We start from the raw sequence: 113,398 nt of genomic DNA on the forward strand, positions 1-113,398 counted from the left end.
TAAACCCACTCCACCCCATGGCGTAGCGCGACGCGTTGAATGAGTAGACGATGAGCACAAAAATGGGCAGGTACAAAAAGAGGTAAATCATCCCAAGGTAAAGCCGTTCAAAAAATTTCATCGCGCCCTCCTCGTGCCCTTTGGACGCGGGTATAGAGGTAAATCATCCCGACCATCACAAGGGTTAACAGCACACTCGCCACACTCCCAAACGGCCAATCCCGAAAGGTCAAAAACTGGTTACGGATGAAACTGCCGATGATGAGGTCTTTGGCTCCACCAAGTAAATCGGGCACAAAAAACATCCCAAGCGAGGGCAAAAACACCAAGATAATCCCCGCCACAATCCCCGGACTCACTAGCGGAAGCACGACCCGAAGCGCGATAGAAAAACTGTTGGCCCCTAAGTCTCGCGCCGCTTCGATGAGCCGCCAATCCAACTTCTCAAAAGAGGCATACAAAGGCAAAATCATAAAGGGCAAAAGGGTGTACACCATCCCAATGAGCACCGCCGTTTGGGTGTACAAAATCTCCAATGGCGCATCAATAAGCCCGCTCCAAAGCAAAAATTCATTGAGCATGCCTTTGGTGCGTAAAATCGCCACGAGAGCATAGGTACGCACCAAAGAGCTGGTCCAAAAAGGGATGATAGTGAGTAACAGCGCCCATGCTTTGAGCTTTTGAGGCAAACGCGAAAGGACATAGGCAAAAGGCAAGGCAAGGATGAGCGTTAGCACACTGGTATTAAAAGAGAGGATAAAGGAGTTTAAAAACACTTCCAAATAGAGCGGGTCGAGGATGCGCCCGTAGTTTTCCAAGGTCAGAGGAAAGGCTAAAAAATCCTCCTCGCCCCGCGTGAAAAAACTCGCACTCACCACCAACACAAAGGGCGCAAGGGCAAAAAACGACAACCACGCAAACATCAGCCCGATGGAAGCCTTCCCAAAACTCCCGATGAAATTAGCTTTCAAGCAACACTTCCCACCCCTCTAGCCAGTAGAGGTAAAGGGTTTCGCCCTCTTTGTAAGTGAGCGCGTCGGAGTCTTCGTTGTAAAATTCGCTTACATGTAAGGTTTTTCCGCCCGCCACTTCGATGATGAGGTCGATGGTTACGCCTTTGTAAATCATCTGGTGCAAGGCGCCTTGGATGTAATGGGCCAAAGGCACATCCTCCAAACGCCGCTCCACGCGAAAATCCTCAGGGCGCACCACAACCGTAAGCGCGGGAGCATACTCGCGGGTTTGGGGCTTTTTAAGGGTCAGGGTTTTGCCCAACACTTCTAGCTCCAAATGGGTCGCAGTCTGGGAAAGGGTCGTGGCACTTAGCTTATTAATCTGCCCGATAAAATCCGCCACAAAGAGATTTTTGGGGTTTTCATACACCTCTTTTGGGGTGCCCACTTGCTCGATTTTGCCATGATTCATCACCACGATGCGGTCGGACATACTCAGTGCCTCTTCTTGGTCGTGGGTCACAAACACAAAGGTGATGCCAAGCTGGCGTTGCAGCTCTTTAAGCTCCACTTGCATGGCTTTGCGCAGTTTAAAATCCAGCGCACTAAGGCTCTCATCTAAAAGCAACAAGGTAGGCTTGTTCACCACCGCCCTAGCGATAGCCACGCGCTGTTGCTGGCCGCCGCTGAGTTCTTTGGGGTATTTTTTAGCAAAGGCTTCTAGCTTCACCACCCGCAACATTTCCTCTACTTTGGCGGTGATGTCGGCTTTGGAGAGGCCTTTCATTTTGAGGCCAAAAGCGACATTGTCAAACACGTTCATGTGAGGAAAGAGGGCGTAGCTTTGAAAGACGGTGTTGGTGCTACGCTTGTGGGGTGGAATGTGGGCGATGGAGTGGCCCTCCAAGGTAATCTTCCCCGTGTCAATCTCCTCAAACCCACCCAAAATCCGAAGCAAGGTCGTCTTCCCACAGCCGCTTGGCCCCAAGAGGGTCAAAAACTCACCATTGTAAATCTCTAAGTTGATGTCAAACAGCACCTGCGTGTCACGGTAGGATTTGTTCAAAGCGGAAATGGAAACAATACTGGGCACACGCACCTCACTTTTTAGCATCGCTTGAGTCGCTTGTGCGGTGCCGATGCTTAGGGGATTAAAGGGGGCATTATAACAAAAATTCGTTACGCTTTGGGCGTGTTTTTTTAGGCTTACATGTAAAGGTCTAGGGAGGGTTGGGCGTACCCGCGCGAGACAATTTGTCCCAATGGGTCAAAGCTTTAGCTTTGGGGTACCCATTGTGGACAACTCTTGTCGAGATAGGGTACGCCCAACCCTCCTTTACATGTAAAGCATTTCAAGGTAATTTTTAAGAACCTTTTTATCTTTTTTGCTCTAACATATGAACGTTAATTCATATGTTCATCTATAAACCAAGGAAGACCTATGCCTGAGCTTACATGTAAATGCACCATCATCCACGAAGATGTCATCCAAACGGTCAAAGCCAAACTCCCTAAAGATGAGGATTTATACGACTTAGCCGAGCTGTTTAAAGTCTTTGGCGACACCACCCGCATCAAAATCATCGGCGCGTTACTGGAAAATGAAATGTGTGTGTGCGACATCGCCGAACTTTTTGGCATGACCCATTCGGCCATCTCCCACCAACTGCGCGTCTTGCGCCACGCGCGTCTCGTTAAACCGCGCAAAGAGGGCAAAGTGGTCTATTATTCACTCGATGATGCGCATATTAAACTGCTTTTTGATACAGGCTTTGCCCACGTCACAGAAAAGGCCTAGCCATGTCTCACACGCAAAAATACCGCATCGAAGGCCTCAGCTGCGCCCATTGCGCCGCCAAAATCGAAACAAAAATAAACACCCTGGGTGGCGTAGAGCTTGCGCGCATTGATTTTGCACAAAGCATCTTTACCCTCCAAACCCCCACCCCGCCCACGCCCGCGTTTTTAGGAGAAGTCGAACACCTCATCCACGCCCAAGAGCCCCACGTTTCTCTCGCGCCCCTTGATGCGCCCCCTTCCAAACCCCAAGAAACGCCATGGAAAGAACACATGCTCCACCCACGTTTTTTTCTCTACGTGTTGGGTGTTTTCCTCTTTAGTGGCGCATTTTTCACGCCTACGCCTTTTGATTTTTGGCTCTTTTTGGCTGCTTATGTGCTCATTGGTGGGGAGATTGTCGCCAAAGCAGTGCGCAACCTCACCAAAGGCCAAGTGTTTGATGAAAACTTTCTCATGAGCATCGCCACGCTAGGTGCCTTTGCCATCGGCGAATACCCCGAAGGAGTGGCGGTGATGCTCTTTTACCGCATCGGAGAGTTTTTTCAAGACCTCGCCGTGGGACGTTCGCGCCGTTCTATCAGCGCACTCATGGACATCCGCCCCGACACGGCCACCTTGCTCACCCCCACAGGCGAACAACGCGTACCGCCCCAAGAGGTGCTTGTAGGCTCCAAGATTTTAGTGCGCGTGGGCGAAAAAATCCCCCTTGATGGCGTTGTATTAGAGGGGACTTCTGCCCTAGACACGGCCGCGCTCACGGGCGAATCCTTACCCCGCGAAGTGAGCAAAGGCGACACGGTGCTCTCAGGCAGCATCAACCAAACTGGCGTGCTTACCCTCCAAACCACCACGCTTTTTGCCGACTCCACCGTTGCTAAAATCCTCGACCTTGTGCAAAACGCGGGGGCGAAAAAAGCCAAAACTGAGCAGTTTATCACCTCTTTTGCCAAGGTGTACACGCCCGCCGTGGTAGGTGCTGCGGCACTTTTAGCCACCTTGCCGCCCTTGCTCTTAGAAGGCGCTACCTTTAGCGACTGGTTTGGGCGCGCCTTGGTGTTTTTGGTGGTTTCGTGCCCGTGCGCCCTTGTGGTTTCCATCCCTCTAAGCTTTTTTGGAGGCATCGGCGGGGCATCTAAGCGGGGCATCTTGGTCAAAGGGGGCAACTTCCTCGAAGCGTTAAAGAAAGTCGACACCATTGTCTTTGACAAAACAGGCACCCTCACCGAAGGTGTTTTTCGCCTCCAAAGCCTCCACCCCGCCAACGGCTTTGACGAAGCTTCCTTGCTTGCCCTTGCCGCCCAAGCCGAACGCCATTCGACCCACCCCATCGCCCGCTCCATCGTGCACGCCTTTGGCGCGGAGTTGGGCCAAGAAAACGGTGAGGTCGAAGAGTTGGCTGGCTTTGGAGTGAAGGCGCGGTTTGAGGGCAAAGAGGTGCTAGTGGGCAACTACGCCTTGTTGGAAAAAGAGGGCATCGCCGTCTCACCCCAAGAGAGCGAACAAAGCGTGGTGTATGTGGCACTCAATGGCATGTACGCGGGTGCGCTGTGCATCGCCGATACGCTCAAACGTGAGAGCGCCCAAGCCATTCAAGCCTTGAAAGAGTTGGGCATCACGCGCCTTGTGATGCTCACGGGTGACCGTGAAGAAGTAGCACGTGCCCAAGCACAAAAGCTAGGCATCACCGAAGTGTACGCAGGGCTCTTACCCCACCAAAAGGTGGAAAAACTCGAATCTCTCCTCGGCCAAGGCAAAGTCGCTTTTGTGGGGGATGGCATCAACGATGCGCCAGTATTAGCGCGCGCAGATGTAGGCATCGCCATGGGCGGCGTAGGCTCGGATGCTGCCATCGAAGCTTCTGATGTGGTCATCATGGATGATAACCTCGGCAAAATCCCCCTCGCCATCACTTTGGCGCGCAAAACCCACCGCATCGTCTGGCAAAACATCGTCTTTGCCCTTGGGGTCAAAGGAGTCATCTTGGTGCTTGGCGCCTTTGGCATCGCTGGTATGTGGGAAGCGGTCTTTGGAGACGTGGGCGTGGCGCTCATCGCTATCTTGAACGCATCGAGGGTATTGCGGTAAGTGAGTTTACATGTAAAGGTTTAATTGACAAAAAAGGGTTTATATGTAAATTTCTATTTACATATAAACCACTAGGATGGTCTTATGCATTTACAAACACTCTCTGAAAAACGAGTGAAACTGCTTCATAAAATAAAAACAGTCTCAACAGCCAAACAAGGGGAGCTTTTTAGTTGACAACACACGCCTTTGAGGTTGGCGGAAAGAACAAAGACTTTTCCCAGATAAGAGATGTGCAAAAAAGCTACCTTGCCCTTGATGACATAGAAGTAGGACATGGCGAAAAAGTAACCTCGCCGCTTTTTAAACTTTCAAAAGGAAACAACAATGTATACGCCCATCTCATGTGAATTTTACGACCAACTTATGGTTGCTATTCAAAGAAAGATACCCTCTACAATTGTCTACACAGAGGGCGAGCAGGAGAAGACTATCAAAGGCATCGTCACTACGCTAAGTATTATAGACGACAAAGAATTTTTGATTTTAAATGGCAAACAAGAGATACCTCTTCATTTGATTTTCTCTTTTAATGGCAAAAGATACAAAGAAATTTGATGCAGGGGAAATGGGAGCAGTTTCCGTTCCGTTTTACCCATTTTATATACGCTTACATGTAAGGGGTTTTGTGGAAAAGTAGGTTGTCTCCGACTGCCTTTTCGTTTAGACATATCGGACTATTTTTGTATATAATATTCGTTAAATAAACAGCTATAGAGCCAAACGGATTTAGGAGTAAATTTTTATGAATCAACAGATGTGGGATGAAGAATACAGCACGGAGAATTACGTTTACGGAAGAGAACCGAATGATTTTTTGAAGGAAAAGCACTCATCCATTCCAAAAGGAAAGGTACTTTTGCTAGCAGAAGGCGAAGGACGTAATGCTGTTTTTCTTGCATCAAAAGGCTACAAAGTCACGGCGGTAGATATTTCTTCTGTTGGCTTAGAAAAAGCAAGGAAACTCGCAAATGAAAATGGCGTCTCGATAGATACGGTATGTGCGGATTTAGAAACATTTGACCTGGGAGAAAAAACCTGGGATGGAGTTATTTCCATCTTTTGCCACCTTCCATCTAGTCTCAGACGAAATTTATATAAACGGATTGAAAGGGCACTAAAACCATCAGGCGTCTTCTTTCTAGAGGGCTATACTCCTGAACAATTAAAATATAAAACTGGTGGTCCCTCAGTAGCTGACGTGATGGTATCAAAAGATACCCTCATCAAAGAATTACCAAATATTAATTTTGACCATTTAGAAGAGTTAGAACGAGAAGTCCTAGAAGGCATTAACCATCATGGACTAGCTTCCGTGGTACAGGCAATAGGTACAATGAAGTAACGACCCTGCGACAAAAAATTCCAGCGAACGCCTACGGTACAGCTCAATTTTGCGCTGCACGTCCCTGCGCAAAAAGTAATGCCCAACGCCCATAAACACTTATAGAAAAAATGCGAACAGGCTACTTTTTGTGCAGCCATTGGTAGCGCAGATATATCAAAATACGTAGAGTACTCAAAAGACAATGGACCAAATCTTGAATAAAAAAGGGTTAATTTTGACAAAAACCATGGATGTCGTGTAAATTTTTGCGCTACATGTAAAGAATTTAATGAAAAAGTAGTCTATCTCTATCCTCCCCAACACTCCCAATTGAAATAAAATAGTAAATATTGCTATACTGTCGCGCTTGCACACAAAAATGTCTACTAGCCTTTTCAGGATAATAATGGATTCTATAAAAATAAGCTTTTTAAGAACAGTTAACGCGTTAAGAGCGGCATTTATCTCCTTGGTACCTTACTATATTTTATACTCTATCATTATCTTGTCTGTCGAAGTACTCAAACATTTCAGCTTCTTTAGCACCACACTTACACCAGAACAAATAGACAACATTGTAAGGCTGACAACCACCACCTTACTTCCGCTTCTGCTTAACATGAGCATTTCATACCACCTGGCAAGCATTTGCTATGTGACCATCAATAAATTTTTAGCAACCGTTTTATCGCTGATTGTCTATTTTAGTGTCGAAGTGATTGTGCATCAAGGGGACACTGCTCGTTTTTTTATGCCCCAATCTTTTATTTTGGCGATTCTCATACCACTATTATGCACCTATTTACTAGCAAAAACCATGCAAATGCTAGAGCAGTATCAGCACAAAATGAATACTTTACTCTCAAGCAACATTGCCACAATGGTCGTGTACATCGCCCCATTTTCACTCATCTATTTTGCGGCAACGTTTATATTTTCCGCTCTGGGCATACACCTACAAGTTGGCAGTAGCATTGTTCTGTTTCAAGAGACCCAAGAAGGGTTGCTGTTGTTGGCGCGAACGGTTGCTTCCACTGTTTTGTGGTTTTTTGGCATCCATGGCATCAACTTGTTTGACTCCATTGTCAACATAAAGATGTTAGACCATTTCATGCATCCAAACCTCACCTACAAGGATTTTTTCAATTACTTTGTCCTTCTTGGGGGCTTGGGCTCAGGACTTTCGCTGGCCATCGCTATTGTATTAGCATCAAAAGACAAACACACCACCTATGTAGGCAAGCTAGCGTTCCCTTTTGTGATGTTTAATATCAATGAAATTCTCATTTTTGGCATCCCTATCTTTATGAATTTTTCACTGATACTTCCCTTTATCTTAACCCCTATCGTCAATTTTTGCCTTGCGTATCTCTTCTTGTCCTACACCCACGTCGTCACCTTTAGCGACGTCTTTATCCCGTGGACGACCCCTGCTTTGGTCAATATGTATCTAGCAACGGGTGGAAATCTCATGGCAGTTACATTTCAGCTTTTTTTGATAGCCCTTGGGACACTCATCTACATCCCATTTATCAAAAAATACACCCATGCCCAAAGCTCAACCGTGTCGCTAGAGAACATGGCCAGAAAGTTTGATATTGCCACCTCTATCGAAGCAAAAAAAGATATCAAATTTCACGAAGCACAATCTTCGCTAATCAAATCCCATTACAAAATCAATAAAATCATTGAGAGCATTCATCAAAACAATTTAGTGCTTTACTATCAACCCAAAATTGATGTCCAAAACAACAGTTGCAACGCTTTTGAAGCACTCTTACGCGTTAAAAATAGCGACGGAAGTGTGCGTGGGCCTGACTTTATCATCGATATTGAAAATTCAGGATTGGCCTCTATTTTAGATGTTTGGGTGTGTCAAGAAGTTAAAAAAGATTTGGACTTATGGGCAGAACAAGGGTTTTATCCCTTTATTTCTATCAATCTTTTCCCCCACACGCTGGAGGATAAAAATTATGTCACTGAGATAATCAACATAGCCAAAGGCTACAACATTGACTTTGAAATCATCGAAAGACGCTCCTCGGTCAACAAAAAAATCCTCGAAAACATCAACAGCCTCAGGGAAAATAATTTCAGAATCGCTTTGGATGATTTTGGTATTGGCTATACCAACTTTTCCATGCTCTACGAAATACCCCTTGACCATGTCAAAATAGATAAAAAAATTATAGAATTTACCCGCACTGAAAAAGGGTTGATTTTATACAACAGCATTTGCCAACTCTGCGCCAATCTCCATTTGCAAATCGTCCTAGAAGGGGTAGAAACCCAAGAAGAACACGACAGGGTGATGCATAAAGATGTCCGCTTCATCCAAGGCTGGTACTACTCCAAAGCAATCCCTTTTGACGCAGTTGCACCTTTTTCTAAAAACTTTTACAGCAAGCACCACCAAGATCAAAACAGCGTCATTTAACTGCTAAGTTCTAAAGCGCAATCACCCATCCTACTGGCTCAAATAATCCTCTTTGGTCACCACCAAATAGCGGGGGTTTTTATCGCCCACTAATTCCTTGGCTTTTTCAACAAGTCTCTGTTTTACCCTCTCTTTGTTGAGAGTGTTTTGCCATTTGCATTCTACAAAGAGAATATTTTTTTCATCATACGCTACGATGTCTATCTCCTCTTTATTGTTCCACCAGCGACCTATTTTTGCGGGGACAAAGTTGCAGTATTTTTGTGTGTCCATCCTAATATCCTCAAGCACTGCATCCTCAAAAGCAAAAGAGACAAATGTGTCGTTGAAATTTAACGCCATCGCATCAAGCACAGGTTTGGTTTGTTCTATTTCGAGGGAGTTGTAGTTTTTGTACACATAAAAAAACCAAAAATGCAAAAATTTGTCTTTGATTTTGTAGAGTCCAAATTTTGATTTGGAAGGGTTTTTTTCTGTGATGGGTATCTCTTTTTCTATGATATCCAGCTCTATGAGTTTGAGCATGTACTTGCTAAGATAAGAAGAGTTTACCTCCAAAGAAGAAGCGATTGCGCCAATTTTTCTGTTTCCATTGGCAATGGATTTGAGGATACTAAAATAACTAGCACTGTCGCTTATCTCTTCCTTGAGTAAAAAATTGCCCTCACTGTAAAGATAGCTGTTTTTGTTGAGAATCTTTTTTTCTATGTTTGCTTCAAAAGAGAGTGTTTCATCGTACTCGTTTAGGTACTTTGGTATCGTTCCAAAGGAGCTAAAAACAAGCATCTGTGTGAGCTTATCTAGGGAGGGTAAAAACTCCTTGATGTGCCCAAATCTAAGAGGTTGGATGTGAAATTGGGATGTTCTCCTGCCATACAATGGGGCGGTATAATTTAGGACTTCTGTTTGCATCATCGAAAGCACAGAACCGCAAAGGATGAGGTGGATGTTTGCATGTTGTAGTTTCATGTCCCAAAGGCGTTGTAGCTTGGAAGAAAAAGCCTTATCTTTAAGGGCAAGGTATTGGTATTCGTCGATGACAAGTACGAGCTTTTGGTCGAGTTGTAATGTGCTTAAAAATTCTATCCCCTCTTCAAAGCTCTGGAAACTGAGGTACGCTTGCATGCTTACGGGCGCAAACTTTTTGATTTCATCACTAAAAGACGGTAACTGAGAGTCTAAATCACTCAGTGTTATATAGAGATAAATATGCGGTTTGTCTTGAATAAACTGAGAAATCAATGCGGTTTTGCCCACTCTTCTGCGCCCATAAACAACACTAAAAGAAGTATTTTTTTTGGCGTATTCTTCTTCTAAGGCATTGAGTTCATTTATTCTGTTTACAAACATACTGTTTTCCTACATAATAATTTAAAATAATTATAACTCGTTGAGTGCTTTGGTGTCAAGTGGGAGCAGTGCAGCCTTCCTTTGGATTTCTTTAGCCCAAAAACAAGCCCATTGCCTTAACGCGTTTTTTTATCTTCCTCTTCTACAATGGCCTTACATGTAACACCAAGGATAACACCATGCAGATTGCTTTTTCCAATACCTACGCCACTTTGCCTGAACGTTTTTTTACCCCACAACATCCCCAAAAAGTGGCGGTACCAAAGCTGTTTTGTTTCAACGACGACCTCGCACGCACCCTAGCAATTCCCCACGCAAACACAGAAAAGCTTGCGGAGTATTTTAGTGGCAACGCCCTTTTTGAGGGCTCTTTTCCTCTCGCCATGGCCTACGCAGGTCACCAGTTTGGGCACTTTACCATGCTTGGAGACGGGCGGGCTGTGCTCTTGGGCGAAGTGCTAGACCCCGCAGGAAAACGCCACGACATCCAACTTAAAGCCTCAGGCGTCACGCCTTACTCCCGCGGAGGTGATGGCAAGGGAACCCTGAGCGCCATGCTTAGAGAGTACCTCATCAGCGAAGCCATGCACTGGCTTGGCATCCCAACCACCCGCTCTCTCGCAGTCGTCGAAACAGGCGAAACGGTTGTGCGAGAAAGGCCCCACAAAGGCGCCGTACTCACCAGAGTCGCCAGTAGCCACCTCCGCGTAGGCACTTTTGAGTACGCAAGGCAATACGGCACTCCAGGCGACCTCGAAGCGCTCTTGGACTACACCATCACCCGCCTCTACCCACATCTCGAAGCCCATCCCAACAAAGCCCTAGCCTTTTTGCAAGCGGTCATGGAAGCCCAAGTAGCCCTCATCGTGGAGTGGATGCGCGTGGGGTTCATCCACGGGGTCATGAACACGGACAACATGAGCATCAGCGGCGAAACCATCGACTACGGGCCGTGCGCTTTTATGAACATCTATCACCCCAAAACGGTCTTTAGTTCCATCGACCGAGCAGGACGGTACCGTTTTGAAAACCAGCCCATCATCGGGGGTTGGAACCTGTCTGTTTTGGCGGGTGCCCTCTTGCCACTCATCGACAGCGACGAGGAAAAAGCGGTGGAAAAAGCCACCGAGTTGCTAGAGGAATACCTCCCTTCATACGAGCGCGCCTACGATGCTATGCTGTGCAAAAAACTAGGCCTAGAAACAGCGACCAAAGAAGGCAAAACCCTTGCCAACACACTACTTCGCATCATGGAACAACAAAGACTTGACTACACCAACACCTTTGCCTCCCTTGGTTTTGCAGACAACGCGAGTTTTCTCTCCTTGGATGACACCTTAAAAGCATGGCACGCACAATGGGAGCACGCCGTAGGCGACACCGCCAGTGCCAAAGCACGCATGAGCTCTTGCAATCCTTTGGTCATTCCTAGAAATCACTTGGTTGAAGAAGCCTTAGCAGAAGCTGAAATGGGCAATGTAGCACCTTTCTTCGCCCTCCTTGACGCACTCAAAACACCCTACAAGGGATATGAAAACGCGCAACTACAACACGTTCCTACTGGGATTGATGTGGGGTATAAAACCTTTTGCGGGACGTGAGGAAGCTTTACATGTAAAGAAGAAATTTTAGTTGAAAGCCAAGTCTTTATATGGTACTATTTTAAGACCGAAGGAGGGTGTGATGCAAATTGTCAACGACATTAAATCCGTTACTTATTTAAAAAGCAAAGCAGCCGATGTGCTTAAACATATCAACGAGACCCATAGACCCATGATTATCACGCAAAATGGTGAAGCCAAAGCAGTGATACAAGACCCGCAAAGCTACGAAGATATGAGAAATGCAATCTCCCTCATGAAGCTCCTTTCTTTTGCCGAAGAAGATATTAAAAATGGCAACACCCACAGCGAAGAAGAGGTATTTCACGCCGTAGAAGAACTGCTTAGAAAATGAGCGAGGCACATAAGCTAGAGTGGACTTCAAGTGCTAAAAATGATCTTTTAGCCATCGTTGCTTACATCAAAAAAGAGCGTCCTGACACCGCAAGTGCTGTCTATCAGAAAATAAAAACATCTGCCAATTCAAGCAATTTTTTTCCTTTAAAAGGCCGCATTGTCCCCGAACTCCAAAAGGAAGGCATCACCTTGTATAGAGAGATTGTTGTAGCACCTTGGCGCATTATTTACAAAGTAGGAAAGGAAACCGTCTATATCATGGGGGTTATTGATTCAAGACAAAACGTTGAAGATGTTTTGCTGCAAAAACTGTTAAAAAGCTAGTGCCAAGAAAATTCTCTTCCCGTAAAACCCCCTTACATGTAAACCCAAAACCCTGTATAATACCCCTACTTTAACACAAGGGTTTCCCATTCTTCCTTTTCACACACCCCTAGCAGACCAGTTTCGTCTCTTTTGCCACCACAACGCCATCACCGACCCCGCTACGGCTCTTGAGCTTTTTGCCATTTTTGGCGGGCTTGATGATGTCATCGACCCAAGCAAGCCCCTTGAAGTGCTCATCGAAGAGCATATCTTGGTGCCTTACAAACAACTCCATTCGCTCATCACCCACTTTACAGGAAGTAACCCTTTATACCACAAAGTGCTCACGGGTGTGGCCCAAGGGGATGGCCGCACCGCGTTTAAGCGCGCCAATGTGAGTCCAGTTGAGGGCATGCGCGCCGTAGAAGCCATGAGTGAGGCGGGATTTTTACGTACCGAAGCGTGTTTTAAAAACCCAGACCAAGAACGCCTGAGCTTCACCTTGCCCTTTTTTCGGTTTTGGTTTGCCTTTGTTTCACCCCTGTTTAAGGGCATCGTCCAAGGCGACTACACAGAGTTTACCACGCACTTTGCCGAGCGAAAAGGCGAATTTACCCAACGCACCTTTGAACAGCTTTCCCAGCTTTTCATCCTCGAAAGCCTCCCCGAAGCCATGAGCGTACGCGCCTTTTGGAACAGCAACCTTTACATTCCCCTTATCGTTACATGTAAAGAAGGCACCACCCTTGTGGGCGCCTTTAAACACAGCGTCCAAAAGATGAAAAAAAGCGACCTTTCCACCCTCCAAACCCTCGCCCAAAACGCCAACATCCACGCCGATGGCTACGTCCTTGTGGCAAAAGGCGGGTTTTCAAGCGAACTCAAAAACCAACCAAACGTCCACCTCTTCACCCTAAAACACCTCAAACGGCTGATGTCCTAAGATACGCCCACGCTTCTTCAAGCTGGTTTTCGCTAAACACGGCGATGCCAGCTTCTCTTAGCGCGCTCGCACATACGCCCTCTCCTGCGACTTTCACGCCTCCAAAGGTGCCATCATAGATGCGCGCACTTCCGCACGAAGGGCTGCCTTCTTTTAAGATAGCCATTCGCGCGCCGTGGTGTTTTGCTAAAGCTACAACCTCGTGCGCGCCTTTAACAAACGCTTCACTCACCTCCTTGCCTTGCACGTCCACCACGCGTGCTTTACCCGCTAGCACCTGCGCACCACTTCCCTTAGGACTAATCTCCGCAGGCGGGCGCGGCGTGGGCAGTCCTCCAAGCATCTCAGGACACACTGCCACCACGCGCCCGTCTTTTTCCCACTGCTGTAAATACGGATGCACGCACCTGTTTTCACCCCCATCATACCGCACCCGTTCGCCTAAAAGACACGCACTGACTAGTATCATCCTGCCTTCTTTTTGCCAAGGTAAAGTGTGTTACATGTAAGGCACGTTTGGTACACCAAAGCTTCCACGCCTGCCTCACGGGCTTCTTCAAAGGCTTTGGCGTACGCAGGGTCGATTTCGTGCGCTAAACGAAAAGGCAGCGCCTCACTCCGCCCGATGACATACACCATCACCGCCCGATGTCCCGCGCGCTTCATGGCGGCAAGTTCGTGCAAATGTTTCGTCCCGCGCGCACTCACCGCGTCTGGAAAGGCAAAGGTATCGCCAAGGCGCAAGGTCACGCTTTTAACTTCCACGTAGCACATCTCCTCACCCCGTTGAAGCAAAATATCGATGCGCGAACGCTCCCCGTAACGCTGTTCGGGCGTGAGGCTCTCGTACCCTTGAAGTTCCTGAATCACACCGTTTTGGATGCCCTCAATAACAAGCTTATTGGCCCAGCCTGTGTTCACACAAATCAATCCACTGCCCACATCGCTGAGTTCCAAGGTGTAGGCCAATTTGCGTTTGGGGCTTTCGTGGTGGCTCACCCACACGGGACACCCTTGCGCGATGGTCGAGGTCATCGCACCCGAATTTGGCACATGGGCAGTGATGGTTTGTCCATCTTCTAGCACCACATCGGCCAAAAACCGCTTGTAGCGCTTCAGCAGCGTACCTTGAAACAAAGGAGGAAACATCACCGTTGCGAAGGAAGCCATTTTTCTTCCAAACATTGCCCAAACACGTCAAGCCCCTCCTTAATCCCTCTGCGTCCAAAGCCGATGCGAAAATGGTCCTTAGGCGTAGGCAAAAGCTCGGAGCGGTAGATGGAAGGAGGCAGCAACAAGACACCGTATTCTTGGATGAGCAGTTGACACAGCGCTTCCACTTCCCCTTTTCCTGTGTATTTAGGGTAAGCCACGCAGCTGCCATCAGGATGGTTCCACGTAAAAAGCGTCGGATACTGGGCAAAAAACGCATCCAGTTTAGCAATGTTTTCTGCCAATAACGCGCGGTTTGCTTCAAGAATTTTCGCGCGGTGATTCAAGGCGATGAGCGCCAACGCTTCACTGGGCGCACTGTTGCAAATGGAAAGGTAGTGTTTGTAGCGCTCAAAGGCCGCAAGGGCGTGGGTATCTTGGCTAGCCAACCAGCCGATGCGAAGCCCTGGAAGCCCGTACGCTTTTGACATGACATTTAGCGAAATCCCTTTTTCGTACACATCTGCAATCTGTGGAATCCGCTTGCGCTCATCCAATTCCAACAACCGATACACCTCATCGCTAAAAAGGTAAAGGTCGTGTTTGCGGCACAAAGCGATGAGCGTCGCCAAATTTTCATGGCTGATGATGGCCCCCGTGGGGTTGTTGGGAAAATTCATGGAAATCAGTTTCGTGTTGGGGCGAATGGCACGTTCAAGGGCTTCCATGTCAGGTTGCCACCCTTTCTCCTCCAACAACGCCACGCCGCTCACCTCACAACACTCCAAAGGAAGACTTTCGGCAGATTGGTAGTTAGGCACAAAAACAATCGCGTGGTCATCTTTAGTAAGTAAGGTGCGCATGGCAGTGTAAATGCCCTCTTGCGCTCCCGCAAAACAAAGAATATGCTCTTGGGTAAGCGTGTCGTACGTCTGAGCGATAGCCTGACGCAAACGCGGATCGCCCCATGGCTGCGTGTAACTTAGGGGCGTATGTTCAAACATCTCCCGCTCTTTAGGGGAAGCCAGACTAAGCAAGGTTTGAACAGACATGCTCTGCACATCCGAAGCGGTAAGGTGATGGGTAGCGTCAAACTCCCATTTGGAAAAAAAGACTTCTAAGGCAAAAGGGCGCATACTTTCCTCATTTAGCAAGGTGTTACATGTAACAGACTTCTTTTTATTAAGGAGGCTATTATACAAAAACCTTAGCGTGTACGCGTCAGTCCTTTAGGACACATTTCATACACCCCATCCACCACCGAGTCGATGAATTCTTGATGGTGAGAGACGATGATAATGCTTTTGTCGATTCCTCTCAAAATCTCCACCAAGCGTTGCTGCATGAGCGCGTCTAGTCCATTGGTCGGCTCATCCAACAAAAGCAACTTGGGTTCGGTAATCAAAACACCCGCTAACGCGACCAGTTTTTTCTCCCCGCCCGAGAGGTGGTACACGACCTTTTTAGCCAAGTGCGCGATGCCCAAATCTTCGAGCATCATCCGTGTTTTTAGGCGCGCTTCTTCCACACTAACGCCATTGACTAACAAGCCAAACGCCACGTCATCTTCCACGATGGGCGAGAGAAATTGGTTGTCCGAATCTTGAAACAAATACCCCACCACAAACCGCAAAGGCCCGTAGTCTTTCTCGCAGGTCATGGGTTGATGAAACAGCTCCAACGTTCCCCCTTGGGGTAAACGAAGTCCTACAAGGGTTTCTAACAAGGTGGTTTTACCGCACCCGTTTGGCCCAATGATGGCGATTTTCTCTTTGTGGGAAACGTCCAAGTTTATCCCCTCGCACAAGCAAACCCCATCGCGCCTCAGCGTCAGAGCACGAAGCGTCACCGAACAACTCATAACCACCCTCCTGCGTATAAGACCAAAGAAATACCACTCACCCCAAGCAATCCCCATTCACCCAGTCTTGGGCGCGGGGCGGCTTCAAGGGTATAGATGCGCCCTTGAAACTGGCGCACTTTCATGGTGTGCTGTAACTGCCCTGCACGTTCAAAGGCTTTGATGATGAGCATCCCCACAAATCCCGCTACAGTACGGTACGTGAGCAAGGTTGTTTTAGGGACAAATCCCCGCACCTTGGCGGTGTTTTTAAACTGCACGCATTCTCGCCGCAACAGTTCGATAAACTTAGCCGTGAAAAACACCATACTCACAAGCACATCTGGCAAACGCAACTGTTGCATCCCGCAAGCCAGTGCATTGGCATCTTTTTGGTCAAAACACAACAGCACAAAGGCCACCATGCAATTCGAACGCACCGCCACCAAAAGCGCCATGTCATGGGCACCTTGGAGCACAAGAGCGATGACCAAAACCGCCACTAACACATTCACTAACACTAAGGTTTTTAGCACGCGCCCTAGGGCATGGCGCTGGTACACCCCAAGCCACACAAGGGGCAAGAGCATCGCTAAAGAGAGGCTTTGCATGAGTGCCACACCACCACCATAAACCACCACCAACACCAAGGCAACAGCGGGATTCATTTGGGGCGCTTCATAAACCACAAGAGGCCAAAAAACACCCCAATGCCAAGCAAGGAAAGCAAGAACGGTAACGCCGTGCCCTCCTCTTCTTCAGGCACAGGATTTTCTAGCATGAGCTCTTGCTGGTGCCCCATGCCCCCTTCCACCACCACCCGCGATGCACCCGCGGGAAGGGTTAGCCACGCTTTGCCCTCTTCGTTGGTTTGGGTTTGCAAAAGCACCTTATCTAACGCCCCATACACAAAGACTTGGCATCCCTTGCAAGGGGCTGATTTACTAAAATACGCGCGCAGTTCTACCTTGCCTGCCTCTTCCTTAGCAAACACAGAAAGCTTGTGGGCGTACAAAGGTAAGACCAAACACCACAACACCACCACCAACCTTTTCACGAAGCGCGCTCCAAAAGGCGAGGGGAGACTTTTTGAACAAAAGCGAGGGCAAACAACGTGATGACACCCTCCATAACCATAAGGGGAAAATGGGCCACAAAAATCACTTTAGCCACCCCCACAAACGCCTCACCATTAAGGGCAAGTGCGAGAGAGAGCAACGAGGCCGAAACACCCAACGGGACAAACCCAACCAAAAACCACCACAAGGATTTGAACTTTTCCCTCTTTTTTGAAGCCTCAAAAAGCCCATAACCTAGCAAGGCAGGTGTGGCGATGTTAAAGACATTTACCCCAAGGGTGCTCACGCCCCCATAGCCAAACAACAATCCTTGAAGCAATAAGCCCACAAAGACCGCCACAAACACACGCATCCCTAAAAACGCCCCCACGATTCCCCCAAGCACCAAGTGCATGGAAGCGGGGCCAAGGGGAACATGAATAAACGAGGCGATGAAAAACAACGCACACAACACAGCCGTTTTAGGAATCTCTTCGTGGCGCAAGGTTTTAAAGGCCCAGCCTACTAATACCGTCGAAACCGCCGCGCCTGCTAGCAAGATTTCGGGGCGCAATACCCCTTCGCTGATGTGCATCTAGCGCATCTCTTCCGTTTTAAGCCACAGCACAGCACCCAGTTCTATGGGGTACTCTACCCCTTGATGCGCAAGGGTTTCATCATCTTCCAAAAGAGCGGCAAACCCCCACCATCCTGCTTTTGGCAAGGCCACATGAAAGATACCATTGGCATCTGCTTTGGTGACTTGGGTCACGTACATATCATTGGGCGCTTTGAGGCCTTTGGTGTTGTAAAACTCGATTTCGATTTCCGCAAAAGGCACAGGTTCGCCTTGGTAGAACACTTGGCCGCTAAAGAGATTGCCCGCGTACAACGAGTAAGGGCGCGAGAGAGGGATGATTTCTGCTTTAAAGCCCACGGGTTCGTCCCAGCCTTCGCCTGCTCCAAATGCGTCTACGATGGTTTTGGTCTGATGACGGATAAACTTTTCCTCCGCGGGTTCAAAGTAAGGCACAGGGTCTACGTAAAACTGGTACACCGCGGGTTCTTCCACCGTATAACTTGCTTCCCAATACTGCATGCCGTCTTTTTTCTTTGCGACCATTTTTTCCGCCAAGGAGATGCGCGCACCTTCCACAAACACACCCACGTCTTGAGGTTTTTCCATCTGCATAAGGCTTCGCTCAAAAGGGTGTGTAAACTCGTATTTAAGAGCTACTTTTGGGCTATCGCCTTGTTCTAAAACGCTTTTGTCCACGAGGACGGTTTGAAAATGCGCCAACAATGACGACACACAGGCTAGGACCAACACTGCGAACTTCATACGAACTCCTTGTATAAATATTATTCTTATTCATTCAGTGTTATTGTTACCATATGGAAGTAAAAAGGGGCTTAAAAAATCGTCATTTTGCACTATTTTTTTCACAAGGTTACCCTTTGAGTAGAACTCAAAGGCACGAACAGGTATAATCCCTTTTAAATCCCCCGAAGGAACCCCCAATGTCTTTTCACTCTCTTGGTCTTGATGCGCAGTTGTGCACGACCCTTGATGCCCTTGGCTATGCCACGCCCACGCCCATTCAAGCCAAAGTCATCCCCCTTGTGTTAGAAGGGCGCGACTTGATGGCTACGGCACAAACAGGCACGGGCAAAACCGCTGCGTACGTGTTGCCCCTGCTTCACGCACTCATGAACACACCCGCTTCCCCTGCCCTGCGCGGACTCATCCTTGTACCCACCCGCGAACTAGCCACCCAAGTGGAGCGAAGCGTACGCACCTACGGTCAACACGCAGGGTTTAAAAGTTGCGCTATTTACGGTGGAGCAAAACTTGCAACACAGGCCAAAAAACTCCAAGATGGGGTGCAGATTTTAGTAGCTACACCGGGGCGTTTGTTGGAGCACTTGAAACTGGGAAATGTCAGTTTAGAGAGCTTGCGCTTGGTGGTGTTTGATGAAGCAGACCGCATCTTAGACATGGGCTTTTGGGCCGACGTGCAAACCCTTGTTGCCCTTTTTCCCAAAAAACGCCAAACCTTGCTTTTTTCCGTCAACCTCAACAAATCCATCAAACGGTTTTCAGAGATTTGCCTTAAAAAACCCCTCACCATTGCCCTCACGCCCACCGTGCCAGATACCTCGCACATTGCCCAAACCTTTTACGGGTGCGACAAAGAGCAAAAAAACGACTTGCTCCCCTACCTCATCGGGTCGCGCAATTTTTCCCAAGTGCTCGTCTTTACTAGAACCAAAGGCAGTGCCGACGTTCTAGGTGCACACCTCAAAGAAAGCGGCCTAAAAACAGCTATTTTTCACGGCGACATCCCTTACGCCCACCGTGCCAAAGCACTCAATGCCTTTAAAGCAGGGTTGATTCGGGTGCTCGTCGCCACCGACATCGCTTCGCGCGGGCTAGACATTGAAAAATTGCCTGTGATTGTAAACTTCGACCTGCCACCTGATGCAGAAGATTACATCCACCGCATCGGACGCACAGGCAGAGCAGGAGAAAGCGGCGAAGCCTTTACGCTCGTCACACCTGAGGATAAAAGCAAACTCAAAGAGATTGAAGCCTTAGTAAAACGCACCTTTAAAATCGACTTTTTAGAAGGGTTTGAGGCCAAACGTTGGCACATCCCTAAACCCAAAAAGCAAGGCAAAAGGCCTGTCCAAAAAGGCAAAAAACCAGACGCCAAGCCCGGTAAAAAAACAAACCCAAGAACAGCAAAAACCGACACCAAACCCACCCAAAAATACTCCACCAAAAAGGCCAAACGATGAGCATCCCTTTAGAAAAACTCGACCACTTCAAGCGCTTTATCCAAGAAGAAACCAGTCCTCTTGGCACAAGCCCTTATGTGCTGATTTTAGTCGTTGAAGCGTATTATGAATTTGTCGCTGAAGCCCTTGTGCCCAACTCCTCGCGCAGTGTCACCCAGTTTAAACTCCTCGAAGAGCTTTTATCCCTTGGGCTTATTGACAAGCAAGCTTACACCATCATGAATGAAACACGAAAGCTAAAAAACGAACTCACCCATCGGTTGGACTATCGCGCTGGCGTGGCGTATTTGCATGATTTTTACAACAATTGCACCCTGCCTAACAAAAACGTCCCCAAGGACAAAAACGACCAAGAAGCCATCGATGCCGCTTTAAGTGAGGCGTTACGCAAGGGGTACAGTATCGTAGAAGCACTCCTAGGTGAAGCTGCGGTGAAAGAGCTAAGCACGCCCACCGCGTAAAACCGAGAATGAGCGAATGCATTGCTCTAGGGTTTTAAAATCCCCTGTGCGGCGCGGATGCCGCACGCCCATGCCGCGGTAATCCCTCGACTCGTCCCTGCGGCGTCACCGATGATGTACACATGGGGACGCACCGCAAAATGCCGGTTTAAAAAGGTGGGTTTATTGGAGTAGGTCTTAATCTCAGGGTAGTACAAAATCGTCGAAGGGTGCAACACGCCGGGGATGATGGTGTCAAGCATTTTCAAAGACTTCCAAATGTCCCGCAAGATTTTCGCGGGCATACTCAAAGACAAATCCGCCGCCACCGCATTTTTAAGGGTAGGCTCAAAGTCATAGAGGTCACTGTTAAAGGTCTCTTCTTTACTGCGTGAGCCCAAGCGAAAATCCCCCACCCGTTGCATAATGACCGAACCGCCGCTTAATTGCATGACCATTTCCCCTAAAATCTTCCCAAACTGCTGTCCGCTTACCACGGGTTCGGTAAGGCGAATGGTTTTAAGCATGGCAAAATTGACCAGGCCGTTAGGGGCGTGGTCGCGTGAAAGAGAGTGGCCATTGACCGAATAGTACCCTTTGTAGCTCTCCCGCACGATGTGGGCGCATCCTGAATTGGTACAAAAGGTGCGCACTTTACCCGGAAACAAAATCTTCGGGTCATAATAATCCCGCACGATGGGGTAGTTTTCTTCCTTGGTCTCCACCCGAATCCCAATGTCCACGATGTTGTCGCTATAGGGTACTCCCATGGCTTCCATTTGCTCTTGCAGCCATTCATAATCCCCGCGTCCAGGTGCTAACACCACGTCGCCAAACCCGACCCGTTCCCCAGAACCAAGCTCCACTTCTTTAGTCTCACCATGTACATGTAAGGCTTCGGTTTCTAAGGCTACTTCCACACCCAAGGTTTTAAGCTTTGCGATGAGCCCTTTAATGAGCGCGGAAGATTTATCCGTGCCCACATGGGCTTGGTCGATGCTCAAAATTTCCACGCCGATTTTTTGGGCGCGGGCTTGGTACGTAGCGATGCGCTGCTTGGTTTCAATAGCAGGGTTTAGGTGGGCTTTGACCTCTTCAAGCAAACCGTGGGCTTCTTCTTTGCCCCAATGCTCCAAGGGAAACCCCACGGGAAAGGTATAGTTTTGCTTACAATCGTTACGCAAGCCCCCTGAACTGATTTTTTTCTTTTCCAACAGCAAAACCGAACGGGTTGAGTTTTCCGCTAGCTTAAAGGCCGCGCCCAAGCCCGCAGGGCCCGAACCTACGATGATGACATCATAATAGGGCTTCATGAGGACTCCTTGAGTTTACGCGACACCAAGGCTTTCATGCTCTCTACGTCCTTGCACCCATTAAGTTCTTCTGCGCTAATCCAAGGGGTTACGCACGCACCCTCTTTGCGTAAAATGGCAGGCAAAGCAAGGTCTTTGAGGCCATAGCGCGCTTCAAGCTCGTCCGCGTGTAAAAATTCTTTCTCTACATGTACACTTTCCAAATACTCCTTCCACTCTTTGCGCATCCCCAAAGGGGTGTGGGTCACACCACACAAATTACACGCGTAAGTGCTTGGGGAAAAGAGCTTGTGGGCGATGTCGCCAAGGGTGTTAAACAACCCGCTGTTGGCGTTATAAACAAAGACGATGCTCATGAAATTCCTTTACATGTAAAGACGGCGCAAGAGCGCTTTTTCGGCTTCTACTATACCAAAAATCACCGCTCCGACACCCAAAGGAATGAGCCAATGGCGCAACAACAACTCTTCCGAACCAAACAAAACCTGCATAAACGGCGCGTACACAAACAGCAATTGCAACACCAAAAGCGCTCCCACGCATCCCCACGCAACAGGGTTGGAAAAAAGCCCTTGAAAGCTAAGGCTTGAAGTGCGCAAAAAGCGTGTGTTAAAAAGGTAAAAAATCTCCCCAAACACAAGGGTATTAACCGCGATGGTTCGCGCCACTTCCAAGCGCACCCCTTCGTGTATTTCATAAAAAAAGACGCCCATGGTCGCCCCGCCAATCAGCACAGAGACAAACCCGATGCGCCACACCAACACCCCATCCAAGATGCGCTCCCCGCTTTGACGCGGCGGACGGCGCATGATGTCGGGTTCTGAGGGTTCAAAAGAAAGGGCAAGGGCCAAGGTCACGGCCGTAACCATGTTGACCCACAAAATCTGCAAAGGGGTCAAGGGAAGGGCCAACCCAAACAACACCGCCACCAAAATCACCAACCCCTCCGCGCCATTGGTGGGCAAAATAAACACGATGGCTTTTTTGAGGTTATCGTAAATAGTACGCCCCTCTTTGACCGCCGCGGCAATGGAGCTAAAATTATCATCCGCAAGCACAATCTTCGCCGCCTCTTTGGTCGCTTCCGTGCCTTTGATGCCCATGGCTATGCCCACATCGGCCCGTTTAAGCGCAGGGGCATCATTGACCCCATCGCCCGTCATGGCCACGACTGCGCCACCCGCTTGAAAGGCCTTCACAAGACGGAGTTTGTGTTCGGGGCTGGTTCTGGCAAAAACGTTACATGTAAGGACTTTTTCACCCAAAGACGCCTCATCTGCCTTCTCAATCTCTTCGCCCGTGATAACCCTTTCGCTTGCAATGCCCATCTCTTTAGCAATCGCCATTGCCGTACCGCCGTGGTCTCCGGTAATCATCACTACCCTGATACCCGCACTATGGCACACGTTGATGGCTTCTATGGCTTCGGGTCGCGGTGGGTCTACGATGCCCGCCAATCCTAAAAACACCATCCCTTCTTGCACGTCTTCCATGCCCAATGTCTCTTGGTCCGCCGCTGCCTCTTTTGCGCACGCTGCTAACACCCGCAACCCTTGGGCACTTAAGGCTTCAATCTGCCCTTCCCAAAAAGCCTTATCCAAAGGCTCTAGCCCCGAAACACCCCATTGAAATGCGGCGCGTTCTAAAAGCCTATCGGGTGCGCCTTTCAGGAAAATCTCCCGCTTTTCACCCTCTACCAACGTCGCCATAAACTTATTTTCTGATTCAAAGGGAATGACCCCTAGGCGTTTGGCCTTTGGCGTCACGCCAAGTTTCATCCCAAATGCCCGCAGCGCCCCTTCGGTGGGTTCGCCCACTAGCTCCCATTTCTCCTCTTTTTGCACAATGTCCGCATCATTGCACAAGGCCATAGCACGGGCAAAATGCCCTAGCACGGGGTGGTCTTCAAGAACCACTGCCTCCCCTTCAAACTGCACCTCTCCCACGGGGGCATACCCTGTGCCGCTCACCCCATACATTCCCTTTGGTGTTACCACGTGGCGCACGGTCATTTCGTTACATGTAAGGGTGCCTGTTTTGTCTGAACAAATCACACTCACCGAACCCAATGTCTCCACGGCGGTCAGCTTTCGAGTGATAGCATTGCGTCTGGCCATGCGCTCTACCCCAAGGGCTAAGGTGATAGTCATGATGGCAGGAAGCCCCTCGGGAATGGCCGCCACTGCAAACCCGATGGCCGCTAAAAATACCTCTTCTAGCCCATAGCCGTGCAAGAGCCATCCCACCAAACCCAAAAAGACCGAAAACCCCACAATGGCAACAGAAAGCACTTTCCCAAAAGCTTCCATCTGAAGCGTTAAAGGCGTTTGCAGTGTTTCCACTTCTAGCATCATCGTTCCAATGCGCCCAATCTCACTGCGTGGGCCCGTGGCGGTAATGACCCCCACGCCACGCCCTGCCACCACGAGTGTGCTCGAATGGGCCATGCAAGAGCGATCCCCGATGCCCGCTTCCTTGGAGACAGGCTTGGTCTCTTTGGACACGGGGACGGATTCTCCTGTGAGCGCCGCTTCTTCGATGCGCAAACCCGTCACTTCCAAAAGACGCATGTCTGCGCTCACGCGGTCTCCTGAACGCAGGCGTACCACGTCTCCTTCCACCAAAAGTGCCGCGTCTATTTCACTCCATGCACCATCGCGCAATACCGTTGCTTTAGAAGCGAGCATTTGGCGCAGCCCTTCCAAGGCTTTTTCCGCTTTGCCTTCTTGCATAAATCCGATGAGGGCATTGGCTAACACCACCCCAATAATCACCCCTGTATCAATCCAGTGCTCCAGCACCGCCGTGAGCAGTGCCGCGCCCAAAAGCACGTAAATGAGCACATTGTGAAACTGGTAAATAAAACGCATCAACGCGCTCTCTTTGGGAGGTTCGCTTAGGCGGTTTGGGCCATCACGCTCAAGGCGCAAAGTGGCCTCTTGGGAACTTAACCCTTCAGGGGAACTCTTTACATGTAAAAGCGCCGCGTCCACCGTAAGGGCATGCAAGGGTGTGTCAATTTTTTTCATGGTGTACCGCTAGTGTGTTCGCATGGATGAGTGCTTGGTCAATGTGGTCAAAGATGTTTTCTTCCCCCACACGCCCGACAAATCCAAAGCGTTTTAAATCTTTAAGCAAGGGCGGTTGTACGCCTGAGAGCACCAAAACGGTTCCTTTGGTAACGCATTTTTCTTGAAATTCTTTGAGTGCATACATCCCCGTCGCGTCGATAAAAGGCACATGGCGCATCCGCAACACAAACACGCGGGGCGTCACCCCGATGGCATCTAGGACAAATTTTAAGCGATCGGCAATCCCAAAGAAAAAGGGGCCATTAATCTCATACACTTCCACCCCTTCTTTGATGGCTTTGTATTCAATCCCATCGGGGTCATTGAACGCTTCAGGCAAGGGTTCGTACGTGGCAATTTTGTTGTCCAAAATGGCACTGACGGAGATGATACGCTTGATAAACAAAATAGCCGCCAACACCACGCCCACTTGCACGGCAACCGTAAGGTCGATGAGCACCGTAAGCAAAAAGGTCGTCGCAAGAACAGCCACGTCGCTAGTGGGTGCTTTGAACAAGTGTTTGACATTCTCAATCTCCGACATATTCCACGCCACTACCATCAAAATCGCCGCCAATGCCGAAAGAGGAATCATGACAATATAAGGCGCCAAATAGAGCATGAACAGGATTAGCACTACCGCATGAATGATGCCAGAAAGGGGTGTTTTGCCCCCTGCTTTGATGTTGGTTGCTGTGCGGGCGATGGCTGCGGTAGCGGGAATGCCGCCAAAGGCGATGGAGCCTATGTTGGCAATCCCTTGGCCCAAGAGTTCGCTGTTGGAATTGTGGCGCGAGCCTATCATTCCATCGGCCACCACGGCGCACAACAGCGACTCAATAGCCGCCAAAAGGGCAATGGTCATGGCGGAGGGAAAAAGAAGTTTGATTTTTTCAAGGGAAATATCCATGGCAAAACTCGGGGTTGGAATAGTCGGTGAAATCTCCCCAAAACGGCTGTAAATGGTCTCCACCGGCAGGTTAAACACCTGTACCGCTACGGCCCCAAAAATGACCGCCACAATGGGTCCAGGCACTTTAGGAAACACCCGCTTTGTCCCCACAATCAACCCAATGCACGCAAGCCCCAACACCAAAGCAATCCCATTGGCTTGAAAAAGATGGGAAAAAATAACCTGCCATTTGGAGAGAAAATCTCCTGGCATTTGGTCAATCTTTAGCCCCAACATGTCGGCCACTTGGGAAGAAAAAATAAGCAAGGCAATCCCCGCGGTAAAGCCCGTGATGACAGGGTAAGGGATAAACTTAATAACTGCACCCAAACGAAACAAGCCCATCACGATTAACATCATGCCTGCCATCAGGGTCGCTAGGGCAAGTCCTTCGTACCCGTGCCGCAGCACAATGTCATAAATCACTACCACAAAAGCACCCGTCGGGCCGCTGATTTGCACCCGACTGCCGCCAAACAAGGAGGCCAGTATGCCCGCAACAATGGCGGTGATAATCCCTTTTTCTGGCCCCACACCACTTGCAATGGCAAAGGCCATCGCCAAAGGAAGCGCGACGATTGCGACGGTAATCCCTCCAAAAAGATCTCCACTAAGGTATTCTTTTTTATAGCCCGATCGCAGCACCAAAAACAGCTCTGGAACAAAGGATTTCAACAAAAGTTTCACGCTCTATTTCCTCTTGGTTTGAGTTCTTTAAGAACCCTTGACATGCCTTCAAAGCAACGCTTCAAAAGCTACGCTAAGCTCTGCTTGCAAAAATACATTTTCTACAAGCAGTTCATTTATGGGGTGGTTAACACCTTAATACCCAAGACACCAAGCGCCACACCAGCCACACGGTCTATGGCTGTTTTGAGTCTCACATACGCTTGTTGTGCCTTTGGGCGCGAAAAAAGCAACACCACGGTTGTGTACCATCCCACGTCGGTCACAAACCCCATAAGGGCTAAGAGCCACGGGGTGAGCGGGGGGATTTCTCGAGGTAAAAACGCCACAACAACGCTTCCAATAACAATGGCTGTTTTGGGATTGCTCAGCTGCACTGCCAGCCCGTACCCCACGTAGCCCAACCAGTGTTTTTCCTTGGCACGCTTGGCGGTGCTCAAAGGCGTTTTGGCGTGCTTGATAATCATCACCGCCAAATAGCACAGGTAAAGGCCGCCCGCGATTTTTAGCACCGTATACAACACCGGCACGGTTTCTAAAATAGCGTACAATCCAAAGGCCGCCAAGAGAAAAAAACACGCCGCGCCCAGTCCCATGCCAAGGGCCACGGCCAACCCTGCTTCTTTAGATTCTCCCAGTGCGGTCTTGGCCACGATGACAAAACTGGGCCCTGGACTCATGGCACCCAAGAGATTGACTGCTGCGAGGGGCAATAAAAACGCGTATTCGCTCACGGGTGTTTTGTTAATACAAAATCATACGCCACGCGCCCCACCACTTCGCCGCGATGGTTGGTGCGTTTGGGCGAATGAAAGCTCTCAAGAGCATCAAAGCCAACTTGAGACAACACCCCAAGTTGGTGCAACACGTGGATAATCAACCCTTCGCAAATAGCCACATTGCCATCTTCCACTTTACATGTAATGCCCCAACCCTTGCTAGGCACTCCTGCCATATAGTACCCATCTGCGCCTAATTTCACAAAGGCCTCCCCTTTGGCTTCTTCCATGAGGCGGGTGCACACCCGTCCCGAACCTGCCACCATGAAAGGATTTGCCATCATCGCTTTGGCAATGCGCTTAAGGTACGCTGCCCGCTTGGGCTCCAAAGCACTGGGGTCTGCCATCCGCGCAGTAGCCAACGCAAAAGAGCGCAACGGAAGGGCATGTACAGGCACCCCGCACCCATCTGTCGCTAAGCCAATGTGCTCTTTTGGCATGCCACTAAGCTGTGAGAGGACGTCCAAAATACGCTCTTGGTGCGGATGGGAAGGCTCCAAATAGGTCGTAATGTCTTCGCCCAACCACTGCGTGGTAATGAGCATACCCGTGTGTTTTCCCGAGCAATTAGAATAGGCGTTAGTAAGCACGGCGGGTTGGGTTTTGGCAACAGCAGGAGCCAAAGAAGGATGGGTACCACACTGCAACGCCCCTTCCCCTAAGCCCGCTTTTTCCAAAATCTCCACGACACGCTTTACATGTAAGGGTTCCCCATTGTGAGAAGCACACAACAAAGCCAGTGCTTCATCGCTCAACCCGCACCCCTCAACCGCGCCACTCTCGCACGCCACGAGGGCTTGAAAGGGTTTGGCGGAGGAGCGCACAAAGGTAAAGCGCTCAGGGTCGCCTAAGCTGTAGAGCAACTTGCCGTTTTTATCCACCACGGCTATGTGGGCTTGGTGGGTTAAATCGAGCCATTTTCCGCGGTACACGCGCGCGACGGTATTGCTCATGCTTGCAACTTTGCCAAAGTTTCGCGCACCGCTTTGGCGTGGTCTTTGACTTTGACATTCTCCCACACGTGGGCAATCTTGCCTTTAGGGTCGATGATAAAGGTGGTCCGCACGATGCCCATGTACTCTTTGCCACACATTTTTTTCATCTGCCATACGCCGTATTCTTGGGCCATTTGTGTGCTCTCATCGGACAACAACGTGATGGCAAGATCTTTTTTCTCAATAAAACTGCGGTGTTTTTTGGGGCTATCAGGGCTCACGCCAAGCACTACTGCATCAAGGGCGTCAAATTCAGGAAGGGCGGCGGTAAAATCGCACGCTTCGGTGGTGCATCCAGGCGTGTTGTCTTTGGGGTAGAAGTAAAGCACAATCCATCTTCCTTTAATGTCACGCAAACACACTTCAGCTTCGTCTTGGTTGGGCAGGCAAAATTCTGGGGCTAAATCTCCACATTTTGGCATAAGGTCTCCTTAAAATTTTTGTGTATTATAGCACTTCCCGCTTTTTACATGTAAGGGCCTAAAAAGGAGATTAAACCTCCTTTTAAAGATTTCTTAGTTAGACTATGTGTCCTTTATATCCCTTTATTTTCAAGCAAAGGCAAAACGATGAATAAAGCAGAATTTATTTGGATGGATGGCACATTTGTTCCTTGGGATGAGGCCAATGTTCACATCTTAACCCACACCCTTCACTACGGAAATGGTGTTTTTGAAGGCACGCGCGCCTACCAAACCGAAAAAGGCTTGGCCATCTTTAAATTGCGCGAACACACCAAGCGGCTGCTCAACTCCGCCAAAATTACGATGATTACCCCTAATTTTGACCTTGAAACCCTAGAGCAAGCCCAGATCGAACTTTTGCGTAAAAATCACTTTAAAAGCAATGTTTACTTACGTCCCCTTATCTTTTTGGGCTATGGCATCATGGGCTTGTACCATGTCAGCGCGCCTGTGCGCACGGCGATTGCCGCGTGGGAATGGGGCACGTATTTGGGCGAAGAAGGGCTAGAAAAAGGCATCCGTGTCAAGATTTCTTCCTTTGTGCGCAATCCTGCCAAATCCACCATGGGCAAGGCCAAAGCGGTGGCCAATTACCTCAACTCTCAAATGGCCAAATTTGAAGCCAAAGACGCGGGGTACGATGAAGCGCTACTCTTAGATGATGATGGTTTTATCGCTGAGGGAAGCGGGGAGTGCTTTTTCATCGTTCGCAATGGCGTCCTCATCTCTCCACCCAATGACAACTCACTAGAAAGCATCACCCAAGGCATGGTACTTGAACTCGCCCGCGCCAAAGGCATTCCAATTGAGCGCCGTCGGGTCACGCGCGACGAGGTCTATATGGCCGATGAAGCCTTTTTTACAGGCACAGCCGCTGAAGTCACGCCAATTCGCAACGTCGATGGTCGCGTCATCGGTGATGGCGCACGTGGCACCATGACCAAGGAGCTTCAAGAAGCCTATTTCGATGTCGTATACGGGCGAAACCCCGCGTATGAGCATCTTCTTACGTATATTTAACCCAAAGGATACACATGCCAGCAGATCTGAACGACTATTTTAAAAAACGCAACAACGCCAACAATGGTGGCGGAGGAAGCGGCGGGGGCGGGGGTCCAAGTTTTAACTTTGAACCACCTACCTTTTTCAAAGATTTTGGAAAAAAAGCAGGCTTTTTTTACGTCCTTTTGGCACTCATCGTCATCACCGTTATCGCCAAGCCTTTTGTGATTATCAACTCTGGCGAAGTGGGCATCAAAGCCACCGCGGGTAAATTTGACCCTATTCCAATGCAGCCAGGGTTTCACTTGTTTGTGCCTTTTATTCAACAAGTCATTGTTGTCGACACAAAAGCGCGCATCATTAACTACGCTTCCCAAGAAGACGTAGGTGAAACACTTTTGAGAGGCTCAGGGATCTCACGAAAAGCGTCTATCTCCATTTTGGATGCTAGGGGTCTTCCTGTTTCTATCGACATCACCGTTCAGTACCGACTAAACCCTGCCAATGCGCCACAAACCATCGCTGCTTGGGGTCTTTCATGGGAAGATAAAATCATCAACCCTGTTGCTCGTGAAGTGGTACGCTCGGTTGCCGGTAAATACGCGGCGGAAGAGCTTCCTATGAACCGTAACGAAATCGCCACACAAATTGAAGAGGGGATTCGTATTCGTATGGAAAGCCAACCCAATATGCCAGCAGAATTACTCTCTGTGCAATTGCGTGAGATTATCCTTCCTATTAAAATTAAAGAGCAAATTGAGCGGGTCCAAGTGGCACGTCAAGAAGTGGAACGTACCCGCTACGAAGTGGAACGCGCCAACCAAGAAGCCCTTAAACGTGCGGCTCTAGCCGAAGGTATGGCACAAGCGCGCATCATCGAATCACGCGGTGAAGCCGACGCCATTAAAATCGAAGCCGATGCTAATGCGTATGCCAACATGGAAATTGCCAAAAGCTTAACACCACGCCTTTTAGAGCTTCGCCAAATCGAAGTACAGGGCAAGTTTAACGACGCCTTGCGTGAAAACACCGACGCAAAACTCTTCCTCACTCCTGGTGGTGCTGTGCCTAATATTTGGATTGACAGCAAAGACACCAAAAAAACCACAAGCGTTTCCCAATAACCCATGGAAACGTCTTTCGTAGTGGACTGGAAGAAGGTTGAGGGCCTTCTTCCCGTGGTCGTTCAAGACACGCTCTCCAAAGAAGTCCTTATGCTCGCCTACATGAACGAAGAAGCGTACACCCTTACATGTAAGAGCGGGTATGCACACTATTATTCGCGCACCAAACAACGGTTGTGGAAAAAAGGCGAGAGCAGCGGCCATGTGCAAAAAATAAACGCCATCTTTTTAGACTGCGATAACGACACCTTGCTTTTACATGTAACCCAAACAGGCGTTGCGTGCCACACTGGACGGCCTTCGTGCTTTTTTAACCGCGTAGATACCGGCGAAGTTCTCGGACATGCCCACGCAGACACAGTGGCCATGTACGGCGTTGTTGACCACCTTTACCACGTTATCAATGAACGTAAACTTGCCGATCCTGAAACCTCTTATGTGGCTAAACTTTACGCCAAAGGCGAAAACACCCTGCTTAAAAAAGTGGCCGAAGAAGCGGCGGAGTTTTGTTTTGCCATCAAAGACAACAACACCCAAGAAGCTATTTATGAAGCAGCAGACTTGCTTTTTCACGCCCTTGTGGCCCTTGGGCACCGCGATATCCACCCCGATAGAGTCAAACAAGAACTGGCACGCCGCTTTGGACTAAGTGGCATTGAAGAGAAAAACGCACGGGGCCATGGAAACACCTAAACACCCTCTACTTATCTATATCAGCCATTTCCAAATGGCTGATTACATCGCCTTTGCGTGGCTTGTATTGCTTTTTTTCTTGTTTATTTTTCTGGCTATTCTTTTGGCAAAAAAACGCCCAATGGGTGCTATTGTGATTGTATTGCTTGATTTGATGTTGCTTTTTGGGGCACCCTTTGCCATAAAACACTACCTAGATGCCGCCTTGCGTGGCTCTTCTGTTGAACTCTTAGTGGTCAAACAACTTCTTTTTACAGACACGCTCTTGCTCCAAGGAACCCTTCACAATACCGCCACAAAAGACTTTGCATGGTGCCGTGTAACCTTGCAAATACTCCCTAAAAAAAAGGGTTCGGTGTTGGATTATGTGTCCATGCTTAAGCCCCTGTACCAAGAGTCGATATTCATTCAAGTCCCACCCGCCCGTGGTGAGATAGTGCATTTTGAAACAGCGGTTGAGCCTTTTAGGCTAGAGGATACCATGGAAGTCATGGCAAAGGCGGAGTGCTACTAATGGGATACTTTACTATTTTACACATCTTAGTGTTGCTCTTTCTCTTGGTGCTCTTTGTCCTGCTTACAGTGTTGGCACGCCGAGAAAAACGGCCCAAGATTTTTTGGTCCATTATTTTTTCAAACATTCTTGTGACCCTTGTGCTCATGGTCTTTGCCATGCTCGTGCTTGATAAATACACCAAAAGCGCGGTCATCGAAAACCTCACCCAAAAAAGAATCCTTATCTCAGAGCACATCACTTTTTCGGGTCAAATACGCAATGTGGGAAATTTTACCATTGGGAAGTGTTTTTTTGAAGTAAAGCTTGTCAACAACCCATTAAGCGCAGGGGGACTAAGTGGAACGCAGGTCTTTAAACCTACCAGAGGGTTCTCCTTTGGGTCTAACCAAGAAGAGCGCAGCTCTACGGTTGTCCAGACCTTTCTTATCGCCTCAGATTTACGGCCAAATGAACTTCGAAATTTTAGTGTCTCCATGGCTTATCCAAGCCATTTTCAACGCACCACTACCTTTCAAAAACTCCACTGCCGCTAGGGTCTAAAAAGCCTAATAGTACAACCCTGCTTTTTCCAAAGCCAATCGAATCTGTTTGCGCTGCTCTTTTAAATTGCCACACCATGCAGGGGCAATGAGCGTGTCATCGTCCACACCCGCCGTAATGCGCTGTACCACCACATTTTCTGGCAACATCTGCAATGTCTTTACTAACGTATCAAGGTAAACTTCTTCGTCCATGGGGGTGAATTTTCCCTTGGCATACTCCGCCGCAAGGGCCGTGCGTTTTGTCACATAAAGGGGGTGAATTTTGATGGCGTCTATGCCAAGCTCAACCGTTTTTTGTACACTCTCTAGCATCATTTTAGGGGTTTCATCGGGAAGCCCAAAGATGACGTGAGCACAAACTTTCAACCCACACGCTTTGCTTTTTTGAATCCACGTCGCCGCGTTGGCAAAATCATGGCCGCGGTTAATGCGCTTTAAGGTTGCATCATGGCACGATTGGACGCCAAATTCCACCCACACTTCATGGGTTTTTGCCAACGCGGCGAGGTAAGCCAAGGTCTCTTCTGTTAAAGCATCCGTGCGTGTCCCCACGCTAATCCCCACCACCCCTTCAAAACTCAAGGCTTTTTCGTACAAGGCTTTGAGGGTTTCAAAGGGTGCGTAGGTGTTGGTAAAAGATTGGAAATAGATGAGGAACTTTTTGGCTTTAAATTTATGTACCAATTTAGATTTGGTTTCAATCACCTGAGCTTCAAGTTGGAGTAGTTGCTCGTTTAAAAGAGGGTTTTCACTGGTCAGGTTAAGGCGAAAACGTTTGGGTTGCACGACACCACTAAGGTTGGGGCTAAAAGATTCATTTTCACAATAAATACACCCACCCTTAGCCACGGTGCCATCGATATTTGGACAGGTAAATCCCATGAGCGATACAGGCACTTTATACACGCTTGTCCCAAAGGTTTTACGAAAATACCGCCCCATGGTGAGCACCTCTTTTAAAGAGGTGCTTGGGTTATTGGATGAAGTAATCGCCGTCAAAACTCACCAACGAATAACGTCGATCGTCTCCGATGCTTTTCACTAACGCATCAATGGAAAGAAACGAGAGCGAATCCGCACCCACGTATTCACACACTTCCTCTACGGTGTGGTTTGCACTAATAAGCTCTTCGTAGCTAGGAGTATCAATCCCGTAACGGCAGGGGTGCTTAATAGGCGGTGCAGCGATCTTCAAGTGCACCTCTTTAGCACCCGCGCTTTTTAAAAGCCGTACGATTTGTTTACATGTAGTACCCCGCACGATACTATCATCAATCACCACCACGCTTTTTCCCTCTAAAACCGAGCGCATGGGGGAAAGCTTGAGTTTGACTTTTAAATCCCGCATTTTTTGAGTAGGTTCGATGAACGTACGGCCCACATAGTGGTTGCGCACAATCGCCATCTCAAAAGGCACGCCACTCTCTTTGGCATACCCAAGGGCTGCTGCAACGCCGCTGTCTGGTACAGGAATGACCAAATCCGCCTGCGTGGGGGATTCTTTTGCTAGGGCAATACCCATGCGCTGGCGCGCTTGGTAAACATTTTTACCTTCGATTGTACTATCAGGTCTAGCAAAATAGATAAATTCAAAGGCGCAAATGCGAGGGTCGGGTTCAAAGAGTTGAATGCTTTTGGGTGCTTTTTTTCCTTCTTCAAAAATCAACATTTCGCCCGGACGCACATCCCTTACAAATTCCGCGCCTACTAAATCAAAAGCGCAGGTTTCACTCGCCACGATAAACCCACCATCGGCAAGCTTCCCTAAGGCCAAAGGGCGCACCCCATAAGGGTCACGAATGGCAAACATCTTATGGCGTGATTGAATCAATAATGAATACGCCCCTTTAATGGCTCCCAGTGCCTCCACAATACGGTCTTGCAACCGTTCTTCTTGGCTACGGGCAATGAGGTGAATAATGTTTTCTGTGTCCATAGAGGATTGGAAAATCGCCCCTTCTTCAATCAACCTACTGCGCACTTCGTTTTTGTTGACCAAATTTCCATTGTGCACAATCGAAATTTGACCAAGCTGATAACTAGCTGCCACTGGTTGGGCATCCAAAACCGATGCACTGCCTGCTGTTGAATACCGGTTGTGCCCAACAGCCATGTGCCCTTGAAGAAGTTTAAAGGCTTCCTCGTCAAACACTTCTGTCACTAGCCCTCGCCGTTTCACGGTTTTAATACACGTCCCGTTGCTCGCACTAATCCCGGTGGCTTCTTGGCCCCGGTGTTGCATTGCAAAAAGTGCATAATAGGCGACTTTGGCCGCTTCTTTTGAATCAAATATCCCAACAACTGCGCACATTTTGCTATCCTTTAGTTGAGTCCGAGACAATCACTGATGTGATACAACCCGTTCTCTTGCGTCGCAATCCATTTTGCCGCGCGAATCGCGCCCTTGGCAAAGGTGTTGCGACTGGTGGCGGTGTGGTTCATCTCGATAAATTCACCGTCATTGTAAAACCCTACCGTATGCCGCCCAACGATGTCTCCACCGCGAAGTGCCATGATGGCAATCTCATCTTTAGTGCGCTCCCCAATCATGCCATTGCGCCCGCTAATACGCACTTCATTCAAGTCTAGTCCGCGACCGCGTGCCGCGTACTCACCCAAGGTCATCGCCGTACCACTGGGTGCGTCTTTTTTATAACGGTGGTGCTGTTCTACGATTTCAATATCAAATTCGCGCAAACTTTGAGAAGCCAGCTCCACCAAACGGTTCATCACTGCCACGCCCAAAGACATATTGGTCGAATACAAAATAGGCATTTGTGTCGCTGCTTCTTTGAGCAAATTTTGCTGATGTTCGCTCAACCCTGTTGTTCCAATCACAAGAGGGCGGGGCGATTTTATCACGGCTTCAAGCAAGGCTTCGGTGCCAACAGGCAGGGTAAAATCAATGATAACATCACTATGCTCGCACAACAAAGCGAGTGTATCTGTGACTATAGCCTCAGAAGGCGGCGTAAAAGAAAAGGCTTCAATGGCATGCAACACCGCGGCATTTGCCTCCAAGTCTTCTTCCAAATTTTCAATAATCATCCGACCCATGCGGCCTGTGGAGCCGTGGATTCCAATCTTTAGCATTATTTACTCTCCCAATGTTCAAGGTATCCCATGGCACTCAGTGCAGCTGTTGCCCCATCGCCCGCGGCGCACACCACTTGTTTGGGTGCTTCGATGCGAATGTCTCCTGCGGCAAACAATCCCGGGGTACTTGTTTTCATCGACAAATCAACTACCACTTCCCCTGCTTGGCTAAGTTCGCACAGCATCGCGCCATCTTCTTGGCGTAAAATGCCATTGTTGACATTCATGCCAACAAAGGTGAAAATGCCAGGTACCTTCAGGTCACGCTCATTGCCTGTTTTATCCACCACAATCACCCCATCAACACCCATAGGGCCGCCGTAAACTTTTTTGACACTCGCGTTTAAGACCAATTCAATATTGGCAGTTTTTTTCACTTTTTCAACCGTTACAGGCGAGGCACGAAAGGTATCTCTGCGGTGAATAAGGTAGATTTTACTCGAGGTTTTTGCTAAATGCAGGGCCTCTTCTAAGGCCGTATCGCCTCCGCCTAGCACAGCCACTTCCTTGCCTTTGTAAAAAAAGCCATCGCACGTGGCGCAGGTGCTAACACCCTTGCCAAAAAAAGCGTCCTCTCCTTCAAAACCCGCACGCTTTGGCGTACTTCCCGTGCACACGATGACACTTTTTGCCTGCACGGTTTTTCCACCTGCTAAGGCAAGTTCAAAGGTATTGTTAGCCTGTTTGCTCACGCGCAACACTTCTTGCATCTCATGTTTTAGCCCAAAGCGCATGGCTTGTTCGGTCCACGGTTCCATGAATTCCATGCCCGTGAGCACTTCAGGAGAACCTGGATAGTTTTCAATCTCACTGCTTTGGGTGATCTGGCCGCCTGGCATCCCTTTTTCAAACATCACAACATCGGCCAATCCACCCCGGGTGGCGTACAAACCCGCCGTTAATCCTGCGGGGCCTCCCCCGACAATCGCTAAATCCAACATATCTTCTCCTTAACGCATCGTCCGCATCGGACTGTTTTGTTTATAAAGCGTGCCTTGCTCTTTTGTGAGATCAAAGGCTGTAGGAATTTCATAAATTCCAAACCGTTGTACAAAGGGCAAAAGGGTATTCATCCCTGCACTCACATACTGCATCCCTTCGCGGGACGCTTCTCTTTTTTGGTACAAATCCACCACGAGCACGGGGTGTTTTGTCTTCATTTTTGGCAACAACATATCCACATCATCCATGTTTGAACTTAAAACAAGCACGGTATAGTTATCGGAAGTGGGTTGAAATAGTTCCGATTTTTGGTAAAAAATCCATTCGCTAAAATCAATGAATTTGTACTCAGAAAACCGGTAGTTGTAGTATGCAAACGCACTTGCAATCATCAATGCGCCGAAAAAAGAAGCAAAAAGGTAATTAAGGGAGAAGGGACTTCTCCCTCTAACATTTCTCATTAGAGCAATGAATTAAGCTTATCCGCCAAAACTTGTTTTGATGAAGCGCCGACCATTTGGTCTACCATCTCGCCGTCTTTAAAAAAGAGAATGGTGGGGATAGAGCGAATGCCAAACTGAATGGCAATGTCTTGCTCTTCGTCTGTGTTCACTTTGCAGATTTTTGCTTTTCCCTCAAACTCTTCTGCCAACTCTTCAATCACAGGAGCAATCATGCGACACGGTCCACACCAAGGGGCCCAAAAGTCAACTAACGCAACACCTTCTTTAGAAATATCAAAATTTGATGCGTTTAAATCAATGTATTTTCCCATTTTCTCTCCTTAGGTATTCAATAGGAGGCATTATACCGCCTCTAAGTTTAAAGAAACCATAGCGATGGGCATTACTCCTTTACCCCTTTAGTAGCTTATGTTTTCAAGCCATTCAAGACCATTTTTTGTCACAATTATTGCGTCAATTTGGTAGTTACATGTAAAGGCATGTTTGTACAAAAAGTAGTCGATTGTCTTTTGAATTTTTTGCATTTTTGCAGGAGTGATGCGCTCAAGGGCATCTTCGTGTTTGGTACTTTTGACTTCAATAAAATGAAGGGTTTTCGTGCTTTTGGCGACGATATCTATCTCACCAAAACGGGAATGAAAATTCGTCGCAATAATGGTTAAGCCTTGGTCAAGGAGAAAGGCACGCGCCTTTGCTTCTCCTTCTTGCCCAAGGCCCACGGCCTATTCCTCAATCCGAATCATATGGGGAATATCCGACACAAAATCCAAGGTTGAAATGGCCGCAATCGCTTTTTTTGCATTCGATTCTTTACATGTATGGGTGGCAAACAACAAGGTAACGTCTTTGCGACTTGAAACATCAGGTTTTTGCAAAAAGCTGTCAATGGAAATATCGCATTCGCCCAAGATGGTAGCAATCTTGGCAAGCACCCCTTTTTCATCCCTTACATGTAAGCGCAAATAATACTTGGTTTCAATCTCTTCTTTTGGCATCAAGGTCAAATGTACCTCTTCAAGAGGCTGTTTGAAGCCAAGCATCGGCGACCCCTGAGCGTCTCTGGCAATGTCAATCAAATCAGAAATCACCGCACTCGCTGTGGCATTTCCCCCCGCACCTGGGCCATAATACATGGTCTCGCCCACGGCATCGCCCACAACGCTAATGCCGTTCATCACGCCATCCACTTTGGCAATCATCTTTTCGCTAGGAACCAAGGCAGGGTGCACGCGCAATTCCACCTGAGTGCCACGACGTTTGGCAATGCCAAGGAGTTTAATGGTGTAATCAAACTCTTTAGCAAAATAAATATCCTCTTGGCTAATGTTTTCAATCCCTTCGATTAAAATATCCTCAGGGTCCCCGTGTACGCCATAGGCAATACTTGCAAGGATGAGCAGTTTGTGTGCCGCGTCAAAGCCACCCACATCAAACGTTGGGTCTGCTTCGGCGTACCCAAGGGCTTGGGCCTCTTTAAGTACGGTCTCAAAACTGACTTTTTCGTGCATCATTTTAGTCAAAATGTAATTGCTCGTGCCGTTCATAATGCCTTGAATGGATTCAATGTGGTTAGCACTCAGTCCTTCGCGCAAGGCTTTAATGATGGGAATTCCCCCTGCCACGCTAGCCTCAAACCCAATAGCCACACCGCCTGCCACTGCTTGCAAGTCGTAACGGTGGTATGCCAAAAGGGCCTTATTGGCCGTAACAACAGGTTTACCTTTAGCTAAGATGCGCTTCACAATACCGTGGGTTTGCGTAACCCCACCCATGAGCTCCACATAAATATCAATATCCTCACGCGCCAACACAGCTTCTAAGTCATCGGTGAGTGGCAATGGCGCATTGCGGGGTTTGTTGATGTCTTTCACCACCCCAATCACCGGCACAATCTCTTTGCCGCTGCGGGCTTTAATGATATTTTTGTTTTTCAGTAAAATAGTTGCAACGGCGGTGCCAACCGTGCCAACGCCTAAGATAGCTACCTTAATCATTCCCTACTTTCCTTCCTGCAACTCTTTGAGGTATTTTTTGACATTGCGTGCCGCTTGGCGGATACGGTTTTCGTTTTCAATGAGGGCAATACGCACATACCCGTCCCCTTGTTCGCCAAATCCAATCCCAGGACTCACTGCGACTTTGGCGCGCGTTAGCAATTGTTTTGAAAACTCCATGCTCCCCAAATGCTGCGCACATTCTGGCAATTTTGCCCAAATAAACATGGTAGATTTTGGCTTTGCCATCACCCATCCTGCGTTGGCGAAGCTCTCTAGCAACACATCCCGTCGCTTTTCGTACACCCCTTTAATCTCTTCCACGCACTCTTGGGGACCATCAAGGGCGATGGTTGCAGCCACTTGAATGGGCGTAAACATCCCATAATCAAACCACGATTTAATTTTTTTAAGAGCGGTGATAAGCTTGGCATTGCCCACCACAAAGCCCACGCGCCACCCTGCCATGTTGTAGCTTTTTGAGAGTGTGTAGTTCTCAACTGCCACATCCTTAGCCCCTTCCACTTCAAAAATCGAAGGTGTTTTGTAGCCATCAAAGGTCAACTCTGCGTAAGCGATGTCGCTGATAATATAAAAACGTTCTTTTTTAGCCATGGCCACCAAACGCTCGTAAAAACTCTTTTCCACTGTCACTGTCGTGGGATTATGGGGAAAGTTCACCACCACAAATTTAGGCTTAGGAATGGAGTCATGAAAGGTTTTTTGGAGCTTTTCAAAAAAGGCATTTTCGTCTAACTCAAAGGCGTCATTAAACTCAAGCCCCATTTTGTGCACATTCCCCCCTGCAATAATAAAAGCTTGGGTATGGATGGGATAAGCAGGTTCTGGCACCACGGCCACGTCGCCGGGGTTGATGATGGCATGCACCAAATGCACAAACCCTTCCTTACTTCCAAGGGCTACGACCGCTTCGGTGTCAGGGTCAAGCATGACATTGTATTTGCGTTTGTACCAATTACAAATGGCCAAGCGCAGCTTGAAAATGCCTTGACTGGCCGAATACCCGTGGGTTTTATCTTTTTGGGCAGACTCTACCAACTTGTCAATAATGTGTTGGGGCGTTCTTCCATCAGGATTGCCCATAGAAAAGTCGATGATATCTTCGCCTGCGCGTCTGGCGGCAAGTTTGATCGCATTTACTTCAGCAAATACATAATTGGGAAGGCGCTCAATGGTGTTAAACCTAATTTCATCAAACATGTGTTCATCTCCTCTCAAGGTAAAGGCTCAAGCCTCGCTTTATGTTGTCTAACGTATAACGGTCTTCAATGCGCGCATACACGGCATTTTCAGGGACACTCAGGCGTAATTGCGCTCGTGAATTTTCCTCTTGCACTTCTTCAATAAGCTGCAAGGTTTTATCAAAAAAAGCAATTCTTGGAAACCAACGGTCCGCTGCGTGTGCACGCAAGGTCATGCGGTCCGCCTCTGAAACATTCACCCAGTAAGGGTTAATGGGGTTTCCAAGGGGCACCGTTACCATCAAAGGATGAGGCTCCACTTTTGCCCTTGCCTCTTTGAGGTCAATCTCATAGCGCCATTGGCCTTGGGTATCTTTTGCGATAGCTTGAATACTTCCTCCACGCACCTCAATCTGGCGTGAGAGCAACACGGGGTCCACCACATGCTGGGTGTTCATCACAATCACCCACACAACACCTTCGCTGTTTTTTTCCATTTTTTGCGTGAGGTAAAAGGTGTAGCCCATGGCTTGCAACGACTCGTTGACAATGCGTATAAACAGCAAAGGGTTTTCTTTGGCATGAAAAGAAAGCTCCACTAAACGCGCTTCTGGGTAAATAAGCCGCAATAAGCCATTCTCTTTTAAGGTTTTCAAAATCTCTAGGGTATTGGGCGTCTGGGCGTTCATATAGCGCCCTTCGTTGGCAAACAAAATCCGCACCAAGTTACGCTGCGACTGGTAAGAAGCCTCTCCCATAAACTGGATAATAGTCTTTTCTAAAGAAGAAGCATGAAGCATGCTAGCAAAGCATACTATGGCGAAAAGTTTTGTTACCAAGCAGCGCCTTTATTGAGGGTTACAAATTCTTGATAACTGATTTCTCGAAGAACATTATCTTTGATGTGAAACCGTTTAGGAAGTTGTGAGGTGTACGCATGACGCTCCTCCCCTTCCACTAAAGTAAAGTTTCCATGTCCGGTGGTAATAATTTGCTCTCTGGAAAAATCTAGCGTTATCGCGTTGGAGGTTAAGTGGGAGGCACGCTTCATGGTGTCAAGGTACACGATGCCCACCCAAATATTAACATTGGGCACGATTGTGCCCTCTTGTACATGTACGGTAGTTGCTGGGTCTTCTTGGGTCAAAACTTCTTGAACAACAGCCTCTGTTGCTTCTGGAGCCTCAACGGCAGGCACCTCTAAAGAAGGGGGTGTTTCTGCGGAAGGGGAAGCGTCTTGTTCTATTGCCCCCACCTCTTCCATAGGGGCTTGTTGTACAAGTGCCAAGGATTCTTTTGCTTCTTCTATCACAGGGGCCACCGTAAAGGCAATGGGCGCTTCTTGTTCTTTGTCGCGTTCAAGATAAACACGGGCCTTTTCCCACGCATCAAAGTACCACAACGCCACGGCCACCAACGCCACAAAAAACAACACAAACCGCAAGGGTTTAAGGGGGCTATTGGGCGTGTTAATCATAAACACGGGGTCTTTGGAGTCGTCTTGGTCTTTGGTGCTTTTCCAGTATTCTTCAAACTCTTCTTGCCATTGGGTAAGGTCCAAGTGAAATTCTCGGCTTACAATTTTCAAAAAACCTAAGGTGTTGATACGTCCAAGCTTGTCAAATTGTTTATCCACCATGTACTGAAGGGTTTTCACTTCAATGTGTGTTTTTCTGGAAACTTCTTGCAAGCCTATTTCTTCGAGTGTTTTCATATCACGCATTGGCTATCCTATCACACAGCACTGCCGCAGCAGCACTTACGTTGAGAGAGTCAAAGGCTCTCGCCATGGGTATGGCCACTTTATGGTGGCATCGACGCAACGCTTTTTCAGGTATCCCTTCGCCCTCACTTCCAAGTATCAACACTTTTTTTTCGGCAAGCACAACACTTCGGATATCCTCACCGCTAGCGTCTGCCCCGTAGAGGGTAAAACCGCTTTGCACCAGTTCATTCATTACGCCCAAACCATCACTCCCGTGGGCGATAGGCATTTCAAACGCCGCGCCACTGCTTGTGCGAAGCACGCCTTCAAGGTTTAAGTGCTTGATATTGGCAACAATCACGCCATCAGCACCAAAAGCATAGGCACTGCGGCAAATCGCGCCGATGTTCCCCATGTCTGTTAGACCATACAGCAACACTAAAAACTTTCCTTGTTTGAGGGTTTCTAAAGGAGTGGGTTCCAAGGGCGTAATTTCCGCCAAAAACCCTTGATGGTTTCCTCCTTTTGCCAGTGCTTGCGCATGCTTGGCATCTAGCCTAACAATGGGAAGTTTTAGGGCCGCAATGCGTGAAAATTGCTTTTTATCGCACTCCTTGGCCAAGTAAATGGTACGCAACATTGCTGGGGCGTTGTCGAGGAGGTGAAAAAAGAGTTGTTTGCCATAGATTATCATGGGGAAGAGTGTAGCCAAATTCCCTTAAATATTGACTTATGGGCAGCTTACGCTTGCAATATTGCGTACCATTCCTTGACACTTTGTCCCGTCATTTTGGCTAAGAGTTTTGCTTTTTCTTTAGGGGGGAGGGAGAGAGTGATGATATCTTCGACAAGCAAAGGAGAGCTGGAGACTTGCGCGGGGGCAGCGTGAATAACCAATGCCCACTCCCCTTTTAAGTTAGCCTCTTGCATGCACGCCTTTACATGTAAGACGGTACCGCTAAAGCTTTTTTCGTGTTTTTTAGTGGCTTCTTTGATGGCAAAAAGGGCGCGTTGAGGGGCTTTTTGGGCCAATTCGTCCATGAGCAGTTCAATGCGATGGGGCGATTCGTAAAGAATCACATTAAGCGGGTGCGCCAACAAAGCTTCTAGGGCTAATTCGCGCGCTCTTCCTTTGTGGGGCAAAAATCCAAAAAAACTAAATGCTGTCTCCTCAAAGCCGCTTGCCGCGTACGCAAGCAAGGCCGCATTTGCACCAGGAACCACTTCGTAGGCAATCCCTTTTTCTTGGCAAAAACGCACCAAGGCGGCACCTGGGTCACTAATGCCAGGCATTCCCGCATCGCTTACGTACACACAGGGTTGTTCAAAAAGCGTGACATCAAGGGTTTTTAAGAGTGCTGTTTCATTGTGGGAATGCAAAGAGATGAATGTTTTAGGAGCACTCTCAAGGCCATAGCGTTCGTTTAAAAGCATCAAAAGGCGTTTGGTAATGCGGGTGTCTTCACAAAAGAGGGTGGTGGCGCAGGCAAGGAGCCGAAGGCTCCTGTGCGAAATGTCTTCTAAATTTCCTATCGGTGTAGGAATAAAATATAACACGGAGTGTTACAACTGTACTTACTGAAGGTTATATTTTCGTTTAAACTTCTCAACCCGTCCCGCAGCATCGACAATCTTTTCACTACCTGTAAAAAACGGGTGGCAAGCGTTGCAAATATCGATTCGCATTTCTGGTTTGTTGGAGTTTGTCACAAAACTATTTCCACATGCACATGAAACCGTGCACTCTACGTATTCTGGATGAATCTCTTTCTTCATCGGTGATTCCTTCGTTCTATTCAAAATCAAATGCGGCAGGCTTTTGGGAGTCCACTGCTATCTAAGGGTATTAGGGAAGTGGAAGTATAACAGAAAGTTCAGCCTTTTTCAAGGTTTTTTTTAGCTCTTTTTTGCAAGAAGCCAAAGCGCCAAAGGTCGCGGGCTCTGCGCGCAACGGTGCCTAGGGTTAGCATGGCTTCAAAAGCCCATCAAGAGTTCCCCTAAAACGCGAAAAGAAAGGGGTGGCGTTTTTAGGTCAAAATCTTCGACGCCATGGCCACCACCGCGCTTTCGCTTCGTAAAATATACGGGCTCTCTAGCCCCACCACGGTGCGCTTTTCAAATAAAGCGCGCTCTTTAGGGCTAAAACCGCCCTCGCAGCCTACTAAAAAAGCACTGGGTTTTTGACTTCCTAGACGCTCAGGTGAAAAATCAACCACCACTCCATGGGGATTGGCCTCTAGCCACGCGGCCACACTGGGCGACTCTTCAAATACAAGCAAGTCACTGCGTCCACACTGTTGGCAAGAGCCAATGAGCAAACGCTCTAAGCGGGAAAAATCCATCTTAACATTGCCTTGGGCGTAGTCGCTTTTGACAAATACGATTTTACTTACACCCATTTCATTGAGCATGGGCAAGGCTTTTTCAACGGTTTTTTGCTCTACCATCGCCCATCCAACACGCAAAGGATGCAAAGAAGGCAACGCAAGAGGCGTGGTGGCTCTAAGCAAGGCACGGGCTTTGTTGCGGGAAATGCTTTCAAGTTGGTACACGTATTGTGTTGGCTCTTGCAAATTCCTTACATGTAAGGAATCTCCCCCGCGTAAACGGCGGGATTTGACAAGGTGTGCAAACACATCCCCCTCAAGCAAAAGCACCTCTTGACCTGCGCGCGCATCGTATACAAACTGCATAGCTCCTCCTAGGCAAGCACAAACAACAACGCCAACATCAGCGCGTCAAGGGCGTATTTCTTTTTTGCAAACCCTACAAAGTGTGCTTGCGTTTCTTGCGTATGTTGAAATTTTGTTTTTTTAAACAAACTGTAGGTTTTGATACTTCCCCCAAGCATCACCACCCACACCACAAGCATTATCCCAACCCAATGGGTGAGATGAAAATGCATCACTGCAAGGGCAATAAGTCCTGTAAAAAAGAGGCCGCTAAGCAAAAGGTAATACGCGGGAATAAGCATATGAATCTTTTTGCCAAGGCGCTGGGCGTCTTTGATTCCCACTAAAAGCCCAAGATGCAACAACGCCACGCTCCCCGTTCCAAAAACAAAAAAGAGGTGCAGCATAACGCTCATGCGTAATAATTCATCCATGGCTTTTCCTTGGTCTGTTTTGAAGTCGCTATAATACCAAAAATTAAAACACCCATTTGTAAACAATCTTTTAGGAGCAGGTGTGAAATTAAGCCTTAGTGACGCCATAACACAAATCTCTTCCCACATCATCCCCTTAAAAACCGTAGAAACGGTCCCTCTCATGAAAGCCTTTGGGCGCATCAGTGCGGTTCCTGTTCTTGCGCGCTTTAGTGTTCCCCCTTTTCCGATTTCCTTGCGGGATGGAAAAGTGGTTCCCTTAAGCGCTTTGCCCCTTACTTCCCTTGAGGGCCTTGCCTCCATCTCCACAGGAGGGCGTGTCCCTGAAAACACCGCGTGCATTGTGGAAAATGAAACCCTTCACGCGTGCGACCCTTCACAGGTCGTTCCTGATAGCAGTTTTATCAAAGCCCAAGGGGAAGACATCGTAGCGGGAGAATGTTTGGTGCATAAGGGGCAAAAAATAGGCCCTTTCGACATCACTAACCTTGCTAGCCAAGGGATGCACACCCTGCGTGTCATCAAAGAAGCGCGCATCGCTTATGTGGGGATTGGGGATGAACTTATCGACGTGCAAGAATCCCCTAAAGCTGGCCACATTTACAACTCCAACGCCTACACTATGGCCGCACGCGGTGAAATGATGGGCGCACGCACGGCCACCATCACCCACACCAGCGACACTCCTGAGGCCATTTTAGCAACCCTAGCCTCCTTGCAAAATGCTGATGCTATCATTACAAGTGGGGGAATGAGTGCGCAAGACGCCATGCATTCTTTACTAGGTTCCAGTCCTCTTCGCACCCTCTTTAAAGGGGTTGCCATGGCACCTGCAGGTTTGACGGCATTGAGTTTTTTAGGAACGGTTCCCGTGGTGCACCTTCCAGGACTTCCCATGTCTTCGTTGCTTGGGTTTGAGGTGATTGGCGCAGCACTGATTCGCCAACTTTATGGGATGGACGAGACGCAAGGCCTCATCAACACCTTCACCGCTAGCCCCATTAAAGCCCATCCCTATTCTCAAAGTATCGTGCCGGGCTTTTTTGATGGCAGTGCGTTTCACCCCAAGCACATCGCCGCGGGAATGATTAATGTACTAAACCGGTGCAATGGGTTTATCCTAACCGACACAAACCGTCCCCTCAAAAGCGGGGAGGCGGTCACGTTTCGGTCTTTTTTGGCGTGGAATTAAAGGTGTTTGCGTAAGGCTTTGTTTTGCAATCTGATGGCAAAGAGGTAGAAAAAAGGTGTATCTAAAAGGGCTAAGATGACCTTAACCAGATAATCCCCGATGATGAGTTTCACAAGCATGGAAAGGGGCATCGTGCCGCCAAAGGCAAGGGTGAAAAACAAGGCCGTGTCAAAGAGTTGAGAGGTGAGGGTACTGGCATTGTTACGTAGCCACCACAGCTTTTCATACTTGCGTTTGAGCGCATGGAAAATAACTACATCCAACTGTTGAATCACAAAAAAGGTGACGATGGAGGCAAAGGCGATTCTTCCATCGGCCACTAACAAGGTAGGCACGATGGCAAGCACCACCCCAACACGCACCACTTTCAGGGTTTCTTCTTTGCTGTAGCGTTCGGAGAGAATGTCAGACATCAAAAAGGTAAAAGGGTACAGCAATGCCCCATAGGTAATCCACGTGTTAATGGGAAACTGCACCGTGTAGTTAGCTAGGGCGATGAGCAGGGCAAAAACCGCCCCGTACATGTACGTCTGTTTTGCACTCATCTCTAGCCTTTTGACACAACCAAAGAGTCAATCTCAATGACCGTATGTACATTACCACGCGGGTTAAAATCGGCCACCACTTTGAGCCATTTTGGCGCAAGCTTGGCCATCAACACGTCATAGATTTCATTGGCGCTGTCTTCGTGGCTAATGGAGCGGGTCATAAAACTGTTGATGTAAAGCTTGATGGCTTTGAGCTCCACCACCAACGCATCAGGAGTGTATTCAAGCTTAATGGTTGCAAAATCAGGGTACCCACTGCGCGGACACAAGCAACAAAATTCTGGCAAGGTGATGTGAATCACATAGTTTTTTTGGTGCTTGTTAGGCCACACTTCCAAATCGTTTTCCACGTCAAAAGTGGTGATAATTTTCTCTCCGTATTTCACGTCTTTCCTTTTTTTATAATGCGTGTTTCAGGCTCTTCTTTTTTTCACATAAACACCACACAAACACCCAAAGCACCAAAGGTGCGCGAGCCTTCCGCTGAGGAAAACACAGCGTTAGCGTAGCTTTTAGAGCGTTGCTCTAAGGGCGTATCAAAATGAAAAAGCGCGCATTATAGCACACTAGCCGCCGGTTTGGTAAAAGGCGCGGTCACTGCTTTGGTTTTCGTTGTCTTCGCTCCAACGGTTTTTTTCAGGCTTGTTGGCAAGCACCGTGCGCAGCACTTCCGCCGCTCCTGCCACGTCGCCTTTGCGTACAGAATCTTTAATGCTCATCGCTTCATCAAAATACAAACAGGGGATGAGCATTCCCTCGGCTGTTAAGCGGATGCGGTTACAGGTTTCGCAAAAATCGTGCTTGTGCGGGTCGATGATGCCAAACACGTACCCGTCTTCCAAGCGGTAGAGTTGCGCAGGACTAGAACCTTGACGTCCCAAATCTTCAAAGGCGTATTTGGCGCCAATGATGGCTTTAATCTCTTCAGATTTAAGCCCTTTAAGATTAGGGTTGGCGTGGTGGTTTTCCATGTACTCGATAAACCGAATGGGCATGTTGCGCGCTTTAGCGTAGTCCATAATATCAAGCAATTCTGCGTCGTTGATACCCTTCATAGGTACGGTATTAATCTTTACATGTAAGCCTGCCAAACGGGCCGCTTCAATGCCTCCAAGCACACGCCCAAGCACCTCTTTTTGGGCTACCTGCTTTGCCACTTCAGGCTTCAGTGAATCCAGTGAAATATTGACCCGTCGTAATCCCGCATCGTAGAGTTTTTGCGCCACATCGGCAAGTAAAAACCCGTTGGTCGTCAGGGCGATATCTAGACCGCTCTTGTAGGCATTAATCATGCCAATAAACCCATCTAACCCGTGGCGTAAAAGGGGCTCGCCCCCGGTGATGCGGATTTTCGTAATGCCCTCATCAACAGCAACCTTAATAAACAAAAACAGTTCTTCAAAACTGAGTAACTTTTCTTTAGGAACCCACGAAAAAGGCTTTTCGGGCATGCAATACTGACACCGAAAATTACAGCGTTCGGTGACTGAAACCCTAAGGTAGCTGACCTCTCTTCCATGACCATCAATTAACATAATAACCCTTTTTTTGTCTTTTTTAGAAGTTTATCGCAATTTTCGTGCATTATACCTGAGGTTTCTGCCCTTTTTCTTTAGCCAAAGCACCTTTTAATCGCCCTAAGGCTACAATATAGCGTTGTTTATTTTTTACGCCAAAGGAACCCTTTCGCCATGAAACGCCCTACTCCAACACGTGTGGAGAGACAGGTCAGAGACGATGCATTTTTAGTATCAAAGACCGACACCAAAGGTCGCATCACCTATTGTAATCTCCCCTTTATTGACATCGTTGGCGCCACCGAGCAAGAGTTGCTAGGCAAGCCTCACAATATCGTCCGACATCCTGATATGCCCCGCTGTATCTTCAAACTCTTGTGGCATAACATTAGCGCTAAAGAAGAGATTTTTGCCTATGTAAAAAACATGAGTTTTGACGGTTCCTTTTATTGGGTCTTTGCCAATGTCACTGCTTCATTAGACCGTAACGGAAGCATTGTTGGTTTTTATTCGGTGCGACGAAAACCCAACCCTAAAGCCTTGCAAGTCATCATTCCCCTCTACGAACAATTACTTGCCAAAGAAAAAAACGGTGGTATCGAAGCTGCAGAAGCTTACTTCAAACACCTCTTAGACGAAAAAGGAGTGAGTTATGACGCATTTGTTAACGCGCTTCAGCGATCCTAGGCTCCTTGGCGCTCTCGCCCTTTTTGTTGCCTTAACCTTTGGTTTTGCCACAGATGCCCTCTTGGGCGGCACCTTGCTAGCAGGGGCGATTATGGGAGGATTTTTTGGCTCTTCGCGCAAAATGGAAGTGGACGTAGAGATTTACGAAAAAACCCTTGCAGTGGTGCAAGAGGCGGCCAATGGCAACCTTGAACCACGCATTGTTGATATCGACCCTAAAAACCCTCTAGGGAAGGTGGCGTGGGCCATCAATGACTTGCTAGACCAAGTGGAAGCCCTGCAGCGCGAAGCCAACACCTCCGTCAAAGCAGCAAGCCAGGGAAAAACGTACCGCAACTTGTTCAACGAAGGATTTCGCGGACTTTTTGCCACCAACGCCAAAGGGTTTATCCAAGGGGTTGAGGGGATTAAGGCGGGCCAAAAAGGCAAGGCTCGTGGCGTACTTTCGGAAAAATTTAGCGAACTTGGCAATGGCAATGCGGGCATTAATGCTGTACAAGCGGACTTAACCTACAGCATCCAAGAAATGGCACGCATCACCGAAACCGCTTCAGACACGGCACGCAAATCCAATGAAAGCCTCGAAACGGTAAATGCCTTAGCAAGCGATGTTAAAGAACTCACCCAACTGATTGCGCGCACGGATGACGCCATCAAAAGCCTCAGCGAACGCACCTCAGAAATCTCCTCCGTGGTCAGTCTCATTAAAGACATCGCCGACCAAACCAACCTGCTTGCCCTCAACGCGGCCATTGAAGCGGCGCGCGCAGGTGAGCATGGACGTGGGTTTGCCGTCGTGGCTGATGAAGTGCGAAAATTAGCCGAACGCACCCAAAAAGCCACCCAAGAGATTTCTATCACCATCCAAACCTTACAACAAGAAACCAACGAAATCAACGCCAACTCCGACCGCATCAACGGCATTGCTGAAACTGCGGGGGAAAATGTGGTCAATTTCGAACAAACCCTCAACCAGTTCAACACCAACGCCAACCGCACGGCAACCATCTCTTATAGCATGGAAAACAAAACCTTTACTATCCTTGCCAAGCTAGACCACATCGTTTACAAAACCAATGCGTACAATTGCGTCATTAACGAACGTTGTGACAAAGAAGGAGTCGAGGCTGATGCGTGCACCTTTGGAAAATGGTACATCGGTGCAGGAAAAGAGCGTTTTGAAAGCACTAAAGCTTACGGGCTCATCAATGAACCTCACCAAGCAGTACACGCCCACACCAACCAAAACACGCGCGATGCCTCCAAAGGGTACACCATGGAAAACATGCACACCTTTGTGGAGCGCTTCAAGAAAACCGAGGAAGCGAGCAAACAACTCTTTAGCCTACTCGACCAAATGGTGGAAGAGAAAAAAGCAGAAAAGATACGCCTCTAGGCTTTGTTTAGCAAGTCCTTGGGGCCAAAATACGCCTGCACCTTTGCATCATGGATAAATCCAATGTTGTAAGGGTGTTGGGTTTTAACTAGCGTGTAGGCGTGGCATGAGGGCAAAAGCTTTTCAATGTCTTTAGCCAAATTTCCAAACAAAATCAACTCTTTGTTCTCCTGCGAAAGTCCCTCTAAAAGGACTTGCATAAAAGGCTTAAATGCTTTGACATGGTATGGGGTTTCTTCTTTACATGTAAAGACTAGCGCGGTGTTTAACAGCAAAATACCTGCGCGTTCAAAGTTTGCACGAAGTTCTTCCATAGACCCAATCAATCCCCTTTTATCTACCTTGGAAATAGCCTCTTGCGAGAGTGTCTCAGGAGCCAATAAGCCCTGAGAGAGGAGTTGCATCTTTAGAAAATTGCGCAAACTGGTGGCGCGGTTGACAGGTTTTGAAAACCCAGAAGGCGAAAACAACCCTTCCACTGCCCCATCAATAAAGGCATACCCAATAGCACTTTCACGCCTAGGGTAAGGGTCTTGGCCAAACAAAATCGCCCGCGTGTCTTGGCGCGACAAGGAGCTAAAGGCGGCCAAAAAATGGGTAGGGAAATAGCCCTCTTGGGCTTCTAAAAATCCACGGTACTGAGGGGAAAGTGCCATGTAAGCCTCTTCAAGGAGTGGCTTCCACGAAGGGTGCGCACGGGTCATTTGAGGTAATTCATTTTTAAAATAAACTGCACTTCACCCAGCCCCAAGCGTAACTCTTTAGCAATCTCGTGCTCTTTTTTCCCTTCTTTAAACATGGCAATCACTTGTTTTTCATTGGAAGTAGCCGAAGGCGCGGCAAAACGGTTGATGGTTTTGGTGCGCTCTTCTAGGGAGCTTAACCTGTCTTGTTGTTCTTCTTGAAAACTTTGCATAATGCCCTCAATCTCTCGCAAAGAGTTAAGCAATGGCATCACGTTGGTGTTTATCTCTTCTTGGACGCGCTTGCGAAAATACTCTTCAAAGCTCGCATTTTTTGCCTTCATCTCTTTTTCTTGCGCAAGCATATCGCGCCGCAATTGGTGATTTTGTTGCATCAGCTCTTCTACCATGCGCTCAAATTTGATAAATTTCTGGTTCGCCTCACTGTCTTTAAAATAGACCATCAAAAACATGAGCACCAACAACACCCCGATACCCGCGTATACTAAAAGATCAAAATCCATCACGTTCTGCCTTCATTTGTCGAATCATCACGCGTTCTCGCGCCATCACGTAAGCGTTCCAATCGCTCTCATCGTTCTCATGCAACCGCACCATCTTGGCCAAATCTGGCCTTTCGGCTTCAAAAAAAAGGGGAAATTCGCGCTTGGGAAACACGGGCATCAAAATCCTACCATAGTACCGTTTCCCCACCTCTAACACAGGAGATTCCATGTGAAAATACTCAAACCCAATCTGGTCAATCTCTGCCGTGTGCGCCAAGGGCAAATACGCAGGCTGTTCGTTGCGCACATACGCCCCAAGGGCGTCTATCTTACGGTGAAGTTCCACCATTAAGGTCAACAGTACCGGGTCGCTCTCGCTAGCCTCCCCGCGTGCCTTAGCGATCTTCAACCACTGCCCCACGGGGTCTTCATCGCTTAAGCTCATTTTTTCAAACTCTTTTACATGTAAGCTTTCATTTTCCACTGCCTCAAAGGCGATTTTCAATGGGGCATTTACAAGGCGCGCCATCCTAAGCTCCTAGTCTGTCCATCAATACAAAACAAAAAAACAACAGGCCAAGGTACCCGTTGAGGGTAAAAAACGCACGGTCAATTTTGCTAAAATCCCGCGCCACAATGCGGTGTTCTTGGACCAAAACGGCCGCGCATGCGATGACGCCAAGCCACCCAAGCACCCCAAGTCCCACCGCCCATGCAAACAGTGCCCAAAACAGCACCGCTAGGGCATGAAAAAGTTTGGAGATGAAAAAGGTTGCTTCTTTGCCAAAATGAGAAGGGATAGAGTGCAGTTTGTTTTGCCTGTCGTATTCCATGTCTTGGAGCGAATAAAGCAAGTCAAACCCTGCCACCCAAAAGACAACACCTAGAGAGAGTAACGCTGCCCACAAGGGGATATGCGCACTCACCGCCACTACTCCAGCAATGGGCGCAAGACCCAACGAAAGTCCTAAGACCAAGTGTGCCAAGGGGCTAAAGCGTTTAAACAGCGAGTACCCGCCAAGCACGCACAAAATGGGCACACTAAGGTAAAAGGCTAGCGGGTTAATCAACCACGCGCTCCCTATAAAAATAAGCCCATTGATGGCGATAAACAGTTGCATGTTGCGCGTGCCAATACGTCCGTCCACACTTGGACGCGTCGCCGTACGGGGGTTGGCTTTGTCGATGTCGCGATCCGCGTAACGGTTAAAGCCCATGGCAAAGTTGCGCGCACTCACGGCTGCTACTAGCCCAAAGAAGAGGAGCTTCCACCCAAACCACACCGACCCACGCTCCCCATGGCTCGCCACAACCATCGCCACAAAAATAAACGGGAGCGCAAACACCGAATGCTTGAACATAATAAGCTCGTTAATATCCTTAAGCACCCTGACAAAACGTTCCACGCCACTCCTTTTTGAAAAACAATATGCCTTGATTTTACCTGATTTCTCATTAGAGTTAGATTACCAAAAAAAACACAAAGCTTGCTATAATACCCCTTACATGTAACGCAAAAAAGGAAAGCAATGTCCCAATCAGTTGTCATTATCGGCGGAGGCGTTGCGGGCCTCATGAGTGCCTACGCGCTCGTGCAAAAAGGGCATCGCGTCACCATCCTCGACCAAGGCACCATGAGCGGCACCCCTTCTTTTGGCAACGCAGGACTACTCTCCGCTTTTGAAAAAGCGCCCTTGGCTGCCCCAGGCGTCATCACCAAAACCCTCAGGCTCATGCTTCAAGGCAAAAGTCCCATTGTTTTGCGCCCCAACCTTGACCCTCATTTTTACCGCTGGCTCGTGCGCTTTATGGCGAGTACTACCCAAGCGCGCTTGAAAAAAACCCTCATTTTATTTGAACGCTACGGAGAACAAAGCACCCAAGCCTACCACCGCCTCACCCAAGAAGAAGGCCTTGATTTTGACTTTCACCATGATGGGGTGATGCTCGTTTTTACTGATGCCAAAAGTTACCGCGACAAGCTGCGCCACGCCAAAGACCCTACCAAATTCGACGTATTAGACTACGCCTCCGCCAAAGAGCGTTTGGGTTTTGTGAGCCCCAATATCGAAGGAGTCATACACCTCAAACGCAACGCCCGCCTCAACCCTGGGCAACTCATGGAACAACTTAAAGCCTTACTAGAACGCAAGGGGGTTACCTTTGTCTTTGAAGAAGAGATTGTAGATTTTGACGTGAGGGCTGGGCACATTATAAGCGCGCGTAGCAAAACCCGCACCTACGAAGCCGACACGTTCATTTTAGCCTCAGGGCACCAGAGCATGTTGGCCACAAAGCTAGGCACCCCGCTCATGCTGCTTCCTGCCAAAGGGTACAACATCACCTTTGAAATGGAAGAGCACATCAAGCCCAAACACTGTGTCATGTTTAACGACCTGTTTATCATCGCCACCCCGCGTCGACACGACATGCGCTTAACCTCTAAACTCGAAATTGGTGCTGTTGATGCCCATGTTGACAAGCGCCGCGTTGAGAGTATTCTCAAGAATCTTAAAGCCCACACGGTAGAGTTTGAACTCAAAAATCCCCGCTACTGGACAGGGTTTCGGCCTCTTACGCCTAATGACATGCCCCTTATTGGGCGCGATAGCACATACCGCAATATGGTCTATGCGATGGGTTATGGGTGGCTAGGGATGACCTTTGGGCCTGCCCTTGGGGAGATTATCGGGCGATTGATTGATGAGGATTTAGACAACCATCAAAGCGATGATGTGTTGTTGTTTTCAGGTTTCTACCAAGGGTGTTTGTGAAACAAGTGGCTATTCTTGGGCCTACTGCCTCAGGAAAAACGGCGTTAGCCCTAACGTTAGCGCGCCGTTATCACGGGGTTATTTTGTCTTTGGATTCTTTGGCGCTGTACCAAGAGATTGACATTGCTTCTGCCAAACCCACACCGCAAGAACGGGGCGATGTGCCCCATTTTGGCATCGATGTGATTAGCCCAGACACCCCCTTTAACGTGACACTCTTTTTTGACCTTTACCGCCAAGCAAAGGCTTTTGCGCACGAAAAAAGCAAACCACTCATCTTGGTGGGTGGCACAAGTTTTTACCTCAAAGCGATGCTTCAAGGCATGAGCGAAAAACCCCCGATTTCCGCCACAACCAAAGAGCGTGTTCAAGAAGCACTTCAAGATATTGCCTCGGTACAAACCCTTGCCCAAACCCTTGATCCCGTGTTTGCAAACCGCACCGAAAAGTTTGACCGTTACCGTTTGGAAAAATGGCTAGAACTCTACTACGAAACAAAAGAGATTCCCACGACCTTTCAAGCGCGTACCCTGCAAGCACCGCTGATTGACACTTTACCACTTTTTGAAATCGAGGTTGAGCGGGAATTGTTGCGTGAACGCATCAAACAGCGCACCCGTGCCATGTTAGCCCAAGGGTTAGTCACCGAAGTACAAACCCTTGAAGAACGTTATGGCAGGAAGCCTGCGTGCATGAAAGCCATTGGGATTAAAGAGGTGTTGGCTTATTTGGATGGGATGTGGAGTTATGAAAGAATGGAAGAAGCCATTAGCACACACACGGCGCAACTGGCAAAACGCCAGCGCACCTTTAATAAAACGCAGTTTCACCAACCGATTGTCAAAAAACCCGTTGATGCGCTTTTTGAGGCTATTGCCCCTTACATGTAAAGAAACTATTCGTTATCGCGACGTAAAATCTCCAAAACAGACTGAGAATACAACGCAGGGTCAATCGTAAAGAGTGAATGCCAGCGGTTTCGGTCGGGGTCTTTCCACTCTAAAAAATCCAACATTTCACTCTCGCCCCCTGTTGCTACGCGGAGCTTTGGTTTTTTATCAACGGTTTTTACTGTTGTTGGGCCAAGTTTTCGCAAATCCGAAATCTCTTGGGCTCTTAGCTTGCTTGTACTTAAAATCATTTCACGCAAACCTCGGCTTGCACCTCTCACGATATACATTTTCATGCATTACTCCTGTTTTACTTTGATACGCCCTTAAGGCAAAGCGCTACTACCTAAACCGCGCACCTTTTTTCACTCAAAAAGCTATCCAATGCTTTGCATCGCCCGCAAGAGAGACGTTATCCTAGTGGACCAAACCTTCTCGAAAAAGGGCGAAACAAAGTGTTCATTGTAACACGTTTTTTAAGGAATCAATTCAAGATGCTGCTCGCACACCCCTTTCCAAGAACTCTCCTCCACCGCTTCTGCACACTGTTTAAAATAGCCCTTTGCCTCGTCCATTCTTCCTAACTTAGCGCTGAGTTCTCCTGCATAATACTGGGAGCGGATTTTTTCTTGGGGTGAATGCACACGGGGAATGAGCCCCATCGTCACCTCTAAGGCTTCTTCTACTTTTCCTAAACGCTGAAGGGCTTGGATGGTTTCATACTCAAGCTCGGGGGTAAATAAAAAGACATTCATGCGCTCTTGGACCGCCAATGCTTCCTTGGCATAGATTTCCAGTAACAAATCATTGCCTTGGGCCTTCGCGTAACGCATCACCTCGAGGTACACTTCCACGCTTTTATACACCCCTGGTAGCGTGCGCATAATCTCTTGGGCTACCTCAAGCGCCCTTTGGTCCCCTAGGCGCGAAAGGGCAAAAAATTTCTCAAACAACGCTTCTTTTGCCTTGGGTTCTTTCACTAAAATCCCCAAGGCGATGATATCTTCACTTATCTTTACCACTTCGCGCCATCTGTCCACTTTCATCAGCGCTTGGTTAAGGCGCATCATCCATGCCAACCGTGTCCGCAAATCACGCACTTGCACATGGCGGTTAGCCTCCTCTACTGCCGCATCAAACCGCGAAAGGCGCATCAAACATTCAAAGAATTTTTCCCGCTCTTGCAACTGTGCTCCGATACCATACCGCTCAATCAGCATCACTGCCCCTTGGCATTGGTCCTCGCCTAAAAGCAATGTTGTTTGCGCAAAGGCGGACAAGGAGAGTGTTTGCAAGGCTTCTTCTGCCAAGTTCACGTCCCCAATGACACGAAGAGGACCATCCAACTCTAGTACTTGGGCGTATTTTGTCTCTTTGTGGAAAAGTTTTGCTTTTTCCACCAGAGCTTTTTCGGAAATCTCATTGTCATAGCGTTCCATAAGCGTGTCATAGTACGCGGTTAGTTTTGTGCTATTGGTCTCGGCCAATTCAAAAAAGAGGCGGTCTAACCCCTCTTGAACTTGCACAGCAAACTCCCCTTCTGGAAACTGAGTCTGGTAGCGTGTCAGGTATAAATGGCCTTTGGCTACTTCTCCAGACTCTCCGTACCACAACCCTGTGTCTTTCAATAGTACTTCATACAGCGGATGTCCACGGCTTTTGCTAGCAAGCAACGCTTCTGAAATTTGCGCGGCAATATCTTCAAGACGGTTGTGGGCTAACTTTTCTGCTAACTCATACGCAGTGGTTTCATCTTTGAGTAAAAACTCCGCATTGGCATTTAAAATCTTCACAAGGTATTCTTTGGCTTCGTTTACCTTCCCTAGGTCAATACTGTTTTGTGCCAATCGAATTGCCGCTTCTGAGGCCATATCTAAATCTTTGGCCGTGTACAACACGTCGTTATACAACCGTAAGGCTTCGGTACGCTTGGTGCCATTGTAAAGGGTGTCTGCGTAGAGCAAGATGGCCCACTTGGTAAAGCGATTTTCTGGGTACTCGGTAATGAGGATGTCTAAGAAATAATTGGCATCGCTTGAAAATCCCATTCTAAGATAATTTTTAGCCACCACCATGAGGACTTCGGCGATGTTTTCATCGGAGGAAAAGTTTTTCATCCACGCCTTTCCCTCGTTAACCACATCGTTACGGTCAAGGGTAGAAAAAGGATTGGCCTCGTCCACATCCAACAAATGGTCCATAGCGCGGATTTTATACAGGGCAAATTCACTTTTAAAAATGGTTTGAGGGTAGAGCATCATGGCCTCTTGGGCTTGTTCCATCACGTTTTCAAATCGCCCCGCCTCGTAGCTTCGCTTCATGTCCAAATAGGCGTTAATATCGCGACTTCGCACATACCCAATGGGGGCGCCATTTAAATCAAGGGCTCCCACACTGGGCCGTTGAAATTTCGGGTAGGCTACAGGAAAATTAATGCCATCTTCAATCACCGGATTAATAAAGGGCAACTCTTGGTAGATGAGAATTGCCCAATGCTTTGCCTTCCCTCTTGGCGCAAGAGGGGCTTCAATACCCTCATGAAGGGCCACATCCATGTTGTGCATTTTGGAATCAAACGTGGGGGTAATAATGATTTCAAAACTCTCGGCATGTTCCACAAACTCAATCTGCACCAAGGGAGTTTTTTGAGGAGCAATACGGTTGGTTAAAATCTTTTCAAACTGGCAGGTGTATTTTTTTTGGCCTAAAGGAAGGTCGGTAATGAAACATTCAATAGGCGCATCGTTCATCAAATGCAAGATAGCATAGGGGCGATTATTCTCCTGTGCACTGTTGAGCACCAACGTCACAGAGTGCACTGATGAAAGTAAGATAATGAGGGCAAGGAGGTGTTTCATGGGCATCATTATAGCACATGCCCATGAAAACAAAAACGCTTAAAAACCACTCGCGATAACATACTCCGCAATAAACCCAATGAGTGAATCCACGAATAACACCGCACAAAGGGTCATCACAAGAGCGAACCCGATGATGCTTTTTAGCGGCGTGGAAGCATTGATGGCGTAAATACTGCCATCTTTAGCCACAGGGTCTTTTAAGAACATAAACACCACAAGTTTCATGTAATAATACACCGCAAGGGCACTGTTGAGCGCCATCACAACAGCCAAGCCAATGTACCCCGCATTCACCGCAGCGCTCATCAAAAAAAGTTTACCCCAAAAGATAGAAAAGGGCGGAATGCCTGCGAGGGAGAACATAAACACCCCCATGATAGTCGCTGCCATCGGACTGACTTTAACCATCCCTGAAAACTTTGTAAAGGGGTGTTGATATCTAGCGTCCCACAGGTTTTGTTTGTTACGGGCAATCCAGAGCATGGAAAAGGCCCCAAGGTTGGTAAATAAAAACATCATCCAGTACAAAAAGAAGCCCACATTTGCTTGGGTGGTGCCAATCAAAATAGCCGCAAGCACAAAACCTGCGTGGGAAATGGAACTAAAGGCTAACATGCGTTTGACATCGGTTTGCACTAACGCCATTAAATTTGCCAAGGTCATGGTGAGCACAACTGCCACAAAAAGCACATCTTCAAGCCATGTTACGCCTGATTGGGCTAACATTTCAAACAAACGCATCGCCACCACAAAGCCAGCAACTTTAGGCACAATGGACATATACCCTGCTAACGCCGCACTTGAACCCTCATACACATCGGGTGTCCACGTGTGAAAGGGAATAATGGAAAGCTTAAACCCAAGAGCCGCTAACATAAACACCGTAGCCCCAAGGATGCCCACCATTGGGTCAAAACCGCGCTCATAAAGGACGTTAACAATCACGCCAATCTCTACACTTCCAGTAAGCGCGTAAAACAACAAGGCAGAAAAAGCATAAAACCCTGCCGCTAGTGCTCCCATGGTGAAATATTTGATAGCCGCTTCAATGGCTTTGAGGCGGTTATGCATCGCAATCATGGTGTACAGGGCTAATGAGGCTGTCTCCAAACCAATAAAAATCAAAATCAAGTTGTCGCTTGAGACCATGAACAAAAATCCTGCCACCATGAACAAAAAGAGGGCAAAAAATTCAGGCATGGTAAACTCATGAAAACGTTTAGAACTCAAGGCCAAAGGAATAAACAAGACCGAGGTTACCAAGATAATCAACCCCGAAAGCACCGCAATGCCGTCCATGAGCATCATGTCAAAAAAGCCACGCTCCGAACCACTAAGCCCTAAGGTTGCTCCGATGGAAAGCAGCATCACCAACACAGCAATCATGGTATAAAAACTGCGTGAGAGGTCGCGTTTAAACAAGTCAATACAAAGAATCGCAAGGGCACCGACCACCAAAATCAAGGTGGGCATCAAGGTTGCCATATTAAGCGTTGCTAGGTCAATGGAAATAGGCATTAGCGCACCTCCCCTACAGTATTTACTTCCTGGAGCAATAACTTAGTCTCTTGGCGTTCTGCTTTTTGCTCCATCAGTGAAATCATTTTTTTCACACTTGCATCCACGGGTCCTAAAATAGGCTTGGGGTAAACCCCCAAAAGCACCACCAAAACGACTAACGGCACCAAGGCAGTTAGTTCTCTACTGTTTAGGTCAGAGAGCCCACGGTTGGCCTCATTGGTGATTACTCCAAAGAAAGAACGCTTGTACAGTGTTAGCATGTAAATGGCACCTAGAATGATGCCCGTACCCGCCAAAGCAGTTAGTACCATGCTCACCTTGAAAAAGCCCATCAAGGCCAAAAACTCGCCCACAAACCCAATGGTGAGCGGCAAGCCAACCGAACCCATAAGCATGATGCCAAAGACCGTTGCAAAGCCAGGCATTACCGAAGCTAAGCCCCCAAATTCGCTCATTAATTTGGTGTGGCGCCGTTCGTAAATGACCCCCACAAGCATAAACAGCGCACCGCTCACAATCCCATGGGAAATCATCAAGAAAATTGACCCCGTGATGCCCTCAGCATTCAAAGCGAAAGTGCCTAGTACGATAATCCCCATATGGGAGATAGAACTGTAGGCAATGACTTGTTTCATGTCTTCTTGGGCATACGCAATCATCGCCGCGTAAATGACCATCACAATGGCCACAATGGCAATAGGAATCATAAAGGTTACCGTTGCATCGGGAAACAACGGAAGGGAGAAGCGCACAAACCCATACGTTCCCATCTTTAAAAGTACGGCGGCTAAAATCACCGAACCAATGGTCGGTGCTTGCCCATGGGCATAGGGAAGCCACGTGTGAAAAGGCACCATGGGTACCTTGATGGCAAAACCCAAGAAAAAGGCGCCAAAGAGCCACAGCTGGAAGCCATAAGGCACTTGGAGCAAATGCCAATCAGGAAGCGCAAAACTCCACACGCCCGTGGTTTGAAAATACAAATAGGCCATAAACAAGATACCCACAAGCATAAACACAGACCCAAAAAAGGTGTAGAGGAAAAATTTTACCGCGGCATAAATGCGCTCTCCCGAACCCCATGCTCCAATGATATAAAGCATCGGCAAGAGAGACATTTCCCAAAAGACGTAAAACAAGATGACATCAAGGCTTAAAAACACACCCACCATGGTCATTTCCAAAAAGAGCACGGAAATCACAAGGTTTTTTACATCTTCTTTAATGCTAAGCCCGATGAGTGCAATGAGGGTCATAAAGGCACTTAGGATGACCAAAAAGAGTGAAATGCCATCCACTCCAAGGTAATAACTTACCCCAAACTGGGCGATGAGCGGCGCGTATTCCACAAACTGAAAGCCCGCGTTGGTGGTATCAAACCCAACCCACAGCCACAGCGTCAAACACAATTCAATGGCCGCCACACTAATGGCGTACGCCTTGGCACTTTCTTTGTGCACAACAAACCCAAGCAACCCCGCAAAGGCTGGAAAAAAGATAATAAGTGAAAGTATATGGTCCATCAAGCGGCTCCTTAAGGTCGGTAGAAAACGGCTAAGACTAACAAGGTCACCAAGCCCACAACCATCCAACGTAGCATCGTTGAAAGATTGCCAGTTTGCATGCCATTGGCACCTTTTCCAAGGCGCACCAAGGTGCCCGCAATCACATCCACCGTTTTATCCACAATCTTTTGATCCACGTTTTTCCACATGAACGTAGAAAGAGAGGTAAAAGGCTTCATGATGCCCTCTTTGTACAGTTGGGGAATGTAGTATTGGTTGGAAAGCAATTTATAGCAAAAGCGCTCTTCCATCCACACAGGAAACCCGCCTTTTTTGCCGTACATGTAAACCGCAAACCCAATCCCACTAAGGGCGATGAGCAAGGTTCCCCCGATGAGCAAATACGCTGTCGAATGAGGAATATGCATGGAATATTCAGGCAACAAGGTTGTCACGAAACGGTGGAAGCCTTTTTCAAAAAATCCTGCCACAACGGCCAAGACCCCAAGGGGTGCCATCGCCATAAGCACATAGGTGTAGGCTTCGTGGGGATGAATGCCGTGTTTTTCGTGCTCTTTTTTTCCAAAGAACACAAGCATCACCAAACGGAAGCTGTAAAATGCCGTGAGTCCCGCCCCGATAAACAAAGCGCCCCACAACACATACGCCCCTTCGTTAAAGGCCACTTCAAGGATTTTATCTTTAGAGAAAAAGCCCGCAAAGGGGTAAATCCCTGCTAAGGCAATGGAAGCTAAGACCATCAAAATAGCCGTGACTTTCATGCTTTCATACAAACCGCCCATTTTTTTAATGTTAAGCTCATCGTGCATGGCGTGCATGACATTGCCCGCACCCAAGAACAAGAGGGATTTAAAAAAGGCATGGGTCATGAGGTGAAACAGCGCAATCCAATACGCCCCAAGGCCTGCTGCTACAAACATGTAGCCCAGTTGCGACAAGGTTGAGTACGCGATGATGCGTTTGAGGTCATTGTTCACGAGCGCCATCGTCGCGGCAAAGACCGCCACAAACGCCCCCAATGAAGCGATAAAAAACCCAACTTGCGGGATGATTTCATAAATCGGGTGGGCGCGGATGACCAAATACACCCCCGCAGTCACCATGGTTGCGGCATGGATGAGCGCGGAGACTGGCGTGGGGCCTTCCATGGCATCAGCCAGCCAAGTATGTAGGGGGAATTGGGCCGATTTTCCCATCGCACCGATAAAGAGCAAGATGCCAATGAGTGCCACCACCGAAGGTGCTACAAATTCGATGCGTTCAAATACGGCATCGTACTGCAAGCTTCCCACGTGCCAGTAGATGAGAAAAAGGCCCATAAGCATGCCAAGATCGGCAATACGGTTCATGATAAAGGCTTCATTGGCCGCCCATGAGGCGGAATGCTTGTGGTACCAAAAGCCAATCAAGAGCCATGAACACAGACCTACTCCCTCCCAGCCGATGAACAAGCCCACGAAGTTATCACTCATGATTAAAATCATCATGGAAAACACAAAGGCAGAAAGGTAGGAAAAGTAGCGGTTAAATCCTTTGTCGTGGTCCATGTAGCCGATGGAGTACACATGCACGGCCGTAGAGACCACCGTGACGGTGACCATCATAATGACAGACACTTGGTCTACCACAAAACCAAAAGGAATACTAAAACTTCCCGCACTTATCCAATCAAAAAGCGTTACATGTACACGGGTAGAGGCATCCACATGGGAGAGTAAGACCAACGAAGCTACCATGGAAACCGCTAAGAGCAAGGAGGTAACGATGCCCGTTAAAAGCATCTTGGGGCGCGCACCAAAAAGTGCTGCAAACAACGAACCCACCAGTGGAGCAAACAGTGCGGTATAAAGTAGTTGTTCCATGGGCTATCCTTTCATGATTTGCAAGCTATCAAGGTCAATACTGCCCGTGCGCTTGTACCATAAGACTAACAGTCCTAATCCCACTGCCACTTCACTTGCGGCCACTGCGATGATAAAAAAGGCAAAGATTTGCCCTGTGATATCCCCGTAAAACTTTGACACGGCGGCAAAGCCAACATTGGCCGCATTTAAAAGAATTTCCGTGGAAAAGAAGAGCATCAAGAGGTTTTTGCGCCGCATAATCCCCACCAAACCAATGGCAAACATCGCGCCTGCCACCACAAGGTAATGTGTTAGGGTAATCATAATGCCTCCTCTTTTGGGTCTTCGTCATGGAGTGTGATGCTGTGGTCTAGTCGCTTGCTTACCAAGATAATCCCCGAAATCATCGCCACAAGCAGCATTACCGCCGCGAGTTCAAAGGGGGCAAGGTATTTGGTAAAGAGTACCAACCCAATGGTTTGGACGTTTCCAAGTTCTGCACTCACAGGGTAGGTTGCTTCAATGTTCGCCCCAAAAATTGGTGCGGCTACAATCACCACAATCAGTACAGCGCTAAACAAGGAGAGCGCGTAGAGGGTTTTTTTGCATTCGGTTTTTTCCCGGACTTCTTGAGTGGTGTCAAAAAACATCATCCCAAAGGCGTACAAGGCCATCACCGCCCCTGAGTAGACGATGATTTGCACTACGCCTAAAAACTCCGCGTCTAGGAGAAAAAAGAATCCTGAGATGAAAATCATCCCGCCCGCCAATGCGCTCATGGAATACAGCGCATTTTTGCTCAACACGGTGACGCTAAACATCCCCAGTGTCAAGGCTGAAAAAAGGTAAAAGGCTATTGCTTCATACATCGTAACCCCTAATATGCTAACGGTGTTTTTGTGACCCATTGGTCTGCTTCTTTTGAAAGCGCCCCAAAGCCATCGTATTCACGCTGTTTGTTTGCTCGAAATGTTTCTAACGGTGTAAGCATGTCTTCTTTGAGTGCAAAATGGGCCCGCTGTTCGCTGGCATTTTCGTACTCTCCCCCATGCACAATGGCAAGCTCTGGACACACCTCAGCGCAAAACCCGCAAAAGATACATCGCCCAAAATTAATGGTGTACTCGCTCACTTTTTTGCGCCCATCTTCGCCTAGTTTAGTGTCCATGCGAATGCAATTGGCGATGCAGATTTTTTCGCACAACCCACAGCCAATACAACGTTCATTCCCACTTTCTACCAATACCAAGAGTTTGTGAATCGCGCGGTAACGCGGGCTCATAGGAATCTTTTCAAGAGGGTATTGGATGGTTGCGCAATTGTCTTTTTTAATCATTTCTCGAAATACAATCCAAAGCCCCACAAAAAGCTCGCCCTTAAAGGTGCGCGCAATCACTTGTTTAAACTGTTCCCACGGCGTAGTGGGATGCACTTCTTCTTGGACGTACATGTAAGCGCTGTTTCGCGTGTTTAATGGTTTCATAACCCCTCCTAAAGTATCACAATGCCCGTGATAAGGATGTTAAGAAGCGCTAAAGGCATGAGCACTTTCCAACACAACCACATGAGCTGATCTGGGCGAATATGTGGCCACGCGGCCCGCACCCACATAAAAAAGAAAATCAAAAAACAGACTTTTAAGATAATCGCCAAAGCCCCAGGGATAAACCACATAGGGTTAAACCCGCCGAGGAAAATCAACGAAACCAAAAAAGAGGCCGTAAACATGTTGGCGTATTCTCCGATGAAGAACATCCCCCAACGCATCCCCGAATACTCGGTACCATACCCCGCTGTAATCTCTGTTTCATGCTCCAAAAGGTCAAAAGGCGTTCGGTTGGTTTCGGCAAAAATAGCGATGACAAACAGCACAAACGCCAAAGGCTGTTTCCAAATAATCCACTCCGCAACCCCGCCTATTTGGTAGTTGTTAATGTCAATGAGCGACAAGGACCCAATAATCATAATGGGTGCAAGCAAGGCAAATCCTGAAACCACTTCAAACGAAAGCAGTTGCACCACCGCTCTTGCCGAAGCTAACAATCCCCACTTATTGGCACTGCTCATCCCTGCAAGCAGTGGCGCATACATGCTCACCGAAGCCACACCCATAACGAACAACACGCCCACGCCCACGTCTGCTAAGATAGGACGCACCGTATGGCCAAAAAGGGTGAATTCGGGAAACAACGGCACGGCGGCCAAGGCTGTCATGGCCGCAATAGCGGCGATGAGTGGCGCGATGAGAAAGATGGGCTTGACCACATTTTTGGGCACCACGTCTTCTTTGGTAAAGAGCTTAATCATGTCCGCAACCAATTGCAACAACCCGTAAGGTCCGACCATCATTGGCCCCAAGCGGCGTTGCATAAAGGCCAAAATCTTTCGCTCCACATACGTCGCAAACCCTGCCAACGCCGAAAACAGCGCAATAATCACAAGGGCTTTTACGAGGGTTTCAATCACATAGGCCATCTCACTACTCATGGCTCACTCCTTCAAACGTTACCTGCGCAAAACGGTACCCTGTAAAAAACGGCGCCGTTTCAAGTTTGGTGTCAAAGGTGGGTAGGTAGGGAATCATGCCCTCCCATAAAGGGTCGACTTTCATCGCCACCACCAACGTGTGCCCCTCTTGCCCTATCAGTTTTACCATTTGCCCGTCTTTCCAGCCTTTGGCTTCCAAAAACGCCAAAGAGACATACAAAGCCCCTGCTTCGTTAAGCTGATGGGCTTTGTTGGTAAAGGGACTAAACTGGTGCACAGGGTTCGCACGGTACACCAAACTCTCATCAAAAACGCTTACATGTAAAGGTGCAAGCTCCTCTTGGGGTGTGCATGTGCTTACATGTAAGCTATACCCGCGAAGCTGTGTGCCATCATTTGCAAAGCAATTGGGCAAGGTGTCAAAGGGCCTTGCTTCATACCCTTTATCTTGAGGTAATTGCTCAGTGTAATCCACCGTTAATGCCGCCTTAACCCCAAGGGCATTGGCGATGTCATTGAGGCAATACCCCTCATAGGCAAGGGCCACATTGGTGGGCACAACACGCTTGTCCATGTTGGTAAAGGTCCCCTCTTGTTGGTTAAGGGCAGGCATGTCTAGGGTTCCTTTGCCTAGGGCGCTAAGCACCATGTCGCCTTTTTCGTTATAGCCAAGCACCTTACCCGCTGGCACTTCGTCTAATTCGCACAACAAAGCGACGCCTAACGTATTGGTTTGTGAAGGGATGAGTAGCACCTCAAAAGGGGTATACCTCGCGATAAGCCCCAAGAGTTTGCTCAGTTCTTTGGCGCGCGGATGGGCGTAAAGGTCTTCCCCTGCAATCAGGCTAAAGCGCTCTTTTTTTTCTAAAAGCTTTTGGATACTCTCATCCAAATCCTCCACCCCCATGGTTTCCCACAAGGTGTTTTGTGTCACTTCTACGGTTTTTGTCACGGTCTTAGTAACACTCTTTTCAACCTCTTTACTCTCGCCCGTTGCCTCATCAACCACCGTTTCTGTAACAACTTCTTTGACAACCTCGCTCACCTCTTTAGTGCCCTTTACTAAAAAGCCTTCTAGCATACTGGCTAGGGAGGCGGGCATCTCTTGTCTAAAACGGCCAAGCAACCACAACAGCACAGCTTCTTCGCTTCCGACCTTGTGTGTCACGCTTAGCATGTTTTTTGAATACCCCGACACCACCGCGTCAGGCACAGGGTGGAAATAGACCCCCGCTCCCTTGTTCATGGTCAAGGCATTATTAAAGGCGTACCCCGCATTGGGCGCGTCGGTTTTAAGGGCCGTTCCCAAGGCAACGATAAAATCGCTTTGGGTGAGGGTTTCAAGGGTGGCACCGTAAAGGCTTTTCCCACTCGTACTCGCAAACCCTGCTAAAAAATCTTGGTAGGCTTTGGCATCGGGATTCACGAGGCGAAGGCCCAGTTTTTCTTTGAGTTTTTGCAAGATAAAGGCTTCTTCATTGGTGATAAAGCTATTAAACCGTACGGTTTTTAATTCTCCACTTTGCAAGGCATGCACAACACTCTTAAAAGCCTCTTGGTCTTTTGCCGCCACCGTGTTTTCAAAATCATACCCGTAACGCGCTGCGCCGTTTAGGGTACCAAAATGAATGTCATTAGTGACGCGGTAAATGGTCTCTTTAGGCTGTTCAATATTTTTGTGCCGCACTTCATAATACAACAACGCGCAATCGCTGCTGTGGGGGTTAGACGCAGGGATTCTTCTTAACTCCCACGCATTAGCGCGGTACTGAAAGTCCGTTCCCACCAACGCTCCCACAGGACACACGGCCGTACACTCCCCACAAAACGTACACGAAAGGGTTTCGCCTTGCGTGGGTCCAATGAGGGATTTTTGCAGCTTGTTCCACATGGCAAAGGCGTCTTTGGGCACCTTCTCTTTCCACTCTTTATCCAGTGGCTCACCGCCGCGCGGAACGGTTTTTAGGGCCGCTTCTCCGATTTTATCTTTACACACGGTGATGCAGCGTTCGCACACGATGCACAAGGAAGGGTCGTAATGAATCTTTCCCCATGTTTTGGCAGGACGGTGGGTGTCTTGGATGGCAAAGGCTTGGTGGTCTACGCCCATTTCAAGGGTGTAATTTTGAAGCTCGCATTCCCCACTTTGGTCGCACACCCCACACTCAAGGGGATGATTGATGTCATACACTTGCATGATGGCTTTGCGTTCCGCCGCAATCTCTTCGGTTTTGGTCACAACACTCATGCCCTCTTTGGCCTTGGCGTTGCACGCGTAAGCACGTTTGCCGTCGATATCTACTAGGCATAGCCGACAGGCAAGCGTGGGTGAACATCCGCTGACGTAACACAGCGCAGGAATAAAAATGCGGTTGCGTCGCGCGACATTTAAAACAAACTCCCCTTCTGTTGCTTGACAAGGGATTTGGTCAATTGTAATTGTAATCATCGGCTATCCTACTTGCTTGATGGTAGAGTGTACGTAGCGAAATTGGGCAGGGACCTGAGCATAAGGCAACAAGGCCACGGTACCTTTCATGCCCTCATCCACACAAAATGTACGCACTTGCACACCTAAGGTGCTATGAACCTCCACGGTATCGCCGTGTTTTGCTTTAGCAGCAACCCCAAACTGTCGCGAACCCAACAGTTGCGAACTTTCTTCTTTGGTCAAGGCAGGGCATGCATAGGCAATTGTCCCGTCATAACTCTCTAAAGTTTCTGGTGGCGTGGGCAATGCAAGCGGGCGGGCAGGTGCGTCCATTGCACCTTGACCTGCCATCGTAAAAAAAACATTAGCGACATGGGCGAACACCCTTAGCCACTGGGCAAGGGCATGGGCATGAAAATGGTGCTCTAAATCTGCACCAAGCACGCACATCACCCGCCGTCCTTGCAATACCTCGGCCAATTCAAGGGCTTCTTCTTCACCTAGGTTGCACTCAGCACTCAAATACCCCTCATCCAGTGCATCAAAAAATGCCCCAAGGGAAGCATCTCCTCCTTGGTAGAGTGCTTTGGTGAGAATGCCAAGCACGCCCTCTTCGCTGCCTGCCTCGTATTTGTAAAAATGACCAAGGCGCGGGTCTTCTATGGCAGAGAGTGTGACAAAAGGAAGCTTTGAAGCCATAATCTCGCCAAGCAAAGGGGCATCGTCCCGCCCAATAAGCGTACCAAACAAGAGCACTGTGTCCACATCATGCAGCGCAAACGTTTCCAAAGGTACGCCCACGTGGTACAGTGCTTCAGAGAGTTTCATCATCTTCATCCTAGCTCGCTTTTTTCTTGACAACAATCGTCCAATCCACTTCGTTGAATTTCAACGAGTTCATGAGTTCATGCCCCAAAGATTTCACCACATCTGCACTTTTTTGCACAGGGGAAAAATCCCCCACTTCAAACATAAAAATAGCCACTTCCCCAGGGGCCATTTCGTCTAAAATCGCTTCCATACGCGGGTAAAAATCCGCTTTCAAGTGCCGTAAATCGTAGCGTTGCATTCCCTCTCCTATCGGTCGATTTCGCCCAAAATAATGTTTGAATTTCCAAGGATGGTGACCACATCCGCCAGGTATTGTCCCACCATCCACTCTTGGTAAAAGGCACAATGGTAAAAACTCGGAGCCCGCACTTTCAAACGGTACGGATAGGGGTCGCCTTGGGAGTTGATGTAAAAACCAAGTTCACCCTTGGGGGATTCGGTTGCCACATACACTTCCCCTTGGGGTGGGCGCATCCCTTGGGTGACAAGGACAAAGTGTTGCATAAGTGCATAGTTTTGGGTCATGATTTGCTCTTTGGGAGCGCTAATGTACTGGGGTGCGTGCGCCATGATGCCCGGTTCACTTTCGTGGTAGAGGCGAATGAGTTGCTTGAGCATGCTTGTGCTTTGGCGCATCTCTTCCATGTAGAGCAAATAGCGGGCATAACTATCACCCTCTTTGGCCACAGGCACGTCAAAGTCTAGTTCTTCGTACAGGGCATAGGGTTCTTCTTTTCGGATGTCCCATTCTACGCCAGACCCGCGTAAAATCACCCCCGTACAGCCCCAACTTTTGGCTTGTTCGGCGGTGACGACGCCTACGCCCTCAAGGCGCATTTTCCAGATGCGGTTCTTGGTCAAAAGCCCTTCATAATCGTCAATATCGCTAGGGAATTTTTCACAAAACGCGGCCAGTTTTGCTGTCCATCCCTCAGGCAAATCCAACGGAACCCCACCGATGCGAATAGCCGAATGGGTGAGGCGCGCGCCGCAGTAAGCTTCTATGAGGTCTAGGACATATTCGCGCTCTCTAAAGGCATACAAAAAGATGGTCATGGCGCCTACGTCCAAAGCGTGGGTGGCAAGCCACAACAAGTGAGAGGTGATGCGGTTGAGCTCTAAGAGTATGGTGCGGATGACTTCTGCGCGCCTTGGGGCTTGAATTTCCAAGAGTTTTTCTACCGCTAGGGCAAAGCCGTAGTTGTTAGAAGAAGCCGCCACGTAATCCATGCGGTCGGTGGTGGGGATGAACTCGTTGTAAATCATATTTTCAGCCATTTTTTCCATGCCCCGATGCATGTAACCCACACAGGGAACGGCTTTGGTAATCATTTCGCCATCGAGTTCCAAGATGAGCCGCAACTGCCCGTGGGCGGAGGGATGTTGGGGGCCCATATTGATAACCATGCGGTTGTCTTCGCGCTCAAAGGCAATGTTTTCAAAAAAAGGGCGGAGTCTGTTTGGGGATTGGTTTTCCATGCTTAGGGCCTCTCTTTCAAGGTCTTAGCACCCTCTTTGGTGATTTTACTCACCACGGTGATGCCGCCTTTTTCTTGGTATTCTTGGGTAGTAGGTGTCCCACTGTAAGGGGCACCCGCCTCCACTTCGTGGCCTATGCGAGAAAAGTCGGTGGTATTGCGCGCATCCACACGCGCAGGATCGCGCTGTTCGGGGCCAACGACCTCACGGTATTCTTTACCAAAGAGGGTATCAATCTCATACCATTGCGCCGCCTCATCCCCTTGCAAGGGATAGGTTTTAAGCAGTGGATGCCCTTGCCAATCATCGGGCATCAACAGGCGTTTCATGTAGGGATGGTTTTCGAGTAAAATCCCAAACATGTCGTACATTTCGCGCTCTGACCAGTTGGCACTTTTGTACACGGGAGTCACGCTGTGTAAGGTTTCTCCTTGGGGTAAAAAGCATTTCACCCTAGCACGTTCGTGTTTTTCCATGGACAAAAGTTGATAAAACACTTCAAAGCCGCCCTTTTGGGCGATAAAATCCACCGCGCTCATTTCACTCAGGTTTTCATACCCTGCTGCTTTAAAAGCCTCAAGGGCACTCACATTGGCCGTGGGTGCGACCCATACTACCAACTGTCCTGCTTCCACATACGCCTCCAACACGTCCACCAACCCCTTTACATGTAAGAGGGTGGCGTTAAAGGGAGAATCTTCCCCTACTTCAAGGCGCGCTAAGGAAGGTTGAATATTAAAACGGTCGGTGTAATACGCTTGTTTTTGCACATTGTGTTTGTCTTGATAGCGTCGCATTAGACCAACCTTTTGGGTGCTTGCTTGCGGTTAGCCCCTTGTCGACGAATCTTTTTTTGCAACAACATCAAGGCGTACTGCAAGGTTTCAGGGCGCGGGGCACATCCGGGCAGGTAAATATCCACAGGAATGATGCGGTCTACCCCTTGAACCGTAGAGTAGGTGTTAAACATGCCGCCTGTATTGGCACAGCTTCCCATACTAATAACCCATTTGGGCTCTGCCATTTGGTCGTACAAGCGTCTTGTAAATTCCGCGTGTTTTTTCGTGAGCGTCCCCGCGATAATCATGACGTCTGAGTGCCTAGGACTGGCACGAAAGATGGTGCCAAAACGGTCAAAGTCGTAGCGACTGCCTCCTGCGGCCATCATTTCAATGGCACAGCATGCAAGGCCGTAACTGAGTGCCCACACGGAGTTGCTGCGTCCCCATTGCACCAATTTATCTACCGATGTTAGCGCGAGGGGAAGCCCACCGCTGTTTAAATACTCTACTTGATGCTGTGCCATTCAAGTGCTCCTTTTTTCCATTCGTACAAAAAGCCGATAGTGAGTAATCCTAAAAAGAAAATCATGGCGACAAAGCCAAACCATCCGAGGACTTTAAAATTGACTGCCCACGGAAACATAAAAATAATCTCAATATCAAACAAGATAAACAACAAGGCAAAGGTGTAAAACTGAGCGGAGATGCGGTTAGGTTGCTTGGTGGGTTCAGGCCCACACTCGTAAATGGATAATTTTAATTTTTCCGTGTCTTTTCTGGCAAATTTATTGCCCACCGTGCGGGCTAAAAACACGATGCCAAAAAAGATGACCGTGGCAAAAACCAACATCACAAACACCCCAAAATAGGGGTGAGCAAAGTCCATATGCGTCATAAATATCCTTTTCAATGAAGGTACGGGGTAACTAATATACAAAAAAGATGGTTTAAGAAACCTTTGAAAAGTCTCATTTTTATCCCATCCTTTTAGATAGTCCTTACATGTAACACTTTTGGGGCGTTTATTGGGCAAATCCCATGGTTTTGCCTTCCCCAAAGGCACCGCTTGTTTCTCGACCGATGGCTTGAATAAAATCCTCCATGGTAAAAATTGGTTCTTCTTTGATGGCCACTTTGAGTGCCGTGTTTTTCAGCACTACCACAATTTGTCCACCGCTTAAAGGGTAGTTGGCCAAGATTTCAATGTTGAAATCCGCCTCATACACCGCGCTTTCTGGAAGCACCCTGCGCCACAAGTCAAGGCGTTGTTTGAAATCAGGCTTTTCAAAGGCGATTTTATAATCAAACCGTCTTGAAAAGGCCACATCTAAACTCTCCAAAAAGTTGGTCGTTGCAATCAAAATGCCTTCAAAGCGCTCAATTTGTTCGAGGAAAATATTTTGCATTTGGTTGTGCATCTTGTCCGCACCCGAACCCCCATCGGCACTTCTAGCGCTCAAAAACTGGTCCGCTTCGTTTAACAGCAACACCGGCTCGCTTTTGGTTTTGATGCACATCTCTTTGTACGTGTCAAAAATCTTGCGCACGTTTTGCTCGCTCTCGCCCACGTATTTGGAGAGAATCTTGGAGCAATCAAAGCTAAGCACCCGCTTTTTCAACGACTTTGCCAAGGAAACCGCCGTCATGGTTTTACCCGTGCCAGGAGGCCCATACAACAACACTTTTGCGTCAATCCCACGCCTGTTTTTCTTGATGCCCCACTCTTTTAAGCGCGCCACGACTGTGCGGTCTACTTGCTTTAAAAGGGTGTCCATGAGCTCTCTAGTTTTAGGGTGCATCACCACGTCATCAAGGGAGGTTTTGGGGTCGATGAGTTCGAAGATTTCTTGTTGTTCCACCAACATGTCGAGTTTAATTTTTTTGTTTTTTTTCTCTTTGTCGGGGTGCATGATTTTTTGCAAAATCTCTTCTTGAATGTAAAAACTACGCGCCACGCCCCCAAACGCCGTGAGCATTTCATCGTAATCAATCAACCCGCTCTCCACAAGTTTGGAGCCTTCTTCTAAAAGGGCGCGGTTTTTGATTTTTTCATAATCATCATAACTCACCAAAGAAATCAAGGTATTCATTTCGCGCAAGCTTTCAAATTCCCCTGCATACTCTTCTTTTAAAAGCGCTAAAAAGATGATTTGCTCTTTTTCTTCCAACAAATGCTCTTCAAACAACGCCTCGATGATGATTTCGTTTTTCGTCGCCTTAATGCGCTCGGCAATTTTCGCTTCTAGCATCACAAGGGTGGTTTGCAAGCGGTTAAAGCCGTGGGAAAATTCCGGGCCATTTTGGCGTGTCGCGCCCAGTTTTTGGTAAAGCTCAATGCGGAAAAATTGGTCTTTGAGGTACTCAAGGTGATCCGCATATGGCGTGGTTTCTGGCAAAATCATCTCCAGTGTTCCCTCTTCCAAGAGTTTCAAAAAGGTCGTGCTAAGGCACACGGAGGAGTTGAAAAGTTCCAAATTTGACACCTCTCCCATCTTAAGGCCTGCAAAACTGCTTTGAATCACCCACCCAGAATCCATCAAGCTCTTCACTACGGGCAAATGGTTAAGGTGGCTGTACGCTTTGGTACCAAAAAGCTCCATGAGCACTTCGCTCACCGAGAGGTCAATCGTACCCGCCACATACTGGGACGTCATGTAGCGCAGGGTGAGGGCTTCTTCTTTGGAGCATTTTAAGTGCGTAAACACATGGGTTTTTTCAATAGCATCGTTGTCTAAAAAATCAATTAAAAACTTCATGCACTTCCTTATGGATGCAAAATCATAGCGAAGAGGCATGATACTAAAATGATGCTTGTGTTTGGATGTGAAAATTAAGGTAACTCGCAGGGGCGTAAAGACCCCTAAGGGTCCTTACATGTAAGGCCTTGTTACGCCTTGCGGCGCGAGGCTAAAATCGTATTTAGGAGGCTAAAGAGGGTTTTGGAATCTTTTTCTGCTGCGTCAAACAAGCCTTTGATGGCAGCAGCCTCCTCAAGGGTTGCATCGTTTTTAATGATGTCTAACACCCGTTGAATGTTAGTATGCACCCCTTCGTGGGGCTTTTGGATGTTGATGAAGGCTTCGTGCGCACTAAAGGTTGCCCGGCCTTCGTTTTGGTACCATTTGCCAAAGCGGCAGGTGCTGCTGTTGCTCATCACTTTTTGCTTATCGTCCGTAAACACCGCCAAATAGCCGTTGGTTTTGTAGATGATGTGGTCGATTTTCGCCAAAGAGACAAACAATTCATGGGTAATGCTCTCGTTTTCTTGTTTGGTGTGGCGTGAAGATTCGATGAGCTCGTTGAGGGTTTGGGTAAAGGTTTGAAGCCGCGTGGAAGACGCACTGGTAAAGTGCTCAACGCGTTCGTTGTTTTCAAGCATGGCGTTGGAATTTTGACGCAATACGTTGATGTTCATCTCCACCTCTTGGGTTGCTTTTTGGGTGCGCTCCGCCAATTTGCGCACCTCATCGGCCACTACTGCAAACCCGCGTCCGTGCTCCCCTGCGCGCGCGGCTTCGATGGCGGCGTTGAGGGCCAAAAGGTTGGTTTGGTCAGAAATATCTTTAATAAGGGCCATCACATTGCTAATCTCATCCACGTTTTGATTGAGCTGTTCCGAACTTGTTCGCGCCCCATGGACCATTTGTACAATGTCATTGATATTTGCAACAATCGCCCCCGTGCTTTCTTGAACGCTATGGATAACACCCTCGGCAGTTTCGTTGATGGTATTGATGGTTTTAATGCTTTCAATATTGCCATTGATATTTTGCTGCAAATCTTCGCTATCGTAAATCACCCCGCCCACAAGGCGGTTAGCAAGGGAGGTAAAGAGGGTAGATTTTTGCAAATTATTTTGGGCTTCTTGGGTAGCTTCGTTGGCACGCTTTGCTTCTAGTTTGGCCTCTTCGGCAATCACTTGCACCTTATCCAAAAGCCCATCAAAACTATCTGCCGCTTGACCAATCTCATCATTGCTTTCAAAATTTAACCGTCTGGTTAAATTTTCAGAACCACTGGAAAGCTCTTTTGCAATACTGTCTAAACGTTTAATAGGCACCATCACCGTTTTGTGAATCGTCCACATCATAAACAAGACCACCAAAACCAACAAGGCCACAATAAACCCTAACTGGTACGCAAGGATGATTGAGGTGCTAGTGACTTCTGCTTGCACCAAAGCACTGGGCTTGGCAAGCAAGGCATGGCCAACCGTATTGCCTGCAACATCCGTGATAGGAAGTGCGACGGCGAAAAATTCTTCATCAATCACGTAAGGAGAAGTGATAGCCTTTTGGAGGCTAAAGGTTCCCCCAAACACATACGCTTCAAAGGCTTCATCAACGCGCTGTGTGCTCGAAAGGGGGTGGCCGTCTTTGGCTTTTTTAGCATTGGCAAACAAGGGTGCGTGGGCTTTGTCAAGAAAGTACAAAAAGTCCACCCCTGCGTTTTTAAGGGGTGCTGCAAAGTTATTAATCCCCCCATCAAAATCCAACAACCCAATCAATCGCCCTTCGTCGTACAAGGGAAAAACACTCTTAAACCGTAGGCCGTTGGCCGCTTCTTCAAAAGCCACCACGGGTTTTTTGGTCTTTAGCACTTCTTGGTACGTTTTGGAACTCGCGTAACTTTGCCCAAAACTTTGCGGGTTCCAGGATTTAAAATAAGAGACAAGTTCGGGTGTAAGCAAATGCACCGCTACGGCACGAAAAGGGGTATTGTCTTTGTACAGTTGGCCAATATTGGCGATAACACGCGCAAGCACTTCGCGGTCGTTAGTAGCAAAGGCACGCACAATGTCTTGGTTTTTAGCCAGTTGCATGGCATTGGTGAGCCACACATCATCTTTAGCTTGAATCTGCTCTTGGAGCATGATGGTTAGGGCGTGTTGCTCTTTGGCATACACCTCTTTTTTCATTTGATTCACAAAATATTGACCCGAAAACACCGAAGCAACAAAGCCAAAGGCACCTGCAAGTACAAAAGGGATGAAAATCTTTGACGCTAACGAACGGGTCCTTGCCATTTTAGTCTCCTTGGCACAGTTTTAATCTAGCACATTCTAAAATAAAGGAACTTAAAGGGGAATGTTTTTGGGATGAAATTTGACGAAAAAACAATAATTGTGCCACGTCTTCTTTTTTTATCATGCCCCTTGTTGCTCCACTACCGTTGCACAAAACGCCTCTTTGCTCATCGGCTTTCCAAACAAATAGCCTTGAAATTGCTTGCACCCGCTACGTTCCAAACGCTCCCGTTGCTCGGGCGTTTCCACCTGTTCAGCCACCACGTTCATGTTGGCGTTGCGCGAAAGGGTGAGGATTGTTTGCAAAATCAGCGCTGCGTCTTCTGAGGCTTCTTCCATCACCAAGCGTCCTACTTTTACCTCATCAAAAGGGAGGGTGCGCAACTGGCGAAAGGAGGTAAGACTGTCGCCATAACCATCAAGAGAAAACCGCACACCCAAGGCAAACAGGTGGTGCATGTTTCCTTCCATTTCGGGTCCATATTTTAAAAACGTTGCTTCTTGCACATCCAAACGTACCCGCTCAAGCCCTTCTTCAAAGCCTTCAAACGCTTTGGAAACTTGCGGTACAAGGTACTCGCTACACATTTGCTTTTCCCCTACATTGATGCTTACATGTAAGGGGGCAAGGGAGGTGTTTTTCCATCCTCGCATCTCTTTAGCCACCTCCTCAAAAATCCACGCCCCAATGGGTTCAATCAAACCCGTTTCTTCCGCAATCATCAAAAACTTTTTCGGCACCAAACACCCCAAAGAAGGGTGATGCCACCGCAAAAAAACTTCTGCCCCCACAATGAGATTTTGGGCATCAACCTTGGGCTGGTACAACAATTCAAATCCCTTCTTCTTTGCCACCCCATGGCGCAAATCCTCTTCGAGTTGCTCGCGCTCCCTTGTGAGTTGGTGTAAGGCATTATCGTACACATAGGTTTGGTCTCGCCCCGCATCTTTAGCCTCATACAGTGCGATGTCTGCGCGCTTTAACACTTCTTCTGTATCTTCCCCTTGAAACAACGTCGCCCCAATACTCACGGTGGCCTTGTACTCTTTTTCTTTGAGCATATAAGGGGCGTTTAACACGTCATGCAAATTTTTTGCCACCCGCTTTACATGTAAGGCTGCTTGCGCAAGGTCGGTGTCTAGGCTTTCTAAAATCACGACAAATTCATCGCCCCCAAAACGGGCAACCGTGTCACTTTCCCGCAAGGTGGCTTGGATGCGCCCAGCAACGTGTTGTAAAAACAGATCCCCACAATCGTGCCCCCGCGTGTCGTTGAGGAGTTTGAATTTATCCAAATCTAAAAACAACACCGCCGCATACTTTCTGTGGCGCTTAGCAACCAAGCGCGCACTTTTGAGGCGCTCTTCAAGCAAACGGCGGTTAGGAAGTCCCGTGAGCGCATCAAAAAAGGCGAGGGAATGAATCTTTTCTTCGTGCTCTTTGCGCGCGGTGATGTCTTGTTTGATGGCGATAAAATGTTCTATCTTTCCCAGGGTATTGACCATGGGTGTAATGCTTAACTCCTCGCAATACAGCGTCCCATCTTTTTTGCGGTTGATAAGCTCCCCGTGCCAAGGCACTCCCGATAAAATCGTGCTCCACATCGCCTCATAAAAGCTCTGCGCTTGTTTTCCCGAGTGCAACAACTCCTTAGGCTTTCGCCCCAACGCCTCCCCTGCACTAAATCCCGTCAACCGCTCAAAAGCAGGGTTCGCCCACTGAATCATCGCCTCTTGGTCCGTAATCACCACCGCATTGGCGCTGGATTCAAGGGCTTGGGTAAGAAGGCGCATGTGCTGTTCGTTTGCTTTGCGTGTCGTGATGTCGTAAAAGGTCACCACCATCACGGCTTCTTGCCCCTCTTGGGCTAAAGGTTTGGCTTGGATTTCGACAGCAATCTTTTTTCCATGCTTACATGTAAAGAATTCTTGGTCGCTTGCAAAGGCGGTGCGGCGGATGAGGGCAACGTATAAGGGATTTTCTTTTAAAGACCTCGTTCCTTTTTTATCATAGCTATAAAACAGGTGGTGCGCCTCTTTACCCAAAATCTCCTCTTTGGTGTAGCCTAGCAAGGTGCACGTTGCGGCATTGACATCCACAGCTATCCCTTTTTTATCCATCACAAAGACCCCTTCGGAGAGGGTATTGTAGAGGGTTTGGATTTTTTCATGTTGCGTGCGCGCCCGTTTGGCGTGGCGTTGCATCCCAAACAACAACACAAAAATCACCGCCCCCCACACACTGCTTAGCCCAAGCACCAATCCAAAATCTTTCCACAAGTGCACGGGGGTCATGTCGTATTGGTAGGAGAGAAAAAACCCTTCAACGCCCCGCTCTCCCCTTCCCAAGGGCAAAAGCGTCACCCCATAAAAGGCCTTCTCCACCTGCGCATAGGTGCTAAGAGAAACTCCTTTTTCAAGCCCTTTAAGAAAGGTTTTGTTGTGAGAAAGGGCCAAACCAAGGGCTTGGGCTAACTTCACCTCTTCTTCGGGTTGGTTTAAAAATGCGCCATGAAATACCTCCATCACAAAGCGCTCATGCAATGGGACAGGGGCGTATAAATGCTCTTGTTGTGTGCGCAACAAGGTGTCTGCCATCGTTGCATCCACCACAAACCCGTACCCGCGCGAGGGATCAAGTTGGTGCAGGGTGTCTAAAAAAGAAGCGGTTGGTACGCCCATCTCTACGGTTCCTAAAAACACTCCTTCGTGAAACAAGGGGTAAATAAACCGATACCCAAAAAAGGTGGAACTCACCTCAAACCCTTGAACTTTTTGCTGTGTTTCGTGCGCGTAGCGGAGCAAAGGGCGCGTTGGGAGTAAAATATCACCATGGTGCTGCGGGGCATGAAAACGCAATAAAGTGTGGCCACTTGGCAGGTGGATACACAACTGGGAAACGTTGTTCTTTTGCAGGGTTTCATACACATCGCCAAGGGCAAGCAAGAGTTCTTGACGCACTTCATCGTGTAGCTGACCCAAGGGGGCATTTGCGGCGCGGGCTAACCCCTCAAGGACCGCAGGCTTTTGAAAGGCTAAATCCAACACTTGTTCTATGGCAAACACGTATTTTTCAATGCTACCGCGGTACGCAAGTTCAAAGGTGCTTTGGCTTTTTTCCAATTGGCTTGTTTCTTGCACTACGCGATTATGGTTAAGCCAGCCAAGGGCCACAGCCCCTGCAAGTAAAACCAATACGACATAGGTTGCCCCTAAATACATTTTGCTCTTAAGCCAATTCACGCTTCGGTTTCCTTTGTTAGAGTTTTGAGAACTCCTGACACATCTTTACCCCTCACGGAGCAATACTGCACCCCCTAAAGGGGTATTATCCTTACATGTAAAGAAGAGATTAGTTTTATTAAAAGAAGAAAATATTCTGTATGCCGCCAAAAAATTCCGTTGATTTTAGCCAAAAACAACCTTACTCACACGCAAAAAGTCCCAAAAATATCCTTTCCTTGTGTAATTTTTACTAAAAGTGACATATTTTTTCCGCAACACCTACAGTATGGAGGCGGGAGACATTTTTAAAGCAGACATCCTCTCGTGTTTGGGTCAAAATTGGGTTATAATAAATACTCACTTTTCTCAAAAGGATTCGTGCGGTCCCTACAAGCGTCTTTTGCATTTTTTCCTCAAGTCTTTCATCTCTTGGACAAAGGAGTGGTGATGTTTGCCCAAAAGCTTTCTCGGTGGCATTTACTCAGTTCATGGCTCATTATCTTTACCATTGTTATCTTATTTGGTTCACAACTCGTTTTTACCCAATACCAAAACCTTGAGAGCGAAATCACCCAATTTAAAACCCAAGAGCTTCAATCCCGCGTTTTTCTCAACAAAAGTGCCATCACCCAAGCCATCACCTACATCGACCACAAACGCAACGAAACCCATGCCGCTTTTCGGCGCATACTTAAAGAACAAACCGAAGCCTTTGTTGCCCTTTTGTACGCTTCCAATGGCCCCATCACCCTTGAAGCGGCGAGGGAGCTAGCCCAAAGCTTTTCACGCCACCATGACATCCTTTTGCATTTTCACGCCACCACGCTCAATCACGACCTTGAAGGGTACCATGTCAGTAAGGAAGAAAACCAAGTGGGATACTTGCACTACATTCCTGAGCTTAATGCCTATGTTTTGGGGCACCAAAGCCTCTCTTACTTTGAAGAGCGAGTGAAAAAGCAGATTCTTGAAACCTTACGCTACATCCGTTTTGGCAAGGAAAACAGTGGGTATATTTTTATCATGGAGCTTTACAACATCGACGGGGGAAAGGGGTTTGCTAAAGAAATCCTTCTTCCTATCGACCCCATCAAAGAAGGGCTGTTAATCGACTCAGACACACAAGATGAACAGGGAAACCGCTACCGCGAAGACTACCTTAAACAACTCAAGGAAAAAAGTTTTGCCATCACCCGCTACATGTACCCCATTAGCGAAAGAGACACGGATGCACGCGAAAAAATCTCTTACCTTGAACTGTACCACCCGTGGAATTGGGTCATTGGCACGGGGGTTTACTTTGACCACCTCAATGAAAATATTGAAATCTACAAAAAACGCAGTCTGGAGCGTTTGAAACTCAATCTGTACTTTTTGGCACTTTTTTTAGTCATCTTTAGCGTTCTTGCTTACGGGATTTCTCGCTACTTCAACCGCCGCTTACTTGAAGAAGTCTCCCTTTACGAGGAGACCATCAAAAAACACCAAAGCGCTCTTTCCCAGTACAAACACGCCGTTATGGAAAGTACCATTTACTCCAAAACCGACCCCAAAGGCATCATCATTGATGTCAACCATGAATTTTGCCGCATCAGCGGGTACGCAAGAGAAGAGCTTATCGGAAAAACTCACGCACTCATCCGCCACCCCGAAGAACTCGACGCCACCTTTAAAGCCCTGTGGGAAACCATCACTGCCAAACGCATCTTTAAAGCGGTGCTTAAAAACCGTACCAAAAACGGTGCCACCTTTTACGCAAGCACCACCATCATGCCCATCCTTGACACCCGCGGCGACATCCAAGAATACATCGCCCTTCGCATTGACATCACCGATAAAATGGAGCAAGAACAGCGCATCCAACGGCAAATCACCGACCGCCTCACGGGCCTTTCCAGCATCGAACGCTTGCGCGAAGATATCCGCACCCACCTTGGGGACAAACTTGCCCTCATTAAGGTCACAGGACTCAAAGACGTGTCAAGTTTTTATGGACAAGACATCGCCGAAGCCCTCCTTAAACTTTGCGCTGCAGAGCTGCAAACCCTTACCCACAAAGACCCTTTAACCCTCTACCGTTTTGCGTTTGACACCTTTGCCCTGCTTGGAAGCACTCACAGTAAAAAAGAAGACTTTCTCCGCATTTTGCATCGGTGCGTGGAAAACCTCAAGACCTATTCCAAATCTGTAGGCCATGTCAACTTTGACGTGGGTGCCCACGCGGGTGTTGCTTTTGGCACAGACCACGCGTTTCAAGAAGCCCAAGCCGCCCTTGACCAAGCCCGTGCAAATAAACAAGAGTTGATTGTCTTTGATGCTAATCTGAGTATTTTACAAATCTATCAGCACAATATCGAGTGGACACGCATCATCAAAACCGCCCTTGAAAACAATAAAATCCTCGCCTATGCCCAAGGTATTTTTGACCTTACCACCAACAGTATTTCCCATTACGAGGTGCTGATGCGCCTTGAACAAGAGGACGGCACCGTTGTCTCCCCTTCTTTGTTCTTGCCCGTAGCCAAACGCTCTAACCTTTACTTAGAACTCACAAAACGCATTGTCGTGGCTTCGTTTAACCACTTTGGGCCCCTTAACCTTCCCTTTTCCATCAACCTCACCGCCCAAGATGTGTACAACACGGATTTTGTCACCTTTTTGGAAGAGTATATTGCGCGCCTTGGGGTTGGAAAATTGCTTACCCTTGAGATTGTAGAGACAGAAAGTGTGGATTCTTTTGAATGTATTTCACTCTTTATTGAGCGTATGAAACGCTTTGGGGTAAAAATCGCCATTGATGATTTTGGCACAGGGTATTCAAACTTTGAATACTTACTCAAAATCAATGCCGATTACATCAAAATCGACGGTTCGTTGATTCGCACCATCGACGTTGACGCCAACTGCCAAAAGGTTGTGGCGGCCATCGTGGCTTTTGCTAAAGACTCTTCCATGGAAGTCGTCGCGGAATTTGTACACTCAAAAGCGGTGTTGGAACAGGTGCAAGCCCTTGGCATCACCAAGTGTCAGGGGTATTATTTTCACACCCCTGAACCTTTACATGCAATACCGCCTAAGCCTTTAAAATAGCTAGAGCTTTTGCATCATCCACATCAAGCATGAAAGGAATGCCCGTTGCTTTGGCTGTTTCTTCGTTGGCAGAGAAAATATCCTCGCGGGTAATGTTGCCCACATTGAATTTACGCGCACCCGCTAGAAGTTGCTGAAGACCTGTGCTTAGCTTGTCCGCTAGGGTAAATGACGCAATAGCACCGTAAGGAATGTTGGCCATCTCGGCCTTACCCACTAGCTTTTGCACTTCATAGTATCCCGCAAAAATCTCTTCCGCACGGGTGCCTTTTTCGGTCACGCTTGCGGGGAGTTTTTCCCAGTGTCCAAACACTTTCTCTTTGTGTTCTGGCTTTAATGCCCCTTCGATATTTGAACCCAAAAAAGCAGGAATCATGAGGGAGCGGCCCATGCAAATAAGCTTGGTAAAAGGCGCACCAAGGGCAAGGGCTTTAAAGATGTGGTCTTCCCTCGCCAAACCGCCCGCAAAGGCCATATCCACTACTTTAACCCCTTGGGCTTCAAGGATTTTGGCGTAGCGGTACGCTTGGGCGTGAAGGTGCAAGGAAGGCACACCCCAGTTTTCCATCATATTCCACGGACTCATGCCCGTACCTCCCCCTGAACCATCGATGGTTAAGAGGTCAAGGCTGGCTTCGCTGGCGTATTTGATAGCCATGGCCAAGGCTTCGTTACCATAAGAACCCGTTTTTAGAGAGATGCGCTTAAAACCAATCTTTCGCAAGTACGCCACGCTCTCCATGAAGTCTTGTTTCACCGCCGCCTCGTCTTGCAAGTTAGTCCCGCCCAAACGGCTGTGGCGCGCAAAGGCTTTAATGGCACCGCTTTCAAAGGCTTCTTGGGCTTCAAGACAGGAGGGGTCTGGGTCGAGAAGGTAGCCACGGGCTTTGAGAAACAACGCGTACTCTAGGCTATTGACTTGGATTTCTCCGCCGATGTCTTTGGCTCCTTGGCCCCATTTAAGCTCAATCACCACGCTTTCGCCGTATTTTTCCACGACATATTCGGCCACACCATTGCGGGTGTCTTCAACATTGAGCTGAACAATAATAGCTCCATGGCCACTAAAATAACGCTGATAGGTCTGAATACGGCGATCAAGCTCCGGAGCTTTTTTGATTCTCCCTTTTTCAATAACCGCTTCTTTGTCAATGCCCACGACGTTTTCACCCACAACAATAGGGTACCCCGAAAGGGCCGCCCCGATACAAAACGAATCCCAATATTTACTCGCGATTGCCGTAGAACCCAGTGCACCTGTCATGATGGGTAGCTTAAATGTTGTTTTTTCTGTTGCGCCAAAAGAGCCCTCAAGGGAAACATTGGTAAAAAGACAATCATCAGGGTCGGTACTTAGGCCATTTTTTAGCCCAGAAGAGCCATAGTTGTACCCTTGAATACGCAAAGAGTTGTAACAGGCTCCCACGTGCGTCGTGTTGCGCGCCCCTGAAGTGGTAGCGCCAAAGTCTCTAGGATAGAGCAGTTTTCGCCCCACCATGCTTGACATCCATGTTTCACATTTGCCTTTACAATCTGAAGTGCACAGGGTGCACAGTCCTGATTCTGCGGCATTTCCACGGTTTGCCGTTCCAAGCGCGTCGTTATTTTTTGGCCATTCAATCATACCTATCCTTTAAGTAAATTTTATAACAATATAATCTAAGTGTACTTTTAAAAGAATTAACTGATTAAAAAATGTTCAGCATTACACTGTGATTTACCAATGTTTTGATTATTTTTTAATCAAAGAGGAATCCCCAGAACTTGGCGGTTAAGCTCTGGGAAAGGGTTATTTTAGAGGGAATTTACCTGTTAATACATGGTCTTTTAGCACGCGTTTAAGTACTTTTCCTGTTGCATTTTTAGGCAACTCTTCCACGGTATAAACATGCTTAGGTACTTTAAAATTTGCCAAATGGGCTTTTAGGTACTGCTTGAGTTGGATTTCAGGGATGCTCTCTACCCCTTCTTTGAGTTGGATAAAAGCTAACACTTCCTCGTCATTGGTACTGTCTTTAACCCCAATCACCGCGCACGCATCAATGCCTTCAAGTTTATAGAGCACTTCTTCGATTTCACGGGGGTAAATGTTGATACCCTTGGAGATAATGAGGTCTTTTTTGCGGTCTACGATATACAAAAAGCCTTCTGTGTCCATCTTGCCCAAATCCCCCGTGCGAAGCCAACCGTTCACAATAGTCTCATCCGTTGCGTCAGGGCGGTTGTAATAGCCCTTCATGACACAATCTCCCTTAACGATGATTTCACCCACTTCGCCTAGGGGAAGTTCCATCATCTCTTCGTTGACGATTTTGACTTCGTACCCTGGAAGCGCTGGGCCTACAGAAAGGGGTTTTTGTTTCTCAGAACGGTTGACAGCTACAGCGGGAGAACATTCACTCAGGCCGTACCCTTCTAACAAGGTAGCCCGCTTGAAGCGTTTGTTGAAATCTTCGAGCGCTTTCTCACTTAAAGGCGCACTGCCTGAGATAAACAGGCGCACTTTGTTGAACCACAGAAAATACCACGGGATTTTTGCCTTTAAAAGGGCGTTGTAAATGGTCGGCACGCCTAAAAAGATGGTCACGCGCCTCAGCAAGGTTTGCTTCATGACATTACTAAAAGGAAACACGGATTTAATAAGCACCATGGAACTGCCCGCGTACAACGGTAGTAACACCATGATGGTTAAGGTAAAGGAGTGAAACATGGGCAAATAGACAATAAACCTGTCTTTAGCGGTGATTTGAAACACCTCATCAGCACTCACCATGTTGGAAAACATATTGCGGTAGCTGAGCATGGCGCCCTTGGGTTTGCCTGTGGTGCCAGAGGTGTAGATGATGCACGCTAGGTCATCCAGTTTTGGTGCATTGGCAAGCTGTTCGTGGGTTTCCATACTGCCCGTGATTTCTACAAAGCTGTAATTACGCTCATCTAGCTTACCGTAGTGTCCTGTCCAAACGATTTTTTCCACGGGAGTCGCTTCCAACAACCCACTTGTCTCCCCCGCAAATTCGGGAGAGCAGATGAGCAATTTGGCTTGGGCGTCGCTGAGGATGTACTCAAATTCCTCGCGTTTTAAGAAGGTATTGATAGGCACCGCCACCGCCCCAATCTTGGTCACCGCCAAAAAAGAGACGATAAATTCTTCCGAATTGGCAATGATGAGCGCGACTTTGTCGCCATTTTTAATGGAGCTAAACTCCAAAAACCGTGCAAAGGTGTCCACCTTTTGCTTCAACCTCAAATGGTCAACCTTGCGCTCATCCACCAACAACACCGCCTCTTTAGGGCGGTGCTTAGCGTTATGTTCAACCATTTCGTAAAAATTGCGGTACTTGTAGGTTAACATCTTAGAACCTGTAGGTGATGCCCGTGGTGACAAGATGTGCGCCACTTCCGGTAAATTTGCCTTGGGTGTTAGTGTTGGTTACGCTACGCGTTTTTTTGTCACTGTAGAGGTACGCCATCCCTACGGTAATATCTTCACGTATTTTATAGCTAAAGCCAACAGAGTAAAGATTGGCATCAGAATCAGGAAGTTCAAATCCAAGGGTAGAATCAGGCACTGGAGTTTCATCGTACGCATACCCCGCCATTAAGGTGAGCGCATCACTGTATTCGTGGGTGATACCGATACGGTAGGTGTTGGTATCTTTCCAGTTTTTAGCAGAAGGATTGTCAAACATGGCAACCAAAACAGGATTTACAATAGTGCTTCCGTAATTAAAATCCAGATTTTTATACGCCGACCAATACACGCGCTCATACACCAATTCAACGGTTGTTTTATTGAATGTGTAAGCGGCAGCTAATGCTAATGTTGCAGGAAGAGGGATAGTGACACTTGCAGAGCCATCGTATTGCAATGCATTCATGTGATACAGTTTTGCATCCCCTTTAACCGTCAAATCCACCTTTGAACGGTAGGTTGCAGCCAGTTTAAGTTCGGGAGTAGGACGATAGGCTAACGCTAAGTTGTACCCATAGTCAATAGAATCTCCCGTTAAATCTCTTTTTGCCGCACCATAGCCAAGATTTCCATCACTCTTCACTACCCCATCCGTGTACACCATCCGCACCCCAAAACCAAGGGCCAGTTGGTCGTTGATTTTATACGCGGCCGTTGGGTTGGCTTCGATAATGCGCAGGGTAAACTCTTCTGCGAAAGCTTTTTGATAGGGGCTATTCCACCGCTTAGAAAGACCACCTGGGGCCACCGTAGAAAAACCAAAGCGCCAGTTTTCATAGTACTCGGGAGTTACTACATGTAAAGAAGGCATCAAGAAATGTTCCTCTTTGGATTCGCCATCTGCCCCTGTACCTGAATTGGCAAACTTTACTTTAGGGAGGTTAATGTAAGTTAACGCCCCTTCTACGTGGTAGACATTGTCCATCCACACCATATTGGCAGGGTTATAATAGTTGGCATCTGCCCCATTCGCCGCCGCCACGTTGGCTGCGCTCAACGCCGTTCCCTTTAGGGATTGCTCGGGAATCTTATACCCGCTTGCCTGAAGTGCCGCCACACAGGCCATACTCATGCCCACAACGCGCATCGTCTGTCTCATCTGTTTCCTTTGTAAAAATTTTAAGTGATTTTTTGTCTCACCCACGAGAGAAGTTTTATCCACAAGAGGTAAGGCAAAAAATCACTTATGTTGTGTGTATAAATCCCCTAAGCAGGGCAATCTCTTCAGCCCAAATAGCGGGGTCGATGGTTTCTAAAATGAAAGGAATATCCCCTATCCTTGGGTCGTTCATGATGCATTCAAACGCTTCAAGTCCAATCGTCCCCTTTCCCAAAGAGTGGTGCCTGTCCACCCTAGAGCCCAAAGCGGGCTTGGCATCGTTAAGGTGCATGCCCTTAAGGTAACAAAACCCTACAATGCTATCAAATTCTTTTGTAGTTTTAGCATAAGCTTCAGGCGTTCGTATGTCATAACCTGCTGTAAAAAGATGGCACGTATCGAGGCAAACCCCGATGCGCGCCTTATCTTCAACCCCTGCGATGAGGTGAGCCAAATGTTCCCATTTGTAACCCAGATTTGTCCCTTGACCCGCCGTATTTTCGATAACGAGTGTTACATTTTGTGTAAGCTCCAAGGTGCGGTTCAAATTTTCGACAATAGTATCCAAACATGCCGCTTCGGTGAGCTGGTTTAAATGGGACCCAGGATGAAAGTTAAGCTTATCTAACCCCAATTGGTCACACCGCTCTACTTCGTCAATAAACGCCTCTAAGGATTTTTCGCGCGCCTCTTTTTCGGGATGGCCTAAGTTTATCAAGTAGCTATCATGGGCAAGGACATGTTTGGGCAAAATTCCCACACGCGCAAGGTTGGCTTTAAAGGCTTCAATGGTTGCTTCGTCCAAAGGCTTTGCATGCCACTGGCGTTGGTTTTTCGTAAACAAGGCAAAGGCATTTGCGCCGATAGCCTGCGCGTTCAAGGGGGCGTTAAACACGCCGCCACTGGCACTCACATGGGCACCGATTGCTTTCATTCGTTCTCCTTCAACGATGCCATCCGCATCAAAATTCCCCGCTCACTGTCTCGAAACAGCGTGTAAACGGGGGTCACTTCATACACAATCTCGCGCCCGCGCAAGGAAAAATGTTGGCTAAACCCTTGCGCGTTTCTCTCCAAGCCTCTGCTTTCATAAATGGGCCGACCCGAAAGGATCTCTTCCAGAAGTTCAGGATAATGGGGGTCATTGAAAAAGTGGCGGTTAAAGGCGGTTTTATCATAGCAGGTACCATTAAGGCACAAAGAATCTCCCACCACAAGGTCTAAAACCACTTGTCCGGCGGTAAAGACTTGGATGTTAGTAAAGGTCGCACCCTGACGCACAAAGGCCATATCGGAGAGGCGAAGTTGGGGGGTTCTAAGGGTAAGATGGACGCTTGAAGTCTCGTAAATTGGGGCTTTTAACGCGCATCCTGCAAGGAAAAATATACTGCAAAAAAGTATCCATTGCCTCATGCTCGCCTCCATTTCAGGCGGTATTGTAGCATAGAAAAAATAAGGTGTTTTGGTTTGGGGAAAGTGGCCCCAAAAGCCTTACATGTAACGCTTTTGGGGAGACAAAAAAGGTTTTAAAAACCCTCATTATTTTATTCTTTTTTAAGTTTTACTGATGTACAATTCCATCCTCAACAAAAACGTGGCCCATTCGTCTAGCGGTTAGGACACCGCCCTTTCACGGCGGTAACACGAGTTCGAGTCTCGTATGGGTCACCACTTTTCTTCCGCTAAACCGCAACCTCATCGTTTACGAATCATTCCTCTACATTAGACTTTTTCACTGCCTATGACACGTTTTCTTCCCACGCCATCCCTAAGAGTGTTTTTAACTGAGCAAATGCTTCTTTTCCGAGTGTTTGGGCGATTGCTGTTTCAACTTTCTCCATCACCCCTTTTCGGCAGGCCAACAGTGCTTCTCCTTGGGGCGTCATGCAAATCACTTTTTCCCGCCTGTCTTGCCCTTCCCCCAAAAATAAAAAGCCTTTTTTTGCCAAAATCTGCACGCTTTTGTGTACCGCTTGACGGCTAATGCCCAACTTTTTTGCGATGGACGAAATGGTCACTACGCCATGATCCACAAAGGTGAGTATCCCCGAGGAAGAAAGAATATCGTGGTCTTCATACCCGTATGCTTTTGCCTCTTGGCGCGAAAATTCTTCGACCCACGCGAGTTTATCTAAAAGTAAAAATTTAATATCTTGATGGCCCTGCCACATTGTCAACCTCCTTGACAAATTATCTTCCGCACGCTAAACTGTCAACCTAGTTTACAATATGCGGGCTTAAACGCCACCCAAGGAGTTACCATGTCACAAACCCTTTCACTCAAAGAGGACTATTCGCCCCTTTATTTCCTCGCCGCCCTCGGCGCAGGAGGATTGGCGGTCTCATTTTTTATGTACCTTAATTTCCTCATCCCTCGGCCTGGCTTCCCTATGGCCACTGCTGACATTTTGCTAACGTGGGTTAGTGCCAACGCACGCTACGCGCCCTTGATTGTTCTTGCACTCATTGGGATTGTCTATTTTTCTTACAAACACATTGCCCTGTTAGTGTGGAACATCCGCCAATTTCGTCTGTTTAAACAAAGTCCGGACTATAAGGCCCTCAAATGCTCTAATGGTGAAGTCTCTTTGATGGCAATCCCCTTAACGTACGCCATGAGTATCAATGTTGGCTTCGTGCTAGGCGCCACTTTTGTGCCCGGCCTTTGGGGCGTCATCGAATGGCTTTTTCCTATGGCACTATTGGCGTTTTTGGCAGTGGGTGTGTATGCCCTTAAGCTTTACAGTACCTATTTTATGCGCTTGATGATTGAGGGAGATTTTAACCCAACCGCCAACAACAACTTTAGCCAATTGCTTGCCATTTTTGCCTTTAGCATGGTAGGGGTTGGGTTCGCCGCACCTGGCGCCATGAGCACGGTTCCTTTGGTGTCTGCTTTGGGTATTTTTGGTGCCGTGTTCTTTACGATTCTTGCCGTGACCTTAGCACTATTGAAGATTGTCTTTGCCATGCGTGATATTTTTGCTCAGGGGATTCACGCCGAAACAAGCGTGAGTTTGTGGGTGATGATTCCTATTTTAACCCTTTTGGGCATCACCGCCATCCGCGTTACTTTTGGCGTGGCACACAATTTTATGGGACTAACACATGGCGCTAACTGGTTACTCTTTTTACTGGGTTCTACCGTGCTTTCTTTGCAGCTCATGTTTGGATGGATTGGGTACAAAATCATGCAACGGGTCGATTATTTTAACACGTACATTCATGGCCCCACGCGATCTCCTGTGAGTTTTGCCATCATTTGCCCCGGGGTTGCCATGGTTGTGTTTGGCTTTTTCTTTTTAATCACTGGGCTTGTGGCTAACAATATTGTGAGCCTTTATTCACCGCTGTTTTTTGCTCTCGTAGCGCTTTTGGCGTGGGTACAGTGGCTAACTATACGTACGTTTTTTACCCTCAGTAAAAAACTTTTATAAGAGTGTGGCGTACATGTGCGCCACACTAAAACACTAACAAGACCATCTGCGAGTCAATCACATTTTCAACCATACCGTTTTCATCGGCACGTTTTTCAACCAAAACGCGGAGTGTTTCTGGATCAAAACGCACCTCGTTGATGCCCAAATGCCACGCGACATTTTCCACACTCTTTGTGACATCCATGTAGCTTGTGCGCGTTTCTTCCAAAACCTTACATGTAAAGAAAATTCCCTGAGCCTCTAACCACGCTTTGAGCTCAATCCCTCCTCGCGGGGCACGGTATTGGGTACCAAAAGCTTCAAAAATAGGGTCATGCAAGGAAGATTTGCGTTTACCGCCCCAGCCTAAAAAGATTTTTTCTTTAGCGCACGCGTGCATTTTTTCAAACATAGCAGGAGAGCTCACTGCAGGGCTCATGGAGCAAAACGCAAGGTCGTATTGGGCCTTACATGTAAAGGTGTCAAAGCGGTCATGAAGAGGTTGAATGTTATGTATTTCATTACTTTTTGCATCAGATTGTAGGATATTTAGCATTTCTTCCGAAAAATCAAGGGCGTCCACATGGGCCACTTTTTGCGCAAGGTGCAAGGTGTACACCCCCGTACCACAACCAATATCCAACAGTGTTTTGTCCGCAAACTCTACACCCCAAGTCTCCAAGGTGTCAAACACCCGCTGCCCAAAGGCATCAGGAGTGGTCGAGAACCGAACATAATTGGCCGCTTTTTCATCCCACTTGCTTTGGCTCATAGTATTAACCTTCTATGTTTTTCACGATAGTAACGTGCGGTGGGTTAAAAGGCGCTAAAGAAGCTGTAATGCACATTATCACTTTTAGGTATACTTACACTAAAAAGGAAGGTTATGCATCCTCGTTTTTACTACACCCTCACCATCCCCAAAAGTGCCATCGACATCAACGGTCACGTCAACAATGTCTTGTACGTTCAGTGGATGCAAGACGCCGCTACGGCGCACTCTCAAAGCGTGGGCGACACTATCTTGCGTCAGCAAGAAGAAGGCTCTACGTGGGTGGCCAAAACCCACACCATCGACTACCTCAAGCCCGCCTTTGAGGGCGAAACCTTGGTCATTCAAACCTGGGCGGAGAGTTTTCGTAAGGCGGCAAGTGTACGCTTGTATCGGTTTTTACGCGGGGAGGAAGAGATTGCCAAAGCAAGCACGGTGTGGGTTTACATCGACACACAAACCCTGCGCCCCAAGGCCATCCCAGACACGGTGGTTTCTCGTTACATGTAAGGCTACTGGCAGGCTTTGCATGTCCCTTTTAAAATAACACTTTTTACCGCATTGCCCTCACTGGCTTTTGGGATAGGCACGTTGGTACAACGCACTTCGTGACAGGTTTCACAGATGAAATGGGCGTGGTTTGCAGGAGAGAGTTCAAAATACCATTTGCGGTCATCTGATTCAAATTTAGTCACCAACCCCTCTTTTTCAAAGATGCTAATGGCACGGTAGAAGGTGGCCTTGTTGATGGGCATTGGCATTTGTTGCGTGATTTGGTCGTAGTTAAGGGGGGCTTTGGCCTGTTGCAACACATCAAAAATCGCCACCCGCGCAGGCGTTGGTTTGATGTTATGGGTAGCAAGTTGCGTTGATACTTCGTTCATATGTTCCTCTTTTGTGCATCCAAAAATGCTTTTACATGTAAGGATTTTTCACTTTCAAACCCGCATCATAACGCATTTTTTGTTAAGGTGCAACTAAGTTGCTTTCACCTATACTTTTGCAACTTAGTCGCGCCAAAAGCGCACCATAACAAGGAGAAAAAATGATACGTTTGTTCGTAGCCCTTAGCCTTATTTTAGGTTTTTCGTATGCTAAACCTTTGGTGAGCGTGAGCATCTTGCCCCAGCACTATTTTGTAGAAAAAATTGCCGGAGACACCGTTGAGGTCAACGTCATGGTCCAACCTGGCCACAGCCCGCACACCTACGAGCCACGCCCAAGCCAAATGGCACAGTTGGAAAAAAGTGCGCTCTATTTTGCCATTGGTGTTAACTTTGAAGATGCATGGATTCCCCGCTTTAAAAGTGCAAATCCAGCGTTAGTGGTGGTTGAAACTGACCACGATGTGCCAAAACAACCCATCGCAAACCACACCCATGAAGAAGACGATCATGGACATGACCATGCGCACAAAGACGACCACAAGCATGACCACGAAGACGAACACGCGGCATACAGCCTCGACCCGCACATTTGGCTTGACCCCATGCTTGTCAAAATCCAAGCTAACGCCATCGCTAACGCCCTCATGAGCACTTTCCCTCAGCACAAAGCATTGTATGAGGCCAATCTTCGGGCTTTTGAAGCAGAATTAGACGCCTTGGATGCACAGATTCGCACCAAACTCGCGGGAATAACACACCGTAAGTTTATGATTTTTCACCCTAACATGGGCTACCTTGCCACGCGTTATGGCTTAGAGCAAGTTGCCATTGAAATCGAAGGAAAAGAGCCCAAACCCGCTGCTTTGGCTGCCTTAATTGAAGAAGCGAAGCGCGAACACGTGCACATTATTTTCGTCGCACCACAATTTTCCACCAAAAGTGCCCAAGTGATTGCCAAAGAAATCGGCGGAAGTGTCGTACCCCTAAACGCGTTATCTAAAGATTGGGAAAAGGAGTTACTTAAGAGTGTCAATGCTTTAGCCGCTGCCTTGCGCTAGGGCTTTTCGTTGGGATGTTTTTTCGCTACAATGATGCTTTTAAACGCGTAAGGAGCAGATGTGGCGGACGTGGAGAATCATCCCAACTTTACCTTCTCGGAGCTAAAGTTATTTTTGGAATTTAGCCCAAGCGTCTATTTTAAATGGGATAACGATTTCCTCCATTCTGTTTTGCTTGTTAGCCCCTCTGTTACCAAAACGCTCGGGTACGACCCCCACATGCTTGAATCCCAAGCCTTGCATTACAAAGACTTAGTCCACCCTGAAGACTTAAACCGTGTTACACAAGAGTTGCTTCAGCACAAAGAGGTTGATGTTTTCACCCACCAGCCCTATCGCTTGCGCAAAAACGATGGCAACTACGTGTGGGTAGAGGACACCACCCAAGTCTTGCGTGATGAAAGAGGGGAAGTGCTCTACTTTTTGGGAATTGTTTCAGATATCTCCTCCCATGTTTTTAACACCAAGGGCCTCATCAAAGTCACCGCATTTTTAGAAAACTATAAAAAAGCCCTCAACGAAAGCTCTATTATTACCAAAAGTGACCCCAGAGGAATCATCACCTATGTCAATAAAAACTTTTTAGAAATCACTGGCCACACCATCGAAAGCCTTATTGGCAAACCCCATAGCGTCAACCGCCATCCCGATACCCCCAAGGAAGTCTTTCGCCAAATGTGGGAAACGCTAAAAGCAAAAAAAGTGTGGAAAGGCATCTTGAAAAACCGCAAAAAAGACGGTTCGCCTTACTGGGTAGACATGACCATCTTGCCCATGCTAGATGACCAAGGGGAATTAGTGGAGTACATCGGTGTTCGCCACGACATCAGCCCTATCATGAAACAGCGCGAAACCATCTTGCGCCAAGCCTTCACACACCCCCTTACAAAACTTCCCAACCGTGAAAAACTGCTAAAAGACATTGCCGAAACTTCCCCGTGCGCTTTGGCGCTACTAGATGTGGATAAATTTAGCCAAATCAACAACCTATACGGATACAACAACGGCGACACTATTCTCACAACCCTTGCGCAAAAAATCCAAGCATTTTTGGCACCGTTTGGACGTTTTGCCCTCTACCATCTTAGTGCAGATGAATTTGCCATCACGGCAGACAAAGAGTGCCGCTTGGGCTTTGAGGCAGTAGCGCGCGGGCTTCTTGAGAGCATCGACCACACCCAGGTACAAGTGGAAAACATGTACGTGATGCTTGACATTAGTTGCGGCATCTCCTTTGAACCTTCCGCGCAGCTGTTGCAAACAGCCAATATCGCTATGAAAGAAGCCAAAACACAGCGGGAAGACATCGTTGTCTACAGCGTCGATTTATCGCGCCAAGCAGAATACGAGTCCAATATCGCGTGGGGTGCACGCTTGTACAGCGCGCTCAAAGACAACCGCGTCGTGCCCTACTACCAACCCATCATTAACAATAAAACCTTACGTTGGGAAAAATTTGAAGCCCTTGTGCGCCTCAAAGAGGGGGAGGACGCGGTCTATTCTCCTTTTTACTTTTTAGATATTGCCAAGCAAACCAAGCAATACAAAGCCCTCACCCGCGCCGTTGTCGAAAAAGCTTTTGAGGCCTTTAGCGTACGGCTTGAGGATTTTTCTATCAACCTTTCCATCGACGATATTTTAGATGTCAATACCCGCACTTTTTTGTTTGAATCCATCAAACGTTACCGCCTTGGGGAGCGTTTGGTGCTTGAGATTGTGGAGTCTGAGGGCATTGAAAACTTTGAAGAAGTCACCGCGTTTATCGATGATGCTAAAGAGCTTGGGTGTCGGATTGCTATCGATGATTTTGGCACAGGCTACTCCAACTTTGCCTACTTGCTTCGCCTAAAGGCCGATTACATCAAGATTGACGGTTCTATGATTGAAAACCTTGCAACAGACCGCAACAGCCGACTCATCGTACAAGCCATCGTCATCTTTGCAAAATCCATCGGCCTTAAAACCATCGCCGAATTTGTCAAGGACGAGGCCACGTTTAACGAAGTGGTCAAGCTTGGCATTGACTATTCCCAAGGGTATTATTTTAGCCCACCCCTCCAAGAACCCCCAAAAATGGCTTAAATCATGCGTATTTTGATTGTGTTTTGCATCAGTGTTGCCGTTGCTTTTGGTTGTGCCTTGTGTGCGCTGTACACCCCCACTTCGCACACTTTGGTGGCCTTTTCTGTGGAAGAAAACACCCTCAAAGAAATCAGCATCACGTGGGAGTTTTCCGAAACGTTTACAAGCCAAACCTTGCAAAATTACGACGCCAATGCCAATGAGCGTTTTGACCACTCAGAACTTGAAACCGTCAAAGAGGTGCTGCTTGATTACATTGGGCCAAGAAACCATGTGAGCGAACTCTCCTACTACACGGGCACCGAACACAACACGCGCATTCCTTTACATGTAAGCCATGACGCCCTTTATGTGCAGCACGAAAAGCTTTTTTACACCTACACCGTCCCTACAAACCTTCCTTTGCACGCTGGCCTTGTCCTCAAAGCCGAATTTTACGATGCGGGCGGGTTTTTTGACTTTCGGGTCGCACCCCAAAGTGCCTATAAAATCACGCCCCAACTTTGGGTTTCTGCCAACATCAACAACTTTGTTGTTTACTACGAATTCGACACCTCACCCACCCATTATGCCTACGCACCACCCCCTGAAAAGGTCGCCCCTGAGCGCTCGTCCTATCTGGCATTTTTAGAAACCAAGCTCCTTGCCTACACGGACCAACTCAAAACCTTGCTCAAAGAGGCAACCCAAAGCCCAAGCCTTAGCACGCTTTTTCCTTTGGTGTTCGTGGCGTTTTTGTACGGGTTTTTTCATGCGGCTGGACCAGGGCATGGCAAAACCTTGGTGGGGAGTTATTATGTGGCGCAAGGAGGACGCTGGCAAGAAGCCCTATGGCTAAGTGTGCGTATCGGTGTGGTGCACGTGTTAGGGGCGTTTTTGTTGGTGTTAGTGAGTTTTTATGGGATTCAAACCTTTGTGAGCAAACTCTTAAGCGACGTCACCCTCTACACCACACGCCTCAGCGCGACCTTTATTATCTTGATTGCCTTTTGGATGCTTGCCTCGCGACTTATCAAGCGTGACCACGAACACCACTGCGGCTGCCACGCCTGCCGTCCCAAATCGGGCTGGGGTATTGTCTTGGCTGCGGGGATGGTACCTTGTCCTGGAACGGTCGTGATTTTCATCCTCGCCTTTACCCTAGGCAGTTACACAGCAGGATTTTTGGGAGCACTGAGCATGGCACTGGGCATGAGTACGGTGATTTTTGCCGCAGCCCTTTTGGGCCAGTCCATCAACACCTCATCACGGTGGCAAGGGCTTTCTGTCGCGTTGGAGTGGGCCGCGATTGTGCTGCTTTTGGGATTGGGCATTTTGATGCTCGTTGCGTCTTTTTAATTTAGATACGCTTTTGGAGCAAAGCTCAAAAAGCGTATCTAACGCTAAGTTCCCTTCGGCAGGGGGCCCGCGCACCTTTGGTGCTTTTTCTATGCAACCAAGTTGCATTTTGGTATACTTCCACCCATGAATGCTTTACATGTAACCGACCTTTCCTTTGCTTATGGCGCACAATCTGTCTTAGAACATGTTTCACTCACCTATACATGTAAAGACTTCCTAGCCATCATCGGCCCCAATGGCGGGGGTAAGAGCACTTTGCTTAAACTCATTTTAGGACTCATTGAACCCCAAAGTGGCACCTTACAGGTCTTTGGCAAATCCCCTAAAGATGCCACAAGTGAACTTGCCTATGTCCCCCAAAACACTAACACTAACTTGCATTTTCCCATCACCGCCTTTGAAGTGGTTCTCATGGGATGCTTAAAACCGCGCAGTTTTGGGTTTTTTTCCAAAGCCGACAAAGACAAAGCCGCTGATGCGCTAGAGCGTGTGGGGATGCGTAGCTTTGGCAACGCCAAAATCGGTGAACTCTCAGGCGGCCAACGCCAACGGGTTTTTATCGCCCGTGCCTTGTGTGCCCAAGCAAAACTTCTGCTCCTTGATGAACCCACGGCAAGCGTGGACACCGAAGGCCAACGGCATATTTTTGAACTGCTACAAACCATCAACAAAACCATGGGTGTCATTGTCGTGAGTCATGACATCAACGTCGTATTGGGCTATGCCACTAAAATCGCCCATATCAACCGCCAACTCTACATGCACGATGCGCCCTCGCAAGCCACCAAAGAAGCCATTCTATCCACTCTGCATAACGCCCAAGGCCACCTGTGCCCCGTGGAACTTATCAGCGCGCACACGTGCACCCATCCTGATCACAAGGCGCCCCATGCTTGAGATGCTCTCTTACAGTTTTATGCAACACGCCCTCCTAGCAGGGGTGTTTGTGAGTATTTTATGCGGGGTGATTGGCACGCTAGTGGTGGTCAATCGCATGGTGTTTATCGCTGGGGGCATCGCCCATGGGGCGTATGGGGGCATTGGGATTGCCTTTTTTATGGGCCTTTCGCCCTTGCTTGGCGCGGGGGCATTTGCTTTTATTTTGGCACTCATTATTGCGGCGATTACCTTTAAAAACAAAGAGCGCATTGACGCGGTTATTGGGGCGTTGTGGGCCTTTGGGATGGCCGTTGGGATTGTCTTTATCGACCTCACCCAAGGGTACAATGTGGACTTGATGAGTTACTTATTTGGGAGTATCCTAAGCGTCCCTCAAAGTGACGTGTGGGCCATGGGTGGTATCACGTTATTGGTCGCAGGCGTGGTGGGCTTTTTTTACAAAGAACTCCAAGCCATGAGTTTTGACCCCGAATTTGCCCAACTTCGGGGCGTTCCTGTAAAGCTTTTGTATTACGTGTTAGTGGTGTTAGTCGCCCTGTGCGTGGTGGCAACCATCCGCGTGGTAGGCTTGGTATTGGTCATTGCCCTGCTCACCATCCCCCCTTACATCGCGGAGGGATTTTCCTCCAAATTAGGCGTGATGATGCTTCTTTCTGCTCTGATGGCAACCCTTTTTACCCTAGGAGGCCTGTGGCTCTCCGTCGCTTACGACCTCACCTCTGGCGCGTCTATCATCCTTGTGGCTTCCCTTTCGTTTTTCCTTGCCCTTGGGGCAAAACGTTTTAAAACATAGCCTTTTTAGTTTCGCGCTTGGTGCGTAGATACGTCCCCAACTCCGCTGTTAAAATCCCCGCCAAAATCAACGCCGCGCCAACAAGTTGCGCGCTATTAAGCACTTCGTTAACCCACAAATAGCCTGCAATGCCCGCGCTCACAGGCTCCATGGTAAAGATGATGGCCGTTTTTGCCGGCGTGGTGAAACGCTGCATGGCGGTTTGAACAAAAAAGGCGAACACCGTCGCAAACACGGCGGTGAGGATGATGGCTTCAAGGAAAATCCCCTCAAAAGCCGCAGGCAACAATTGCCCATCAAACACAAGAGCGCCCACCAATGACAAAAGAGTCACTACGCCAAACTGGATGACCACGAGCACGTAAATGTTGCAATGCTTGACATAATAGGCCGTGCAGGAGATTTGAAGGGCAAACATTAGTGCACAAATAAGTGCGTACACTTCACCAATGCCCAGCCCAATCTCCCCTTGGACGGAGAGCAAATACAACCCCACTGCGGCCACCACCGCACCGAGCGTAGAGTAAATAGTAGTGCGTTTTTTAAAAATCACGTAGACCAAAAAAGGGACAATCACCACATTAAGCCCCGTAATAAAAGCCACCGTGGAAGAGTACGTGTAGGTTAGGGCAAAGGTCTGAAAGGCAAAACCAAGAAACAAAAACGTCCCAAGCACCATCCCGCCCACCACGCTAGCACGGTCAATGGCACGCAAATGTTTTGCAGCCAAGAGCGCCATCAACCCCGTGGCACACAAAAAGCGCCAAAACAAAAATACATACACCGGAGTCTCTTCCACCGCTTGTTGCACGGGCACAAAGGTCAACCCCCACGCAATGGCCACCAACAACAACGAAAAGTCTGCACCAAACTCTCTTAGCTTCTCCACGCGCCACTCCTAGGTGTTTTAAAAGCGATATTGTAGCGCACAAACGCGAAAAAAGGATTATTTTAAAAGGGCTTTAGGGTTAATTTTTACGCATGCAACGCACGGTGTTTTGTTTACATGTAAAAGGGATGTAAGGATGTCAGCCGTTATTGCCAACACCCTTACATGTAAGGGTATTTGAGGGGTTAATGGGTTTTAAAAATCCCCAAAGGTTTGCCAAGGGGCAAAAACTCTTTTCCAAAATGGCGGTTGAGCACTATGGCACCTGACCCGTAAAAAGAGAGCAGCGCAATGCCAAGTTCCGCCCATGCCGCAAGGGTGTGGGCTCCTGCAAACAGACCAAAAACGTCGCCAATGAGTCCCAAGAAAAGCAGGTCAATGAGGATGAAGATTGCCAACAAGACTTTGTTGGTCTCCACCGCACCAATAGTCATAAAAAGGGTAAAGATAAGGTACCCCACAAAGGCAAAACCAAGTTGTTTGATGTCTGCTTGGGAAGCCAACACCTCGCCAAAGGCTCCCATTTTAATCATCCACGACAAGGCCACCCCAAACCAAAAAAAGCCGTAAGCCCCAAAGGCGGTAGCCCCAAAAACGTTGTTGTGTTTAAAATCAAAAATACACGCCATCAGCTGCACAAACGCACCTAAAAAAATAGCCCACGGCAGCACTAACGACACCCCCTCAGTAAGCCCCAATTTTTGAGAGGAAGCCACCAATGTAACCATCGCCAAACCAAAAAGCCCCAACGGTGTGGGATCAGCAACCACCGTTTTAGTGTAGTGAATATCTTGTACCACAAAATCTCCATGTGAAGGTAAAATAAACGGCGCATTATACTGCGTGTTACCAATATTTGCGTGATAAAGTCGCCATGATTACTAAGGCATACCACTAAAGAGGGGAGGCTTTCTTACATGTAAGGCCCTGCTTGTTTCAAAAGCGCCATTCCAGCCCGTGGTGTTTAAAAAATAGGCGGTCCTTTTGCCTTAGTTTTAGGAACTTTGGCTAGAATTAACTACTTTTTATGGAAAGGTAGCCATGAGTGAACCCATCATTCAGATGAAAAACGTTCAGAAATTTTTTGGAGATTTTCACGCCCTCAAAAACATTGATTTTCACGTCAACAAAGGCGAAATTGTCGTCATTTGCGGCCCAAGTGGAAGCGGAAAATCTACCCTGATTCGCTGTATTAACCGCCTCGAAGAGATTGACAGCGGTGAGATTACCCTTGATGGGCACGATATTTACAACAAAAAAAGCAACCTCAACCACATCCGCGCAGAAGCGGGAATGGTGTTTCAACATTTTAATTTATTTCCCCATTTGACCATCATCGAAAACATCTCTATCGCGCAAATGAAGGTGAAAAAAACCTCTAAAAAAGAAGCTAGAGCCACCTCTATGAAGCTCCTAGAACGCGTGGGCCTCGCCCACAAAGCGGATGGCTACCCTAACGAACTCTCGGGGGGTCAAAAACAGCGCGTTGCCATCGCACGCACGCTGGCCATGAAACCCAAAATCTTACTCTTTGATGAACCCACTTCTGCCCTAGACCCTGAGATGATTGGCGGTGTATTGGACGTGATGCGAGAACTGGCTAAAGAAAACTACACCATCGTGTGTGTCACCCATGAAATGGGCTTTGCCAAAGAAGTGTGTAACCGTGTGGTGTTTATGGATGAGGGAGTGATTTTAGAAGAAAACGACCCTGAGAGCTTTTTTGCCTCCCCGAAAACGGAGCGTGCGAAGAAATTTATTCAAGAAGTATTAGTCCATTAAAAGACACTGACTCAATGGGATTTTGAGCGGATTTTTGAGGCCTTGAAACGTTCAAGACGAACGTTGGCCGAGAATCCTCGGAGGTTTGTCAAGGATGGCAAACCAAGAATGAGTGAAAAAGCCCATTGGGTCAGTGCCCATTAAAAAATTTTCTAAAGGAGTTTGTATGAGAAAACTGTTAGCGATGCTTATGGTGTTTTTTGGCATCCAAGCAATGGCGGGTGATTTGGAGTTGTGGAAAAAATCTGCACTCAATAAAATCATCGAACGTGGTGAGTTGATTGTTGGTCTTGAACCTGGCTATATGCCCTTTGAAATGCGCGACAAACAAGGTAACATCATCGGGTTTGACGTGGACATGGCAAACGAAATGGCTAAGGCCATGGGTGTCAAACTTACCCTTGTCCCCACCGCGTGGGATGGCATCATCGCAGGATTACTCGCTGGCAAATACGACATCATCGTCTCAGGCATGACTGTTACCCAAGAGCGTAACTTGCGCATCAACTTTGCCAACCCGTACATCAGTGTAGGCCAAACCCTCTTAGTTGACAAAAAACACGCGGGCAAAAGCTGGCGCGACCTTGACACCCCTAACCACACCATCGTAACAAAACTTGGCGTGACGGGTGAAATCGCAACACGCCGTATGTTCCGCCGTGCCCAAATCCGCACCTTTGAAACCGAAGCGGATGGCGCCCAAGAGTTGCTCAATGGCAACGCAGACGCCTTTGTCTATGACAAACCTTACAACGCTATCTTTATGGCTGAAAAAGGCAAAGACCGCATCATTCACCTTGACGAAGAACTTACGTTTGAACCCCTTGGTTGGGCAATTCGCAAAGGCGACCCAGACTTTATCAACTGGCTCAACAACTTCCTCACACAGATGAAGGGTGATGGACGCTATGAGCGCATTTATGACCGCTGGTTTAACGACGACGCGTGGTTGAAACGAGTACTCTAGTTCATGGCCAAACAGCACACATCCTTGCTTAAAAACAAAACATTCGGACACCTTGTGTCCGTCTTGTTTTTTGTTGTGGTGGGGTACGCGTTCTTCACTTCCGCTTCCAATATGAATTACATTTGGAAGTGGAACAGCGTCCCTAAGTATTTTGCCCACGAAAAAACAAGCGTTATCGATGCTCCGTATGATGGCGTTGTGAGTGTAAAAGAAAATAAAGTCACCATTGAAGGCTTTGAAGGGGAGCGGACCATTGAGATACCTAGCGGGTATGACATCAAAGTTTATGATGGCGCCACACTCTTTGAATACGACATCATCGCTTCTTCGACACAATGGGAACCTGGACCTCTTCTTTTAGGCCTATGGGTCACCTTGGAAGTTTCCGTTATTTCCGCGATTTTAGCGTTGTTTATCGGAACCTTTGTGGCCTTTATGCGCATGTCTAGTTACCAATTTCTCAATGACATTGCCGCGGTGTACATCACGATCATCCGAGGCACGCCCCTTTTGGTGCAGATTTTTATATTTTACTTTATAATCGCAACCATCTTTGAACTCGACCGTTTCGTAGCAGGTGCGCTGAGCCTTGGGATTTTCTTTGGAGCGTACATTGCCGAAGTCTTACGCGGTGCCATTCAGTCTATCGACAAAGGCCAATACGAAGCGGCCAAATCTTTGGGGATGAATTATGGCCAAACCATGGCCTTTATCATCATGCCTCAAGCCCTTAAACGCGCCCTTCCTACCCTCGTAGGTGAGATGATTGCGCTGGTTAAAGACTCCTCCCTTGTGTCGGTCATCTCCATCACCGACCTGACTAAGGTAGGACGTGAGATTGTCGCTAACACCTTTTCACCCTTTGAAACGTGGCTAGTGATTGCGGGGATGTATTTTAGCATCACGGCAATCCTCTCTTACATTGGCCACCGCATCGAAAAAAAGATGAAAGAACAAGGCGGCATGTAACCTTACGCGTTGTACATGTAAGGATTTTTTCCTTACATGTACTCTTGCAACTCCCGTTTTAGCGTCTCAATCACCTCTTTTTCCCGCTCTTTGACAAACTGGGTAATGTGGGCCTTGCTGGTGGCGTCTGTTTGCAGTTTCATACAGTAACGGTACGCGCCGTTGTATTCAAACACATTCACCACGGTTGCCTTAACCGCAATCGCCACCTTTGCTTGGGTGGAAGGCATAATGACCTCAAAACTCACCTCTACGCTATCGTGGGCTTGGATGGTGTGGTTAAACATGCTCACCACGCCCACGCCACCCACCGAGAGGTCAAACAAAATCCCTTCAATGGCTTGGTTGCTTTTCGCATCCACCAAGGTCACTTTTGCTACCGTATTGGGGTGCACCCGAGAGGATTCCCGTTGCGCGGCGGGCATGTTGAGCAAGTAGACAAAATTGGTAAGTGTTACCTCATGTTGTACCATGTTGCAAAACACAATGTCCGCTTTCACCGGCTTGCTAAAAAACTGATTTTGCACGATGTAGGCTTTGTTGTCATGCTTCATCGCCAACTCTTGCAAGGGGTCCATTTTAAACACCACCTCTTCGTCTCCCACCTCTACAATGGTCGCCTCCGAGGCAATAGGAACGCCCTCATAGAGGTTCAAAAACGTGATGGTTTCGTGTTTGTTATGGATGTTAGCAAACACATCAAAGATGTTGTTATGGATGAAAAATCCCGCTTCTTCGCCAAAAGAAATACTCTTTACATGTAAGGGAAAATCGCAACATTCTTTGACATCAATCACAAACCGTGAGGAAGAAAGAAGTTCAATGAGTTCTAAAATCCACGATTCGTATTTTGCTTGGTTAATCAAATACAACCACGCGCGAGCTAAGACCAAGGAGGCCTCCATGGCGCTAATCTCTTGAAGGAGCTTTTCTTTTGAAGGAATGCTTGGAAGGTAAATTGCTTCGTAAAACGCCAAGAGCGCAGGGGTGAGTTCAGGGGTGGGCTCTTGCCTTAAAACGCTAAAGCACGCTTCTAAAAACCCTTGTTTTTGGGATTCAAAAAAGGATCTAACCTCAGCACTTTGAAGGGGATGCGACGTTTTCATGGTATTCCTTGGCACGGCTAGGTGGTAAAGTGCGTAAAGACGCAATTAAGGGCATTATAACGCATCTTTTTCATTTTTTGCTAGAACCTTCTCAAGGTGCAAACAGACCTGCGTACCCGTGTTTTCTTTTGAAACAAGAGTGATAAAAATTCCATACGCATCGCAATAAGCCTTCACCATACTCAGCCCCAAGCCATAGCCTACCCCGTGAGGATTTGCTTGATAGTAGCGGTCAAACACACGAAACCGTGTTCCCTCATCCATGCCCACGCCCCCATCTTCCACGCACAACTTTGCCCCCTCAAGGCGCACACGCACCCATCCTTGGGCATGGTTGTATTTGTAAGCATTGCTAAGCACATTAGAAACGCTTTGTTCAAACCCAATTCTGTCCGTGTGGATGATGGTCGGCACGAGGGTTGTGCTTAGCGTAATCTTTCCTTGCATTCCACTGCAACGAACCAAACACGCTTCAACCGCCATTTTTGCATCAAAGGTTTCTTCTTTTACCAACCGAATCTCACGCTTAATGTAATACTCCATTTGCTCATACAAGGCGTAAAGGTTGGTGCACGCTTGGGTGATACGCCCAAGGCGCGTGAGGGATTTTGCCTCTTGGGTGGTTTTTTCCAACAAATGCACGTTGGTTTTGATGGTCGCTAAAGGCGCGTTGAGCTCATGTAAGGTTTCACGCACAAGGCGTTCTAAGAGATGGTTGGTTTGAAACAAAGGAGAAAGGAGGTAAGAGGCAAGAAAAGGGCTCATCAGTGCCGCCACACCAAGCGCCACACCCCATCCCACCCAAATCCCCCACAACCAAGCGCTTCCTAATCCCGCACTTGCCACTACCGCCATAGCACTAAAAAGGACGCTTGCTTCCTTTAAAACACTACGCTTCAAAGCGGTATCCAAGCCCTCTCACATTGGTAATAGCTTCTTTGCCAAAGATTTTTTTGAGGTTATTCACATACACGCGCAAAGCCCCTTCACTGGGCTCTTTTGACACACTCCATAAGCGCTCTATAATCATCTCTTTGGTCACAACCTTGCCGCGGTATTCTAACAAAAGGGTTAAAAGCTCTATGTCTTTGGGGTTAACATTGAGCTCGTCGCCATTTTTTAGCACCCGCTTGTGGCGCGTGTCAAGGCAAAAGGTTTCGTTAATCACAAGGGGCGCGTGCGCAAAACCACTGCGCATAAGTAGCGCACCGATGCGGCATTTTAATTCTTCTAAATCAAAGGGTTTTTTTACATAATCATCCGCCCCTACCGCGTACCCCTTAAGTAAAGTGGGCGTATCTTTAGCGGAAGTAATGACCATCGCAGGGGTGGTGTCACCGCCTTCACGCAACAACCGCAAACACTCAAGGCCATTCATGTCGGGCAAATTAATATCCAACAAATACACATCAAACCGGGTGCGGTAACTCGCTTCGATGGCCTTTGCTCCCGTATGAAACACGTGCGCGTGGTAGCCGTAGCATTCCAAAAAATCCTGCAAGGTTTCGCCTAAAAGCACATCATCTTCCAAAACTAACACGTTAGCATTCATCGTGTTCCTTTTTAAAACGTGAGGATTTTCTCCATGATACGCGCCTTTTCAAAAGCAGACAAGACCTCGCCATGGGTGGTTTCTTGCAAGGTTACATGTAAGGCGAGGTGAGGAATCTTTTCCCTCAACGCTAACAGGTGTGGCCGAGGTGTTATGGTGTCTCCCTCAACTTCCACTAAAAACACGGATGCGCTCACATGGGGCATGTACTGGGTGGACTCAAAAGGATGCCGAATGAGCCAATCAATAGGAAAATACGGGTACGACGCTTTGGCAAGAGAACGGATGGAATCATAAGGCGTAATCAACACCAACTTTTGCACCGGACGATTGGCCGCAAGGTACGTAGCCACGCCTGTGCCAAGGCTTCGCCCCATCACAATCACGTCGCGCCCTTTAGCAAAGGCATCATACACACGCAACGCATCGGCAAACAAGGCTTCTTGGGAGGGCTTGCCCTCAGATTTTCCGTACCCACGGTAATTAAACGCTACCACTTCCACATCAGAATCAAGGTGCAACACAATGCGGGTAGCATCGTCCGCATTGCCGCCAAAATAGAGCAACACAGGCCCACTCTCATGGGCACGCCGTTTGCCCTCTAGCACAACATTTGGAGCAACCTCAAGGCGCACCACCTCGCACTCTGTGCACGAAAAATCCAACGGTGTTTGAATGGCTGCTGCGTTAAAAATCTGACGTTCTTGGGTAAGGTACATGTATACCAGCGCCCCAAGATACACCGCCAACGGAAGAATGAGCCATTTGAGCATCAGCCTTTCCCCTTAAATCGCCTCGTCGCCCTCTTCGTTTGTTCGGATGCGCACCACGCGCTCAATGGTACTTACGAAGATTTTTCCATCCCCAATCTTGCCCGTGCGGGCGGATTCGGTAATAGCATCAATCGCCACTTGCACATCGGCGTCTTTGACCACCACTTCAATTTTTACCTTGGGTAAAAAATCTACCACATACTCTGCCCCACGGTACAATTCCGAATGCCCTTGCTGGCGTCCATACCCCTTCACTTCACTCACGGTCATCCCCGTGATTTCAAGTTGCGTAAGGGCGTCTTTGACTTCTTCTAACTTAAACGGTTTGATAATAGCTTCGATTTTTTTCACGTAAACTCCTGCGTATTTTGGGTGATTGTAGCACGTTTTATGTAACGGGACTCTTATTTAATGGTAATACTAAGAATCGTCTGATTCTCCACAGGACGGTCGCCAGACCCTACCCTTGTGCGTTCGATTTTGCGCACCACGTCCATGCCTTCCACCACTTCTCCAAAGATAGTGTGGCGACCGTTAAGCCATGCTGTGGGAACGGTGGTGATGAAAAACTGGCTTCCATTTGTGTTAGGGCCCGCATTGGCCATGGCCAAGATACCGGGGCGATCAAACACAATATTGGGACGAAACTCATCCTCAAAAGGCTCGCCCCAAAGCGAAACACCCCCGCGCCCTGAAGCCGTTGGGTCACCCCCTTGAATCATAAAGCCTTTAATCACACGGTGAAAAACGGTGTTGTCGTAGTAGTTTTTCTTGGCCAAGCCTACAAAATTTTCTACCGTTTTGGGAGCAATTTCTGGAAACAATTCCACCACAATTTCCCCTTGGCTTGTTTGAAACACTGCCGTACGCTCTTGTGCCCACGCCCCCAATCCAAGCAACACCACCAATAGACCAATCTTAAACATTCTCATGCCTCTTCCTTTCCAATCAATTCACTTTGTTTAAAACGGTAGACTTTGTTTTTCACTTTTTCCAAAATCCCCGCCCCAATCATTTGTTTAAACATATTCACAACCGTCGGTTTGCTCACGCCCACCTCTTCCATGATTTCATAATAGGAGCCGTGAAAGACATTGTCTTTGTCTCGTCGGTCAATGATGAAGCGTAAGATGGCTATCTTTTTTCCGCCAATGAGCGCGGATAATGCCTCCACCACGTGAGCGCAGCCTTCAAGTTTTTTGCCTTGAATCTTAGGCAACAACGTCGTGTACAGTGTGCTAATAAGGTCTTTGATGTTAATGGGCTTGGTGATAAACCCTTCCACCCTTAGTTTGATGGCTTCTAGCAAGTAGTCTGTCTCTGTAAAGGCTGTTGTGATGATTACGGGTGTTGTTTTATGGTGTTCGTTGCGCAAGGCTTTTACCATCGCGATACCATCAAGCCCAGGCATCATGATGTCGGTGATGATGAGGTCAAACTCTCGCTCTAGGGCAAGGGCAAGGCCCTCTTTGCCGTCCTTTGCTACGGCAATTTCTTTCACAAAATCTGCAAGGATAAGCCGTGTTTGCTCTCGTACACTCGCTTCGTCTTCCACGTACAAAATCACACATTCTTTTAAACTGTTTAAATCCATTGTTACCCCTTTGTTGGCACTTCTTGTGTTGGAATTTTGATTTCTATTTTTGCACACGCTTCGTAGTCTTGGCCCTTAAATTGGTACGCCGTATTGAACGCGCGAATGGTCCCGTGCATCTGATTTTCGATGATTTGCTTGGACATATACAGCCCAATCCCTGTGCCGCTGGCTTGGTGTTTGGTGGTAAAATAAGGCTCAAACATCCGTTCTAACACCTTCGCGGGAATCCCCCCACCATTGTCAATCACACGCACGCAATTTACCTGTTCTGCTTGTTCAATCTCCACCACAATCCACCGCTCGCCTTGTACTTTTTCAAGGGCATCTTTGGCGTTGGAGAGCAGGTTCATCATCACTTGCGAAAACTCATTGGGGTACCCAAAGGCTTCACAATCACCCTTACATGTAAGGGTGATTTCGATGGCATCTTTGGCGTAAAAATTGCGCATCATCGCGACGGTTTGGTTAATGTTTTCACACAGGTTAAACACTTGCTTTTCCCGCCCCGTATGAAAATAATTGCGAAAATCATCGATGGTTTTTGACATGCTATTGGCAAGCATCAAGCCTTGTTCCACTTGCGCGTCTACAAAGGGTTCGTCCAATTTGCCATGCATTTGCTTGGTTTGAAAACTTTGGATGAGCAACGCAAGGGCATTAAGAGGCTGGCGCCACTGGTGGGCAATGTTGCCAATCATCTCTCCCATGGCCGCAAGACGCGACTGACGGTACATAATCTCATCTTTTTGGCGGCTTTGTTCAATCTCATAAGCCACCCGTTTTTCAAGGCCTTGATTTAGCGTCACCAATTCTTTGGTTTTTTCTTCGACGGTTTTTTCCAGATTGGCATACAAGGAGCGCATGTGCTGTAAAATGATGGCGGCAAACAGCGCTGCTACGATGATGGCCAACATCACTCCCATGATAATCCACTCAAAGGTACTAACATACACCCGTTCCGTACGGTACTTGCCCGCATTCGCCGCTTCAAGAGAAAAGTGAATGAGTTGGGAGAGGTGAATATTGACCGAGTGAATCGCGGGGTAGAGGGACTCGCGCAACAAGGTAAAGGCCTCTTCTGTTTCATACCCCTCAAAATGCTCAAACATCGCTTCCAAGATGGCGTTGACCCGCACAATACGCTCTTCAGTCCGCCCAATCAAATCTTCCTTAAGGGTTAGCGTGGCACTCTCTTTGTGCGCTTCGGGTGCCAGCCCCCAATTGCGAAATATCTGCACAATCCAATCGCTCTCATCAATCTCCAAACTTGCTTTATACTCCCGCCAACTTCGGTACACCAACTCTTGTGCTAGCTCAATCACCCGCTTGCCATCCCTCACCCCAACTTCGTTACCCTCAATCTCGCGCAAGGTGTCTAGGATATTGACCGTGTAAACGTCCTTGAGGCTCTCAAGTTGAATCATCGGCAAGGTGTATTTGCTATACAAGATATCAAATTCGTACTTCATGCGGCTTAGCCCCAAATGGGCAAAACTTCCCACAAATAACATCCCGCTCACCAATATCATGAACAAAAGCGTTGTTTTGCGCGGCACGCTCATGGCTTGTAAAGAAGCGAAGGTTTTCATGAACCACTTACTCATCGTTGTACACCCCAATGACTTCAAAGGCTTCATTACGGTACTGGGTAATGTACACTTCATCCAAGCATCCGCAATGGTTCTCTTCCTTGGTCAAAATCTGCTGCTTTGATGCTTGCAACGCCATAGCTTCCATGGCTTCTACAAAGTCTTCTTTGCGAAAGCGTGGGCCAAGGGATTCAAAGAGGTTTGTCACCATTTGGGCCGCAAGGTACCCCTCTAAAGAAGCAAACCCAATCGCTTCTTGCGAATAATGGTGGCGCATACTGCTGCGGTAACGCTCAAGCCCTTCCCCTTCTCCCCACGGCAAGGGAACCACTTGCGAAAAAATCAAATTAGACGCCACACATTGCAAGTCAATCATAATCGTCTGGGCCGAAGCAAAGGAGATAATGGCCTTGGTCGCGCGGCTAAGTGAGGTGGTAACAGAACGACGAATAAACTCCACCACAGGCCGTGCCGTACCGATCATAATCACCGCGTCAGGGTGGGTGGCTTCAAGCTCGTAGATGGCGTGGCCCACCGCCAAGGTGTTGCGTTTATAACTCCCCTCACCCACCAAACGCATCCCGCGCTCTTTGAGCAGTTCCTTCACCGAATGCAACCCCGTGTGCCCAAAACTGTCATTTTGGTAAAACACAGCGATGCGCCCGTAGCCTTTTTCATCAATCAAATGGGACAACAAGGCTTTGATTTCCAAGTGGTACCCTTTGCGCACGTTTAAGATCAAAGGTTCAAGAGGATCGCGTAAAAACGAAGCACCCGAAACAGGGGCGATAAGCGGGGTGTTGTGGGAACGCATCAATGGCAAAATCGCTTGGGTTGTGGGTGTGCCCACCAGTCCAAAAAGGGCAAACACCCGTTCTTCTTCAATCAACTCTTGGATATTCTCAAGGGTGATTTTAGGCTCATACTGGTCATCTTTTGCGATGAGCCGCACCGTGCGTCCGTGCACGCCGCCTCTGGCATTAAGGTCTTTAAAAAAGGCGTCCGCCCCTTGGTGAAAGCTCCTGCCAAGGCCACCAAGATCCCCCGAAAGGGCAGCGGACATGCCAAGGCGTATCTCATTTTCTTGGTAGGTATCGTAATGACGAAAGACCAACCATAAGGAAAAAAAGGCGAGGGTAAGGACGAAAATAAGCTGTTTCATGATGATGGTATAATAGCACCCAAAACGTATAAAATGACTTAATAGGTAAAGCAAAATGAAACTTTTTTCATGGAATGTTAACGGAATCCGCGCAATTGCAAAAAAAGATGCCCTTTTACATGTAGAGGCTTTGGAGCCCGATATCCTCTGTTTTCAAGAAATCAAAGCGGAAAAAGAGCAAATCCCACCCCTGTTTCGCGCGCCATTTTTGGAAACCCACATCAACCCCGCTCTTAAAAAAGGGTATTCTGGCACCATGACGCTCAGCAACCGCGCCTTTGCCAAAACCGACACCGCCTTGCACATCGACCACACCCACGAAGGGCGCATTTTAGAGCACCATTTTGACGATGTGGCACTGTTTAATGTCTACTTCCCCAACGGCCAACAAAGCGAAGAACGCCTTGCCCACAAGCTAAAGTTTTACCAAGACTTTCTCGCCTACTGCGAAGCCCTGCGCGCGCAGGGCAAAAGCATCATCATCTGCGGCGATGTAAACACGGCCCATCGGGAAATCGACCTCACCAATCCAAGGGCAAATGCGGGCACGTCTGGCTTTTTGCCCATCGAGCGGGCGTGGATTGACACCCTGCTAAGCCTTGGCTACATCGACACCTTTCGGCACGTGCACGGAGAGGTGAAAGAGGTCTACTCGTGGTGGTCGTACCGCTTTAGCGCGCGGATGAAAAACATCGGGTGGCGGATTGATTATTTTTTTATTTCGGAAGATTTAAAAGACGCCCTTGAGGATGCCTTTATCCTCGACCACATCACAGGCTCAGACCACTGCCCTGTGGGGATTTCCATTGACTTGTAGGTGTTGCGGGGGAGTCACAAAAGCGTTTTACGGGGACTATTTTCGCTGCCTTACATGTAAAGCCGTCTTGCTTCACCCCCGCCATCACCTCTCCTTTGAGGCTGAAAAAACCCACTATGCTTTTCATGAAAATAGCCTTGAAAACGAAGGGTATGTGCGTATGTTTGAGCAGTTTTTAACCTTTGTAGACGGCTTTGACCCTTACGACGAGCACGTGTTGGATTTTGGCTGTGGGCCTAGCCCTGTGCTAGCCCACTTGCTCCAAACACCCGCTAACACCGTGCGCTACTTTGACCCCTATTTTTTCCCAGATACTGCCTACACTTCCCACCAATACGACCTCATCACCTCCACGGAAGTGTTTGAACATCTCACTAACCCTCGCGCCGTGTTAGCCCACCTTGCCAATTTACTCGCCCCCAAGGGGCACCTTGCCTTGATGACCCATTTTCACTACGATGACCCTGAACGTTTTGCCGCGTGGTGGTACCCCAAAGACCCCACCCACATCACCTTTTACACACCCCACACTTTTGAAGTGATGGGAGCAAAAACAGGCTTACATGTAAAGGGCCATAACGGTAAAAATGTCATCGTTTTGACAAAATATTAGACAAAACGTCGATTTTTTACAAAATATCAACTTTTTCTCATGAAACTGTGCTAGGCTTTTGGTATTTATTGCCCAAGGAGTTTTCATGCATACTGTTGGAAAATTGACCATCCATCCCCTCCTTTACGCCTTTGCCGAACACGAACTCTTGCCAGACCTTGGCATCACCAGTGCGTGTTTTTGGGGAAATTTTGAAGTTTTATTGCACCAGTACACGTCTGCCAATGCCCTTCTCTTAGAAGAACGCGACGCCCTGCAAAAGAGCATCGACCAATGGCATATCGCCCATCCGCACCCCTCCTTTGAAGCCCAAAAAGAGTTTTTACAACGCCTTGGTTATTTGCTTCCGCCTCCTGCCCCCTTTTCCATCCAAACCCAAAATCTTGACCTTGAAGTCTCCGTACTCGCAGGGCCGCAGCTTGTGGTACCAGGGGACAATGCGCGCTACGTGCTCAACGCCGCCAACGCCCGGTGGACAAGCTTGCTTGATGCCCTTTATGGCACCGACATGCTACCAAACGAAGGGGAGCTTGCACAACAAACCTCCTACAATCCTCTGCGCGGAGACGCTGTTTTTCACCAAGTGTTTCAGTTTTTAGACACCACTTTTCCTTTGGAAAAAGGCTCTTTTGCCAACGCTACAGGGTTTTATGTTCACGAAGGCTCCCTGCGCATCACCCAAAGTAACGGCGCTGTTGCAACCCTCAAAAACACAGCCTCCTTTAGTGGATACCAAGGCTCCAAAGAGGCTCCCGCCTCTGTGCTTTTTTGCCACCACGGTTTACATGTAGAGCTCGTGCTAGATTCCACGCACCCCATCGGAAAAACCAACCCTGCGGGCATTTGCGACGTGGTGCTTGAAGGGGCGCTCAGCGCCATCGTAGATTTTGAAGACTCCGTAGCCGCAGTAGACGTGGAAGACAAAACCCATCTGTACCGCAACTACCTAGGGCTTATGCGTGGGGATTTGTCTGCTTCTTTTGAAGCCAAAGGTAAAACCCTCCACCGCACCCTCGCCAAAGATCGGCTTTTTTTAGCACCCGATGGCACGCCTTACTCCCTTAAAGGCCGCGCACTTTTGCTGGTGCGCAACGTAGGGCTACACATGCAAACCGACGCGGTGTTGTTCCAAGGAGCGCCGATTTTTGAAGGGATGCTAGATGGCTACATGAGTGTTGCGTGTGCCTTGCATGAGCGCAATACCCGCAACAATAGCGTGCACGGAAGCATGTATATCGTCAAGCCCAAATGCCACGGGCCTAAAGAGATTGCGCACGTGTGTGCGTTTTTTAGTGCAGTGGAAAAAATATTGGACCTTCCAGAACATACGGTCAAACTGGGCATCATGGATGAAGAACGGC

At 48.0% G+C, this 113,398-nt stretch carries 116 protein-coding genes and 1 tRNA gene (2 of these 117 only partly in view); 36 read left to right on the forward strand and 81 right to left on the reverse strand.

Annotated features, from left to right (window positions below):
- The 3 genes in view from potC to potA are tightly spaced (each overlapping or abutting the next) and all read right to left on the reverse strand, a layout consistent with a single transcriptional unit that may run on beyond the window.
- On the reverse strand, nt 1-121 hold the 5' end (the start) of the coding sequence (gene potC, locus AC5SLM_RS04445) for a spermidine/putrescine ABC transporter permease PotC (RefSeq protein WP_495249729.1). Its footprint begins 644 nt before the window's first position; 121 of the gene's 765 nt are visible here — the first part of the coding sequence; it begins with the start codon at nt 119-121; the stop codon falls past the left edge of the window.
- Nucleotides 108-971 (reverse strand): ABC transporter permease subunit, encoded by an 864-nt coding sequence (locus AC5SLM_RS04450; protein WP_495249730.1) that lies wholly within the window; start codon nt 969-971, stop codon nt 108-110. Before AC5SLM_RS04450 ends, potC begins: the two co-directional genes overlap by 14 nt.
- Nucleotides 961-2,067 carry a spermidine/putrescine ABC transporter ATP-binding protein PotA gene (gene potA, locus AC5SLM_RS04455; RefSeq protein ID WP_495249731.1) on the reverse strand — a complete coding sequence of 369 codons (1,107 nt, stop codon included), beginning with the start codon at nt 2,065-2,067 and terminating at the stop codon, nt 961-963. Before potA ends, AC5SLM_RS04450 begins: the two co-directional genes overlap by 11 nt.
- Before the next feature lie 327 nt (nt 2,068-2,394).
- Between potA and AC5SLM_RS04460 the strand changes: the two genes are divergently transcribed.
- The 5 genes from AC5SLM_RS04460 (at nt 2,395) to AC5SLM_RS04480 (ending at nt 8,602) form a co-directional block, all read left to right on the forward strand.
- A complete protein-coding gene (locus AC5SLM_RS04460) occupies nt 2,395-2,751 on the forward strand; it encodes an ArsR/SmtB family transcription factor (RefSeq protein WP_495249732.1) in 357 nt (118 codons plus the stop codon).
- A gap of 2 nt (nt 2,752-2,753) precedes the next feature.
- A complete protein-coding gene (locus AC5SLM_RS04465) occupies nt 2,754-4,838 on the forward strand; it encodes a heavy metal translocating P-type ATPase (protein ID WP_495249733.1) in 2,085 nt (694 codons plus the stop codon).
- Nucleotides 4,839-5,165: 327 nt separating this feature from the next.
- On the forward strand, nt 5,166-5,396 hold the full coding sequence (locus tag AC5SLM_RS04470; RefSeq protein ID WP_495249734.1) for a transcriptional antiterminator Rof: 231 nt from the start codon (nt 5,166-5,168) through the stop codon (nt 5,394-5,396).
- A gap of 187 nt (nt 5,397-5,583) precedes the next feature.
- The gene (locus AC5SLM_RS04475) at nt 5,584-6,183 is read left to right on the forward strand and encodes a class I SAM-dependent methyltransferase (RefSeq protein ID WP_495249735.1); all 600 of its coding nucleotides are present in this window, start codon (nt 5,584-5,586) and stop codon (nt 6,181-6,183) included.
- Between the two features lie 388 nt (nt 6,184-6,571).
- Nucleotides 6,572-8,602: an EAL domain-containing protein gene (locus AC5SLM_RS04480; protein WP_495249736.1), complete on the forward strand. Its 2,031-nt coding sequence runs from the start codon at nt 6,572-6,574 to the stop codon at nt 8,600-8,602.
- Between the two features lie 30 nt (nt 8,603-8,632).
- Here AC5SLM_RS04480 and AC5SLM_RS04485 read toward each other — a convergent pair whose 3' ends face one another.
- Nucleotides 8,633-9,952, reverse strand: coding sequence for an ATP-binding protein (locus tag AC5SLM_RS04485; protein WP_495249737.1), 1,320 nt, complete (start codon nt 9,950-9,952; stop codon nt 8,633-8,635).
- A gap of 179 nt (nt 9,953-10,131) precedes the next feature.
- Here AC5SLM_RS04485 and AC5SLM_RS04490 point away from each other — a divergent pair, with 179 nt between their 5' ends.
- The 3 genes from AC5SLM_RS04490 (at nt 10,132) to AC5SLM_RS04500 (ending at nt 12,234) form a co-directional block, all read left to right on the forward strand.
- Nucleotides 10,132-11,553, forward strand: a complete 1,422-nt coding sequence (locus AC5SLM_RS04490) for a protein adenylyltransferase SelO (RefSeq protein WP_495249738.1) — start codon at nt 10,132-10,134, stop codon at nt 11,551-11,553.
- 82 nt (nt 11,554-11,635) lie between these two features.
- Nucleotides 11,636-11,908 carry a type II toxin-antitoxin system Phd/YefM family antitoxin gene (locus AC5SLM_RS04495; protein WP_495249739.1) on the forward strand — a complete coding sequence of 91 codons (273 nt, stop codon included), beginning with the start codon at nt 11,636-11,638 and terminating at the stop codon, nt 11,906-11,908.
- Nucleotides 11,905-12,234 carry a type II toxin-antitoxin system RelE/ParE family toxin gene (locus AC5SLM_RS04500; RefSeq protein WP_495249740.1) on the forward strand — a complete coding sequence of 110 codons (330 nt, stop codon included), beginning with the start codon at nt 11,905-11,907 and terminating at the stop codon, nt 12,232-12,234. The genes AC5SLM_RS04495 and AC5SLM_RS04500 overlap by 4 nt, the downstream gene beginning before the upstream one ends.
- Before the next feature lie 109 nt (nt 12,235-12,343).
- Here AC5SLM_RS04500 and AC5SLM_RS04505 read toward each other — a convergent pair whose 3' ends face one another.
- On the reverse strand, nt 12,344-12,484 hold the full coding sequence (locus tag AC5SLM_RS04505; protein WP_495249741.1) for a hypothetical protein: 141 nt from the start codon (nt 12,482-12,484) through the stop codon (nt 12,344-12,346).
- On the opposite strand from AC5SLM_RS04505, the gene AC5SLM_RS04510 reads away from it, so the two are divergent.
- A complete protein-coding gene (locus AC5SLM_RS04510; RefSeq protein ID WP_495249742.1) occupies nt 12,467-13,159 on the forward strand; it encodes a hypothetical protein in 693 nt (230 codons plus the stop codon). The genes AC5SLM_RS04505 and AC5SLM_RS04510 overlap by 18 nt on opposite strands.
- Here AC5SLM_RS04510 and AC5SLM_RS04515 read toward each other — a convergent pair.
- The 8 genes from AC5SLM_RS04515 to AC5SLM_RS04550 all read right to left on the reverse strand — a co-directional run bounded on the left by AC5SLM_RS04515 (nt 13,140) and on the right by AC5SLM_RS04550 (nt 18,551).
- A complete protein-coding gene (locus AC5SLM_RS04515; RefSeq protein ID WP_495249743.1) occupies nt 13,140-13,628 on the reverse strand; it encodes a 2-thiouracil desulfurase family protein in 489 nt (162 codons plus the stop codon). The two genes, AC5SLM_RS04510 and AC5SLM_RS04515, sit on opposite strands and share 20 nt — an antisense overlap.
- Nucleotides 13,625-14,329 carry a DNA/RNA nuclease SfsA gene (gene sfsA / locus AC5SLM_RS04520; protein WP_495249744.1) on the reverse strand — a complete coding sequence of 235 codons (705 nt, stop codon included), beginning with the start codon at nt 14,327-14,329 and terminating at the stop codon, nt 13,625-13,627. The genes AC5SLM_RS04515 and sfsA overlap by 4 nt, the downstream gene beginning before the upstream one ends.
- On the reverse strand, nt 14,308-15,447 hold the full coding sequence (locus tag AC5SLM_RS04525; protein WP_495249745.1) for an aminotransferase class I/II-fold pyridoxal phosphate-dependent enzyme: 1,140 nt from the start codon (nt 15,445-15,447) through the stop codon (nt 14,308-14,310). Before AC5SLM_RS04525 ends, sfsA begins: the two co-directional genes overlap by 22 nt.
- A gap of 71 nt (nt 15,448-15,518) precedes the next feature.
- The gene (locus AC5SLM_RS04530; RefSeq protein WP_495249746.1) at nt 15,519-16,172 is read right to left on the reverse strand and encodes an energy-coupling factor ABC transporter ATP-binding protein; all 654 of its coding nucleotides are present in this window, start codon (nt 16,170-16,172) and stop codon (nt 15,519-15,521) included.
- Nucleotides 16,169-16,840: an energy-coupling factor transporter transmembrane component T family protein gene (locus tag AC5SLM_RS04535; RefSeq protein WP_495249747.1), complete on the reverse strand. Its 672-nt coding sequence runs from the start codon at nt 16,838-16,840 to the stop codon at nt 16,169-16,171. The genes AC5SLM_RS04530 and AC5SLM_RS04535 overlap by 4 nt, the downstream gene beginning before the upstream one ends.
- Complete coding sequence (locus tag AC5SLM_RS04540) at nt 16,816-17,208, reverse strand: hypothetical protein (protein ID WP_495249748.1); 393 nt, start codon at nt 17,206-17,208, stop codon at nt 16,816-16,818. Before AC5SLM_RS04540 ends, AC5SLM_RS04535 begins: the two co-directional genes overlap by 25 nt.
- Nucleotides 17,205-17,804 carry a cobalt transporter CbiM gene (cbiM, locus tag AC5SLM_RS04545; RefSeq protein ID WP_495249749.1) on the reverse strand — a complete coding sequence of 200 codons (600 nt, stop codon included), beginning with the start codon at nt 17,802-17,804 and terminating at the stop codon, nt 17,205-17,207. The genes AC5SLM_RS04540 and cbiM overlap by 4 nt, the downstream gene beginning before the upstream one ends.
- Entirely contained in the window at nt 17,805-18,551 is a 747-nt protein-coding gene (locus tag AC5SLM_RS04550; protein WP_495249750.1) for a DUF4198 domain-containing protein, read from the reverse strand.
- Between the two features lie 179 nt (nt 18,552-18,730).
- Here AC5SLM_RS04550 and AC5SLM_RS04555 point away from each other — a divergent pair, with 179 nt between their 5' ends.
- Together AC5SLM_RS04555 and AC5SLM_RS04560 are read left to right on the forward strand one after the other, a co-directional pair.
- Nucleotides 18,731-20,011 carry a DEAD/DEAH box helicase gene (locus tag AC5SLM_RS04555; protein ID WP_495249751.1) on the forward strand — a complete coding sequence of 427 codons (1,281 nt, stop codon included), beginning with the start codon at nt 18,731-18,733 and terminating at the stop codon, nt 20,009-20,011.
- A complete protein-coding gene (locus AC5SLM_RS04560; protein WP_495249752.1) occupies nt 20,008-20,472 on the forward strand; it encodes a hypothetical protein in 465 nt (154 codons plus the stop codon). Before AC5SLM_RS04555 ends, AC5SLM_RS04560 begins: the two co-directional genes overlap by 4 nt.
- A gap of 26 nt (nt 20,473-20,498) precedes the next feature.
- On the opposite strand, the gene AC5SLM_RS04565 is transcribed toward AC5SLM_RS04560, so the two are convergent.
- From AC5SLM_RS04565 to bcp, 7 genes are all read right to left on the reverse strand, one after another.
- Nucleotides 20,499-21,764, reverse strand: a complete 1,266-nt coding sequence (locus tag AC5SLM_RS04565; RefSeq protein WP_495249753.1) for an NAD(P)/FAD-dependent oxidoreductase — start codon at nt 21,762-21,764, stop codon at nt 20,499-20,501.
- Nucleotides 21,761-22,120, reverse strand: a complete 360-nt coding sequence (locus AC5SLM_RS04570) for a hypothetical protein (RefSeq protein WP_495249754.1) — start codon at nt 22,118-22,120, stop codon at nt 21,761-21,763. Before AC5SLM_RS04570 ends, AC5SLM_RS04565 begins: the two co-directional genes overlap by 4 nt.
- A gap of 9 nt (nt 22,121-22,129) precedes the next feature.
- Complete coding sequence (locus AC5SLM_RS04575; protein ID WP_495249755.1) at nt 22,130-24,793, reverse strand: cation-transporting P-type ATPase; 2,664 nt, start codon at nt 24,791-24,793, stop codon at nt 22,130-22,132.
- The gene (locus AC5SLM_RS04580; RefSeq protein WP_495249756.1) at nt 24,780-26,474 is read right to left on the reverse strand and encodes a SulP family inorganic anion transporter; all 1,695 of its coding nucleotides are present in this window, start codon (nt 26,472-26,474) and stop codon (nt 24,780-24,782) included. The genes AC5SLM_RS04575 and AC5SLM_RS04580 overlap by 14 nt, the downstream gene beginning before the upstream one ends.
- A gap of 116 nt (nt 26,475-26,590) precedes the next feature.
- A complete protein-coding gene (locus tag AC5SLM_RS04585) occupies nt 26,591-27,208 on the reverse strand; it encodes a LysE family translocator (protein WP_495249757.1) in 618 nt (205 codons plus the stop codon).
- Nucleotides 27,205-28,206 (reverse strand): asparaginase, encoded by a 1,002-nt coding sequence (locus AC5SLM_RS04590; protein WP_495249758.1) that lies wholly within the window; start codon nt 28,204-28,206, stop codon nt 27,205-27,207. The genes AC5SLM_RS04585 and AC5SLM_RS04590 overlap by 4 nt, the downstream gene beginning before the upstream one ends.
- On the reverse strand, nt 28,203-28,670 hold the full coding sequence (bcp, locus tag AC5SLM_RS04595; protein ID WP_495249759.1) for a thioredoxin-dependent thiol peroxidase: 468 nt from the start codon (nt 28,668-28,670) through the stop codon (nt 28,203-28,205). The genes AC5SLM_RS04590 and bcp overlap by 4 nt, the downstream gene beginning before the upstream one ends.
- Before the next feature lie 147 nt (nt 28,671-28,817).
- Between bcp and AC5SLM_RS04600 the strand changes: the two genes are divergently transcribed.
- From AC5SLM_RS04600 to AC5SLM_RS04620, 5 genes are read left to right on the forward strand one after another with little or no spacing between them, the layout of a single operon-like run.
- Nucleotides 28,818-29,732: a branched-chain amino acid transaminase gene (locus tag AC5SLM_RS04600; RefSeq protein WP_495249760.1), complete on the forward strand. Its 915-nt coding sequence runs from the start codon at nt 28,818-28,820 to the stop codon at nt 29,730-29,732.
- 14 nt (nt 29,733-29,746) lie between these two features.
- The gene (locus AC5SLM_RS04605; RefSeq protein ID WP_495249761.1) at nt 29,747-30,838 is read left to right on the forward strand and encodes a prohibitin family protein; all 1,092 of its coding nucleotides are present in this window, start codon (nt 29,747-29,749) and stop codon (nt 30,836-30,838) included.
- Between the two features lie 3 nt (nt 30,839-30,841).
- A complete protein-coding gene (gene hisIE, locus AC5SLM_RS04610; protein WP_495249762.1) occupies nt 30,842-31,531 on the forward strand; it encodes a bifunctional phosphoribosyl-AMP cyclohydrolase/phosphoribosyl-ATP diphosphatase HisIE in 690 nt (229 codons plus the stop codon).
- Entirely contained in the window at nt 31,518-32,045 is a 528-nt protein-coding gene (locus tag AC5SLM_RS04615) for a DUF2393 family protein (RefSeq protein WP_495249763.1), read from the forward strand. Before hisIE ends, AC5SLM_RS04615 begins: the two co-directional genes overlap by 14 nt.
- Nucleotides 32,045-32,581: a DUF2393 family protein gene (locus AC5SLM_RS04620; protein WP_495249764.1), complete on the forward strand. Its 537-nt coding sequence runs from the start codon at nt 32,045-32,047 to the stop codon at nt 32,579-32,581. The genes AC5SLM_RS04615 and AC5SLM_RS04620 overlap by 1 nt, the downstream gene beginning before the upstream one ends.
- A 12-nt stretch (nt 32,582-32,593) precedes the next feature.
- Here the strand turns inward: AC5SLM_RS04620 and mnmL are convergent, their stop codons facing one another.
- The 16 genes from mnmL to AC5SLM_RS04700 all read right to left on the reverse strand — a co-directional run bounded on the left by mnmL (nt 32,594) and on the right by AC5SLM_RS04700 (nt 45,099).
- Nucleotides 32,594-33,532 (reverse strand): tRNA modification radical SAM protein MnmL/YtqA, encoded by a 939-nt coding sequence (gene mnmL, locus AC5SLM_RS04625; protein WP_495249951.1) that lies wholly within the window; start codon nt 33,530-33,532, stop codon nt 32,594-32,596.
- Between the two features lie 31 nt (nt 33,533-33,563).
- Nucleotides 33,564-34,901 carry an amidophosphoribosyltransferase gene (gene purF / locus AC5SLM_RS04630; RefSeq protein WP_495249765.1) on the reverse strand — a complete coding sequence of 446 codons (1,338 nt, stop codon included), beginning with the start codon at nt 34,899-34,901 and terminating at the stop codon, nt 33,564-33,566.
- Between the two features lie 11 nt (nt 34,902-34,912).
- Complete coding sequence (gene dapB, locus AC5SLM_RS04635; protein WP_495249766.1) at nt 34,913-35,683, reverse strand: 4-hydroxy-tetrahydrodipicolinate reductase; 771 nt, start codon at nt 35,681-35,683, stop codon at nt 34,913-34,915.
- Nucleotides 35,683-36,627, reverse strand: a complete 945-nt coding sequence (gene trxB / locus AC5SLM_RS04640; RefSeq protein ID WP_495249767.1) for a thioredoxin-disulfide reductase — start codon at nt 36,625-36,627, stop codon at nt 35,683-35,685. Before trxB ends, dapB begins: the two co-directional genes overlap by 1 nt.
- Nucleotides 36,628-36,636: 9 nt before the next feature.
- A complete protein-coding gene (locus AC5SLM_RS04645) occupies nt 36,637-37,020 on the reverse strand; it encodes a hypothetical protein (protein WP_495249768.1) in 384 nt (127 codons plus the stop codon).
- Nucleotides 37,021-37,088: 68 nt separating this feature from the next.
- Nucleotides 37,089-37,403 (reverse strand): thioredoxin, encoded by a 315-nt coding sequence (gene trxA / locus AC5SLM_RS04650; protein WP_205458532.1) that lies wholly within the window; start codon nt 37,401-37,403, stop codon nt 37,089-37,091.
- Nucleotides 37,404-37,490: 87 nt separating this feature from the next.
- Nucleotides 37,491-37,811, reverse strand: a complete 321-nt coding sequence (locus AC5SLM_RS04655) for a YraN family protein (protein WP_495249769.1) — start codon at nt 37,809-37,811, stop codon at nt 37,491-37,493.
- Nucleotides 37,812-37,814: 3 nt separating this feature from the next.
- On the reverse strand, nt 37,815-39,083 hold the full coding sequence (locus AC5SLM_RS04660) for a homoserine dehydrogenase (protein WP_495249952.1): 1,269 nt from the start codon (nt 39,081-39,083) through the stop codon (nt 37,815-37,817).
- Between the two features lie 6 nt (nt 39,084-39,089).
- Complete coding sequence (locus tag AC5SLM_RS04665; protein WP_495249770.1) at nt 39,090-40,307, reverse strand: LL-diaminopimelate aminotransferase; 1,218 nt, start codon at nt 40,305-40,307, stop codon at nt 39,090-39,092.
- Between the two features lie 4 nt (nt 40,308-40,311).
- A complete protein-coding gene (locus AC5SLM_RS04670; RefSeq protein WP_495249771.1) occupies nt 40,312-41,127 on the reverse strand; it encodes a hypothetical protein in 816 nt (271 codons plus the stop codon).
- A complete protein-coding gene (locus tag AC5SLM_RS04675) occupies nt 41,121-42,011 on the reverse strand; it encodes a hypothetical protein (protein WP_495249772.1) in 891 nt (296 codons plus the stop codon). The genes AC5SLM_RS04670 and AC5SLM_RS04675 overlap by 7 nt, the downstream gene beginning before the upstream one ends.
- Nucleotides 42,004-42,687 carry a 23S rRNA (guanosine(2251)-2'-O)-methyltransferase RlmB gene (gene rlmB / locus AC5SLM_RS04680; RefSeq protein WP_495249953.1) on the reverse strand — a complete coding sequence of 228 codons (684 nt, stop codon included), beginning with the start codon at nt 42,685-42,687 and terminating at the stop codon, nt 42,004-42,006. The genes AC5SLM_RS04675 and rlmB overlap by 8 nt, the downstream gene beginning before the upstream one ends.
- Nucleotides 42,688-42,734: 47 nt before the next feature.
- Nucleotides 42,735-43,550: a 16S rRNA (cytidine(1402)-2'-O)-methyltransferase gene (gene rsmI / locus AC5SLM_RS04685; protein ID WP_495249773.1), complete on the reverse strand. Its 816-nt coding sequence runs from the start codon at nt 43,548-43,550 to the stop codon at nt 42,735-42,737.
- Between the two features lie 18 nt (nt 43,551-43,568).
- Entirely contained in the window at nt 43,569-43,769 is a 201-nt protein-coding gene (gene rpmE, locus AC5SLM_RS04690) for a 50S ribosomal protein L31 (protein WP_495249774.1), read from the reverse strand.
- A 251-nt stretch (nt 43,770-44,020) separates the two neighbouring features.
- Complete coding sequence (locus AC5SLM_RS04695) at nt 44,021-44,686, reverse strand: 16S rRNA (uracil(1498)-N(3))-methyltransferase (protein ID WP_495249775.1); 666 nt, start codon at nt 44,684-44,686, stop codon at nt 44,021-44,023.
- An 8-nt stretch (nt 44,687-44,694) separates the two neighbouring features.
- Nucleotides 44,695-45,099, reverse strand: a complete 405-nt coding sequence (locus AC5SLM_RS04700) for a hypothetical protein (protein WP_495249776.1) — start codon at nt 45,097-45,099, stop codon at nt 44,695-44,697.
- Between the two features lie 82 nt (nt 45,100-45,181).
- Here AC5SLM_RS04700 and AC5SLM_RS04705 point away from each other — a divergent pair, with 82 nt between their 5' ends.
- Nucleotides 45,182-46,291 carry a molybdopterin-binding protein gene (locus tag AC5SLM_RS04705; protein WP_495249777.1) on the forward strand — a complete coding sequence of 370 codons (1,110 nt, stop codon included), beginning with the start codon at nt 45,182-45,184 and terminating at the stop codon, nt 46,289-46,291.
- On the opposite strand, the gene AC5SLM_RS04710 is transcribed toward AC5SLM_RS04705, so the two are convergent.
- The 3 genes from AC5SLM_RS04710 to moaA form a co-directional block, all read right to left on the reverse strand.
- Nucleotides 46,288-46,836: a queuosine precursor transporter gene (locus tag AC5SLM_RS04710; RefSeq protein ID WP_495249778.1), complete on the reverse strand. Its 549-nt coding sequence runs from the start codon at nt 46,834-46,836 to the stop codon at nt 46,288-46,290. The genes AC5SLM_RS04705 and AC5SLM_RS04710 overlap by 4 nt on opposite strands.
- 2 nt (nt 46,837-46,838) lie before the next feature.
- A complete protein-coding gene (gene queF / locus AC5SLM_RS04715; RefSeq protein ID WP_495249779.1) occupies nt 46,839-47,225 on the reverse strand; it encodes a preQ(1) synthase in 387 nt (128 codons plus the stop codon).
- A gap of 180 nt (nt 47,226-47,405) precedes the next feature.
- Complete coding sequence (moaA, locus tag AC5SLM_RS04720; protein ID WP_495249780.1) at nt 47,406-48,374, reverse strand: GTP 3',8-cyclase MoaA; 969 nt, start codon at nt 48,372-48,374, stop codon at nt 47,406-47,408.
- Nucleotides 48,375-48,530: 156 nt separating this feature from the next.
- Between moaA and AC5SLM_RS04725 the strand changes: the two genes are divergently transcribed.
- Both AC5SLM_RS04725 and AC5SLM_RS04730 read left to right on the forward strand, forming a co-directional pair.
- Nucleotides 48,531-49,043, forward strand: a complete 513-nt coding sequence (locus AC5SLM_RS04725; protein WP_495249781.1) for a PAS domain-containing protein — start codon at nt 48,531-48,533, stop codon at nt 49,041-49,043.
- Entirely contained in the window at nt 49,009-50,439 is a 1,431-nt protein-coding gene (locus AC5SLM_RS04730) for a methyl-accepting chemotaxis protein (protein ID WP_495249782.1), read from the forward strand. Before AC5SLM_RS04725 ends, AC5SLM_RS04730 begins: the two co-directional genes overlap by 35 nt.
- Here AC5SLM_RS04730 and AC5SLM_RS04735 read toward each other — a convergent pair.
- Genes AC5SLM_RS04735 through mqnP form a run of 4 tightly spaced genes read right to left on the reverse strand, consistent with a single transcriptional unit; the run spans nt 50,436 to nt 53,034 of the window.
- A complete protein-coding gene (locus AC5SLM_RS04735; protein ID WP_495249783.1) occupies nt 50,436-51,143 on the reverse strand; it encodes a uracil-DNA glycosylase family protein in 708 nt (235 codons plus the stop codon). The two genes, AC5SLM_RS04730 and AC5SLM_RS04735, sit on opposite strands and share 4 nt — an antisense overlap.
- The gene (locus AC5SLM_RS04740) at nt 51,140-51,649 is read right to left on the reverse strand and encodes a DUF6115 domain-containing protein (protein WP_495249784.1); all 510 of its coding nucleotides are present in this window, start codon (nt 51,647-51,649) and stop codon (nt 51,140-51,142) included. Before AC5SLM_RS04740 ends, AC5SLM_RS04735 begins: the two co-directional genes overlap by 4 nt.
- Nucleotides 51,636-52,157 carry a hypothetical protein gene (locus AC5SLM_RS04745; RefSeq protein WP_495249785.1) on the reverse strand — a complete coding sequence of 174 codons (522 nt, stop codon included), beginning with the start codon at nt 52,155-52,157 and terminating at the stop codon, nt 51,636-51,638. The genes AC5SLM_RS04740 and AC5SLM_RS04745 overlap by 14 nt, the downstream gene beginning before the upstream one ends.
- A 1-nt stretch (nt 52,158) precedes the next feature.
- Complete coding sequence (mqnP, locus tag AC5SLM_RS04750) at nt 52,159-53,034, reverse strand: menaquinone biosynthesis prenyltransferase MqnP (protein ID WP_495249786.1); 876 nt, start codon at nt 53,032-53,034, stop codon at nt 52,159-52,161.
- Nucleotides 53,035-53,157: 123 nt separating this feature from the next.
- Here mqnP and AC5SLM_RS04755 point away from each other — a divergent pair, with 123 nt between their 5' ends.
- Both AC5SLM_RS04755 and miaA read left to right on the forward strand, forming a co-directional pair.
- On the forward strand, nt 53,158-54,402 hold the full coding sequence (locus AC5SLM_RS04755; protein ID WP_495249787.1) for an NAD(P)/FAD-dependent oxidoreductase: 1,245 nt from the start codon (nt 53,158-53,160) through the stop codon (nt 54,400-54,402).
- The gene (miaA, locus tag AC5SLM_RS04760; protein WP_495249788.1) at nt 54,399-55,292 is read left to right on the forward strand and encodes a tRNA (adenosine(37)-N6)-dimethylallyltransferase MiaA; all 894 of its coding nucleotides are present in this window, start codon (nt 54,399-54,401) and stop codon (nt 55,290-55,292) included. Before AC5SLM_RS04755 ends, miaA begins: the two co-directional genes overlap by 4 nt.
- Nucleotides 55,293-55,297: 5 nt before the next feature.
- Here the strand turns inward: miaA and AC5SLM_RS04765 are convergent, their stop codons facing one another.
- From AC5SLM_RS04765 to AC5SLM_RS04855, 19 genes are all read right to left on the reverse strand, one after another.
- Nucleotides 55,298-55,588 (reverse strand): hypothetical protein, encoded by a 291-nt coding sequence (locus AC5SLM_RS04765; RefSeq protein WP_495249789.1) that lies wholly within the window; start codon nt 55,586-55,588, stop codon nt 55,298-55,300.
- A gap of 180 nt (nt 55,589-55,768) precedes the next feature.
- Nucleotides 55,769-58,150, reverse strand: coding sequence for a tetratricopeptide repeat protein (locus tag AC5SLM_RS04770; RefSeq protein ID WP_495249790.1), 2,382 nt, complete (start codon nt 58,148-58,150; stop codon nt 55,769-55,771).
- 39 nt (nt 58,151-58,189) lie between these two features.
- Nucleotides 58,190-59,671: an NADH-quinone oxidoreductase subunit NuoN gene (gene nuoN, locus AC5SLM_RS04775; RefSeq protein ID WP_495249791.1), complete on the reverse strand. Its 1,482-nt coding sequence runs from the start codon at nt 59,669-59,671 to the stop codon at nt 58,190-58,192.
- Nucleotides 59,671-61,197 carry an NADH-quinone oxidoreductase subunit M gene (locus AC5SLM_RS04780; RefSeq protein ID WP_495249792.1) on the reverse strand — a complete coding sequence of 509 codons (1,527 nt, stop codon included), beginning with the start codon at nt 61,195-61,197 and terminating at the stop codon, nt 59,671-59,673. Before AC5SLM_RS04780 ends, nuoN begins: the two co-directional genes overlap by 1 nt.
- An 11-nt stretch (nt 61,198-61,208) precedes the next feature.
- Nucleotides 61,209-63,062 carry an NADH-quinone oxidoreductase subunit L gene (gene nuoL, locus AC5SLM_RS04785; RefSeq protein ID WP_495249793.1) on the reverse strand — a complete coding sequence of 618 codons (1,854 nt, stop codon included), beginning with the start codon at nt 63,060-63,062 and terminating at the stop codon, nt 61,209-61,211.
- A gap of 3 nt (nt 63,063-63,065) precedes the next feature.
- Nucleotides 63,066-63,368: an NADH-quinone oxidoreductase subunit NuoK gene (gene nuoK, locus AC5SLM_RS04790; RefSeq protein ID WP_205458504.1), complete on the reverse strand. Its 303-nt coding sequence runs from the start codon at nt 63,366-63,368 to the stop codon at nt 63,066-63,068.
- Nucleotides 63,365-63,913, reverse strand: coding sequence for an NADH-quinone oxidoreductase subunit J (locus AC5SLM_RS04795; RefSeq protein WP_495249794.1), 549 nt, complete (start codon nt 63,911-63,913; stop codon nt 63,365-63,367). The genes nuoK and AC5SLM_RS04795 overlap by 4 nt, the downstream gene beginning before the upstream one ends.
- An 8-nt stretch (nt 63,914-63,921) precedes the next feature.
- Complete coding sequence (nuoI, locus tag AC5SLM_RS04800) at nt 63,922-64,527, reverse strand: NADH-quinone oxidoreductase subunit NuoI (protein ID WP_495249795.1); 606 nt, start codon at nt 64,525-64,527, stop codon at nt 63,922-63,924.
- Nucleotides 64,528-64,535: 8 nt separating this feature from the next.
- The gene (gene nuoH / locus AC5SLM_RS04805) at nt 64,536-65,531 is read right to left on the reverse strand and encodes an NADH-quinone oxidoreductase subunit NuoH (protein WP_495249796.1); all 996 of its coding nucleotides are present in this window, start codon (nt 65,529-65,531) and stop codon (nt 64,536-64,538) included.
- Nucleotides 65,524-67,977 (reverse strand): NADH-quinone oxidoreductase subunit G, encoded by a 2,454-nt coding sequence (locus AC5SLM_RS04810; protein WP_495249954.1) that lies wholly within the window; start codon nt 67,975-67,977, stop codon nt 65,524-65,526. The genes nuoH and AC5SLM_RS04810 overlap by 8 nt, the downstream gene beginning before the upstream one ends.
- Before the next feature lie 6 nt (nt 67,978-67,983).
- The gene (locus AC5SLM_RS04815; RefSeq protein ID WP_495249797.1) at nt 67,984-68,790 is read right to left on the reverse strand and encodes a hypothetical protein; all 807 of its coding nucleotides are present in this window, start codon (nt 68,788-68,790) and stop codon (nt 67,984-67,986) included.
- Between the two features lie 10 nt (nt 68,791-68,800).
- On the reverse strand, nt 68,801-69,031 hold the full coding sequence (locus AC5SLM_RS04820) for an NADH-ubiquinone oxidoreductase subunit E family protein (protein ID WP_495249798.1): 231 nt from the start codon (nt 69,029-69,031) through the stop codon (nt 68,801-68,803).
- Between the two features lie 8 nt (nt 69,032-69,039).
- On the reverse strand, nt 69,040-70,272 hold the full coding sequence (gene nuoD / locus AC5SLM_RS04825; RefSeq protein ID WP_495249799.1) for an NADH dehydrogenase (quinone) subunit D: 1,233 nt from the start codon (nt 70,270-70,272) through the stop codon (nt 69,040-69,042).
- A gap of 2 nt (nt 70,273-70,274) precedes the next feature.
- Nucleotides 70,275-71,069, reverse strand: a complete 795-nt coding sequence (locus AC5SLM_RS04830) for an NADH-quinone oxidoreductase subunit C (protein ID WP_495249800.1) — start codon at nt 71,067-71,069, stop codon at nt 70,275-70,277.
- Nucleotides 71,069-71,578 carry a NuoB/complex I 20 kDa subunit family protein gene (locus tag AC5SLM_RS04835; RefSeq protein WP_495249801.1) on the reverse strand — a complete coding sequence of 170 codons (510 nt, stop codon included), beginning with the start codon at nt 71,576-71,578 and terminating at the stop codon, nt 71,069-71,071. The genes AC5SLM_RS04830 and AC5SLM_RS04835 overlap by 1 nt, the downstream gene beginning before the upstream one ends.
- Complete coding sequence (locus tag AC5SLM_RS04840; RefSeq protein ID WP_495249802.1) at nt 71,560-71,949, reverse strand: NAD(P)H-quinone oxidoreductase subunit 3; 390 nt, start codon at nt 71,947-71,949, stop codon at nt 71,560-71,562. Before AC5SLM_RS04840 ends, AC5SLM_RS04835 begins: the two co-directional genes overlap by 19 nt.
- A 127-nt stretch (nt 71,950-72,076) precedes the next feature.
- Nucleotides 72,077-73,810 (reverse strand): ATP-binding protein, encoded by a 1,734-nt coding sequence (locus AC5SLM_RS04845; RefSeq protein WP_495249803.1) that lies wholly within the window; start codon nt 73,808-73,810, stop codon nt 72,077-72,079.
- A gap of 131 nt (nt 73,811-73,941) precedes the next feature.
- The gene (locus AC5SLM_RS04850; RefSeq protein WP_495249804.1) at nt 73,942-76,080 is read right to left on the reverse strand and encodes a methyl-accepting chemotaxis protein; all 2,139 of its coding nucleotides are present in this window, start codon (nt 76,078-76,080) and stop codon (nt 73,942-73,944) included.
- A 120-nt stretch (nt 76,081-76,200) separates the two neighbouring features.
- Nucleotides 76,201-79,323 carry an EAL domain-containing protein gene (locus tag AC5SLM_RS04855; protein ID WP_495249805.1) on the reverse strand — a complete coding sequence of 1,041 codons (3,123 nt, stop codon included), beginning with the start codon at nt 79,321-79,323 and terminating at the stop codon, nt 76,201-76,203.
- A gap of 429 nt (nt 79,324-79,752) precedes the next feature.
- Between AC5SLM_RS04855 and AC5SLM_RS04860 the strand changes: the two genes are divergently transcribed.
- A complete protein-coding gene (locus AC5SLM_RS04860) occupies nt 79,753-82,395 on the forward strand; it encodes an EAL domain-containing protein (protein WP_495249806.1) in 2,643 nt (880 codons plus the stop codon).
- Here AC5SLM_RS04860 and AC5SLM_RS04865 read toward each other — a convergent pair.
- The 5 genes from AC5SLM_RS04865 to AC5SLM_RS04885 all read right to left on the reverse strand — a co-directional run bounded on the left by AC5SLM_RS04865 (nt 82,379) and on the right by AC5SLM_RS04885 (nt 88,382).
- Nucleotides 82,379-84,019 carry a glutamate synthase-related protein gene (locus AC5SLM_RS04865; RefSeq protein ID WP_495249807.1) on the reverse strand — a complete coding sequence of 547 codons (1,641 nt, stop codon included), beginning with the start codon at nt 84,017-84,019 and terminating at the stop codon, nt 82,379-82,381. The genes AC5SLM_RS04860 and AC5SLM_RS04865 overlap by 17 nt on opposite strands.
- Nucleotides 84,020-84,184: 165 nt before the next feature.
- The gene (locus AC5SLM_RS04870; protein ID WP_495249808.1) at nt 84,185-85,750 is read right to left on the reverse strand and encodes a fatty acid--CoA ligase; all 1,566 of its coding nucleotides are present in this window, start codon (nt 85,748-85,750) and stop codon (nt 84,185-84,187) included.
- Between the two features lies 1 nt (nt 85,751).
- Nucleotides 85,752-86,969, reverse strand: a complete 1,218-nt coding sequence (locus AC5SLM_RS04875) for an OmpP1/FadL family transporter (protein WP_495249809.1) — start codon at nt 86,967-86,969, stop codon at nt 85,752-85,754.
- A gap of 85 nt (nt 86,970-87,054) precedes the next feature.
- Complete coding sequence (nfo, locus tag AC5SLM_RS04880) at nt 87,055-87,903, reverse strand: deoxyribonuclease IV (RefSeq protein WP_495249810.1); 849 nt, start codon at nt 87,901-87,903, stop codon at nt 87,055-87,057.
- A complete protein-coding gene (locus AC5SLM_RS04885) occupies nt 87,900-88,382 on the reverse strand; it encodes a hypothetical protein (protein ID WP_495249811.1) in 483 nt (160 codons plus the stop codon). The genes nfo and AC5SLM_RS04885 overlap by 4 nt, the downstream gene beginning before the upstream one ends.
- Before the next feature lie 183 nt (nt 88,383-88,565).
- On the opposite strand from AC5SLM_RS04885, the gene AC5SLM_RS04890 reads away from it, so the two are divergent.
- Nucleotides 88,566-88,640, forward strand: a tRNA-Glu gene (locus tag AC5SLM_RS04890).
- A 68-nt stretch (nt 88,641-88,708) separates the two neighbouring features.
- On the opposite strand, the gene AC5SLM_RS04895 is transcribed toward AC5SLM_RS04890, so the two are convergent.
- Nucleotides 88,709-89,140, reverse strand: a complete 432-nt coding sequence (locus AC5SLM_RS04895; RefSeq protein ID WP_495249812.1) for a MarR family winged helix-turn-helix transcriptional regulator — start codon at nt 89,138-89,140, stop codon at nt 88,709-88,711.
- Nucleotides 89,141-89,230: 90 nt separating this feature from the next.
- On the opposite strand from AC5SLM_RS04895, the gene AC5SLM_RS04900 reads away from it, so the two are divergent.
- Complete coding sequence (locus tag AC5SLM_RS04900) at nt 89,231-90,406, forward strand: TsoY family (seleno)protein (protein WP_495249813.1); 1,176 nt, start codon at nt 89,231-89,233, stop codon at nt 90,404-90,406.
- 25 nt (nt 90,407-90,431) lie between these two features.
- Here the strand turns inward: AC5SLM_RS04900 and AC5SLM_RS04905 are convergent, their stop codons facing one another.
- Complete coding sequence (locus AC5SLM_RS04905; RefSeq protein ID WP_495249814.1) at nt 90,432-91,160, reverse strand: class I SAM-dependent methyltransferase; 729 nt, start codon at nt 91,158-91,160, stop codon at nt 90,432-90,434.
- A 114-nt stretch (nt 91,161-91,274) separates the two neighbouring features.
- Here AC5SLM_RS04905 and AC5SLM_RS04910 point away from each other — a divergent pair, with 114 nt between their 5' ends.
- Entirely contained in the window at nt 91,275-91,670 is a 396-nt protein-coding gene (locus tag AC5SLM_RS04910; RefSeq protein ID WP_495249815.1) for an acyl-CoA thioesterase, read from the forward strand.
- A 2-nt stretch (nt 91,671-91,672) separates the two neighbouring features.
- Here AC5SLM_RS04910 and AC5SLM_RS04915 read toward each other — a convergent pair whose 3' ends face one another.
- On the reverse strand, nt 91,673-92,044 hold the full coding sequence (locus AC5SLM_RS04915; RefSeq protein WP_495249816.1) for a Fur family transcriptional regulator: 372 nt from the start codon (nt 92,042-92,044) through the stop codon (nt 91,673-91,675).
- Between the two features lie 161 nt (nt 92,045-92,205).
- On the opposite strand from AC5SLM_RS04915, the gene AC5SLM_RS04920 reads away from it, so the two are divergent.
- From AC5SLM_RS04920 to AC5SLM_RS04940, 5 genes are all read left to right on the forward strand, one after another.
- Nucleotides 92,206-93,105, forward strand: a complete 900-nt coding sequence (locus AC5SLM_RS04920; RefSeq protein ID WP_495249817.1) for a metal ABC transporter solute-binding protein, Zn/Mn family — start codon at nt 92,206-92,208, stop codon at nt 93,103-93,105.
- A 60-nt stretch (nt 93,106-93,165) separates the two neighbouring features.
- Complete coding sequence (locus tag AC5SLM_RS04925; protein WP_495249818.1) at nt 93,166-95,187, forward strand: sensor domain-containing protein; 2,022 nt, start codon at nt 93,166-93,168, stop codon at nt 95,185-95,187.
- A gap of 3 nt (nt 95,188-95,190) precedes the next feature.
- Nucleotides 95,191-96,525, forward strand: coding sequence for a nickel/cobalt transporter (locus AC5SLM_RS04930; RefSeq protein WP_495249819.1), 1,335 nt, complete (start codon nt 95,191-95,193; stop codon nt 96,523-96,525).
- A 126-nt stretch (nt 96,526-96,651) separates the two neighbouring features.
- Nucleotides 96,652-97,425 (forward strand): metal ABC transporter ATP-binding protein, encoded by a 774-nt coding sequence (locus tag AC5SLM_RS04935; RefSeq protein WP_495249955.1) that lies wholly within the window; start codon nt 96,652-96,654, stop codon nt 97,423-97,425.
- Nucleotides 97,418-98,221, forward strand: coding sequence for a metal ABC transporter permease (locus AC5SLM_RS04940; protein WP_495249820.1), 804 nt, complete (start codon nt 97,418-97,420; stop codon nt 98,219-98,221). Before AC5SLM_RS04935 ends, AC5SLM_RS04940 begins: the two co-directional genes overlap by 8 nt.
- On the opposite strand, the gene AC5SLM_RS04945 is transcribed toward AC5SLM_RS04940, so the two are convergent.
- Together AC5SLM_RS04945 and AC5SLM_RS04950 are read right to left on the reverse strand one after the other, a co-directional pair.
- Nucleotides 98,211-99,110: a DMT family transporter gene (locus tag AC5SLM_RS04945; protein ID WP_495249821.1), complete on the reverse strand. Its 900-nt coding sequence runs from the start codon at nt 99,108-99,110 to the stop codon at nt 98,211-98,213. The genes AC5SLM_RS04940 and AC5SLM_RS04945 overlap by 11 nt on opposite strands.
- Before the next feature lie 185 nt (nt 99,111-99,295).
- Nucleotides 99,296-99,910: an acetate uptake transporter gene (locus tag AC5SLM_RS04950; protein WP_495249822.1), complete on the reverse strand. Its 615-nt coding sequence runs from the start codon at nt 99,908-99,910 to the stop codon at nt 99,296-99,298.
- Nucleotides 99,911-100,151: 241 nt separating this feature from the next.
- On the opposite strand from AC5SLM_RS04950, the gene AC5SLM_RS04955 reads away from it, so the two are divergent.
- From AC5SLM_RS04955 to AC5SLM_RS04965, 3 genes are all read left to right on the forward strand, one after another.
- Nucleotides 100,152-100,892: an amino acid ABC transporter ATP-binding protein gene (locus AC5SLM_RS04955; protein ID WP_495249823.1), complete on the forward strand. Its 741-nt coding sequence runs from the start codon at nt 100,152-100,154 to the stop codon at nt 100,890-100,892.
- A 166-nt stretch (nt 100,893-101,058) separates the two neighbouring features.
- Nucleotides 101,059-101,859 (forward strand): transporter substrate-binding domain-containing protein, encoded by an 801-nt coding sequence (locus AC5SLM_RS04960; RefSeq protein ID WP_495249824.1) that lies wholly within the window; start codon nt 101,059-101,061, stop codon nt 101,857-101,859.
- A gap of 3 nt (nt 101,860-101,862) precedes the next feature.
- Nucleotides 101,863-102,828: an amino acid ABC transporter permease gene (locus AC5SLM_RS04965; RefSeq protein ID WP_495249825.1), complete on the forward strand. Its 966-nt coding sequence runs from the start codon at nt 101,863-101,865 to the stop codon at nt 102,826-102,828.
- 32 nt (nt 102,829-102,860) lie between these two features.
- Here the strand turns inward: AC5SLM_RS04965 and AC5SLM_RS04970 are convergent, their stop codons facing one another.
- From AC5SLM_RS04970 to AC5SLM_RS05010, 9 genes are read right to left on the reverse strand one after another with little or no spacing between them, the layout of a single operon-like run.
- Nucleotides 102,861-103,934: a PilZ domain-containing protein gene (locus AC5SLM_RS04970; RefSeq protein ID WP_495249826.1), complete on the reverse strand. Its 1,074-nt coding sequence runs from the start codon at nt 103,932-103,934 to the stop codon at nt 102,861-102,863.
- 54 nt (nt 103,935-103,988) lie between these two features.
- On the reverse strand, nt 103,989-104,834 hold the full coding sequence (locus AC5SLM_RS04975; RefSeq protein WP_495249827.1) for a sensor histidine kinase: 846 nt from the start codon (nt 104,832-104,834) through the stop codon (nt 103,989-103,991).
- Nucleotides 104,824-105,486 (reverse strand): response regulator transcription factor, encoded by a 663-nt coding sequence (locus tag AC5SLM_RS04980; protein WP_495249828.1) that lies wholly within the window; start codon nt 105,484-105,486, stop codon nt 104,824-104,826. Before AC5SLM_RS04980 ends, AC5SLM_RS04975 begins: the two co-directional genes overlap by 11 nt.
- A gap of 11 nt (nt 105,487-105,497) precedes the next feature.
- The gene (locus AC5SLM_RS04985) at nt 105,498-106,259 is read right to left on the reverse strand and encodes an alpha/beta hydrolase (RefSeq protein ID WP_495249829.1); all 762 of its coding nucleotides are present in this window, start codon (nt 106,257-106,259) and stop codon (nt 105,498-105,500) included.
- A 12-nt stretch (nt 106,260-106,271) separates the two neighbouring features.
- A complete protein-coding gene (locus tag AC5SLM_RS04990) occupies nt 106,272-106,610 on the reverse strand; it encodes a P-II family nitrogen regulator (protein ID WP_495249830.1) in 339 nt (112 codons plus the stop codon).
- Nucleotides 106,611-106,663: 53 nt separating this feature from the next.
- Nucleotides 106,664-107,191 carry a peptidylprolyl isomerase gene (locus AC5SLM_RS04995; RefSeq protein ID WP_495249831.1) on the reverse strand — a complete coding sequence of 176 codons (528 nt, stop codon included), beginning with the start codon at nt 107,189-107,191 and terminating at the stop codon, nt 106,664-106,666.
- Complete coding sequence (locus tag AC5SLM_RS05000; protein ID WP_495249832.1) at nt 107,188-107,853, reverse strand: response regulator; 666 nt, start codon at nt 107,851-107,853, stop codon at nt 107,188-107,190. Before AC5SLM_RS05000 ends, AC5SLM_RS04995 begins: the two co-directional genes overlap by 4 nt.
- 2 nt (nt 107,854-107,855) lie before the next feature.
- Nucleotides 107,856-109,460, reverse strand: a complete 1,605-nt coding sequence (locus tag AC5SLM_RS05005) for a sensor histidine kinase (RefSeq protein WP_495249833.1) — start codon at nt 109,458-109,460, stop codon at nt 107,856-107,858.
- Nucleotides 109,453-110,661: an ABC transporter substrate-binding protein gene (locus tag AC5SLM_RS05010; RefSeq protein WP_495249834.1), complete on the reverse strand. Its 1,209-nt coding sequence runs from the start codon at nt 110,659-110,661 to the stop codon at nt 109,453-109,455. Before AC5SLM_RS05010 ends, AC5SLM_RS05005 begins: the two co-directional genes overlap by 8 nt.
- Nucleotide 110,662: 1 nt before the next feature.
- Here AC5SLM_RS05010 and AC5SLM_RS05015 point away from each other — a divergent pair, with 1 nt between their 5' ends.
- The 3 genes from AC5SLM_RS05015 to AC5SLM_RS05025 form a co-directional block, all read left to right on the forward strand.
- A complete protein-coding gene (locus AC5SLM_RS05015) occupies nt 110,663-111,424 on the forward strand; it encodes an exodeoxyribonuclease III (protein ID WP_495249835.1) in 762 nt (253 codons plus the stop codon).
- On the forward strand, nt 111,414-112,037 hold the full coding sequence (locus AC5SLM_RS05020; protein ID WP_495249836.1) for a class I SAM-dependent methyltransferase: 624 nt from the start codon (nt 111,414-111,416) through the stop codon (nt 112,035-112,037). Before AC5SLM_RS05015 ends, AC5SLM_RS05020 begins: the two co-directional genes overlap by 11 nt.
- An 85-nt stretch (nt 112,038-112,122) precedes the next feature.
- Nucleotides 112,123-113,398, forward strand: partial view of a malate synthase G gene (locus AC5SLM_RS05025; RefSeq protein WP_495249837.1) — the 5' portion only. The gene runs 854 nt beyond the window's last position; only the first 1,276 of its 2,130 coding nucleotides appear in the window; its start codon is at nt 112,123-112,125; the stop codon falls past the right edge of the window.

The organism is Sulfurospirillum sp. HTRB-L1, assembly GCF_059415125.1.

Bases quoted from the DNA above. Each gene is read 5' to 3' on its own strand.
- AC5SLM_RS04970 (WP_495249826.1), bottom strand. From the start codon at position 103,934: ATGAAAACGTCGCATCCCCTTCAAAGTGCTGAGGTTAGATCCTTTTTT.
- bcp (WP_495249759.1), bottom strand. From the start codon at position 28,670: ATGCCAAAATGTGGAGATTTAGCCCCAGAATTTTGCCTGCCCAACCAA.
- AC5SLM_RS04480 (WP_495249736.1), top strand. From the start codon at position 6,572: ATGGATTCTATAAAAATAAGCTTTTTAAGAACAGTTAACGCGTTAAGA.
- AC5SLM_RS04665 (WP_495249770.1), bottom strand. From the start codon at position 40,307: ATGTTTGATGAAATTAGGTTTAACACCATTGAGCGCCTTCCCAATTAT.
- AC5SLM_RS04700 (WP_495249776.1), bottom strand. From the start codon at position 45,099: ATGGATGAATTATTACGCATGAGCGTTATGCTGCACCTCTTTTTTGTT.
- AC5SLM_RS04470 (WP_495249734.1), top strand. From the start codon at position 5,166: ATGTATACGCCCATCTCATGTGAATTTTACGACCAACTTATGGTTGCT.
- AC5SLM_RS04960 (WP_495249824.1), top strand. From the start codon at position 101,059: ATGAGAAAACTGTTAGCGATGCTTATGGTGTTTTTTGGCATCCAAGCA.
- AC5SLM_RS04830 (WP_495249800.1), bottom strand. From the start codon at position 71,069: ATGCGACGCTATCAAGACAAACACAATGTGCAAAAACAAGCGTATTAC.
- AC5SLM_RS04835 (WP_495249801.1), bottom strand. From the start codon at position 71,578: ATGGCACAGCATCAAGTAGAGTATTTAAACAGCGGTGGGCTTCCCCTC.
- AC5SLM_RS04815 (WP_495249797.1), bottom strand. From the start codon at position 68,790: ATGAAACTCTCTGAAGCACTGTACCACGTGGGCGTACCTTTGGAAACG.
- AC5SLM_RS04475 (WP_495249735.1), top strand. From the start codon at position 5,584: ATGAATCAACAGATGTGGGATGAAGAATACAGCACGGAGAATTACGTT.
- nuoI (WP_495249795.1), bottom strand. From the start codon at position 64,527: ATGAAACCATTAAACACGCGAAACAGCGCTTACATGTACGTCCAAGAA.
- rlmB (WP_495249953.1), bottom strand. From the start codon at position 42,687: ATGATAATCTATGGCAAACAACTCTTTTTTCACCTCCTCGACAACGCC.
- AC5SLM_RS04850 (WP_495249804.1), bottom strand. From the start codon at position 76,080: ATGGCAAGGACCCGTTCGTTAGCGTCAAAGATTTTCATCCCTTTTGTA.
- rpmE (WP_495249774.1), bottom strand. From the start codon at position 43,769: ATGAAGAAAGAGATTCATCCAGAATACGTAGAGTGCACGGTTTCATGT.
- AC5SLM_RS04620 (WP_495249764.1), top strand. From the start codon at position 32,045: ATGGGATACTTTACTATTTTACACATCTTAGTGTTGCTCTTTCTCTTG.
- AC5SLM_RS04820 (WP_495249798.1), bottom strand. From the start codon at position 69,031: ATGCAACGCTACGATTTACGGCACTTGAAAGCGGATTTTTACCCGCGT.
- AC5SLM_RS04505 (WP_495249741.1), bottom strand. From the start codon at position 12,484: ATGCTCTTCGATGAGCACTTCAAGGGGCTTGCTTGGGTCGATGACATC.
- trxA (WP_205458532.1), bottom strand. From the start codon at position 37,403: ATGGGAAAATACATTGATTTAAACGCATCAAATTTTGATATTTCTAAA.
- AC5SLM_RS04885 (WP_495249811.1), bottom strand. From the start codon at position 88,382: ATGAGGCAATGGATACTTTTTTGCAGTATATTTTTCCTTGCAGGATGC.
- AC5SLM_RS04780 (WP_495249792.1), bottom strand. From the start codon at position 61,197: ATGGACCATATACTTTCACTTATTATCTTTTTTCCAGCCTTTGCGGGG.
- AC5SLM_RS04590 (WP_495249758.1), bottom strand. From the start codon at position 28,206: ATGAGCAATACCGTCGCGCGCGTGTACCGCGGAAAATGGCTCGATTTA.
- nuoL (WP_495249793.1), bottom strand. From the start codon at position 63,062: ATGGAACAACTACTTTATACCGCACTGTTTGCTCCACTGGTGGGTTCG.
- nuoD (WP_495249799.1), bottom strand. From the start codon at position 70,272: ATGGAAAACCAATCCCCAAACAGACTCCGCCCTTTTTTTGAAAACATT.
- AC5SLM_RS04515 (WP_495249743.1), bottom strand. From the start codon at position 13,628: ATGATACTAGTCAGTGCGTGTCTTTTAGGCGAACGGGTGCGGTATGAT.
- AC5SLM_RS04875 (WP_495249809.1), bottom strand. From the start codon at position 86,969: ATGAGACAGACGATGCGCGTTGTGGGCATGAGTATGGCCTGTGTGGCG.
- AC5SLM_RS04465 (WP_495249733.1), top strand. From the start codon at position 2,754: ATGTCTCACACGCAAAAATACCGCATCGAAGGCCTCAGCTGCGCCCAT.
- AC5SLM_RS04565 (WP_495249753.1), bottom strand. From the start codon at position 21,764: ATGAAGCCCTATTATGATGTCATCATCGTAGGTTCGGGCCCTGCGGGC.
- AC5SLM_RS04730 (WP_495249782.1), top strand. From the start codon at position 49,009: ATGACGCATTTGTTAACGCGCTTCAGCGATCCTAGGCTCCTTGGCGCT.
- AC5SLM_RS04895 (WP_495249812.1), bottom strand. From the start codon at position 89,140: ATGTGGCAGGGCCATCAAGATATTAAATTTTTACTTTTAGATAAACTC.
- AC5SLM_RS04920 (WP_495249817.1), top strand. From the start codon at position 92,206: ATGATACGTTTGTTCGTAGCCCTTAGCCTTATTTTAGGTTTTTCGTAT.
- sfsA (WP_495249744.1), bottom strand. From the start codon at position 14,329: ATGGCTTCCTTCGCAACGGTGATGTTTCCTCCTTTGTTTCAAGGTACG.
- AC5SLM_RS04795 (WP_495249794.1), bottom strand. From the start codon at position 63,913: ATGTATGAAGCAATAGCCTTTTACCTTTTTTCAGCCTTGACACTGGGG.
- AC5SLM_RS04860 (WP_495249806.1), top strand. From the start codon at position 79,753: ATGTTTGCCCAAAAGCTTTCTCGGTGGCATTTACTCAGTTCATGGCTC.
- AC5SLM_RS04645 (WP_495249768.1), bottom strand. From the start codon at position 37,020: ATGATTGCAAGTGCGTTTGCATACTACAACTACCGGTTTTCTGAGTAC.
- AC5SLM_RS04900 (WP_495249813.1), top strand. From the start codon at position 89,231: ATGTCACAAACCCTTTCACTCAAAGAGGACTATTCGCCCCTTTATTTC.
- AC5SLM_RS04955 (WP_495249823.1), top strand. From the start codon at position 100,152: ATGAGTGAACCCATCATTCAGATGAAAAACGTTCAGAAATTTTTTGGA.
- AC5SLM_RS04530 (WP_495249746.1), bottom strand. From the start codon at position 16,172: ATGAGTTGTTCGGTGACGCTTCGTGCTCTGACGCTGAGGCGCGATGGG.
- AC5SLM_RS04550 (WP_495249750.1), bottom strand. From the start codon at position 18,551: ATGAAGTTCGCAGTGTTGGTCCTAGCCTGTGTGTCGTCATTGTTGGCG.
- AC5SLM_RS04905 (WP_495249814.1), bottom strand. From the start codon at position 91,160: ATGAGCCAAAGCAAGTGGGATGAAAAAGCGGCCAATTATGTTCGGTTC.
- AC5SLM_RS04995 (WP_495249831.1), bottom strand. From the start codon at position 107,191: ATGAGAATGTTTAAGATTGGTCTATTGGTGGTGTTGCTTGGATTGGGG.
- nuoK (WP_205458504.1), bottom strand. From the start codon at position 63,368: ATGATTACCCTAACACATTACCTTGTGGTGGCAGGCGCGATGTTTGCC.
- AC5SLM_RS04865 (WP_495249807.1), bottom strand. From the start codon at position 84,019: ATGATTGAATGGCCAAAAAATAACGACGCGCTTGGAACGGCAAACCGT.
- AC5SLM_RS04710 (WP_495249778.1), bottom strand. From the start codon at position 46,836: ATGAGTGCAAAACAGACGTACATGTACGGGGCGGTTTTTGCCCTGCTC.
- AC5SLM_RS04980 (WP_495249828.1), bottom strand. From the start codon at position 105,486: ATGAATGCTAACGTGTTAGTTTTGGAAGATGATGTGCTTTTAGGCGAA.
- AC5SLM_RS05015 (WP_495249835.1), top strand. From the start codon at position 110,663: ATGAAACTTTTTTCATGGAATGTTAACGGAATCCGCGCAATTGCAAAA.
- AC5SLM_RS04840 (WP_495249802.1), bottom strand. From the start codon at position 71,949: ATGACGCATATGGACTTTGCTCACCCCTATTTTGGGGTGTTTGTGATG.
- AC5SLM_RS04570 (WP_495249754.1), bottom strand. From the start codon at position 22,120: ATGAGCATCGTCTTTGTTTATAACGCCAACAGCGGGTTGTTTAACACC.
- AC5SLM_RS04495 (WP_495249739.1), top strand. From the start codon at position 11,636: ATGCAAATTGTCAACGACATTAAATCCGTTACTTATTTAAAAAGCAAA.
- nfo (WP_495249810.1), bottom strand. From the start codon at position 87,903: ATGAAAGCAATCGGTGCCCATGTGAGTGCCAGTGGCGGCGTGTTTAAC.
- AC5SLM_RS04965 (WP_495249825.1), top strand. From the start codon at position 101,863: ATGGCCAAACAGCACACATCCTTGCTTAAAAACAAAACATTCGGACAC.
- AC5SLM_RS04930 (WP_495249819.1), top strand. From the start codon at position 95,191: ATGCGTATTTTGATTGTGTTTTGCATCAGTGTTGCCGTTGCTTTTGGT.
- dapB (WP_495249766.1), bottom strand. From the start codon at position 35,683: ATGCTAAAGATTGGAATCCACGGCTCCACAGGCCGCATGGGTCGGATG.
- hisIE (WP_495249762.1), top strand. From the start codon at position 30,842: ATGGAAACGTCTTTCGTAGTGGACTGGAAGAAGGTTGAGGGCCTTCTT.
- AC5SLM_RS04870 (WP_495249808.1), bottom strand. From the start codon at position 85,750: ATGTTAACCTACAAGTACCGCAATTTTTACGAAATGGTTGAACATAAC.
- AC5SLM_RS04755 (WP_495249787.1), top strand. From the start codon at position 53,158: ATGTCCCAATCAGTTGTCATTATCGGCGGAGGCGTTGCGGGCCTCATG.
- purF (WP_495249765.1), bottom strand. From the start codon at position 34,901: ATGTGCGCAGTTGTTGGGATATTTGATTCAAAAGAAGCGGCCAAAGTC.
- AC5SLM_RS05005 (WP_495249833.1), bottom strand. From the start codon at position 109,460: ATGAGTAAGTGGTTCATGAAAACCTTCGCTTCTTTACAAGCCATGAGC.
- AC5SLM_RS04560 (WP_495249752.1), top strand. From the start codon at position 20,008: ATGAGCATCCCTTTAGAAAAACTCGACCACTTCAAGCGCTTTATCCAA.
- nuoH (WP_495249796.1), bottom strand. From the start codon at position 65,531: ATGAGTAGTGAGATGGCCTATGTGATTGAAACCCTCGTAAAAGCCCTT.
- AC5SLM_RS05000 (WP_495249832.1), bottom strand. From the start codon at position 107,853: ATGGATTTAAACAGTTTAAAAGAATGTGTGATTTTGTACGTGGAAGAC.
- AC5SLM_RS04910 (WP_495249815.1), top strand. From the start codon at position 91,275: ATGCATCCTCGTTTTTACTACACCCTCACCATCCCCAAAAGTGCCATC.
- AC5SLM_RS04725 (WP_495249781.1), top strand. From the start codon at position 48,531: ATGAAACGCCCTACTCCAACACGTGTGGAGAGACAGGTCAGAGACGAT.
- nuoN (WP_495249791.1), bottom strand. From the start codon at position 59,671: ATGCCTATTTCCATTGACCTAGCAACGCTTAATATGGCAACCTTGATG.
- AC5SLM_RS04735 (WP_495249783.1), bottom strand. From the start codon at position 51,143: ATGACCCGTGCGCACCCTTCGTGGAAGCCACTCCTTGAAGAGGCTTAC.
- AC5SLM_RS04575 (WP_495249755.1), bottom strand. From the start codon at position 24,793: ATGAAAAAAATTGACACACCCTTGCATGCCCTTACGGTGGACGCGGCG.
- AC5SLM_RS04555 (WP_495249751.1), top strand. From the start codon at position 18,731: ATGTCTTTTCACTCTCTTGGTCTTGATGCGCAGTTGTGCACGACCCTT.
- trxB (WP_495249767.1), bottom strand. From the start codon at position 36,627: ATGTTGGATTTAGCGATTGTCGGGGGAGGCCCCGCAGGATTAACGGCG.
- AC5SLM_RS04460 (WP_495249732.1), top strand. From the start codon at position 2,395: ATGCCTGAGCTTACATGTAAATGCACCATCATCCACGAAGATGTCATC.
- AC5SLM_RS04675 (WP_495249772.1), bottom strand. From the start codon at position 42,011: ATGCGTGATATGAAAACACTCGAAGAAATAGGCTTGCAAGAAGTTTCC.
- AC5SLM_RS04490 (WP_495249738.1), top strand. From the start codon at position 10,132: ATGCAGATTGCTTTTTCCAATACCTACGCCACTTTGCCTGAACGTTTT.
- AC5SLM_RS04695 (WP_495249775.1), bottom strand. From the start codon at position 44,686: ATGCAGTTTGTATACGATGCGCGCGCAGGTCAAGAGGTGCTTTTGCTT.
- AC5SLM_RS04525 (WP_495249745.1), bottom strand. From the start codon at position 15,447: ATGCGCCCTTTTGCCTTAGAAGTCTTTTTTTCCAAATGGGAGTTTGAC.
- AC5SLM_RS04600 (WP_495249760.1), top strand. From the start codon at position 28,818: ATGAATAAAGCAGAATTTATTTGGATGGATGGCACATTTGTTCCTTGG.
- mnmL (WP_495249951.1), bottom strand. From the start codon at position 33,532: ATGGGGCGGTATTTTCGTAAAACCTTTGGGACAAGCGTGTATAAAGTG.
- AC5SLM_RS04770 (WP_495249790.1), bottom strand. From the start codon at position 58,150: ATGAAACACCTCCTTGCCCTCATTATCTTACTTTCATCAGTGCACTCT.
- moaA (WP_495249780.1), bottom strand. From the start codon at position 48,374: ATGTTAATTGATGGTCATGGAAGAGAGGTCAGCTACCTTAGGGTTTCA.
- AC5SLM_RS04985 (WP_495249829.1), bottom strand. From the start codon at position 106,259: ATGCTCAAATGGCTCATTCTTCCGTTGGCGGTGTATCTTGGGGCGCTG.
- AC5SLM_RS04935 (WP_495249955.1), top strand. From the start codon at position 96,652: ATGAATGCTTTACATGTAACCGACCTTTCCTTTGCTTATGGCGCACAA.
- AC5SLM_RS04915 (WP_495249816.1), bottom strand. From the start codon at position 92,044: ATGAACGAAGTATCAACGCAACTTGCTACCCATAACATCAAACCAACG.
- cbiM (WP_495249749.1), bottom strand. From the start codon at position 17,804: ATGCACATCAGCGAAGGGGTATTGCGCCCCGAAATCTTGCTAGCAGGC.
- AC5SLM_RS04500 (WP_495249740.1), top strand. From the start codon at position 11,905: ATGAGCGAGGCACATAAGCTAGAGTGGACTTCAAGTGCTAAAAATGAT.
- AC5SLM_RS04845 (WP_495249803.1), bottom strand. From the start codon at position 73,810: ATGAAGTTTTTAATTGATTTTTTAGACAACGATGCTATTGAAAAAACC.
- potA (WP_495249731.1), bottom strand. From the start codon at position 2,067: ATGCTAAAAAGTGAGGTGCGTGTGCCCAGTATTGTTTCCATTTCCGCT.
- AC5SLM_RS04615 (WP_495249763.1), top strand. From the start codon at position 31,518: ATGGAAACACCTAAACACCCTCTACTTATCTATATCAGCCATTTCCAA.
- AC5SLM_RS04940 (WP_495249820.1), top strand. From the start codon at position 97,418: ATGCTTGAGATGCTCTCTTACAGTTTTATGCAACACGCCCTCCTAGCA.
- AC5SLM_RS04605 (WP_495249761.1), top strand. From the start codon at position 29,747: ATGCCAGCAGATCTGAACGACTATTTTAAAAAACGCAACAACGCCAAC.
- AC5SLM_RS04745 (WP_495249785.1), bottom strand. From the start codon at position 52,157: ATGGCGCGCCTTGTAAATGCCCCATTGAAAATCGCCTTTGAGGCAGTG.
- AC5SLM_RS04765 (WP_495249789.1), bottom strand. From the start codon at position 55,588: ATGAAAATGTATATCGTGAGAGGTGCAAGCCGAGGTTTGCGTGAAATG.
- AC5SLM_RS04485 (WP_495249737.1), bottom strand. From the start codon at position 9,952: ATGTTTGTAAACAGAATAAATGAACTCAATGCCTTAGAAGAAGAATAC.